The sequence below is a fragment of the Rhizobium tumorigenes genome (assembly GCF_003240565.2).
GTDB classification, from domain to species: domain Bacteria; phylum Pseudomonadota; class Alphaproteobacteria; order Rhizobiales; family Rhizobiaceae; genus Rhizobium; species Rhizobium tumorigenes.
Genome location: NZ_CP117259.1, coordinates 115,343 through 229,403, shown reverse-complemented (window position 1 = coordinate 229,403; position 114,061 = coordinate 115,343). Strand labels below are relative to the sequence as shown.

Annotated in this window: 110 protein-coding genes and 1 pseudogene (2 of these 111 cut by a window edge); 51 read left to right on the top strand and 60 right to left on the bottom strand. The window is 61.6% G+C overall.

Annotated features, from left to right (window positions below; genetic code table 11):
* The 8 genes from PR017_RS26685 to bcoG form a co-directional block, all read right to left on the bottom strand.
* Window positions 1–1,027: the 5' portion of a CocE/NonD family hydrolase gene (locus PR017_RS26685; protein WP_111221109.1), read on the bottom strand. 974 nt of this gene lie to the left of the window's left edge; the window shows 1,027 of its 2,001 coding nt (coding positions 1–1,027); it begins with the start codon at window positions 1,025–1,027; the stop codon falls past the left edge of the window.
* Window positions 1,028–1,086: 59 nt separating this feature from the next.
* A complete protein-coding gene (locus PR017_RS26680; protein WP_275113033.1) occupies window positions 1,087–1,278 on the bottom strand; it encodes a type II toxin-antitoxin system Phd/YefM family antitoxin in 192 nt (63 codons plus the stop codon).
* Between the two features lie 401 nt (window positions 1,279–1,679).
* A complete protein-coding gene (locus tag PR017_RS26675; RefSeq protein WP_111221106.1) occupies window positions 1,680–3,311 on the bottom strand; it encodes an ABC transporter ATP-binding protein in 1,632 nt (543 codons plus the stop codon).
* Window positions 3,304–4,131: an ABC transporter permease gene (locus PR017_RS26670; RefSeq protein WP_111221105.1), complete on the bottom strand. Its 828-nt coding sequence runs from the start codon at window positions 4,129–4,131 to the stop codon at window positions 3,304–3,306. The genes PR017_RS26675 and PR017_RS26670 overlap by 8 nt, the downstream gene beginning before the upstream one ends.
* Window positions 4,128–5,135, bottom strand: a complete 1,008-nt coding sequence (locus tag PR017_RS26665; protein ID WP_111221104.1) for an ABC transporter permease — start codon at window positions 5,133–5,135, stop codon at window positions 4,128–4,130. The genes PR017_RS26670 and PR017_RS26665 overlap by 4 nt, the downstream gene beginning before the upstream one ends.
* A gap of 125 nt (window positions 5,136–5,260) precedes the next feature.
* The gene (locus tag PR017_RS26660; protein ID WP_111221103.1) at window positions 5,261–6,850 is read right to left on the bottom strand and encodes an ABC transporter substrate-binding protein; all 1,590 of its coding nucleotides are present in this window, start codon (window positions 6,848–6,850) and stop codon (window positions 5,261–5,263) included.
* A 392-nt stretch (window positions 6,851–7,242) separates the two neighbouring features.
* The gene (locus PR017_RS26655; RefSeq protein ID WP_111221101.1) at window positions 7,243–8,739 is read right to left on the bottom strand and encodes a carnitine 3-dehydrogenase; all 1,497 of its coding nucleotides are present in this window, start codon (window positions 8,737–8,739) and stop codon (window positions 7,243–7,245) included.
* A gap of 45 nt (window positions 8,740–8,784) precedes the next feature.
* Window positions 8,785–9,687, bottom strand: a complete 903-nt coding sequence (gene bcoG / locus PR017_RS26650; protein WP_111221100.1) for a 3-dehydrocarnitine:acetyl-CoA trimethylamine transferase BcoG — start codon at window positions 9,685–9,687, stop codon at window positions 8,785–8,787.
* 35 nt (window positions 9,688–9,722) lie between these two features.
* Between bcoG and PR017_RS26645 the strand changes: the two genes are divergently transcribed.
* The 4 genes from PR017_RS26645 to PR017_RS26630 all read left to right on the top strand — a co-directional run bounded on the left by PR017_RS26645 (window position 9,723) and on the right by PR017_RS26630 (window position 15,324).
* Window positions 9,723–10,763: a GlxA family transcriptional regulator gene (locus PR017_RS26645; protein WP_240539032.1), complete on the top strand. Its 1,041-nt coding sequence runs from the start codon at window positions 9,723–9,725 to the stop codon at window positions 10,761–10,763.
* Between the two features lie 96 nt (window positions 10,764–10,859).
* Window positions 10,860–11,150, top strand: coding sequence for a GIY-YIG nuclease family protein (locus PR017_RS26640; protein WP_111221098.1), 291 nt, complete (start codon window positions 10,860–10,862; stop codon window positions 11,148–11,150).
* A gap of 1,213 nt (window positions 11,151–12,363) precedes the next feature.
* A complete protein-coding gene (gene htpG / locus PR017_RS26635; protein ID WP_111221096.1) occupies window positions 12,364–14,256 on the top strand; it encodes a molecular chaperone HtpG in 1,893 nt (630 codons plus the stop codon).
* A gap of 96 nt (window positions 14,257–14,352) precedes the next feature.
* Entirely contained in the window at window positions 14,353–15,324 is a 972-nt protein-coding gene (locus PR017_RS26630) for a YihY/virulence factor BrkB family protein (RefSeq protein WP_279619575.1), read from the top strand.
* A gap of 5 nt (window positions 15,325–15,329) precedes the next feature.
* On the opposite strand, the gene PR017_RS26625 is transcribed toward PR017_RS26630, so the two are convergent.
* Complete coding sequence (locus tag PR017_RS26625; RefSeq protein WP_111221094.1) at window positions 15,330–16,301, bottom strand: DMT family transporter; 972 nt, start codon at window positions 16,299–16,301, stop codon at window positions 15,330–15,332.
* 336 nt (window positions 16,302–16,637) lie between these two features.
* On the opposite strand from PR017_RS26625, the gene PR017_RS26620 reads away from it, so the two are divergent.
* The 3 genes from PR017_RS26620 to PR017_RS26610 all read left to right on the top strand — a co-directional run bounded on the left by PR017_RS26620 (window position 16,638) and on the right by PR017_RS26610 (window position 18,283).
* Window positions 16,638–17,210: a tyrosine phosphatase family protein gene (locus tag PR017_RS26620; RefSeq protein ID WP_111221093.1), complete on the top strand. Its 573-nt coding sequence runs from the start codon at window positions 16,638–16,640 to the stop codon at window positions 17,208–17,210.
* 7 nt (window positions 17,211–17,217) lie between these two features.
* Window positions 17,218–17,517: a hypothetical protein gene (locus PR017_RS26615; protein ID WP_133255610.1), complete on the top strand. Its 300-nt coding sequence runs from the start codon at window positions 17,218–17,220 to the stop codon at window positions 17,515–17,517.
* Window positions 17,518–17,581: 64 nt separating this feature from the next.
* Window positions 17,582–18,283 carry a cell wall hydrolase gene (locus tag PR017_RS26610; RefSeq protein ID WP_425070060.1) on the top strand — a complete coding sequence of 234 codons (702 nt, stop codon included), beginning with the start codon at window positions 17,582–17,584 and terminating at the stop codon, window positions 18,281–18,283.
* A gap of 36 nt (window positions 18,284–18,319) precedes the next feature.
* Here PR017_RS26610 and PR017_RS26605 read toward each other — a convergent pair whose 3' ends face one another.
* The 3 genes from PR017_RS26605 to PR017_RS26595 form a co-directional block, all read right to left on the bottom strand.
* Entirely contained in the window at window positions 18,320–18,535 is a 216-nt protein-coding gene (locus PR017_RS26605) for a hypothetical protein (protein WP_111221091.1), read from the bottom strand.
* A 93-nt stretch (window positions 18,536–18,628) separates the two neighbouring features.
* Window positions 18,629–19,360, bottom strand: coding sequence for an SDR family NAD(P)-dependent oxidoreductase (locus PR017_RS26600; protein WP_111221090.1), 732 nt, complete (start codon window positions 19,358–19,360; stop codon window positions 18,629–18,631).
* Complete coding sequence (locus tag PR017_RS26595) at window positions 19,357–19,710, bottom strand: hypothetical protein (RefSeq protein WP_162604198.1); 354 nt, start codon at window positions 19,708–19,710, stop codon at window positions 19,357–19,359. The genes PR017_RS26600 and PR017_RS26595 overlap by 4 nt, the downstream gene beginning before the upstream one ends.
* Between PR017_RS26595 and minC the strand changes: the two genes are divergently transcribed.
* From minC to PR017_RS26575, 4 genes are all read left to right on the top strand, one after another.
* A complete protein-coding gene (minC, locus tag PR017_RS26590) occupies window positions 19,646–20,368 on the top strand; it encodes a septum site-determining protein MinC (protein ID WP_111221089.1) in 723 nt (240 codons plus the stop codon). The genes PR017_RS26595 and minC overlap by 65 nt on opposite strands.
* 33 nt (window positions 20,369–20,401) lie before the next feature.
* The gene (minD, locus tag PR017_RS26585) at window positions 20,402–21,217 is read left to right on the top strand and encodes a septum site-determining protein MinD (RefSeq protein WP_111221088.1); all 816 of its coding nucleotides are present in this window, start codon (window positions 20,402–20,404) and stop codon (window positions 21,215–21,217) included.
* A complete protein-coding gene (gene minE / locus PR017_RS26580; RefSeq protein ID WP_111221087.1) occupies window positions 21,214–21,471 on the top strand; it encodes a cell division topological specificity factor MinE in 258 nt (85 codons plus the stop codon). The genes minD and minE overlap by 4 nt, the downstream gene beginning before the upstream one ends.
* Before the next feature lie 76 nt (window positions 21,472–21,547).
* Window positions 21,548–21,937, top strand: coding sequence for a RidA family protein (locus PR017_RS26575; protein ID WP_111221086.1), 390 nt, complete (start codon window positions 21,548–21,550; stop codon window positions 21,935–21,937).
* A 15-nt stretch (window positions 21,938–21,952) separates the two neighbouring features.
* On the opposite strand, the gene PR017_RS26570 is transcribed toward PR017_RS26575, so the two are convergent.
* From PR017_RS26570 to PR017_RS26545, 6 genes are all read right to left on the bottom strand, one after another.
* The gene (locus PR017_RS26570; RefSeq protein WP_111221085.1) at window positions 21,953–22,534 is read right to left on the bottom strand and encodes an NAD(P)H-dependent oxidoreductase; all 582 of its coding nucleotides are present in this window, start codon (window positions 22,532–22,534) and stop codon (window positions 21,953–21,955) included.
* A complete protein-coding gene (locus PR017_RS26565; RefSeq protein WP_111221084.1) occupies window positions 22,534–23,940 on the bottom strand; it encodes an FAD-binding oxidoreductase in 1,407 nt (468 codons plus the stop codon). The genes PR017_RS26570 and PR017_RS26565 overlap by 1 nt, the downstream gene beginning before the upstream one ends.
* 1 nt (window position 23,941) lies before the next feature.
* The gene (locus PR017_RS26560; protein ID WP_111221083.1) at window positions 23,942–25,255 is read right to left on the bottom strand and encodes a cytosine deaminase; all 1,314 of its coding nucleotides are present in this window, start codon (window positions 25,253–25,255) and stop codon (window positions 23,942–23,944) included.
* The gene (locus PR017_RS26555; RefSeq protein WP_111221082.1) at window positions 25,255–26,100 is read right to left on the bottom strand and encodes an ABC transporter permease; all 846 of its coding nucleotides are present in this window, start codon (window positions 26,098–26,100) and stop codon (window positions 25,255–25,257) included. Before PR017_RS26555 ends, PR017_RS26560 begins: the two co-directional genes overlap by 1 nt.
* Entirely contained in the window at window positions 26,100–26,924 is an 825-nt protein-coding gene (locus PR017_RS26550) for an ABC transporter ATP-binding protein (protein WP_111221081.1), read from the bottom strand. The genes PR017_RS26555 and PR017_RS26550 overlap by 1 nt, the downstream gene beginning before the upstream one ends.
* A 67-nt stretch (window positions 26,925–26,991) precedes the next feature.
* On the bottom strand, window positions 26,992–27,996 hold the full coding sequence (locus PR017_RS26545) for an ABC transporter substrate-binding protein (RefSeq protein ID WP_425070065.1): 1,005 nt from the start codon (window positions 27,994–27,996) through the stop codon (window positions 26,992–26,994).
* 198 nt (window positions 27,997–28,194) lie between these two features.
* Here PR017_RS26545 and PR017_RS26540 point away from each other — a divergent pair, with 198 nt between their 5' ends.
* Window positions 28,195–29,145 carry a LysR family transcriptional regulator gene (locus PR017_RS26540; RefSeq protein ID WP_111221079.1) on the top strand — a complete coding sequence of 317 codons (951 nt, stop codon included), beginning with the start codon at window positions 28,195–28,197 and terminating at the stop codon, window positions 29,143–29,145.
* A 3-nt stretch (window positions 29,146–29,148) separates the two neighbouring features.
* Here PR017_RS26540 and PR017_RS26535 read toward each other — a convergent pair whose 3' ends face one another.
* Window positions 29,149–29,946: a creatininase family protein gene (locus PR017_RS26535; RefSeq protein ID WP_111221078.1), complete on the bottom strand. Its 798-nt coding sequence runs from the start codon at window positions 29,944–29,946 to the stop codon at window positions 29,149–29,151.
* Window positions 29,947–30,219: 273 nt separating this feature from the next.
* On the opposite strand from PR017_RS26535, the gene PR017_RS26530 reads away from it, so the two are divergent.
* Entirely contained in the window at window positions 30,220–31,197 is a 978-nt protein-coding gene (locus tag PR017_RS26530) for a magnesium transporter CorA family protein (protein WP_240539030.1), read from the top strand.
* Between the two features lie 42 nt (window positions 31,198–31,239).
* On the opposite strand, the gene PR017_RS26525 is transcribed toward PR017_RS26530, so the two are convergent.
* Window positions 31,240–32,310 (bottom strand): LacI family DNA-binding transcriptional regulator, encoded by a 1,071-nt coding sequence (locus PR017_RS26525; RefSeq protein ID WP_111221240.1) that lies wholly within the window; start codon window positions 32,308–32,310, stop codon window positions 31,240–31,242.
* Window positions 32,311–32,530: 220 nt separating this feature from the next.
* Between PR017_RS26525 and PR017_RS26520 the strand changes: the two genes are divergently transcribed.
* The 8 genes from PR017_RS26520 (at window position 32,531) to PR017_RS26485 (ending at window position 43,072) form a co-directional block, all read left to right on the top strand.
* Complete coding sequence (locus tag PR017_RS26520; protein WP_240539029.1) at window positions 32,531–33,364, top strand: ABC transporter substrate-binding protein; 834 nt, start codon at window positions 32,531–32,533, stop codon at window positions 33,362–33,364.
* 66 nt (window positions 33,365–33,430) lie between these two features.
* Window positions 33,431–34,963, top strand: coding sequence for an amino acid ABC transporter permease/ATP-binding protein (locus tag PR017_RS26515; protein ID WP_111221077.1), 1,533 nt, complete (start codon window positions 33,431–33,433; stop codon window positions 34,961–34,963).
* Window positions 34,964–35,027: 64 nt separating this feature from the next.
* Complete coding sequence (locus PR017_RS26510) at window positions 35,028–36,149, top strand: NAD(P)/FAD-dependent oxidoreductase (RefSeq protein WP_111221238.1); 1,122 nt, start codon at window positions 35,028–35,030, stop codon at window positions 36,147–36,149.
* A 140-nt stretch (window positions 36,150–36,289) separates the two neighbouring features.
* Window positions 36,290–36,997, top strand: coding sequence for a 3-oxoacid CoA-transferase subunit A (locus PR017_RS26505; RefSeq protein WP_111221076.1), 708 nt, complete (start codon window positions 36,290–36,292; stop codon window positions 36,995–36,997).
* Window positions 36,994–37,683 carry a CoA transferase subunit B gene (locus PR017_RS26500; protein ID WP_111221075.1) on the top strand — a complete coding sequence of 230 codons (690 nt, stop codon included), beginning with the start codon at window positions 36,994–36,996 and terminating at the stop codon, window positions 37,681–37,683. The genes PR017_RS26505 and PR017_RS26500 overlap by 4 nt, the downstream gene beginning before the upstream one ends.
* An 11-nt stretch (window positions 37,684–37,694) precedes the next feature.
* On the top strand, window positions 37,695–38,900 hold the full coding sequence (gene pcaF / locus PR017_RS26495; RefSeq protein WP_111221074.1) for a 3-oxoadipyl-CoA thiolase: 1,206 nt from the start codon (window positions 37,695–37,697) through the stop codon (window positions 38,898–38,900).
* A 344-nt stretch (window positions 38,901–39,244) separates the two neighbouring features.
* A complete protein-coding gene (locus tag PR017_RS26490) occupies window positions 39,245–42,202 on the top strand; it encodes a hybrid sensor histidine kinase/response regulator (RefSeq protein WP_425070064.1) in 2,958 nt (985 codons plus the stop codon).
* Window positions 42,203–42,304: 102 nt separating this feature from the next.
* On the top strand, window positions 42,305–43,072 hold the full coding sequence (locus PR017_RS26485; protein ID WP_111221072.1) for an EAL domain-containing protein: 768 nt from the start codon (window positions 42,305–42,307) through the stop codon (window positions 43,070–43,072).
* A gap of 16 nt (window positions 43,073–43,088) precedes the next feature.
* Here the strand turns inward: PR017_RS26485 and PR017_RS26480 are convergent, their stop codons facing one another.
* The 6 genes from PR017_RS26480 to PR017_RS26455 all read right to left on the bottom strand — a co-directional run bounded on the left by PR017_RS26480 (window position 43,089) and on the right by PR017_RS26455 (window position 47,767).
* Window positions 43,089–43,694 (bottom strand): SCO family protein, encoded by a 606-nt coding sequence (locus PR017_RS26480; protein WP_111221071.1) that lies wholly within the window; start codon window positions 43,692–43,694, stop codon window positions 43,089–43,091.
* On the bottom strand, window positions 43,691–44,626 hold the full coding sequence (locus tag PR017_RS26475) for a copper uptake system-associated protein (protein WP_111221070.1): 936 nt from the start codon (window positions 44,624–44,626) through the stop codon (window positions 43,691–43,693). Before PR017_RS26475 ends, PR017_RS26480 begins: the two co-directional genes overlap by 4 nt.
* The gene (locus PR017_RS26470; RefSeq protein WP_111221237.1) at window positions 44,623–46,011 is read right to left on the bottom strand and encodes a PepSY-associated TM helix domain-containing protein; all 1,389 of its coding nucleotides are present in this window, start codon (window positions 46,009–46,011) and stop codon (window positions 44,623–44,625) included. The genes PR017_RS26475 and PR017_RS26470 overlap by 4 nt, the downstream gene beginning before the upstream one ends.
* Window positions 46,012–46,237: 226 nt before the next feature.
* Window positions 46,238–46,642, bottom strand: a complete 405-nt coding sequence (locus PR017_RS26465; RefSeq protein ID WP_111221069.1) for a hypothetical protein — start codon at window positions 46,640–46,642, stop codon at window positions 46,238–46,240.
* A 148-nt stretch (window positions 46,643–46,790) separates the two neighbouring features.
* Window positions 46,791–47,222: a hypothetical protein gene (locus PR017_RS26460; RefSeq protein ID WP_111221068.1), complete on the bottom strand. Its 432-nt coding sequence runs from the start codon at window positions 47,220–47,222 to the stop codon at window positions 46,791–46,793.
* Window positions 47,223–47,275: 53 nt separating this feature from the next.
* The gene (locus PR017_RS26455; RefSeq protein WP_111221067.1) at window positions 47,276–47,767 is read right to left on the bottom strand and encodes a hypothetical protein; all 492 of its coding nucleotides are present in this window, start codon (window positions 47,765–47,767) and stop codon (window positions 47,276–47,278) included.
* A 134-nt stretch (window positions 47,768–47,901) separates the two neighbouring features.
* Between PR017_RS26455 and PR017_RS26450 the strand changes: the two genes are divergently transcribed.
* Window positions 47,902–48,570, top strand: coding sequence for a response regulator transcription factor (locus PR017_RS26450; RefSeq protein WP_111221066.1), 669 nt, complete (start codon window positions 47,902–47,904; stop codon window positions 48,568–48,570).
* Window positions 48,567–49,934: a sensor histidine kinase gene (locus tag PR017_RS26445; RefSeq protein ID WP_111221065.1), complete on the top strand. Its 1,368-nt coding sequence runs from the start codon at window positions 48,567–48,569 to the stop codon at window positions 49,932–49,934. Before PR017_RS26450 ends, PR017_RS26445 begins: the two co-directional genes overlap by 4 nt.
* 27 nt (window positions 49,935–49,961) lie before the next feature.
* Here the strand turns inward: PR017_RS26445 and PR017_RS26440 are convergent, their stop codons facing one another.
* The 5 genes from PR017_RS26440 to folE form a co-directional block, all read right to left on the bottom strand.
* Window positions 49,962–50,600: a glutathione S-transferase family protein gene (locus tag PR017_RS26440; RefSeq protein WP_111221064.1), complete on the bottom strand. Its 639-nt coding sequence runs from the start codon at window positions 50,598–50,600 to the stop codon at window positions 49,962–49,964.
* A gap of 80 nt (window positions 50,601–50,680) precedes the next feature.
* Window positions 50,681–51,265, bottom strand: a complete 585-nt coding sequence (locus PR017_RS26435) for a response regulator (protein ID WP_111221063.1) — start codon at window positions 51,263–51,265, stop codon at window positions 50,681–50,683.
* 97 nt (window positions 51,266–51,362) lie between these two features.
* Entirely contained in the window at window positions 51,363–51,728 is a 366-nt protein-coding gene (locus PR017_RS26430) for a thiol-disulfide oxidoreductase DCC family protein (RefSeq protein ID WP_111221062.1), read from the bottom strand.
* Between the two features lie 60 nt (window positions 51,729–51,788).
* Window positions 51,789–52,496 carry an SDR family NAD(P)-dependent oxidoreductase gene (locus PR017_RS26425; protein WP_240539028.1) on the bottom strand — a complete coding sequence of 236 codons (708 nt, stop codon included), beginning with the start codon at window positions 52,494–52,496 and terminating at the stop codon, window positions 51,789–51,791.
* A 28-nt stretch (window positions 52,497–52,524) separates the two neighbouring features.
* Window positions 52,525–53,130, bottom strand: coding sequence for a GTP cyclohydrolase I FolE (folE, locus tag PR017_RS26420; RefSeq protein ID WP_111221061.1), 606 nt, complete (start codon window positions 53,128–53,130; stop codon window positions 52,525–52,527).
* 143 nt (window positions 53,131–53,273) lie between these two features.
* Between folE and PR017_RS26415 the strand changes: the two genes are divergently transcribed.
* From PR017_RS26415 to PR017_RS26390, 6 genes are all read left to right on the top strand, one after another.
* The gene (locus tag PR017_RS26415; protein WP_111221235.1) at window positions 53,274–53,909 is read left to right on the top strand and encodes a Urease operon accessory protein; all 636 of its coding nucleotides are present in this window, start codon (window positions 53,274–53,276) and stop codon (window positions 53,907–53,909) included.
* Window positions 53,910–53,977: 68 nt separating this feature from the next.
* A complete protein-coding gene (locus PR017_RS26410) occupies window positions 53,978–54,979 on the top strand; it encodes an NAD(P)/FAD-dependent oxidoreductase (RefSeq protein ID WP_111221060.1) in 1,002 nt (333 codons plus the stop codon).
* Window positions 54,976–55,416: a DUF3429 domain-containing protein gene (locus PR017_RS26405; protein WP_111221059.1), complete on the top strand. Its 441-nt coding sequence runs from the start codon at window positions 54,976–54,978 to the stop codon at window positions 55,414–55,416. The genes PR017_RS26410 and PR017_RS26405 overlap by 4 nt, the downstream gene beginning before the upstream one ends.
* 162 nt (window positions 55,417–55,578) lie before the next feature.
* On the top strand, window positions 55,579–56,145 hold the full coding sequence (locus PR017_RS26400; RefSeq protein ID WP_240539027.1) for a sigma-70 family RNA polymerase sigma factor: 567 nt from the start codon (window positions 55,579–55,581) through the stop codon (window positions 56,143–56,145).
* Window positions 56,109–56,786, top strand: coding sequence for a ChrR family anti-sigma-E factor (locus tag PR017_RS26395; RefSeq protein WP_240539026.1), 678 nt, complete (start codon window positions 56,109–56,111; stop codon window positions 56,784–56,786). Before PR017_RS26400 ends, PR017_RS26395 begins: the two co-directional genes overlap by 37 nt.
* A 235-nt stretch (window positions 56,787–57,021) precedes the next feature.
* Complete coding sequence (locus tag PR017_RS26390; RefSeq protein ID WP_425070063.1) at window positions 57,022–58,335, top strand: alpha/beta hydrolase; 1,314 nt, start codon at window positions 57,022–57,024, stop codon at window positions 58,333–58,335.
* A gap of 39 nt (window positions 58,336–58,374) precedes the next feature.
* Here PR017_RS26390 and PR017_RS26385 read toward each other — a convergent pair whose 3' ends face one another.
* The 10 genes from PR017_RS26385 to PR017_RS26340 all read right to left on the bottom strand — a co-directional run bounded on the left by PR017_RS26385 (window position 58,375) and on the right by PR017_RS26340 (window position 68,095).
* On the bottom strand, window positions 58,375–59,259 hold the full coding sequence (locus PR017_RS26385) for an XdhC family protein (RefSeq protein ID WP_275113031.1): 885 nt from the start codon (window positions 59,257–59,259) through the stop codon (window positions 58,375–58,377).
* Between the two features lie 350 nt (window positions 59,260–59,609).
* Window positions 59,610–60,866, bottom strand: a complete 1,257-nt coding sequence (locus tag PR017_RS26380) for a Zn-dependent hydrolase (protein WP_111221055.1) — start codon at window positions 60,864–60,866, stop codon at window positions 59,610–59,612.
* On the bottom strand, window positions 60,863–61,705 hold the full coding sequence (locus PR017_RS26375) for a BtpA/SgcQ family protein (RefSeq protein ID WP_111221054.1): 843 nt from the start codon (window positions 61,703–61,705) through the stop codon (window positions 60,863–60,865). Before PR017_RS26375 ends, PR017_RS26380 begins: the two co-directional genes overlap by 4 nt.
* Window positions 61,702–62,619 carry a ribokinase gene (locus PR017_RS26370; RefSeq protein ID WP_111221053.1) on the bottom strand — a complete coding sequence of 306 codons (918 nt, stop codon included), beginning with the start codon at window positions 62,617–62,619 and terminating at the stop codon, window positions 61,702–61,704. The genes PR017_RS26375 and PR017_RS26370 overlap by 4 nt, the downstream gene beginning before the upstream one ends.
* 3 nt (window positions 62,620–62,622) lie before the next feature.
* Window positions 62,623–63,393, bottom strand: coding sequence for a glutamine amidotransferase (locus tag PR017_RS26365; protein WP_111221052.1), 771 nt, complete (start codon window positions 63,391–63,393; stop codon window positions 62,623–62,625).
* A gap of 32 nt (window positions 63,394–63,425) precedes the next feature.
* Window positions 63,426–64,514: a phosphotriesterase family protein gene (locus tag PR017_RS26360; RefSeq protein ID WP_111221051.1), complete on the bottom strand. Its 1,089-nt coding sequence runs from the start codon at window positions 64,512–64,514 to the stop codon at window positions 63,426–63,428.
* Window positions 64,515–64,517: 3 nt separating this feature from the next.
* Complete coding sequence (locus PR017_RS26355) at window positions 64,518–65,456, bottom strand: ABC transporter permease (protein WP_279619577.1); 939 nt, start codon at window positions 65,454–65,456, stop codon at window positions 64,518–64,520.
* Between the two features lie 77 nt (window positions 65,457–65,533).
* Window positions 65,534–66,328 (bottom strand): ATP-binding cassette domain-containing protein, encoded by a 795-nt coding sequence (locus PR017_RS26350; RefSeq protein ID WP_111221049.1) that lies wholly within the window; start codon window positions 66,326–66,328, stop codon window positions 65,534–65,536.
* Window positions 66,329–66,415: 87 nt separating this feature from the next.
* Entirely contained in the window at window positions 66,416–67,357 is a 942-nt protein-coding gene (locus PR017_RS26345) for an ABC transporter substrate-binding protein (RefSeq protein ID WP_111221048.1), read from the bottom strand.
* Window positions 67,358–67,489: 132 nt separating this feature from the next.
* Window positions 67,490–68,095: a cupin domain-containing protein gene (locus tag PR017_RS26340; RefSeq protein ID WP_111221047.1), complete on the bottom strand. Its 606-nt coding sequence runs from the start codon at window positions 68,093–68,095 to the stop codon at window positions 67,490–67,492.
* Window positions 68,096–68,452: 357 nt separating this feature from the next.
* Between PR017_RS26340 and melA (PR017_RS26335) the strand changes: the two genes are divergently transcribed.
* From melA (PR017_RS26335) to PR017_RS26290, 10 genes and pseudogenes are all read left to right on the top strand, one after another.
* Window positions 68,453–69,919, top strand: coding sequence for an alpha-glucosidase/alpha-galactosidase (gene melA, locus PR017_RS26335; RefSeq protein WP_111221233.1), 1,467 nt, complete (start codon window positions 68,453–68,455; stop codon window positions 69,917–69,919).
* 120 nt (window positions 69,920–70,039) lie between these two features.
* Complete coding sequence (locus PR017_RS26330) at window positions 70,040–72,124, top strand: ABC transporter substrate-binding protein (RefSeq protein ID WP_111221046.1); 2,085 nt, start codon at window positions 70,040–70,042, stop codon at window positions 72,122–72,124.
* Between the two features lie 117 nt (window positions 72,125–72,241).
* A complete protein-coding gene (locus tag PR017_RS26325) occupies window positions 72,242–73,252 on the top strand; it encodes an ABC transporter permease (protein ID WP_111221045.1) in 1,011 nt (336 codons plus the stop codon).
* A complete protein-coding gene (locus tag PR017_RS26320; protein WP_240539025.1) occupies window positions 73,252–74,397 on the top strand; it encodes an ABC transporter permease in 1,146 nt (381 codons plus the stop codon). The genes PR017_RS26325 and PR017_RS26320 overlap by 1 nt, the downstream gene beginning before the upstream one ends.
* Window positions 74,398–74,410: 13 nt before the next feature.
* Window positions 74,411–76,078, top strand: coding sequence for an ABC transporter ATP-binding protein (locus PR017_RS26315; RefSeq protein WP_111221044.1), 1,668 nt, complete (start codon window positions 74,411–74,413; stop codon window positions 76,076–76,078).
* A gap of 23 nt (window positions 76,079–76,101) precedes the next feature.
* Entirely contained in the window at window positions 76,102–77,472 is a 1,371-nt protein-coding gene (gene melA / locus PR017_RS26310; protein WP_111221043.1) for an alpha-glucosidase/alpha-galactosidase, read from the top strand.
* 160 nt (window positions 77,473–77,632) lie between these two features.
* Window positions 77,633–78,036 (top strand): annotated as a pseudogene (locus PR017_RS26305) (DoxX family protein).
* 191 nt (window positions 78,037–78,227) lie between these two features.
* The gene (locus PR017_RS26300) at window positions 78,228–78,647 is read left to right on the top strand and encodes a plastocyanin/azurin family copper-binding protein (RefSeq protein ID WP_111221231.1); all 420 of its coding nucleotides are present in this window, start codon (window positions 78,228–78,230) and stop codon (window positions 78,645–78,647) included.
* Between the two features lie 134 nt (window positions 78,648–78,781).
* On the top strand, window positions 78,782–79,222 hold the full coding sequence (locus tag PR017_RS26295; protein WP_111221042.1) for a c-type cytochrome: 441 nt from the start codon (window positions 78,782–78,784) through the stop codon (window positions 79,220–79,222).
* Window positions 79,223–79,293: 71 nt separating this feature from the next.
* Complete coding sequence (locus tag PR017_RS26290; RefSeq protein WP_111221041.1) at window positions 79,294–80,208, top strand: cytochrome c; 915 nt, start codon at window positions 79,294–79,296, stop codon at window positions 80,206–80,208.
* A gap of 55 nt (window positions 80,209–80,263) precedes the next feature.
* Here PR017_RS26290 and PR017_RS26285 read toward each other — a convergent pair whose 3' ends face one another.
* On the bottom strand, window positions 80,264–81,709 hold the full coding sequence (locus PR017_RS26285; protein WP_111221040.1) for a glycosyltransferase family 39 protein: 1,446 nt from the start codon (window positions 81,707–81,709) through the stop codon (window positions 80,264–80,266).
* A gap of 366 nt (window positions 81,710–82,075) precedes the next feature.
* Between PR017_RS26285 and PR017_RS26280 the strand changes: the two genes are divergently transcribed.
* The 4 genes from PR017_RS26280 to PR017_RS26265 all read left to right on the top strand — a co-directional run bounded on the left by PR017_RS26280 (window position 82,076) and on the right by PR017_RS26265 (window position 85,821).
* Window positions 82,076–82,576, top strand: a complete 501-nt coding sequence (locus PR017_RS26280) for a cytochrome b (protein ID WP_111221039.1) — start codon at window positions 82,076–82,078, stop codon at window positions 82,574–82,576.
* A gap of 71 nt (window positions 82,577–82,647) precedes the next feature.
* Window positions 82,648–83,325, top strand: coding sequence for a response regulator (locus PR017_RS26275; protein WP_111221038.1), 678 nt, complete (start codon window positions 82,648–82,650; stop codon window positions 83,323–83,325).
* On the top strand, window positions 83,322–84,659 hold the full coding sequence (locus tag PR017_RS26270; RefSeq protein WP_111221037.1) for a sensor histidine kinase: 1,338 nt from the start codon (window positions 83,322–83,324) through the stop codon (window positions 84,657–84,659). Before PR017_RS26275 ends, PR017_RS26270 begins: the two co-directional genes overlap by 4 nt.
* A 403-nt stretch (window positions 84,660–85,062) precedes the next feature.
* Window positions 85,063–85,821, top strand: a complete 759-nt coding sequence (locus PR017_RS26265; RefSeq protein ID WP_111221036.1) for a phosphatase PAP2 family protein — start codon at window positions 85,063–85,065, stop codon at window positions 85,819–85,821.
* 26 nt (window positions 85,822–85,847) lie between these two features.
* Here PR017_RS26265 and PR017_RS26260 read toward each other — a convergent pair whose 3' ends face one another.
* On the bottom strand, window positions 85,848–86,303 hold the full coding sequence (locus PR017_RS26260) for a response regulator (protein ID WP_111221035.1): 456 nt from the start codon (window positions 86,301–86,303) through the stop codon (window positions 85,848–85,850).
* A 320-nt stretch (window positions 86,304–86,623) separates the two neighbouring features.
* Here PR017_RS26260 and PR017_RS26255 point away from each other — a divergent pair, with 320 nt between their 5' ends.
* Complete coding sequence (locus PR017_RS26255; protein WP_133255609.1) at window positions 86,624–88,624, top strand: glycosyltransferase family 39 protein; 2,001 nt, start codon at window positions 86,624–86,626, stop codon at window positions 88,622–88,624.
* Between the two features lie 178 nt (window positions 88,625–88,802).
* Entirely contained in the window at window positions 88,803–89,966 is a 1,164-nt protein-coding gene (locus tag PR017_RS26250; RefSeq protein WP_111221033.1) for a glycosyltransferase, read from the top strand.
* Window positions 89,967–90,007: 41 nt separating this feature from the next.
* Here the strand turns inward: PR017_RS26250 and PR017_RS26245 are convergent, their stop codons facing one another.
* From PR017_RS26245 to PR017_RS26200, 10 genes are all read right to left on the bottom strand, one after another.
* Window positions 90,008–91,708 carry an ABC transporter ATP-binding protein gene (locus PR017_RS26245; protein ID WP_111221032.1) on the bottom strand — a complete coding sequence of 567 codons (1,701 nt, stop codon included), beginning with the start codon at window positions 91,706–91,708 and terminating at the stop codon, window positions 90,008–90,010.
* Entirely contained in the window at window positions 91,705–92,649 is a 945-nt protein-coding gene (locus tag PR017_RS26240; protein WP_111221031.1) for an acetamidase/formamidase family protein, read from the bottom strand. Before PR017_RS26240 ends, PR017_RS26245 begins: the two co-directional genes overlap by 4 nt.
* A 62-nt stretch (window positions 92,650–92,711) precedes the next feature.
* Window positions 92,712–94,346: an ABC transporter substrate-binding protein gene (locus PR017_RS26235; RefSeq protein WP_111221030.1), complete on the bottom strand. Its 1,635-nt coding sequence runs from the start codon at window positions 94,344–94,346 to the stop codon at window positions 92,712–92,714.
* Window positions 94,347–94,375: 29 nt separating this feature from the next.
* Window positions 94,376–95,296 (bottom strand): ABC transporter permease, encoded by a 921-nt coding sequence (locus PR017_RS26230; protein WP_111221029.1) that lies wholly within the window; start codon window positions 95,294–95,296, stop codon window positions 94,376–94,378.
* On the bottom strand, window positions 95,296–96,144 hold the full coding sequence (locus tag PR017_RS26225) for an ABC transporter permease (RefSeq protein ID WP_111221028.1): 849 nt from the start codon (window positions 96,142–96,144) through the stop codon (window positions 95,296–95,298). The genes PR017_RS26230 and PR017_RS26225 overlap by 1 nt, the downstream gene beginning before the upstream one ends.
* On the bottom strand, window positions 96,144–96,725 hold the full coding sequence (locus PR017_RS26220) for an ANTAR domain-containing response regulator (protein ID WP_111221027.1): 582 nt from the start codon (window positions 96,723–96,725) through the stop codon (window positions 96,144–96,146). The genes PR017_RS26225 and PR017_RS26220 overlap by 1 nt, the downstream gene beginning before the upstream one ends.
* Window positions 96,722–97,858 (bottom strand): transporter substrate-binding protein, encoded by a 1,137-nt coding sequence (locus tag PR017_RS26215; RefSeq protein WP_111221026.1) that lies wholly within the window; start codon window positions 97,856–97,858, stop codon window positions 96,722–96,724. Before PR017_RS26215 ends, PR017_RS26220 begins: the two co-directional genes overlap by 4 nt.
* Before the next feature lie 194 nt (window positions 97,859–98,052).
* Window positions 98,053–99,075, bottom strand: a complete 1,023-nt coding sequence (locus PR017_RS26210; protein WP_111221025.1) for a zinc-binding alcohol dehydrogenase family protein — start codon at window positions 99,073–99,075, stop codon at window positions 98,053–98,055.
* Between the two features lie 132 nt (window positions 99,076–99,207).
* The gene (locus tag PR017_RS26205) at window positions 99,208–102,354 is read right to left on the bottom strand and encodes an efflux RND transporter permease subunit (protein WP_111221024.1); all 3,147 of its coding nucleotides are present in this window, start codon (window positions 102,352–102,354) and stop codon (window positions 99,208–99,210) included.
* Between the two features lie 8 nt (window positions 102,355–102,362).
* Complete coding sequence (locus PR017_RS26200) at window positions 102,363–103,568, bottom strand: efflux RND transporter periplasmic adaptor subunit (RefSeq protein ID WP_111221023.1); 1,206 nt, start codon at window positions 103,566–103,568, stop codon at window positions 102,363–102,365.
* A 205-nt stretch (window positions 103,569–103,773) separates the two neighbouring features.
* On the opposite strand from PR017_RS26200, the gene PR017_RS26195 reads away from it, so the two are divergent.
* The gene (locus PR017_RS26195; protein WP_111221022.1) at window positions 103,774–104,442 is read left to right on the top strand and encodes a TetR/AcrR family transcriptional regulator; all 669 of its coding nucleotides are present in this window, start codon (window positions 103,774–103,776) and stop codon (window positions 104,440–104,442) included.
* 14 nt (window positions 104,443–104,456) lie between these two features.
* Here PR017_RS26195 and PR017_RS26190 read toward each other — a convergent pair whose 3' ends face one another.
* The 3 genes from PR017_RS26190 to PR017_RS26180 all read right to left on the bottom strand — a co-directional run bounded on the left by PR017_RS26190 (window position 104,457) and on the right by PR017_RS26180 (window position 105,901).
* Window positions 104,457–104,702 (bottom strand): hypothetical protein, encoded by a 246-nt coding sequence (locus tag PR017_RS26190; RefSeq protein WP_111221021.1) that lies wholly within the window; start codon window positions 104,700–104,702, stop codon window positions 104,457–104,459.
* A gap of 254 nt (window positions 104,703–104,956) precedes the next feature.
* Window positions 104,957–105,415 (bottom strand): helix-turn-helix domain-containing protein, encoded by a 459-nt coding sequence (locus PR017_RS26185; protein WP_111221020.1) that lies wholly within the window; start codon window positions 105,413–105,415, stop codon window positions 104,957–104,959.
* Window positions 105,416–105,598: 183 nt separating this feature from the next.
* A complete protein-coding gene (locus PR017_RS26180) occupies window positions 105,599–105,901 on the bottom strand; it encodes a hypothetical protein (protein WP_111221019.1) in 303 nt (100 codons plus the stop codon).
* A 203-nt stretch (window positions 105,902–106,104) separates the two neighbouring features.
* On the opposite strand from PR017_RS26180, the gene PR017_RS26175 reads away from it, so the two are divergent.
* The 3 genes from PR017_RS26175 to PR017_RS26165 all read left to right on the top strand — a co-directional run bounded on the left by PR017_RS26175 (window position 106,105) and on the right by PR017_RS26165 (window position 108,929).
* Window positions 106,105–107,118: an ABC transporter substrate-binding protein gene (locus PR017_RS26175; protein ID WP_111221018.1), complete on the top strand. Its 1,014-nt coding sequence runs from the start codon at window positions 106,105–106,107 to the stop codon at window positions 107,116–107,118.
* A 96-nt stretch (window positions 107,119–107,214) separates the two neighbouring features.
* Complete coding sequence (locus PR017_RS26170; RefSeq protein ID WP_111221230.1) at window positions 107,215–108,033, top strand: ABC transporter ATP-binding protein; 819 nt, start codon at window positions 107,215–107,217, stop codon at window positions 108,031–108,033.
* 14 nt (window positions 108,034–108,047) lie between these two features.
* Complete coding sequence (locus PR017_RS26165; RefSeq protein ID WP_111221017.1) at window positions 108,048–108,929, top strand: ABC transporter permease; 882 nt, start codon at window positions 108,048–108,050, stop codon at window positions 108,927–108,929.
* A gap of 51 nt (window positions 108,930–108,980) precedes the next feature.
* Here PR017_RS26165 and PR017_RS26160 read toward each other — a convergent pair whose 3' ends face one another.
* From PR017_RS26160 to PR017_RS26145, 4 genes are all read right to left on the bottom strand, one after another.
* Window positions 108,981–110,408 (bottom strand): sensor histidine kinase, encoded by a 1,428-nt coding sequence (locus PR017_RS26160; protein WP_111221016.1) that lies wholly within the window; start codon window positions 110,406–110,408, stop codon window positions 108,981–108,983.
* Complete coding sequence (locus PR017_RS26155; protein WP_111221015.1) at window positions 110,398–111,066, bottom strand: response regulator; 669 nt, start codon at window positions 111,064–111,066, stop codon at window positions 110,398–110,400. Before PR017_RS26155 ends, PR017_RS26160 begins: the two co-directional genes overlap by 11 nt.
* 71 nt (window positions 111,067–111,137) lie before the next feature.
* A complete protein-coding gene (locus PR017_RS26150; RefSeq protein WP_111221229.1) occupies window positions 111,138–111,842 on the bottom strand; it encodes a TIGR02117 family protein in 705 nt (234 codons plus the stop codon).
* Window positions 111,843–111,985: 143 nt separating this feature from the next.
* Window positions 111,986–112,312, bottom strand: coding sequence for a hypothetical protein (locus PR017_RS26145; RefSeq protein WP_111221014.1), 327 nt, complete (start codon window positions 112,310–112,312; stop codon window positions 111,986–111,988).
* A gap of 270 nt (window positions 112,313–112,582) precedes the next feature.
* Between PR017_RS26145 and PR017_RS26140 the strand changes: the two genes are divergently transcribed.
* Together PR017_RS26140 and PR017_RS26135 are read left to right on the top strand one after the other, a co-directional pair.
* Window positions 112,583–113,941 (top strand): aspartate aminotransferase family protein, encoded by a 1,359-nt coding sequence (locus tag PR017_RS26140; protein ID WP_111221013.1) that lies wholly within the window; start codon window positions 112,583–112,585, stop codon window positions 113,939–113,941.
* 94 nt (window positions 113,942–114,035) lie between these two features.
* A protein-coding gene (locus PR017_RS26135) for a 2-hydroxyacid dehydrogenase (RefSeq protein ID WP_111221012.1) crosses the window boundary here: on the top strand, window positions 114,036–114,061 show its beginning. Its footprint extends 901 nt past the window's final position; the window shows 26 of its 927 coding nt (coding positions 1–26); the start codon lies at window positions 114,036–114,038; its stop codon lies off the right edge, out of view.

Here is a 114,061-nt window from a genome sequence, read left to right as displayed (position 1 = left end):
CATAAAAGCACTGCATCTCCGGTTGCTGCCATTCGGGCTTGGAAACCCAGAAGCCGGGATCGACATCGCGGCGGGTCGCGGGCTTCGGGGCATCAAGCGTGAAGGCACGCACCTGCGGGAGGTTTTCGATACCGTTGTCCTCGCCGCGCAGCCAGCGGTTCCACCAGGCAATCGCCTCGCCATGGAAATCGGCACGCGGTTTCGGCCAGGCGAAATGCGGATATTTGTGCACCCATGGGCCGATCAGCGCCTTGGCCTTGCCGCCCAGTCCCTCGACGGCTTTCAGCGGTGTGTTGCGGTAACCATCGGCCCACCCGGCGATTACAAGGGCCGGAACCTTGAAGGCCGAGAAATCGTCGCTGATCGATCCATGTTGCCAGAATGCGTCGCGACGCTGGTGCTGCAACCATTCCTCCATGAAGAAGGGCTCGTTTTCCAGCCGCTCCATCCACATCTCGCGCCAGCGCTCGCCGACGATCTCGGGGTCGGGTGCGCGCGACTGGTAGGCGAGCATGGTCGCCGCCCAGGAGAGCTGCGCCGAGAGATGGCAGCCGTCCTTGTAGTGAATGTCGTCATTATAGCGATCGACGGTCGAGGCGATCGAGATCACCGCCTTCAGCGCCGGCGGATTGAGGGCTGCCGCCTGCAGGCAGTTGAAGCCACCCCAGGAAATCCCCATCATGCCGACAGACCCATTCGACCAGGACTGCGCCGCGATCCATGCGATCAGCTCGCAGGCGTTGGCGAGCTCCAGCTCGGTATATTCGCCATCGATGACGCCATCGGATTCGCCCGACCCCCGGATATCGACGCGCACCCCGGCAATACCGGCGGCCGCAAACACAGGATAGGTGGATTCGTCGCGCGGGCTGGTTCCATCACGCTTGCGATACGGCAGGAACTCGAACACCGCCGGCACCGGATCCGCCTCGGCATTGTCGGGCATCCAGATACGGGCAGCGAGCCGCGTGCCATCGGCAAGCGTGATCCACTGGTTTTCGATGACGGTGAAGGGGCGGTCAGTCATGGCATTCCATTTCAAAGGCGATCTGCAAGGGTCTCAGGCATTCAACAGTCTTCTGGCTTTCATTCCTGCGGTTGGCTGTCTTCATCGGCAAGCACGTCCATACCAAACCGGACGCCGGGTAGATTTCGGTAATCATCCAGGGAAAGGATGATCGCCACTTTCTCGCCGTTGCGAGTGATGATTGTGGGCTCGCTTGCCACCGCATCCTTAACAAGCGCGGACAACTTTTTCTGCGCCTTCTCGAGCTCGATCTCACGCAGGTCTCGCCTCCTAGAGTGTTTTCCACGGTATGCGTTTGCCGACAGTTTGAGAACTCACCTCTCGTCGTCCTCGGGCCTGTCCCGAGGATCTGCCGAAGCCAGTTTCATGACCGTCCGCAGATGCTCGGGACAGGCCCGAGCATGACGAGTGGCAAATGCTTGAGGAGGGGCTGGAGAGCACGACACTCACCACCCTCATTCCTGTGCTCGTCACAGGAATCCAGCGCACCCAAGTCCTTGGGTGCAAAAGACTCCTCAACTCCCTCATACCTGTGACGAGCATAGGTATGAGGGAGAGATTGAACTAGGCCCAGGAAACTCCGGGATGTCAGGCAGAACCGCACGGACTATACCACACTTTCCCGGGCATCTTTCCAAACCCGCATCACAACTCAATTCCCGGCGCTCTCCATCTTCCGCGTCGTCAGCACCTTCTCCAGCCAGCCGATCTCCATTTCCGGCACCGATTTCAGCAACAGGTCGGTGTAGTCATCGAAGGGTGGCGATAGCACCGTCGATTTCGGGCCGAACCGCACCAGCTTGCCGCGATGCATGACGGCGACGCTGTCGGCGATGGCGCGCACGATGGCGATGTCGTGGGTGATGAAGATGTAGGAGAGCTGCTTTTCCTCCTGCAGCTTCATCAGCAGGTTGAGGATGCCTTCCGCGACCAGCGGATCCAGCGCCGAGGTCGGCTCGTCGCAAAGGATCAGCTCCGGATTGGCGGCAAGCGCACGGGCGATGGCGACGCGCTGCTTCTGGCCGCCGGAGAGTTCGGCCGGATAGCGATCGACGAAACCGGTGCCCATCTCGATCTGCTCGAGAAGCTCTTTCACCCGGGCTGTCTTTGCCGCGCCGCGCAGGCCATAATAGAAGGTCAGCGGCCGGCCGATGATATCGCGCACCGTCTGGCGCGGGTTCATCGCCGTGTCGGCCATCTGGTAGATCAGCTGGATGCGCCGAAGATCGTCGTTCGAGCGCCCGTTCAGCGCCGGCGACAGCGATTTGCCGTCGAACGAGACGCTGCCCTGCTGGGGCGGCAGCAGGCCCGTTATGACGCGCGCCAGCGTAGATTTTCCGGACCCGGATTCACCGACGATCGCCAGCGTCTGGCCCTTCGGCACATGCAGCGTGACGTCGAACAGCACCTTGAAGCCGTTCGAATAGCCGGCAGTGATGTTCTCGACCTTCAGCAGCGTGTCCGTCTGGACGGCAGCCTCGGTCCGCAGCGCCTGGCGGACGTTGACGAGCGCCTGCGTATAGGCCTCGCGCGGCGCCTCGATGATTTGCTGGGCGGTGCCGTATTCCACTGTCTTGCCGTTGCGTAACACCATGATGTCGTCTGAAATCTGGGCAACGACGGCAAGGTCATGGGTGATATAGAGGGCCGCCGTGTTGGTCGCCTCGATGGCGTGCTTGATGGCGGCGAGGACGTCGATCTGGGTCGTCACGTCGAGCGCCGTGGTCGGCTCGTCGAAGACGATCAGCTCCGGGTTGGAGCACAGCGCCATCGCGGTCATGGCGCGCTGCAATTGCCCGCCGGAGACCTGATGCGGATAGCGCTCGCCAAACGTCTCGGGGTTGGGCAGGCCGAGGACACGAAATAGATAGAGCGCGCGGGTCCGGGCCTCTTCCCTGGTCATCAGGCCGTGCTTGACGGAGGCCTCAATGACCTGTCCGCCGAGCCGGTGCGCCGGATTGAAGGCGGCCGCAGCCGATTGTGCCACGTAGCAGACGCGGGCGCCGCGCACCCGGCGGATGCCGGATTTGCCAAGCGCCAGAAGGTTCTCACCGTCGAGCAGCACTTCCCCGCCGGTGATCTCGGCGCCCCCGCGACCGTAGGCAAGTGCCGACAGGCCGATGGTCGACTTGCCCGCGCCGGATTCGCCGATGAGGCCGAGCACCTTGCCCTTGGCGAGATCGAAAGAGACATCGTCGACGATAGTCACGCGCTTCGGCGGTTCGCCGGGCGGATAGCTGGTGGCCTCGATCTTCAGGCCGCGTACCGAAAGCAGCTCAGGCATCGCCACGTCCTCCCTTGAGGCTGGACGTCCGCTTCAACAGCCAGTCGACCACCAGATTGACACAGATGGCGAGCGCCGCGATGGCCCCGCCGGGCAGGAGCGCAGCAGTGATGCCGAAAATGATGCCGTCCTTGTTGTCTTTCACCATGCCGCCCCAGTCTGCAGTCGGCGGCTGGATGCCGAGACCAAGGAAGGAGAGGGTGGAAAGAAACAGGATGGCGAAGGCAAAGCGCAGGCCGAACTCCGCCAGCAGCGGCGACAGCGTGTTTGGCAGGATTTCGCGAAAGATGATCCAGATCTTGCCTTCGCCACGCAGCTTTGCCGCCTCGACGAACTCCATGACCGCCACGTCGAGCGCCACGGCGCGACCGAGACGGTAGACGCGGGTACTGTCGAGAACAGCCATGACCAGGATCAGCACGACCAGGTTCTGCGGCAGCACCGCCAGAACCACCAGCGCGAAGATCAGCGTCGGGATCGACATCATCAGGTCGTTGAAGCGCGACAGCACGGTGTCGATCACGCCGCGCGAGACGGCCGCGGTAAACGACAGAATGATGCCGAGCGAGAACGAGATCAGCGTCGCACCGAGCGCCACGGACAGCGTCGTACGGGCGCCGAAGATCAGGCGCGAGAGAATGTCGCGGCCGAGATTGTCGAGCCCGAAGTAGAATTGCCCGTCGGCCGGCGCCCAGACCTCGCCGACGACCTCGGTCTCGCCATGCGGGGCGATCCACGGCGCGAATATGGCGCAGACCAGCGCCAGCAGGATGCCTGCCATGCCGACCCAGGCGGTGATGGGGATCTCTCTCAATCTCATCGCGGATGCCTCAGACGGGGGTTGGCGACAATGGCAAGGATGTCGGCCACCATGTTCAAGAGGATGTAGACGGCAGCAAAGATCAGGCCGCAAGCCTGGACGACGGGCATGTCGCGCACTGTCACGGCGTCCACCATGTACTGGCCCATGCCGGGATAGACGAACACCACCTCGACCACGACCACGCCGACGACGAGGTAGGCAAGGTTCAGCGCCACGACGTTGATGATCGGCGCCAGCGCATTCGGCGCCGCATGCCGGACGATGGAGCGGAAGGCGCTGAGGCCTTTCAGTTCCGCCGTCTCCATATAGGCCGACGACATCACCGAGAGGATCGCTGCCCGCGTCATCCGCATCATGTGGGCGAGCACGACGAGAACAAGCGTCGCCGTCGGCAGGGCAATTGCCTGCAGGCGGTCGTAGAGGTTCATTTCGGCATAGACGGTGGCGGGGAAGGTGGCGACGCCGAACTTGACGGCGAAGAACATGATCAGCAGGTAGCCGATGAAGAACTCCGGCAGCGAGATCGCCGCCAGCGATACGATGTTGATGATCTTGTCCGGCAGCCGGTTGCGGAAATGCACCGACAGCATGCCTAGCCCGACGGCCAGCGGCACCGAGATCAATGCCGCAAATCCGGCGAGAAACAGCGAATTTCCGAGCCTCAGGCCGATCTGCTCGCTCACCGAATTCTGGCTCGCCCAGGAGGTGCCGAAGTCGCCGACCATGGCATGGCCGAGCCATGAGAAATAGCGCGACAGGAGCGGCTGGTTGAGGCCTAGCTGATCGCGAATGTTGGCGATGGCCTGCGGCGTCGCCGACTGGCCGAGATAGGTGGAGGCAAAATCGCCGGGCAGCGCCTGCAGGCCGACGAAGATCAGCAGCGAGACGGCAAACAGCAGGACGATGCTGAGGATGAGACGCTCGAGGATCAGCGCCGCCAGTGGAAACTTCTCGCGCAGCCTGCGGCCGGGAAGACCGTCGGTGTCGATCGAATTGGACATGGGCTGACCGCCTTTTCTGAAACGGATAGGGCTTTTCTGAAACTTGAGGGGGTGGATCGGGGGCGAGACGCCCGCGATCCACACTCCAGTCTGGCGGACGGCGCATCGGCCGCCCGGTTTCAGTCTCAGGCGTCGAGCCAGACGCGGGTGGCAACATAACCGTTCGACATGTCGTTGCCGATGTCCTGGACATAGTTCATCAGCTTCTTAGAACCGGCGTTCACGAAGTCGTTGAACATCGGCAGGATGGTGCCGCCTTCGTCGCGGACCATCATGGCCATCTGGCGATAGAGGTCCTTGCGCTTGGTCTCGTCCAGTTCGGCGCGGGCTGATACCAGCAGCTTGTCGAAATCCGGGCGCTTGAAACGGGTGTCGTTCCAGTCAGCGGTGGACAGATAGGCGCCGGAATAGAACTGGTCCTGCGTCGCGCGGCTGCCCCAGTAGGAGGCGCTGAACGGCTGCTTGTTCCAGACGTTGGTCCAGTAGCCATCGGCCGGCTCGCGCTTGATCTCGAGGTTGATGCCGGCCTTCTTGGCGCTCTGCTGGAACAGCACGGAGGCATCGACGGCACCGGGGAAGGCAACTTCCGAGGTCCGCATCAGGATCGAACCGTCATGGCCGGACTTCTTGTAGTGGAACTTCGCCTTGTCCGGATCGTACTTGCGCTGCTCGATGCCATCTGGAAACAGCGCATAGGTGCTGTTGATCGGGAAGTCGTTGCCGAGCGAGCCGTAGCCGCCAAGGATGCGCTTGACCATTTCCTCGCGGTCGATGGCGTATTTCAGCGCGAGACGCAGGTCGTTGTTGTCGAACGGTGCGGTGTTGCAGTGCATGATGAAGACGTAGTGACCGCCGCCGGCCGTCGTCAGAAGCTGGACGTTCGGGACGCGTTTCAGAAGATTTACCGTCTTCGGATCGATGCGGTTGATGCAGTGGACCTGGCCGGAGGTAAGCGCGGCGACGCGGGCTGTCGCGTCGTTCATGGTGATCAGCTCGACGCTGTCGACATAACCGCGATCCGTGCGCCAGTCGTTCGGGTTCTTCTCGAAGGTCATGCGCACGCCGGCCTGGAAGTTGGCCACCTTGTAGGCGCCGGTGCCGATCGCCGCCGTCGGGTTGTCCATGCCGCCGTTCGGCTGGATGACGAGGTGGTAGTCGGTCAGGAGCGCCGGCATGTCGGCATTGCCCTGGTCGAGGGTAATGACGAGATCGCCGTTCTGGTTCTCGATCTTAGTCAGCGACTTCATCATGCCGAGAGCGCCGGACTTCGACTTTTCGTCGGAATGGCGGTGCAGGGTGGCGACCACGTCGTCGATGGTCATTTCCTTGCCATCGTGGAACTGCACGCCCTTGCGGATCTTGAATGTCCAGATCTTGGCGTCAGGCGACGATGTCCAGGATTCGGCGAGTGCCGGAAGTGGCTTGCGTGTCTGCGGATGGGTCTCCACCAGGGTGTCGCCCCAGGTCCGCACCGCAACGAACATGACCTGCGAGGTAGCCGATGCCGGATCGATGCTGTCGGTCGACGAGCCGCCCTCCAGCCCGAGCTTCAGGTGGCCGCCCTTTTTCGGCGTCTGCGCCATGGCGCTGGTGGCAAACATCGCGTCGGCGGCGGCAAGCGTGATACCGGCGGCCATGGCGCGACCCATGAATTCGCGGCGGTTCATGCCCCCCGAGGTGACACGACCGGTCAGATATTTCGTAAACTCGCTCATTCCCTGTTCCTCTTCTCTGGTTGTTATTAGACTTCGTATCCCGGCTGCCGTTTTCGGCGTTAACTTCCCGGTCCGATCCATTGCCGACGACTATACGGAGATAGCAGCCAATTCAAACCCTTGATCGATCTCCCTGATAAATTCGCCGCATCTTTTAGTGACCGGATGCGCGGCAATCCTCGACGTTTATCGGCGGATCGGCTGCCCGCCCGCCATCGGTTTCACCCTGCAGTAATGGCGGGTTCACGACCGATTGCAGCGGTTGAAAGCGACAGAAACTACCCCCGATGCGACGATGCGGACCGGCATCCCTGCCAATCCGCCCATCGATCTCCAGGCTGTCGCCGCGCGGCCCGAATCCCGGGCAAGCGGCACCGATTGCGTTCCCCATCCTACCCCTGTCGTTTCTGCCCGACATGCCGTCCCACTCCCTCCGGCGGAGGCAGCGTCGCATGGGCACCGGCGATGGCCATGATCCTGTTCAGGATAATTTCCGGCGCCGGCATCGCCTTGCCAGCCTTGGAATCCACGTGAAGCAGCATCTGCTCGGCGGTGGCGATCGCTTCGCCCGTCTCGCTGTTGTGGATCGTGTGGAAAACCTGCAGCCGCTTGTCGTCGGCAAAAAGAACCTGGCAGGTGGCATGGATCGGCTGTCCGAGTTTCGCTTCGCCGAGATGCCGGATATGGGTCTCGACGGTGTAGTAGCTGTGCCCGTCCCTGACATAGCCGAGATCGACGCCGACGAGCCGCAGCAGCGCATCCGACGTGTCGCCGAACACCTGCAGGTAGCGATGCTCGGTCATATGGCCGTTATAGTCGACCCAGGCCGGGCTGACCTTGGTCTCGACCAGTGTCAGCGGCCGCGCCGTGTCGTGCAGCGTATCGCGCCTACCGCCCTCGGCCCAGAGGCCGTCCTCGAAATCCTTCAACAGCTTGCCGGCACCCCAGCCCCTGCCGCCGTCGCCGCCCTTCAACGTCTGCAGGATGCCGACGAGGTTTTCGTCGCGGATGCGCTCGAGTTCGCGGATCGAGCGGCCGCCGGCCTGCTCGTCGGATTGCCGGCCGATCTTTTCCACCAGTGCGTCGTCGAGATCGACGACATCGGTGAGCTTGCTCCAGGGCCAGGCGAGGCACGGGCCGAACTGCGCGAGGAAATGCCGCATGCCGGCTTCGCCCCCGGCAATACGGTAGGTCTCGAACAGCCCCATCTGCGCCCAGCGCAGGCCGAAGGAATAGCGGATGACGTCGTCGAGCGTCTCGACCGTGCAGATATCGTCCCTGATCAGCCATAGCGCTTCGCGCCACAGCGCCTCCAGCAGGCGGTCGCCGACAAACGCCTCGATCTCCTTGGCGATATGGACGCCCTTCATGCCGATGGGCACCAGACGCTCTATTGCCGCCCTGATCGTTTCGGCGGAGGTCTTCTCGCCACCGACGATCTCGACCAGCGGCAGCAGGTAGACCGGGTTGTAGGGATGAGCGACGAACAGGCGTTCCGGGTGGCGCATGTCGCGCTGCAGGTCGGTCGGCAGCAGGCCCGAGGTCGAGGAGCCGATCAGCGCGTCCGGCCGGGCGGCCGCATCGATCTGGTTAAGCACGCCGCGCTTGAGGTCGAGCCGCTCCGGCACGCTCTCCTGGATCCAGTCCGCATCGGCAACCGCTTCCTCGAGGCTTGCCGTGAACGTCAGCTGACCCCGCGCCGGCAGCGGCGCCCCGGTCAGCATCGCATAGGCCCGCTCGGCATTGGCCAGCACTTCGCCGACGATCCGCTGCGCGTCCGGATGCGGATCGAACACCTTGACGTCGATGCCGGCCAAGAGAAACCGCGCGATCCACCCCCCGCCGATAACGCCACCGCCGATGCAGGCCGCTCTGTTGATTTTGGTCATAGTGGCTCCTGCCATGCTCTAACTTCCGTCGTACGACCCATATTGCTACCGCTTCGTCAGCTTCAGCTTCCGCCGCACCTCGTCCGGCCCGATAATGCGACCGCCCATGCCTTCGACGACGGTGACGGCTTTTTCGACCAGCTGGGCATTGGTGGCGAGCTTTCCCTTGCCGACATAGAGATTATCCTCCAGCCCAACGCGGACGTTGCCGCCTGCAAGGATGGCGGCTGCCGGATAGGCCATGGCGTTGCGGCCGATTGAGAACGCCGAAAATGTCCAGCTCGGCGGCACATTGTTGACCATCGCCATGAAGGTATTGAGATCGTCGGGCGCTCCCCACGGGATACCCATACAGAGCTGGATCAGCACCGGGTCCTCGATCAGGCCTTCCTCGACCAGCTGCTTGGCAAACCACAGGTGGCCGGTGTCGAAGGCCTCGATCTCCGGGCGGACGCCGAGGTCGGTCATCTTCTTCGCCATGGCACGCAGCATGCCCGGCGTGTTGGTCATTACGTAGTCGCCGAGCGAGAAATTCATCGTGCCGCAGTCGAGCGTGCAGATTTCCGGCAGGCACTCGGCGACGTGGGCAACACGGTCCGTGGCGCCGCCCATGTCGGTGCCGACAGGGTTGAGCGGCAGCGGATTTTCGACATCGCCGAAAATCATGTCGCCGCCCATGCCCGCCGTCAGGTTCAGCACGACGTCGACCTCGGAGGCGCGGATGCGGTCCGTGAGCTCCCGGTAGAGTTCGATGCGGCGGCTGCCAGCACCGGTTTCGGGGTCACGAACATGACAATGGACGATGGCAGCGCCGGCCCTTGCGGCATCGATGGCGGATTCAGCGATCTGCTTCGGGGTAACCGGCACATGGGCGGACTTCGAAGCCGTATCGCCGGCACCGGTGACGGCACAGGTGATGAACACATCGCGATTCATGGCAAGAGGCATTTGGGGGTCTCCATTGGTTGACCGGATTACGCGGTATGACGGAGAGGATTGCTTTGCATTTTCGGAAGCAGATTATACATTATCGGAAACGGACCTCGATCCCTATGCTGACCTCGTCGAACGCCCCGCTGGATATCGACCTGCTGATCCTGCCGGAGACCAACCTGATCCTTATCGCCTCGGTCATCGAGCCGCTGCGGGGCGCCAACCGCATTGCCGGCAGCGAGATCTACCGGTGGCGATTGTTCACCCCCAACGGCGCTCCGGTGCAGACGACGAGCAATATCCAGATCCCCGTAGACGCCGCCTTCCGTCCGGGCAGGGAGACAACGCCGCTGTTCGTGCTCGGTGCCTACAACTGGCAGCGCAGCGTCACGCCGGCCCTGAAGATGCAGCTGTCCCAGACCGCGCGCTATCGCACGGTCATTGCCGGCATCGAATCCGGAACATGGCTGCTGGCGGAAGCAAGCCTGCTCGACAACGTGGCGGCCACGACCCATTGGGAGGATTTCGACGATTTTGCCGCGGCCTATCCGCAGGTACGGATGGTGCGCGAGCGCTTCGTCATCGACGGCAAACGCATCACCACCGGCGGCTCGCTGCCAACGGTCGACCTGATGCTCGAAATCATCCGGCGGCGGCAGGGCTATTCGCTGGCGCTGGAAGTAACTCGGCTCTTCATCTACGAGCAGGCCGGCTCCCGCAGCACCACGCAGGTCATGCCATCGACGGCCGTGTTCGGGATGAACGATCCCCGCGTCGCTCACGCGGTGCGGCTTATGGAGGAGACCGTCGAGCAGCCCCTGTCGCTCACCCGCCTCGCCAGGCGCGCAGGGCTCAGCGCCCGCCATCTGCAAACGCTGTTCCGCGAAAGCGTCGGCGTCGCGCCCCACGTCCACTACCTCGCGCTCCGCCTCAACGCCGCCCGCCGCAAGGTGATCGAGACACCCGCCACCTTCGCTGACATCGCCGCCGCCACCGGCTTCAACTCCGCCTCCGCCTTCTCCCGCAGCTACCGCACCCAGTTCGCCGAAAGCCCCACCCAAACCCGCAACCGCATCGGCCGGAGGGTTTGAGCGGGCCATGGGAGAAGAAAGGAGAAGAATATCGGCGGGTAACCAGGCTTCAATTTTTGATTGTACCTATTGATATACTCGCGCAAAGATACGGCGATGAAAGGCTACGTCTACATACTCGCATCGAAACGCAACGGTACGCTTTACATCGGCGTGACGCGGGATATGGCCGGCCGGCTTTACGACCACCAGAATGAACTGACCCCCGGCTTCACCTCGCGACACGGTGTGAAAACGCTGGTCTGGTTCGAGGAGCACGATCTGCTGACAGCCGCGATCACCCGCGAGAAGACGATGAAAAAGTGGCCCCGACAATGGAAGCTAAACCTGATCGAGACCACCAACCCGGATTGGCAAGACATCTCCCACTATCTTCACGGCCTGTAGAACGGTGGAAACCCGGCACGACGGCGCTGGAGTCGCCCACAAGCGGTAACCCTCGCACGTGTAGGCTCGTCACAAGCATAGGTGTGTGGCGCGGATCCACTGAGCAGGCATTGAAAAATATATCCATAACTGCCAAACGCTTCAAACTCCAACCTCGCCCTGACGCCCCCGGCTCCCTCATTCCTGTGCTCGTCACAGGAATCCAGTCACGGCGCGTCTGCGCCGTGAGAGGACTCTCTGTTGGTGAGAAAAGTGTTTATCGCCCAAGGACTTGGGCGGCTGGATTCCTGTGACGGGCACAGGAATGAGGGTGTTGTGCGCATCTAAGGCGAAGTTGGGCCTTAGAAATACGTGGCAGAAATCGATCCTTCTTTCACGGAGTTGGACACCTCGATAACTCGAATTTTCAATACTTTGCTTAGCGCACGTCCCCACTTCCCTCATTCCTGTGCCTGTCACAGGAATCCAGTCACGGCGCGTCTGCGCCGTGGGAGGACTCTTTGTTGGTAAGAAAGTGCTTTTCGCCCAGGGACTTGGGCGGCTGGATTCCTGTGACGAGCACAGGAATGAGGGAAGTTGGGGTGGCTTTTTGGCATTCTTCCTGACCTCATACGTGCACCCACAGCCATGCAACCTCACTCCCCTGCTCGCAGCACCTCATGGGGATAAACCGTTGGGATTTCCGTTTGGAAACAATGCCGGCATCATAATTTCATCCCCATGCTTTCGACCCGATCTATAATCACCCCGTTCCGCCATTGGATACACCGGTCTGCGTTGCCGGCGAGGTGGGACCGGGTCTTGGAGGGGTTGCCGTCTACGCAGGCGACGTCTTCGAGGGTCCGCAGAAAGTGGATCCCTTCGGGCCCCCTGGGCTCGGCGTGCCTGTGTGGCATAACTCCGGCAGCTTTTCCCCGAAAAGGGACCTGGGTCGGAAACAGAGGATCCGGAGTTGCGGATAAAAACTGCCGAACGGGGCACATCTGGTGTCACTTAACTAAAAATCATCAGGCACTCGGTGCGCCCCGGCCATCAGAATTTTCATGACACGGACCGAACAGGCCGCGTGAACGGGATGGTGTGGATGCTGGGCTGGAGGAGGCCGGTGTACGGGGATAACTTCGCTTGCGGGTTGTCCCACCCCTTGAATTCGTCAGCCGTCTTTGCCAAGTCAAAGGCCCCAATGACATCGACAACGCCTGAAGAGATTGCCATGACGACTGCTGCCGAGACCCCCGTGGAAAATCACGCCTTCGAAGCCGATGTATCCAGGCTTCTTCACCTGATGGTTCACTCGATCTACTCGGACAAGGACGTGTTCCTGCGCGAGCTGATTTCGAACGCTGCCGACGCCTGCGAGAAGCTGCGCTACGAGGCCATAGCAGCACCCGAACTGCTGGCCGGCGACCCTGCCTCGAGGATCAGGCTGACGCTCGACGAGGAGAACCTCGGCTTCGTGCTCGAGGATAACGGCATCGGCATGAGCCGCGACGACATGATCGAGGCGCTCGGCACGATTGCCCGCTCCGGTACCCGCGCCTTCATGGAGATGGTCGAGGCGGCCAAGGGCAAGGACGGCGCCCAGTTGATCGGCCAGTTCGGCATCGGCTTTTACTCCGCCTTCATGGTGGCCGATCGCGTCGACGTCATCTCGCGGCGCGCCGGAGCGGATGAAGCCTGGATGTGGTCGTCCGACGGCAAGGGCGCCTATACGATCGCAGCCGTTCCCCTCGAAGAGGCGCCTGCGCGCGGCACCCGGATCACGCTGGCGCTGATGGAAGATGCCAAGTCCTATGCGTCGAAATGGACTGTCGAGCGCATCGTCAAGGAACAGTCCGGCCATGTGCCGGTGCCGATCGAGATCGTCGAGAAGCCAGGCGAGGAGCCGAAGCAGATCGCCGACGGCTCGGCGTTGTGGACCAAGCAGAAGAGCGACATCACCAAGGAAGAATATACCGACTTCTATCGCGGCCTCTCCGGCCAGTTCGACGAGCCGGCCGTCACCGTGCATTTCCGCGCCGAGGGTCGCCACGAATATACCGGGCTTGCCTTCGTGCCGAACTCGCCTCCCTTCGATCTCTTCGATCCCGACCGCAAGGGCCGCATCAAGCTTTACGTCAAGCGCGTCTTCATCACCGACGACGCCGACCTTTTGCCGCGCTACCTGCGCTTCGTGCGCGGCCTGATCGATACGTCGGACCTGCCGCTCAACGTGTCGCGCGAGATGATCCAGCAGAGCCCCATCCTGGCCGCTATCCGCAAGGGGCTGACCAGCCGCATCCTCACCAGCCTCGAGAAACTGGCGGAAAGCGACAACGACACCTTTATCAAGGTGTGGGAAGCCTTCGGCACCGTACTGAAGGAAGGCATCTACGAGGATTACGAGCGTCGCGCCCAGCTGATGGCGCTGGCCCGCTTCAAGAGCACGGCGTCCGGCGACGGATACCGGTCGCTTGCCGACTACGTCAAGGACATGAAGGAAGGCCAGACGGCGATCTACTATCTCGCCGGCGGCAACACGGCCCAGCTGGCGGCATCCCCGCATATCGAAGGTTTCCGCGCCCGGGGCGTCGAAGTGCTGCTGCTCACCGATCCCGTCGACAGCTTCTGGGTAACCAATGCACCCGATTTCGATGGCAAGAGCTTCAAGTCGGTGTCGCAGGGATCAGCCGATCTCGCAGACATCAAGAAAGCCGATGGCGAAGCTCAGCCGAAGGCCGAGACGACGCAGCTGGTCAGCGACTTTATCGCCTTTGCCAAGACGACGCTCGGAGATGCCCTCTCCGATGTCAGGGCCTCCGACCGGCTGACCGAAAGCGCCGTCTGCCTGGTTGCTCCGGAGCACGGTCCGGACCGGCAGCTCGAAAAGATCCTGCAGGGTGCCGGCCGCCTCGACGCCGCCGCCAAGCCGGTGCTGGAAATCAATCCGGATCATGCGCTGATTACGGCGCTTGCCGGCACTGCCGGTCAGGACGGGGCGTTCCAGACGGACGCAGTGCAGTTGCTGCTCGACCAGGCGCGTATCCTCGACGGCGACAAGCCGGAGGATCCGCGGGCATTTTCGGACCGCCTGTCGCGGGTGCTGGAGCGCGCCCTGAAGTCGTAACATCCGGGACGACTCGACGAATCCCGCAAGAGCCCTAGTTCGACGGGATAACAGGGGAGATCGACGGGCGTGGGCGAACAGGATGGGACGGCGGCTTTGACCGAGAGACCCGCGTTGGGAGAAGCTGGACGCGGGCGAGACGCAGAGACGCCGAGCCAGATCCCGATGAAGGGTCTGAAGGACGTGCTCTGGCGGGTCGTCTCGGAAGTGATGGAGGACCGGGTGACGCTGATTGCGGCGGGCGTCACCTACTATCTGCTTCTTGCGATGTTCCCGGCGCTCGGCGCGCTGGTCTCGATCTACGGTTTCGTGTCCGATCCGACGACCATCGCCACCCACATCGGTTTCCTGTCGCAAATCTTCCCGCGCGGCTCCTTCGATCTCATCCTGTCGCAGCTGACGGCCCTGACCCAACAGAAGCCGGGAACGCTAAGCATCGGCTTCGTCACCGGCCTGCTGATCGCGCTGTGGAGCGCCAACAACGGCGTCAAGGCGCTCTGCGACGCCATGAACGTCGCTTACGGCGAGGAGGAAAAGCGGGGAATCGTCGAGTTCAACCTGCTGTCGCTCGCCTTCACCTTCGGGCTGCTGATTTTTGCCGTCGTGCTGATCTTTGCCATCGGCGTTATCCCGGCGATCCTTTCGTTCATCTGGCTCGGCGAATGGACGGATCTGCTAACGAGGCTGGCGCGCTGGCCGATCATCCTTGGCCTGGTAATGTCGGGCATCATGCTGCTTTATAACTACGGCCCGAGCCGACAGCCGGCCAAGGTCGTCTGGCTCAGCTGGGGTGCTGTCTTCAGCACGCTGTTCTGGCTGCTGTCGTCCTTCTTGTTTTCCTATTATCTCGACCATTTTGCCGACTATAACGCCACCTACGGCACGCTCGGCGCGCTGATCGGCTTCATGGTGTGGATCTGGATCTCGGTCATCATCATCATCGTCGGAGCCGAGATCAATGCCGAACTGGAACACCAGACGCGTGAGGACTCGACCACGGGGCCAGCGCGCCCGATGGGAGAACGCGGCGCCTATGTCGCCGATACGCTCGGCAAAACCGCCGACTGAGGCCGTCAGCGGTTTTCGGCGCGGACTTCCTTTGCGGCCGGATCGCCGGGATCCTCGAGCGTCACCAGCGCCGCCTGGCTGTCGGCGGAGGCCACCGCCGTCGGCAGCGACGTCTTGCGCTTGCGCTCGCGCAGCAGCGTCAGCAGGCCCGAGAAGATGATCAGCACGATGCCGACAGCCATCGGCGCATCGATGTGATCCTCGAAAATCAGGTAGCCGAACAGGATCGCCCAGATCATCTGGCTATATTGCGGCGGCGCCACCAGGCTTGCCGGCGCCATCTTGGCGGCATTCATCAGCAGCACGTTGCCGGCCGCACCGAGGAGGCCGTAGCTTGCAAGAAATACCCATTGCCGCGGCGTCGGCAAGGCGAGGTCGGTAAGCATCAGCAGGCCGCTGATCACCAGCACGCCGAACAACGCGGCACCGTAAAGCGAGAGGCGCTTCTCGCTCGGGCCCATGGCCCTGAAGATGACGATCGAGATGGCCGCGGTCAGGCCGCCGGCCGCCGCGCAGAAATGGCCGACCGTCAGCTCGCGAAAGCCGGGCCGGAGCACGATGAGCACACCTACGAAGCCGATGGTGACGGCCGTCCAGCGCTGCCAGCGGACATCCTCCTTCAGGAAGATCACCGACAGGATCGTCACGAAGGACGGCAGCAGGAACAGCAGCGCAAAGGCTTCGGCCATCGGCAGCTTGGTGAAGGCAACGACCGAGCAGATGGAGCCAATGGCGCCGCAGACGAAGCGCAGCATCCAGAGCGGACGGTTCGAGGTCTTGACGATATCCGACCATGTGTCGTTGCGCGTCTTGAGGAAGGGCAGCGCGGCTATGCCGAACAGCGCGCCGATGAAGGTCACCTGATAGGATGGCAGGGCTCCGTGCAGGATCTTGATCGATGCATCGCTGAACGCGAAAACGGCATAGGCGGCGAAAGCGACGAGCACGCCGCGGAGGGGAGAATAGGGTGCCGTCATGATTCCATATCTGTGATTGACATCAGCAGGACCGGACGTGGCCGGACAACGAAAAGCAATGGCTAGCGACGAACGGCAATCAGCTCGACCGCATTTCCGGGTGATTTGCTCACAGAATCAATGCCAGATTTTGTATGTTGCGTCGCCCCCTTTTTGCCCGAGGCTTCAGATTGTCACTCAGCGCTCGCATTCCCGGGGGAGATTTGAAGGGAGCCGCAGCATTTCTTCAATTTCTGATATTTGGGGGTCGGCGACGACGCGAAAGTGTCTTAAGTTTATCGCGTTGACAGATGAAACCCGTCCGGAACGTCGCCCTCGACAGCAAAGGAACTGCGCATGAAAACCTTGAATCTACCCAAGCGGTATATCTGCGGCATCGACGAACTGGCGGCGCGCTCCGGACATGGCATCACCCATGTCCTGTCCCTGGTAGATCCGGAGCTTCCGGAAATGGAGCATTTCGAAGCCTATGGCAGCACGCGGCGCCTGGTTTTGAAGATGCACGACATCATCGAGCCAAAGCCCGGCATGATCCTGCCGGAGAAATCGCACATGAAATCCATTCTCGAGTTCGGCCATCTCGTCGAGACCGAGAGCAACTCCTTCGGCTCCCTGCTGGTCCATTGCCATATGGGCGTGTCGCGCTCGACCGCCGCGATGGTGGCGATCATGGCCCAGGCGCATCCGGAAGAGGCGGAAGATCACGTCTTCGAAACGCTCCGCCGCATCCGCCCGCAAGCCTGGCCGAACTCGCTGATGATCAGCTACGCCGACGAACAGCTCGATCGCGCGGGCAAGCTCACAGCCGCGCTGCGCCGCCACTACGCCGTGCAGCTGGCAACGACCCCCGACGTCGGCACATGGATGAAGACGCTGGGACGCCAGCGCGAAGTCGACATGGCGGAGTGACGCTTCCGTGGCCGGCGAACACCTCGATGATCGCCGGCCACGCCGCCCTGCGTCAACCGCCCGCAAGGCCAGCGCCGGTGTGACGGCGAATCACCACGACCTCGATTCTGGAAGCTGCCGGCTTCGTCGACGCCAAAAAATAGTCAGGGCCGCGTTCGCGAAAAACCCGGAGAACCAGAAGAAAAATTCAAAAAACGACGTCTCGGAAAAAATGAATTTGGAATACGTAAAGTTTTTGTTAAGACGTTGCGTCGATACAAGTATTGGCCATACCAAACAGGAGGCACCTGCCGTTGCGGACGCATAGTGATTGGATGAAATCCTTCGTGGGGATTTTTGTTGTCGGACTGACAATGGCAGGGTGCACGACCATGCCTAAGCCCGAGACGAAGCCAGTTACCCGTACCAAGACAGCCAACGGCGTCAAGGTCACCTACAATTACACCCGCGAAGACCGCGAATGCCTGAAACGGGCCATGTATGCGGAATCGCTGGCCTCCGACCCAGACGGCTATCTGGCAGTCGGCACCGTCGTTGCCAATCGCCTGACATCGCCGGCCTATCCCAAGACCATCTGCGGCGTTGTAGGCCAGGAAAAACAGTTTGCACCTGGCGTCATGAAAGTCGTCATCAAGGACCAGGCCGAGCCGACCCTCGATGCGGCAGCCGATGCCATCCTGCATGGCGAGCGGCATCCAGCCCTCGAGAGCGCGATGTTCTTCCATACGCAGGGCCTTAAATACCCTTACGGCAACATGCACTACGTCGCCGTCGCAGGCGGGAATGCATTCTACGAGAAGCGTGCCAAGGATGGCACCCTCGAGACGCCGCCGCCACTGCCGGCCTATGAAGTCGCTATGAACTACGTCGGCAACCAGCAGGCTTCCGAGCAGATCACGTCGCCGCAGTTCGATCACCTGCTGCCAGCCACAGGCCCGGTCCCGGCCTTTACCGCCGCAACAGCGTTCGCTCCGACTTCAATGAAGCCGATCGATACCGCATTCACGGTGCCGCAGAAGGTCGTCGTGCCGAGAGAACGCCCGGATTTCGCAATCTCCGGGCCGCTTAACTAAAAGCTGCAGGTCGGCGGGTTCCGACTTGCGGACCCGCTACCAGTTTCCTGGATCGGCTGTATGGTCGATCTCGGCAAATTCCTCCGCCGACTTGCGATCGAGAACGATTTCCCCGGACGCCTGCGTGCCTTCCATCACCGCGTACACAAGCGGCGCCGCCTCCTTGCTGAGTTCCTGATACATCAGCAACGCTGCTTCATCGGCACTGTCTGCTTCGATCTCGCGGATAACGGCGATCTTGAATTTCTGCATGGATTTCTCCTCTTGGCAGCTGGTACCATTCCGACCGGACGGCGCAGTTCTGTCGTCCTTGGCATGTAAGCCCGTGCAGCGAAAAGACCAGCCTCAGACGTGCTGCCCGCCACTGATGTGGATTTCAGCGCCGTTGATATAGGATGAGGCGGCGGTGCAGAGGAAGTGGATCGTCTCCGCAACTTCCATCGGCGAACCCAGCCGTCCCATCGGCACATCGCGTCTGACGATGTCGTCTGTCCCGGGCGACAGCATCGAGGTGGCGATCTCGCCGGGAGCAATGGCATTGGCGCGGATACCCATCGGGGCGAATTCATGGGCCAGTTCGCGGGTCAGGGACGCCAGACCGGCTTTCGAGGCGGCATAGGCGACGCCCGCAAACGGGTGGACGCGCGAGCCGGCGATGGAGGTGACGTTGACGATCGAACCCTTGGCCCTTTCCAGTTCGGGGCGAAGCTCGCGCGCCAGCAGGGCTATCGAGATGAGATTGACATTCATAACTTTCGTCCACGTCTGCGCATCGGTCGCGCTGACGCCGAGCCGGGTCTGATCCGGACCCTTCGGCGATATGCCGGCATTGTTGACCAGCGCATGCAGCGCGCCCTCCGGCAACCTTGCGCGCACCGTGGCGGCAAGGCGCTCGATCTGGTCGAGTTCCGACAGATCCGCCTGGATGTGGCTTTCCCGTGCAGCCGGCCATGGGCAGTCCTCTGACGACTGTCGCGACACCGTCAGGATCTGCCAGCCTTTTTCCGTGAAGAATTTGACCGTCGCGTGCCCGATGCCACGGCTTGCGCCGGTCAACAACATGATATTTCTGGTCATTTCTTTCCACCCACCGTAATTTCAGGAAGCCTTGACGCTGTCGCCACGAGCATTGGACATGGCACGACTTGCAGACGTTTGATGCGAAAAAGCAATGCATTTTGCAAGCATTGCCACGGTTCTCGACGGTTGCGCCTGACCGGCTCTCCCTGCTGCTGCCAGGGCAGTTGGAGCACACTTGCACCATTGCCGAAAATTTCGTGCTCCGACGGCCGGCACGAGGATGAAATTAACACTCTGTTAACCAAATCGCCATTAAACATCGTCAATGAATTCTTAACGCAGATGACCAAATTGCTAACAGATGCTCGCTCGATTCGCATTAAAGGCCGCTCGTTTCTTGCGGTCATGCTATCCCCTGACCTGCCGTTTGACGACTGGCTGATCAGGCTGGACGATCTGGCCGCGCGCTCTGCAGGCTTTTTTCTGGGACGTCCCGTCGTCCTCGACGTGACGGACCTGCCGATAGACCGGGCACAGCTGAAGGCTTTGATTGCTGAACTGTCCGGCCGTAATGTCAGCATCATGGGCATCGAGGGCGGACGTCCGTCGATCCTGGGGCCGGGTATGCCGCCGGCGCTGAAAGGCGGCCGTCCCGTTGCCGACTTCGAGGTTGCCTCGAAGGAGCCGGACGCCGATGCACCCGCCAAGCCGGTGGTGACCGAGCCGCGCCCGGCAACGCAATCGCTGGTCATCCGCGAGCCGGTCCGCTCCGGCCAGTCGGTGATCTTTCCGGAAGGTGACGTCACCGTCATCGGCTCGGTCGCCTCAGGCGCCGAAATCGTCGCCGGTGGATCGGTGCACATCTACGGAACACTCAGAGGCCGCGTCATGGCGGGCTCGGTCGGACACGCCTCCGCACGGATCTTTTGTCGGAAACTCGAGGCCGAACTGGTCGCGATCGACGGCGTCTACAAGATGGCGGAGGACCTCGCTCCAGAGCTTCACGGGCAAGCCGTGCAACTCTGGCTCGAGGACGACAGGATCATGGCAGAGAAACTCAATTAAGCCGGATGCCGGCAGGGACGTAAGGAGAGCGAGATGGGGAAAGTCGTCGTCGTAACATCGGGCAAGGGCGGAGTTGGCAAGACCACGTCGACTGCAGCTCTGGGGGCAGCCCTGGCACAGCGCAACGAGAAGGTCGTAGTCGTCGATTTCGACGTCGGGCTCAGAAACCTCGACCTCATCATGGGCGCCGAGCGCCGGGTGGTCTATGACCTCATCAACGTCATCCAGGGCGATGCCAAGCTGACGCAGGCGCTGATCCGCGACAAGCGGCTTGAAAACCTGTTCCTGCTGCCGGCCTCCCAGACCCGCGACAAGGACAATCTGACGGAAGAAGGCGTCGAGCGCGTCATCACCGATCTGAAGCGCCATTTCGACTGGATCATCTGCGACAGCCCGGCCGGTATCGAGCGCGGTGCTACGCTTGCCATGCGCCATGCCGACGTTGCCGTAGTCGTCACCAATCCGGAAGTCTCGTCGGTGCGCGACAGCGATCGCATCATCGGCCTGCTGGATTCAAAGACCGCCAAGGCAGAGCGCGGCGAGCGGATGGAAAAGCACCTGCTGCTGACCCGTTATGACGCCAACCGCGCCGAACGCGGTGACATGCTGAAGGTCGAGGACGTCCTGGAAATCCTTTCCATCCCGCTGCTCGGCATCATTCCGGAAAGCATGGACGTGCTGCGCGCCTCGAATGTCGGCGCGCCCGTGACCATCGCCGAAAGCCGCAGTGCCGCTGCCATGGCCTATTTCGACGCCGCCCGCCGTCTTGCCGGCGAAGCCTTGCCGATCGCAATGCCGAGCGACAAGCGCAATATTTTCGACAAGCTTTTCGGTCGGAGAGCAGCATGAACATTTTCAAGCTTTTTAACCGGCAGAGAACAGCTCCTGCCGCCCGCGAACGGCTGCAGCTGCTTCTTGCCCACGAACGGTCGTCATCCGGCTCGGACCTGATCACCCTGCTCAGGGAAGAGATCCTTGCGGTCATCTCCAAGCATGTGCAGCTCGATAACGACAAGGTGCAGGTGAAGATCGAGCGATCGGAATTCGTCTCGACGCTTGAAATCGACGTCGAATTGCCGCTCAATGCAGCGATTGCTGCGTGATGCAACAGGGGCGTGACCGGAAGCGGTCATGCCCCCCAGCCGTTGCTTTCCGCGCGTGAGATCAGACGGGATTCCGATGGCCGAAACATTCAACCCACCCTCCGTTCGCCGCCCGTTCGGCCATTACAATCACGGCCTGCTGGTGCCGCCCGGCGCCTCCCTGCTGGTGACATCAGGCCAGCTGGGCATCGCCGTCGACGATACGGTCCCCGACGGCGTCACAGCCCAGGCCGAGCTCTGCTTCCAGGCAATCGGCGCCATACTGTCCGAAGCGGGAATGGATTTTTCCGACGTCATCCGCATCTCCGGGTTTGTCACCCGCCGCGAGGACTTCGCCCCATACATGGCTGTCCGGGATCTCTACACGCTCGACCCCAAGCCGGTCTCGACGCTGATCATCGTCAGCGGCTTTACGCGACCGGAATTCCTGGTGGAAGTCGAAGTGACGGCAGCCAAGGTCATCTGACCGGCGCCGCCCTGGCTAGAAGCGCTCCATCGCCGTCTTCACCCTTGCCATGAACGCGGCCCGAGTCTGCTCCGTGCAGTTGTTCATGTCGTAATGGGCCAGAAACGTCACCGGCTTCACCGGATTGATCTGCGCGCGCAGCACCCGCGTGACGATTTTTTTTGGCGGGTTGCCGGCGACCAGCGCCCGCATCGGCGTGGCACCGTATGTCAGAACCGCCGCCAGCTTGCGAATGTGCCGAAGCCGCGACTTCACCTGCCCGTCGACGAGCTCGAAGGAAACGCCGGGGAGCCAGACGCGGTCGAAATAACCCTTCAGCATTGCCGGAAAGCCAAAGTTCCAGACCGGCGTGACGATGACCAGACCCTCTGCCTGCCGAAGACGCTCGACATAGGGCTCTACCAGTTCGGTATTCTGCGGGTAGTCGTGATAAATCAGCCGGTCCTGTCGCGAGAGCACCGGATCGAACCTCTCCGCATAGAGATCGCAGGCATCTACTGCGTGCCCGGCTGCCTCGAGGCTTTCAACTGCCTGGCGATAAAGCGCCGCCCCATAGCTCGATTCCACCGGATGCGAATGCAGAACCAGAACCCTCATTACCCCTCCATGACGCTTGCCAAACCCGGGAACAGATAATTCTTGCCGGCAGTAAAATCGAAATCCGGATTGTCCCAGGCAATCATCTTGCCGGGATTGAGCAGGCCCTTCGGGTCCGTCTCGTGCTTGAAGGCCAGCTGTATCTTGTCGGTGCGCTTCATGCCGCCTTCCTCCAGCGTGTAGCGGTGCGGATTGAAGACCGGGCAACCGTGATCCTGGTGGATCTGGATAATCTCCTCCAGCCGCGCCTCCGTCGTGTAGCGCACCAGCGGCAGGCCGGAGCACTGGACCTGGCCATCAAACCGCATGAATTCGAGATGACCGGGCACTTCGTCGCCGAAGATCGCAGTCATCTCGGCCACCTTCGCGACGTGGTCGGGGCCGGGATACTGGATCTGGAGGTAGGTGAGACCGGGATCGACCTTCAAAGCGCGCAGCGTCGTGTGGTTCCAGGCAAGCTCATAGGCGTGCGGGATGCCCTTCATGCTTTCGACCGTGTCGGAGCGAAAGATCACCTCGGCCTTCTGCGACGCTGCGAAGGCGAGGAAGGCGTCCATCGAGTGGGGTGCGATCATCAGCACCACGACGGACTGGCCCTCGCGGATGTAGGGTTTGTGGCGGGTGAAGTAGTCGTAAGGGATAGGCGCCGCGATCGGGGCGATTTCCTTGACAAGGATGCCGTTGCATTTCGCCAGCGCATCCGAAAAGCGCACCGACGCCATGAAGTCGTCGTAGCCGACCAGGACGTCGATCCAGTCGTAGGCCGGCGCCAGCGGCATTTCGATCTCGGTGATGATGCCGTTGGTGCCATAGGCATGGCTGACCTTCTGCAGGTCCCAGCCGGTGAGGTCGAGGACGCGGGGTTCGGCCTCCATCGTCACCACCCGCAGCCGCAGGATATTGCCGATATCGCGAAGACCGCCCCAGGTAATCGAGCCGACGCCGCCGGAGCCACCGGCGATGAAGCCGCCAATGGTAGCCGTCTGCTTGGTCGAGGGATGGAAGCGCAACTCCTGGCCGGAATGGGCCTTGGTCTGCTTGTCGAGATCGGCGATGACAATGCCGGGCTCGCAAATGACGCGGCCGGGATGGATTTCCTTGATCTTGTCCATGCCGGCGAGATTGAGGACGATACCGCCGGAAAGCGGCATGGCCTGTCCGTAGTTGCCGGTGCCGGCGCCGCGCGGGGTCACCGGCACGCCATGGGCGAAAGCCACTTTCAGGGTCCGGATGACCTCGGCCTCGGACTTCGGCGTCACCACCAGATCGGCGGTCACGTTGTCGAGCTGCGCCTTGAGGATCGGCGAATACCAGAAGAAGTCGCGGCTTTTCTGGCGCACCAGCGCAGGATTATCCTCGACCGCGATGCCTTCGAGTTCCTGTTTGATCAGCTGATAATCCGGCATGTCAGGCTCCAACGACGCTATCGAGTTCACGGTAATCAGGCAGGTTCCGATCGATCATCTTGCCGCGCCTGAGCACAACGCGATCGGATTGCGGCCTCGAGAGAAATTCGCTCCAGCGACGGGCACTGAAGAGGACAAGGTCGGCCGGCGCGCCGACGGCGATACGGGCCATATCCGGACGTCCGACAATGGAGGCCGCCGATGTGGTGACGACGCGGGCGGCAGTGTCCAAGGGATGGTCGAGGTGGATGATCCGCACCGCCTCGCGGAACACCTCGACGGGATCGAGATCGCCGTAGGCATAGAAGGGATCGCGTGTGTTGTCGGAAGCAACGGCAGTAGCGACGCCGGCTGCGGCTAGTTCCTTGAACAGCGTTACGCCGCGCCAGCGCGGCGTGCGGTCCGGGTAGCGGTCCTGGAGGTACATGTTGCACATTGGCAGCGAGATGATCGACAGTCGGGCCTCTGCCACCAGCCCGACCGTGCGGCGTGCGGTCTCCTCGTCCTGGCGGGCAAGCGAGCAGCAATGGCCGGCCGTCACCTTGCCGGTGAAACGGTTGCGCAGGACGGCCTCGGCAACGGCCTTCAGGGTTTCGGCGGCGGGATCGTCGGTCTCGTCGACATGCAGGTCGACATCGAGCCCGTTCTCGGCTGCGGCCCGAAACAGTGTGTCGAGTTGCCAGGTGAGATCGGCGCTCATTTGCGGGACGCCGCCGAGAAGGCCGCGCTTTTCCCGCACGACGGCAACGAGGTCGGCGAAATAGGCAGCATCGGCCATAGCATCCATCGGGAAGAGGGCGACGGCCTGGAGCGCAATCTTGTCCTTCCAAGCATCGCGAACCTCGTCGAAGACCTCGAAGGAGATCCGATGCTGGGGGCTCAGCGAATCCAGATGGGTGCGGATCAGGCTGGTTCCGTGGGCATAGGCCGAGCGCAGGGAGAACTCCATCCGCTTCCGGACATCGTCCGAGGACCAGTGGGCCTCGCGATCGGTGCGTACTGCATCGAGTGCACCGGCAAAGGTGCCGTCCGGATTGGCGTGGCGGGCGGAGATATGGCCCTTGTCGAGATGGGTGTGGATATCGGCAAAGCACGGCCAGACCATGCCGTCCTTGAGGTCGGACCACGCGAGTTCCACGGGCGCGGTGCCCGGCGGCAGGATCGCATCGATCAGGCCGTCGTGGATGACGATGTCGGCCTTCATGAGGCCATCGTCGGACGCCGCGGCAAAACCCTCGACGGCAACTGCCGGCAATGTCGCATGACTGAGCACGAAGCGTCCGGCATTGGGAGGAGACAGAAAGGATGTCGACATCAGTTTTCTCGCTTCAGGCTGCTCTCATGCCATCGGTGCAGGCTCACCCAGGAAATGAAAGAGGTAATGGCAAAGATCGCCACGCCGAGCATCGACAGCATCAGCAACGCGGCGAACAGGCGGGGGATATTCATGCGATACTGCGCCTCGAGCAGCCGGAAGGCGAGGCCCGAGCCGGCCCCGGCCGAGCCGGCGGCAAATTCGGCGACCACCGCCGCGATCAGCGCCAGCCCTCCACCGATGCGCAGGCCGGTCATGAAATAGGGCTGGGCTGCCGGAAGCTTCAGGTAGAGCAGCGTCTGCCAGCGTGAGGCGCCATAGAGTTCGTAGAGATTGATCAGATTGTGATCGACGCTTTTCAGCCCCTGCACCATGTTGGACAGGATCGGAAAGAAGGCAACGAGGAAGGCGCAGATCAACAATGCTGCCTGCGTCGAGGGCGCGTAGATCAGGATCAGCGGCGAGATCGCCACGACAGGCGTCACCTGCAGGATGACTGCGAGGGGATAGAAGGCGAGCTCGATCCAGCGCGACTGGACGAGGAAGATCGCGAAACCACCGCCGCCGATCAGCGCAAGCAGCAGCGAGATCAGCGTGATCTTCGTCGTCACCCAAAGGGCAGGCGCAAGCGTCCCCCAGTCGGAAACGAAGGCATTGGCAACAGCGACAGGACCCGGAAGGATATAGGGCGGAATGCCGGACAGCCGGACATAGGCATGCCAGATCAGCACCAGCACGGCGATGACGGCAATCGGCACCGCAATGCGCAAGGCGAGATCGCGTCGGCCGGTATTGGTGGCCTTCCGGCCTTCCGGCAACGGGTGTGTTTTGGGCTCGTCGCTCATCACGCCTCCTCTGCCGTGTTGATGGCTGCGATCAGCGACCGGGAGACGGTCTCACAGGCCCGCCGATATTCTTCCGAGGTGCGATAATGGGCATCGCGCTCGAGACTGGTGACCAGCGGGATATCGGCATGGACGCGTCCGGGCCGCGATTTCATGACGACGATGCGATTGGACAGGTAGGCGGATTCGAACACCGAATGCGTGACGAAGATCACCGTGATGCCCGTCGTCTTCCAGAGCCGCAGCACGTCGTCGTTAAGCTTCTGGCGGCTGATCTCGTCGAGTGCGGCAAAGGGCTCGTCCATCAGCAGGAGCTTCGGCTTTGTCACCAGCGCCCGGGCAATCGAAACACGCATCTTCATGCCGCCGGACAATTCGCGCGGATAGGCATCGGCGAAGTCGGCAAGGCCGACTGTCTCTAGCGCCTCCATGATCGGGCCGCGGGCCGCAGCTTTCGACACGCCGCGCAGCCGGAGCGGCAGGTAGACATTGCCGAACGCCGTCTTCCAGGGCATCAGCGTCGGCTCCTGGAAGACGAAGCCGATATCGCCCTCCGGCAGGCCACGGGCATTGATGCGTGAACTCGGCCAGTCGATGCTGCCGGTCGTGGTGCCGCCAAGGCCTGCAATGATCCGCAGCGCCGTCGACTTGCCGCAACCGGACGGGCCAAGCAGGCTGACGAACTCGCCGCTTTCCACCGTCAGCGACATATCGGACAACGCGACGGTGCCGCTCGAAAACACCTTGGACACCGACTGCATCACGACCAGCGGACGCTTGCGCGTTTCCATCGATCGGGACGCCTGGGTTTCGGCTAGGGACATGGACTGGCTCTTCCTGAAGGCAGTTGCGGTTCGCAGCCTCGCGGTCGCGAACCTCGCGGGCGGGCGTTTATTTCTTGAGCGCCATGCCGACGCCCTTGCAGACGAATTTCGTCGTGAAGGCCTTGGTGTAGTCGGTGTCGGCCTTGACGACCTTGATGCCGACCATCTCCTCGAAGAACTTCTTGTAATGGGCATCCGTCATGCAGCCGATGCCCTTGTCGAGGGCCTCGCCGGATTCAGCGATGCCGTATTCCTTCATCTTGGCGATCGAATAGGCGATCTGTCCGTCCGTCATGTCAGGATTGTCGGTCTTGATCAGGGCGTTGGCCTTGCTGTTGTCGCCGTAGAGATAGGTGTACCAGCCCTCGATCGACGCGTCGACGAAGCGCTGGACGACATCCGGCTTGCTGTCGACCATCTTCTGCGACGTGGTGATCATCGTCGAATAGGGAGAATAACCGCTGTCGGCGAGCAGGAAGACTTTCGGTGCGACGCCGGTCTGCTTCTCGATCTCGTAGGGCTCAGACGTCAGGTATCCCTGCTGGGCCGATTGCTTGTCGGCGAGGAACGGACCGGCATTGAAGGTGTATGGCTTGTACTGCTCGTCGGCAAAACCTTTGAAATTCGACTTCATCCACTCGAAATAGGTGAGGTAGCCGTCTTTGCTCATGAAAATGGTGTGCAGCTTGGCCAGATCCTCGAATTTCTCGACGCCGGCATCGGGATGGGCAAGCAGCACCTGCGGATCCTTCTGGAAGATGGCGGCGACGTCGAGGATCGGAATTCCCTGCTCAACCGCCGAAAGCTCCTGCTGCGGGCCACCCATGTAGAAATCGATCTTTCCGGCAATCAGCAACGCGCTGTTGGCAGCGTTCGGGCCGCCCTGGACGATTTTAACGTCAAGGCCGTGCTTGGCGTAGGTGCCGTCGGCGACGGCCTGGTAAAAACCGCCATGCTCGGCCTGGGCCAGCCAGTTGGTGCCGTAGGTCACCTGATCCACCGCGTAGGCGGGCGCGGTCAGTACGCCGGCGAGGCCGAAGCCAAGGGCTGCGGAAAAGGCAATGGTGTTCATGAGCTTCGACATGGCAGGCGTTCCCCATTTTTGTGGCCACCAGTCGCCTTGGAAGACGCCGGATTTTCTGCATTTGAGCGGTTGCCTTGCGCTTTGAAAAGCATCAAAATTCGTGCGCAACGATGCCTTTTTGGCATCCCAAGGCGCGCATGTAGCGAAATTGTGCGCGCTGCTTAAAATTAACGCAAAGAGGCGCCCGTGCTGCATTCCAGGAAGCTTCTCTACATGAACGAAATCGCCCGCTGCGGCTCGATCCGCAAGGCGGCGGCGCGGCTGAACGTGGCTTCGTCGGCGATCAACCGGCAGATCCTGGCGCTGGAGGAAGAAATGGGCGCGCCATTGTTCGAGCGCCTGCCGCGCGGCCTGCGCCTGACGGCCGCCGGCGAACTCTGCATCGAGCATATCCGCGAGGTCTTGAAGACCTACGAGCGGCTGGAGGGGCGTATCCGCAGCCTGAAGACGCAGCAGGCCGGCAAGATCCGGCTGGTGACGACAGTCGGTCTCGCCTCCGGGCCGCTGCCTGAAATCGTCGCGCGGTTCCAGCTCAAGCACCCGCGCGTCTACCTGCAGCTGCGCAACGATGCCGGCACGACGACGGTCAACCCGGTGCTGACCGGCGAGGTCGACATCGGTCTCGGCTTCAACATTCCGGCAACGCCGGGCATTCGGACGCTTGCAAATTTCGATATCCCGATCGGAGTCGTCTTTCCGCCCGGGCACAGGTTGCTCGCGCCCGGGCCGATCAATCTTGCCGATGTCGTGCAGGAGCGCCTGATCCTGGCACAGCCGGGAACGAGCCTGCGCGATGCCATCGACCTGATGCTGGCGCGTCTCGACGTGCATGTGGAACCGGTGCTCGAAACCAACGCGTCCGAGATGCTGAAGAAGCTGGTGAAATGCGGGGCCGGGCTGACGATGCTCAATCCGCTCGACGTCATCACCGAGTGCCGCTCCGGCGAACTGGTGTTCCGGCCCATCGCCGAGCCCCATACGCGGCATCAGCCGATGAAGCTGTTTGCCCGGGCCCGCGCGCCGCTCGACGCCACGACCAGCCTGTTCGTCGAATATCTGCTCGCCGAACTCGCCGGGCTCGTCACCGAGTTGCAGGCCAAGGGCCACATCTCCCCAGACCGCCCGGCAGCCGCCTGACGATTACTGAGAGTAGAGGTTGGAAAGCGGGTAGGCCTTGAGATCGTAGAGCATCTCGACAAAACCCTTGACCTGATGTCGGCATATTGCCGCTCCCTTCTCGGCAGTGCCGAGCGATGCGTCGCCGACGACACCGTTGGGGTTGAGATCGTGGGCGATCCAGGCCAACGAGTGCGGCGGCAGCGGCTGGATATATTGGGATTGTTCGCGCATCCATTCGGCTTTCGAGACGAAATTCTGCGCCTTCTCCATGCGCACCAGATCGGGGCGGAAATGCAGCATCAGCGATGTCTCGACTTCACCGCCGTGGATACCGTACCGGGACTCATGATCGCTGATCAGGCCTTCGGGATTGCCGAAGCGGCCCCATTGCGTCGACATGACCGCCATCTGGTAGCGGACGCGCAGTTCGCGGGCGACGATGCTCATGATGTCGACATTGCCGCCATGGGAATTGACGATCACCATCTTGCGCAGGCCGGCTTCCGCCACCTTGGCACCGATCGCCGTCCACACCGGGATCAGCAGTTCCGCACCCAGCGACAGCGTGCCGGGGCCGTAGACATGCTCGTTAGCCTTGCCGATTTCCTGCGTCGGAAGCACAAGAATATCGAGATCGTCCTGTCGCTGGGCGCGCAATTCGGCCAGCATGCCATTGGCTATCGCCACATCCGTCGCCACGGGCAGGTGCGGACCGTGCTGCTCAGTGGATGCGATCGGCAGGATGGCGATGGTGGTGTCTGGCGACAGCCCGGCAAAATCGTAGGTATTCAGCTCGTTCCAGTAAAATGGCGTCGGCATCGACCCGTCCCTCGTTGTCTGTGGGTTATGGGTTACGGAAATCGACCGGGCACGAAAAGCATCAATTTGTGGTCGTGCTGCTGCCTTTTTGAGGACGATGACATCTAGCGCCGCCGCATGCCTGCCCGCCGCTGGAAAAAGTAAAGCCCGATGCCGGGAACGAGAACTATTGTTCCGCGTAATCATGGTGATATCAGTTTGGCCTACTAAGGCTCCGCCGAAACGACTTGCCATCTTCCAAGCGAAGCCTTGTTGACCCCCGGGAGTGCAGCCTTGCTCACCATCCACCGCGACACCACCCCCTCCGTGCGTCAGGCCGACACGGGCGCTGACCTTCCCGACAGGGTCATCTGGATGGACCTCATGGATCCGACGGCGGAGGAAATTGCATTCGTCGAGGCCGGAGCGCATATCAAGGTGCCGTCGCGGGATGCCCTGAGCGAGATCGAGGCATCGAGCAGGCTCTCGAGGCAGGGCGACCACCTCTATCTCAGCACTCCGGTCATCGGCCACGCGACGCTGGACGATGCTGAACTGTCGCCGGCCGGCTTCGTCCTCGGCAAGGACATCCTCGTCACCATCCGCTATGCATCGCTGCCGACTTTCGATGCGGTCGTTGAGCGGATGAACAATGACGGCACTATAGCCAGCAGCATCGGAGTGTTTACCTCGTTGCTGGAATCCATCGTTGACCGCGGTGCCGACGTGCTCGAGCATCTCGGGGCGGCAATCGACGAAGTCTCCAGATCGATTTTCCAAGGCAAGATTTCGGGTCTCAAAGATCCCAGCAAGGCGACGGCAACACTGCACCGAACGCTGTCCAGGATCGGCGGTCTCGGCGACCGCCTGTCGAAAGCGCGCGACGTGCTTCTCGGCGTCGGGCGGATTGCGTCCTTCAGCGGCGACGTTGCCCACGAATGGCTGGCGCCGGAATTCCGCGACCGGCTCGCCGCGGTCTGCAAGGACGTCGTGTCGCTCAGCGATTACGAGACGCACCTCTCCGACAAGATCCAGTTTCTACTCGACGCCGTGCTCGGCTATATCAACATCGAGCAGAACGAAATCTTCAAGGTGCTGACCATCGCCTCTGTCGTCGGCGTGCCGCCAACCCTGCTCGCAGGTATCTGGGGCATGAATTTCAAGTCGATGCCGGAGCTTTCATGGACATGGGGCTATCCGATATCGCTGGCACTGATCGCCCTTAGCGCCATCCTGCCACTCATCTGGTTCCGCCGGAAGGGCTGGTTCTGACGCGGCCAGAGTGGCGACCTCGTTAGCCGCTCGCAGCTGACCTCAATCCGCCTTTGCCGACCCGACGGAGCCGCGTTCGATGATCGACGTCGGCAGGACGACCCGCTGCGGCGCATGCGTCTCTCCCTTCAGCCGGCGGATCAGCAACTCGGCAACCGCCTTTCCCATTTGATAGACGGGCTGATCCACCGCCGTGATCGGTGGCGTCGTGACACTGGTCCAATCGGCATCGTGGAAGGTGACCAGCGACACATCCTGCGGCACACTGAGGCCGAGATCGCGAATGGCCTTGTAGATCTCCAGGCCGATGATGCTGTCAGAGGCGATGATCGCAGTGGGACTGTCCGGTTTCGCCATGATATTCGCCACGATCGATGCCGTGCGGGCTTTCTTGGCGCCGAACATAAGATAGCGTTCCGGATCCGGGATATTGGCTTCCGCGCAGACCGCGAGCAGGCCTCCAATGCGCTCGCGCACGGTTGACGTCGGTATGTGGTTGAAATTCCACTCCGGGCCAGCCTCCGCCTCGGCCGCCGTGAAATAGGCGATCCTGCGGTGACCGGCGGCCACCAGCAGCCGCGCCACCCGGCTGGCTGCATCCCTGTCATCGACGGTCACGGTGTCGACGTTGAAATCCTGCAGGGGACGGTCGAGCAATGCCAGGGGACGGCCGGAGCGGTCGATGTCCCTGAGATGGGCAATCTCCCGGCTATCTGTTGGCGAGACGATCAGTCCATCCACCCGCTTGCCGATCAGCACTCGCACTGCGGCCTTCTCGGCCTCGATCTCCTCACCCGAATTGGCAAGGATGACGTTGAAACCGGACGCCCGTGCGACATCGCTGATGCCGCGCACCGCGAGACTGAAGAAGGGATTTTCGATATCGCCGACGACCACGCCCAGCAGGCCGGACTTTCCGGTCGTCATGCTCCGGGCCAGTTCGTTCGGCCGGTAATCGAGCGCCTTGGCCGCAGCCATGACGTCCGCATGGACCTTGTCGCTGACGACGCCATAGCCGCCGAGCACGCGGGCCGCTGTTGCCTTCGAGACGTTGGCCGCCCGGGCCACATCCGCAACCGTCACGGCGCGGGTTTTGACGGATATTTTTTTCATCCCGGCAACGACTACAAGAGATGTTGACGAACCGTCAATCCGAATATACCAATTGTCAATGAGACCGGTCTCAATGAGGTAGAAACCGGTCTCATCTGCATAAAAGTGAGTTTCCGGGTAACAAGAACCATGCAGCTGAACGTCGGCGCGAGCCTTCCGACGGTGCCAATGGCGTTCCCGTTCGGCCCCAAAAACAAGTTCAGAGGAGAACGACATGCGCATGATGGGAATAATCAGATTTGTGAAGCCGGCAGCTCTATCGGCCGCGCTGGTTTTTGCAGCGGCTTTGGCAGCCGTCGGCACGAGCCCCAGGGCTTTTGCCGCAGACGATAACAAGTATGACCTGATCGACGCCAAGCAGATCAGCGTCGGGACGATGGGCGATGCCAAGCCTTACGTCTTTACCACAGCAGACGGCCAGTTCACCGGTTTCGATATCGAGCTTTTCCTCGATGTCGCCAAACGCATGGGCTTCACCAAGGAGCAGGTTATCTTTACCGGCCAGGACTTTTCGGCGCTGATACCCTCGGTCGCCAACGGTCGCTTCGACGTGGCGGTTGCCGCCATCGGAACGACAGCCAAGCGCAAGGAAACCGTCGATTTCTCCGATGGCTATCTTGCCGGGTACCTCTCCTTGCTGACTGCAGACAAGGCGATTACCGGCGCGGAAGGCCTGAAGGGCAAGCGGCTCGGCGTAGTCCAGGGGACGCTGCAGGAAATCTATGCCACGAAGACTTTCACCAGCACAGATCTGGTGAAATTTCCCGACAACAACTCCGCGGTTTCCGCGCTGAACAACGGTACTGTCGACGCGCATTTCCTCGATTACGAAGCTGCCAAGCAGTATTCAGAGCGTTATCCAGCACTAAAGATCGCGGTCAATATCCCGTCCTTCGATGCACCTGCCGGCTTCGTCATCAAAAAGGGCAACGATGCCTTCCGTGAAGCACTGAACACCGGCCTCCACGCCGCGATGCAGGACGGCACCTGGAAGAAGCTTTACGAAAAGTGGTTCCCGGGTTCGCCGATGCCAGCCGACTATCTCCCGAAATAACGACGCCTGGCCGGCTGCCCGCAACAACCAGGCAGCCGGCACACCAGCGATAGCAAGGGGATAGGAATGGACTGGCTTGAGAATTTGCGTCGCAGCTTCCTCGACTGGAATGCGATGCTCGAGGTCCTGCCGGCGATGATCACCGTCGGCCTGAAGAATACGCTGATCCTCGCTTCCACGTCGACGGTACTGGGCGTGGTCATCGGCATGATACTGGCGGTCATGGGTATCTCGCAGTCGCGCTGGCTGCGGATCCCGGCACGGCTCTATACCGACATTTTCCGCGGCCTCCCGGCGATTGTCACGATCCTGCTGATTGGTCAGGGCTTTGCCCGCATCGGCCGCGAACTTTTCGGTCCGTCTCCTTTTCCACTCGGCATTCTTGCTCTCAGCCTGATTGCCGGCGCCTATATCGGGGAGATCTTCCGCGCCGGCATCCAGAGCGTCGAGCGCGGGCAGTTGGAAGCCTGCCGGGCACTCAGCATGAGCTACGGACAGGGCATGCGGCTCATCATCATACCGCAGGGAATACGGCGGGTGCTGCCGGCGCTGGTCAACCAGTTCATCGGCAACGTCAAGGATTCGAGCCTCGTCTACTTCCTCGGGCTGCTGGCTTCCGAGCGCGAGATCTTCCGCGTCGGCCAGGACCAGGCCGTCGTCACCGGCAACCTGTCGCCGCTGCTTCTGGCCGGCGTTTTCTATCTCGTCATCACCGTGCCGCTGACCCATGTGGTCAACGCCATCGACACCAGCCTCAGGCTCGGCAAGCACAAGGGCGGCGAGCCGACCAGCGGGCTCGCCGAAGTGAGCGAACTGGCGAGCGTGGTGGAAACGGGCTCCGGCAGTCCGATACCACCGAACGGCCCGACATTCCGGGGTGGCAGCCTCGAAGTCAGCAATCTGTCGATGGCCTACGGCAGTCTCGAGGTCCTCAAAGGCGTCGCGCTGAAGGTCAAGCCTGGCACCGTCACCTGCATCATCGGCCCGTCCGGCTCGGGCAAATCGACGTTGCTGCGGTGCCTGAACCGCCTGGTCGAGCCGAAGGGCGGCGATGTGCTTCTGGATGGCGCCAGCATCCTGACGATGAAGCCGGAGAAGCTGCGCCGTCGGGTCGGCATGGTGTTCCAGCATTTCAATCTCTTCCCCGACCACACCGCCCTCGAAAACGTCATGCTGTCGCTGACCAAGATCAAAGGCATGGGCAAGCGCGAGGCGGAGACGATTGCCGAGGCGCGGCTGGCGGATGTCGGACTTGCGGCCCGCAAGCACCACCGTCCGGGTGGCCTTTCCGGCGGCCAGCAACAGCGCGTCGCGATTGCGCGGGCGCTGGCCATGGATCCGGAAGTGATCCTGTTCGACGAGGTCACCAGCGCACTCGACCCGGAACTGGTGAAGGGCGTGCTCAACCTGATGGCCGATCTCGGCAAGCGCGGCATGACCATGGTCGTCGTCACCCACGAGATGGGTTTTGCCCGCAAGGTCGCCGACCAGGTCATCTTCATGGACGAGGGCAGGGTGATCGAGGCGGGCACGCCATCTCAGATCTTCGACACCCCGAATAGCCCTCGTCTTAGACACTTTCTCGCCGAGGTGCTTTAGCGCAAGAGCCCCGGTGCCGTTCAACCACCACACCGCCAGCATCAACTACAAAGGTTATCCCAGAATGTCAGTCTCATCCGCCAAGAAGGTCATCGTTGTCGGCGCCGGTATTTTCGGCGTGGCATCCGCCGTCAATCTCGCCCGCCTGGGCATCCAGACGACGCTCGTCAATGACGGCCCCCCTGCCAATGGCGCATCCGGACGTTCGCTGTCATGGCTCAACTCGTCCCGGAAGCGCTCCGAGGCCTATCACCGGCTGCGCATGGTTGGCATCGACCGTCACCGGACGCTTGCGGCCAAATATCCCCAGGCTTCATGGCTGCGCTTCGACGGCGGGCTGACCTGGGATGCCGACGACGCATCCAACGAAATCCGCGACGCCTTCGCGTTCGAGCGACGGATCGGCTACGATGCCATGCTGCTGTCGGCCGACGACATTGCGAATGCGACGCCCGGTGTCGATGCGCGCCCTGTTACGCCGCAGGGCGCGATCCTCAATCCCGGTGAAGGCTGGGTCGATCTGCCGAGCCTGATCGAAGTTCTGCTGGCGGAGTTCGCAGCCCTCGGCGGCACCGTCGTCACCGATGCCGGAAAGGTCACTCCGCGTAAAACCGGTGGCCGTGTCGACGGCGTCAAGACTTCGAGCGGTCGTGAATTTGATGCCGATACCGTGTTGCTCGCTACCGGACCGGCCGTCCCGCGCATGGCCGCCGAGCTTGGACAGACCATCGCCGACGGCACGCCGGTTTCGCTGCTGGTGAAGACCAAGCCTGTCGACCTGTCGCTGAAAGCAGTCCTCAACACCCCGCGTGTCGCCGTCCGCCAGACACCGACCGGTGCCCTGGTGCTGGATTCCGGCTGGTCGGAAGAGGAAGTGATCGTCAAGGCCGATGGCAGCTACGAGGTCAAGGATTCGACGGTTCAGGGCCTTCTCGACGAGGCATCCCGTGTCCTCGAGGGCAATCCGAAGCTCGAACTCGATAGCTACGGCGTCGGCCCCAAGCCTATCCCAGGCGACGGAGAGCCGGTTTTCGGAGCGTTGACGAAGGTACACGGCTGTTATGTCGCTTTCAGCCACAGCGGCGCGACGCTTGGACTGATCGCCGGCGAATTGATTGCTGACGAGATTGCCACTGGCAATCTTCATCCGTTGCTGGCCGAATTCCGTCCGGAGCGGTTCTCCTGACTATCTTCCGAATACTTTTCGTGCGTTATACGAACAAATATCGATTAACGCACTAACATCTTGCTGGCGAGCCCATGCGCCGGTATTCCAGACGACGACCGCAGATAGATTTCGGTCATACGGTCGTCGGAGGATCACGCATGGACAAAACAATCGGCAGCACCGCAGAAGCCGTCGCTGACATCGGCGATGGCGCGACGGTTATGATCGGCGGTTTCGGTGGCTCTGGCGCCCCGATCGAACTCATCCACGCCCTGATCGACAAGGGGCCGAGGAACCTCACCGTCATCAACAACAATGCCGGCAACGGTCGCATCGGCATCGCTGCGATGATCGATGCCGGCATGGTACGCAAGATGATCTGCTCTTTCCCGCGTTCATCCGACCCGCGTGCGTTTACCGACAGATATCTGGCTGGAGAGATCGAACTGGAACTGGTTCCGCAGGGAACGCTGGCTGAGCGTATCCGCGCCGGCGGCGCCGGCATTCCGGCATTCTACACGCCGACCGCCTTCGGCACAGAACTCGCAAAGGGCAAGCCTATCGCCGAATTCGAGGGCAGGTCCTATGTGCAGGAGCGCTGGCTGAAAGCCGATTTTGCCATCGTCAAGGCCCATGTCGGCGACGTCCACGGCAACCTCACCTACAACAAGGCTGGCCGCAACTTCAATCCGCTGATGTGCATGGCGGCAGCAAGCACCATCGTCCAGGTCTCGAAAATCGTCGCCGCCGGCGAGATCGATCCGGAGCAGGTCGTCACGCCCGGCATCTTCGTCAACCACATTGTCGAGGTCGCCGACCCCCGGCAGGAAGAAGACCTCATTCGAGCCGGAGTGGCCTACGCATGACCATCGATACTCGCGAAGACATCAAGCTCTCCAATGCCCAGATCGCCTGGCGCGCGGCGCAGGACATTGCCAACGACGCCTATGTCAACCTTGGCATCGGCTTTCCGGAGATGGTGGCGCGCTACCAGCCGCCCGGCCGGCAGGCTATCTTCCACACCGAGAACGGTATCCTCAATTTCGGCGAGCCGCCGGCTGCTGGCGAAGAAGACTGGGACCTGATCAACGCCGGCAAGAAGGCCGTGACCCTCAAGCCGGGGGCCGCCTTCTTCCATCACGCCGACAGCTTTGCGATGGTGCGCGGCGGACATCTGGATGTCGCCATTCTCGGCGCCTACCAGGTTGCGCAGAACGGCGACCTGGCGAACTGGCGCGTCGGCAGCAAGGGCGTGCCGGCGGTCGGCGGGGCGATGGATCTCGTGCATGGTGCCAAGCAGGTTTGCGTCATCACCGAGCATGTCACCAAGGCGGGCGAACCCAAGCTCGTTGAGAAATGCACATTCCCCCTGACGGGAGTCGGCTGCATCACGCGCGTCTATACAAGCCACGCGGTCGTCGACATCGTTGACGGCCGCTTCGTGTTGCGTGAAAAGCTTGCCGCCATGTCGCTCGAGGAGTTGCAGGCCATGACGGGCGCGACGCTTCATATCGACGGCAAGATTAGCGACCTCGTCGTCCCCGAACTCTGAGGAGAGCCCCCATGGCTGATGCATTTATCTGCGATTACATCCGGACGCCCATCGGCCGCTTCGGCGGTTCGCTGTCGTCGGTGCGCGCCGACGATCTCGGCGCCATTCCGCTAAAGGCACTGATGGAGCGCAATGCCTCGGTCGACTGGGATGCCGTCGACGATGTGATCTTCGGCTGCGCCAACCAGGCAGGTGAAGACAATCGCAACGTCGCGCGCATGTCGTCGCTGCTGGCCGGCCTGCCCCATTCGATCTCGGGCACGACCATCAACCGCCTCTGCGGCTCCGGCATGGATGCCGTCATTGCCGCTGCCCGCGCCATCAAGGCGGGCGAGGCTGAACTGGTGATTGCCGGCGGCGTCGAAAGCATGTCGCGCGCGCCCTTCGTCATGCCCAAGGCCGAAACGGCGTTTTCCCGCAGCGCTGAAATCCACGACACGACCATCGGCTGGCGCTTCGTCAACCCGCTGATGAAGAAGCAGTACGGCGTCGACAGCATGCCGGAGACCGGCGAGAACGTCGCGGAGGACTACAAGGTCAGCCGTCACGACCAGGATGCCTTTGCCGTTCGCAGCCAGGACAAGGCCGCCGCCGCCCAGGCAAGCGGCCGGCTGGCAAGGGAGATCACCGCCGTCACCATCCCGCAGCGCAAGGGTGACCCGATCGTGGTCGACAAAGACGAACATCCGCGCGCAACGACGATGGAGGTGCTGGGCAAGCTCGGCACCCCGTTCAAGAAAGACGGCGGTACCGTCACCGCCGGCAATGCATCCGGCGTCAACGATGGGGCGGCATCGCTTATCATTGCCTCGGAAGCGGCAGCCCGGAAATACGGCCTGACGCCCATTGCACGCATTCTCGGCGGCGCTGCAGCCGGCGTGCCACCACGGGTGATGGGCATCGGCCCGGTACCCGCATCGCGCAAGCTGATGGCGCGGCTCGGCATGACGCAGGACCAGTTCGACATCATCGAGCTGAACGAGGCGTTTGCAAGCCAGGGGCTCGCTGTCCTGCGCGAACTCGGCATCGCCGACGACGACGCCCGCGTGAACCGGAACGGCGGCGCAATTGCGCTCGGTCACCCGCTCGGCATGTCCGGCGCGCGCATCACCGGCACGGCAGCCCTCGAACTCAAGGAAACCGGCGGTCGCTACTCGTTGTCGACCATGTGCATCGGCGTCGGACAGGGGATCGCAATCGCCCTTGAGCGGGTCTGATCTACGCCCGGTTTGAGAGCGCAAAACGCTGCCAGAGCGGGCCGATATGACGGCCGGCGGGTCTTTTCATGCAAAGTGAATCTGCCCATCCTGACATTTGTTGACACGGAAGAAATGACCTGTCAGGAGGAGTCATGGCCCCACGTCAATCTCGTAACGTCTCGCTGACCCCCGAGCTCGAAGCTTTCATTCATGAAAGCCTGGCTACCGGTGACTATGCCAACGCCAGCGAAGTGGTTCGCGCCGCCTTGTGCAGGCTGCGCGACGGGGCGGTATTGCCGACGACTTCATCTGTGAAGGATTGGCCCAAGGGCGGCGGCGAATGCGGCGCGCTGGTCCGGAGCATGGACTGGAACAAGATCCTTCTCGGCCCCATCGACGGATGGAGCATGGAGATGCGGGCGACCGTTGCCAACATCGTCAATTCGCCTGTGGCGAAAGTCCTCATGTGGGGCCGCCACCACGTCATGCTCTATAACGACGCCTACCGGGAGATTGCCGGCGAGCGCCACCCTTCAGCCTTCGGAACACCCGTTGCCGTAGCATTTCCCGAGGTATGGGACTGGAACCGTCCCATTCTCGAAGCGGGTCTGCGCGGGGAAATCGTTACGCATCGCGATCAGCCTATCGTGTTCAACAGGCCTGACGGCCCGCAGACCATGTTTCTCGATCTTTTCTACACACCGGTGTATGACGCGGACGGACATGTCGGCGGTGTCATGTGCACCATCGTAGACAACAGCGCGCGGCTTCTGGCCGAAACGCGGCTGGCGGAGCGGGAAGCCGAACTGCGCAGCGTCACCGACGCCGTGCCCATGTTGATTTCCTACGTCGACCAAAATCATGTCTATCGATTTGCCAACGGCACCTACCGCGAGTGGTTCGGGGTCGATCCCGAGACCATGGTCGGGCGGCACGTACGCGACGTGATGGGGGAAAAGACCTATGGGGACCGCCGCCAATCGCTTGTCCGAGGCCTTGCCGGCGAGACCTTCGCCTCCGAGGCGCAACTTGCTTACAACAGCGGCGCCCTGCGGCGCATCGAGATCCGCTACGTCCCCCATTTCGGAGCGGATGGCACTGTTCTGGGTGTCCACATTCTCGGCATCGATGTCGAGGAACGCGCGCAACGTGAAGCCGATCTTGCTGTCAGCAACAAGCGCTTCCGCTACGCCATGGATGCCGTGCACGGTGTGCTTTGGACCAACAGCGCCGATGGCCGGATGGTCGGCGAGCAACATGGCTGGTCGAAGCTGACCGGACAGACTGCGGAAGAATATCAGGGCTACGGCTGGTCGAACGCCGTTCATCCCGACGACGCGGCTGCGACTGTAGAAGCTTGGAAAGAGGCGGTTGCGACCAAGGGCATGTTCATTCACGAGCACCGGGTGCGCCGCCACGATGGTTCCTGGCGTCAATTCGCCATCCGTGGCCTGCCGATCCTCGACGCGTCAGGCGAAATCGTCGAGTGGGTCGGAGTCCACACCGACATCACCCATCAGCGGGCGGCCGAAGCAGCGCTTCGCGAGCAGGCCGAGGTGCTTTCGCGACAGGTCCGCCATCGCGAGCGTGCCGAAGAGCAACTGCGACAGGTCAACGAGAATCTGGAGGCACGGGTCGTTGCCGAGATCGGAGAACGACGCGCCGCCGAGGCGAAGCTCGCCCAGGCGCAGAAGATGGAAACCGTCGGCAAGCTGACCGGCGGCGTGGCCCACGATTTCAACAACCTGCTACAGGTCGTCTCCGGTAACCTTCAGCTGCTTGCAAGGGATATCGCCGGCAACCAGAGGGCCGAGACAAGGGTGGCCAACGCCATGGCGGGTGTTTCCCGCGGCTCGAAGCTGGCAAGCCAGCTTCTGGCATTCGGACGCCGGCAGGCGCTTGAGCCGAAGGTCGTCAACATCAGCCGCTTCGTTCGCGGCATGGACGACATGCTGCGAAGGGCTATCGGCGAGGCGATCGAGGTGGAAACCGTCGTTACCGGTGGGCTCTGGAACACCTTCATCGATCCCGCGCAGGTCGAAAACGCGCTGCTCAATCTCGCCATCAACGCTCGCGATGCGATGGCCGGTCGCGGCAAGCTGACGATCGAGCTCGCCAACGCGCATCTAGACGACACCTATGCGCTGGAGCATGACGAAGTCACGCCCGGTCAGTACGTCATGCTTGCGGTTAGCGACACAGGCGCCGGCATGTCGCCAGATATCATCGACAAGGTGTTCGAGCCGTTCTTCTCCACCAAGGCGGAAGGCAAGGGTTCGGGCCTGGGCCTGTCGATGGTCTACGGCTTCGTCAAGCAGTCGGGCGGCCACGTAAAGATATACTCCGAGGTCGGCGAGGGCACGACGATCAAGCTTTACCTGCCACGCGCCATGCAGTCAGAAGACATGGAAGTCGTCGTCGACACCGGACCGATCACCGGTGGCACGGAGACGGTGCTGGTTGTCGAGGATGACGATGCCGTGCGCGACACCGTCGTCAACCTGCTCACTGACCTCGGCTATCGCGTGCTGAAAGCGATCGATGCGGCGAGCGCCCTGAGCGTGGTCGAGAGCGGCATACCGATCGATATCCTGTTCACCGACGTCGTCATGCCCGGCACCCTGAAAAGCCCGGAACTTGCCCGCAAGGCGCGGGAACGCCTGCCGGATATCGCCATCCTGTTCACGTCCGGCTATACCGAAAACTCGATCGTGCACGGCGGAAAGCTCGACGCCGGCATCGAGCTGCTTTCCAAGCCCTACACACGCGAGGCAATGGCCCGCAAGTTCCGCCATGTACTCGCCAACCGAAGCCAGCGACTGAGGCCGGCGGAAAGCAGACCCGTCTCGAACCCGTCTCTGGAAGCGCCGGCATCGAGCGCATCGATCACGACGAGACTGACGGTCCTGCTGGTGGAAGATGACAACCTCATCCGCGTCAGCACCGGCGACGCCCTGAAGAACGCCGGATGCATCGTTGTCGAGGCAGGCAGCGCCGAAGAAGCGATGGCCGCCCTGGAAACGGTCCCCTTCGACGTGCTGGTCACCGACGTCAACCTGCCAGGCGCCTCCGGAGCAGAATTGGCAAAGCGAGCGCGTTCCGTACGGCCGTCTGCAGGGATTGTCTTTGCAACGGGCGATCCTTCCAGCGTGAAGACTGAAGCCGGTGCGGTTGTTGTCGGCAAGCCCTATCATGCCGAAGAACTGATCGCGGCCGTCGAGACATCCTGGGCTGCGGTGTCTGACGGTGCCAGTGCCGAAAACGAGACCTCGCAACAGCAAGGCGACCGTTGCAGCAGCTCGACATCGACGACGAACTGATCGGGAGCCCTGCGCTGTCGCAAACCCGATCTGCCCGTCGAATTTTCAGCTACCGAACATATTGCTGGAATAGACGTTGAGAGCCGACCAAAGGAAAACTCGATGACGACACAATGCCAGGGCTGTAACGATGGCCAGAAGTTTCCCTTTGATTTCTCGATGGCATTGCAGCCGATCGTCAACGTCGCAGAGGGCACCATCTTTGCCCACGAAGCACTGGTCCGCGGCGTCAACGGCGAGGGGGCAGCGACCGTTCTTTCCTCGGTAGATGCCGAAACGCGCTATGCGTTCGACCAGCAGTGCAGGGTCAAGGCGATCGAGCTTGCAGCGAAAGTGTTTCCGCATCAGAACCGGCCGCGCCTGTCCATCAACTTCATGCCAAACGCCGTCTACGAGCCACGCGCCTGCATCCGGCTGACCCTGGCAACCGCGTTGAAAACCGGGTTCCCGGCCGACCACATCATTTTCGAGTTCACCGAAGTGGAAGAACTCGACACCAAGCACATCCTCGGCATTCTGGAGACCTACCGGGAAATCGGCTTCAAAACAGCTATCGACGACTTCGGCGCCGGTCACGCAGGCCTCGGACTGCTGGCGAAATTCCAGCCTGATATCGTCAAGCTGGACATGGAACTGGTTCGGGATATCGACAGCCGCAAATCCAAGCAGACTATCGTGCGCCATACCGTTGCGATGTTGAAAGACATGGGCATAACTCCCCTCTGCGAAGGCATTGAAACCCGCGCCGAGCAGACGGTACTGGAGGATCTGGGGATCGAACTGATGCAGGGATACCTGTTTTCGAAGCCCGTCTTCGAGGCTGTAGCGGGTGAAATTCAGGGCCTCGGCGAAAGGTCCGCTGCGACCTGAAGTCCACCTAAAGAGATCAGGCAGATCCAAACCCTTTCTTCAGGAGCACGGCCCTAATCTTCGAAATCGCGGCGTCCCGGTCCGTACCGTAGGGGATCAAGCCCTTCAGCCGTCCGTCGGCGCCAATCATCAGCAGCGTGATGGTGTGGCTCATATGGTAATCGCCATTTTCGCTCGGCACTTTCTCGGCCCGGATCATCCACCCGTCCATGACCTTGCGCATTTCCTCAGGCCTGCCGGTCACACCGACGATACGATCGCCAAATTCCGAGACATAATCGTGCATGATGGCTGGCGTGTCGCGCTCGGGATCGACGGAGAAGAAGTAGGCGGCAAGCTCCTTGCCCTCGGGACCCAGCGTCTGGAGCCAGTCGGTGACCTCGAGCAGCATCGTCGGGCATACCTCGGGACAATTGGTGTATCCGAAATAGACCAGGGCCGGACGGCCATGGAAAATGCTCTTGTCGACCGGACGACCGCGATCGTCGATCAGTGAAAACGACGCGTCGAAGGGTCCGCTGCGTGGTTCCGACGCATAAAGCCACACCAGCGAGCCGACAAGGCAGGATACGAACACGCCTATGGCCATCGATGCGCTCAGCAAAAGAGTGTGACGTCTCATTTTCCATGCCCCGCATGATCTGGATGTCCACCGGCAGCCTTGTCCAGCATGACGGTCCCGACGAAGCTCGCAAACAGCGCAACCGTCGATGGATCGAGCGAACGCTCGGCCGTCGCCAATTGGTCGGTCAGCGCCCTGGCATCCGCCGCATCGACGCCCAACGTTGCAAGCACTGCCGGATCCCTGAGACTGTCGCCGCTGCAGAGCAGCGCTTCGAACCCATGCGGACCTTTCCTCAGCAACACCCTGCCGCCACGTCCATCCTGCTGCCAGGCGGCAATTGCCCAGTCGTTCCGGACGATGATGGGGCCCGTCGTCAGCGGCTTCTCTGGCGTCTCGAACTGCTTGCGCATCGTCTGCCGGATGTCCTGCTTCGGATCCATCGACATGCCCGGCATATCCATTCCGCCCATATCCGTCTTTCCCATGTCCATGCCAGGCATGACGTGATCGTCCCCGGCCTGTTCGGCACCAGCAGCCGGGGCGCTCATGTCACCGCCTGCACTGCCGACGGCAAAGACGACCTCGACGGCGCCGGCCTTCGCGAAAGTCAGTGTCGCGGTGACGGTTTCGCCGCGCTTGAAGGGTTCACGGACGTCCATGAACATCAGGTGGTAGGCGCCCGGCTTGAACAGGATGGTCTTTCCGGCCGGGATCTCGATGCCATCGCGCAGCTCGCGCATGATCATGATCCCGTTGTCGATGCTCATCTGGTGCAGTTGGACGCTGCTGGCACGAGGCGAGGTCACCGAAACAAGGGTGTCGCTTTGCGGGCTGGTATTGGTGATGGCGAGATATCCCCCTCCGACCTTTGCGCCGGGCAGCATGGCGCGCGCCTGGGCGTTGTCGATCCTGATCGTATCGGCCGCAAAGCCATGCGTCGAAAACAGCGATGCCACGGCGAAGAGAGCGGCTGCGATTGTTCTGTTCATGAGGAAACTCCCGATTGGAAGACCCGGCTGAGGGCTGGAATGAAGCGGATGACGACCTGGTCGATGACAACCATGGCAACGATGGCAAGGCCGGTCAGGGGAAAGAGGACGCCGAAGACGATGGCGATCAGCCAGAGGCCGAGATACACGGATTTCTCCTGTGGCATCGGTGGCACGCCGAGACGCCCTGCCGGTCGCCGCTTCCACCACATGGCGACGCCGGTGACGCAGGAAAGCACGATCGCAATGCAGGTCGCCAGCATCACGAGCTGGTTGAACAATCCCCATTGCTGGCCCTGGTGGAGGTTGATGCCCCACTCGATCGCGCGGCCCAGCGCCGGGTACTGGTCGTAGGAGAGATCGACGAGCGGCTTTCCCGAATACTGGTCGATGTGGACCGTGCGTTCCTTGCCGAGATCGCCGAAATAGTGGCTTGCCGTATAGACGCCGGTGTCGGTCGAAGGAATGGCGAGATCGGCACCCCGAACCATGCCCAGCCCGTGCATGATATCCACAGCCTTGTCGAGGCCGATGGGTTTGACAGCCTGGGCTGCGGCGATGTCGGAGAGCGGAACGGGTGCGTTTTCGACGACCCATCCGGCCCGCGCAACGACATCCTGCGTCACCTTGGTCGAGACCGGAACGTTGTCCCAGAGCGCTGCCGGCGCGCCAAGGTCATGGGCGGTCAGCCAGGCGTTGACATTGGCGCCCCAGTAGCCGGACCAGGGCAGGCCGCTGAAGGCGAGGAAGAAAATGACGATGCCAGCGATGGCCCCGGTGACGGCATGAAGGTCGCGCCAGAAAACCCGCCGCGACGGGGTGCCACGGACCGTCAGGACACCGCCCGTCTGTTGTCGCGGCCACCAGAGGTAAATGCCGGTGACGAACAGGACCAGCGCGAAACCGGCGACGATCTCGATGATCCGGTTGGTCCATTCGCCGAAATATTCGAGACTGTGGATCCGCTTGACGACCCAACCGAACTCCTCCTTGGAATTGACCTTCCCCAGGACAGCACCATTGTGCGGATTGACGTAGACGATGGTAGACACGCCTTCCTTTGCCACGGTGACCTCGGCCGAGCGCGTCGCAGATGCAGCCTCCCGGTAGTTGGTCACTTTGGCGCCCGGAATACTCCCGACCGCGACATCGACGATCTGCTGCGGCGACTGGATCGGCCCCAAATCGCTAACGATATGGCGATGCGCGTAGAACGTATCGGCGATCTCGTCCTTGAAAAGGTAAAGCGATCCGGTGATCGCCAGATTGAGCATGAACGGGATGACCAGCAGGCCGGCGAAAAAATGCCAGCGCCAGATGGCCCGGTAGAGCGAAACATGGGTGGTAGACGTAGCCGACGGGTCGGCCGCTGCAAAAGCAGACATGGAATTCCCCCTGGGGGTCGCGACGACGCAGATGATCTCGTGCGGGGGAGGAATGACCGTTGAGGTCATCGCCTTGTGCAGACCCGCTGCGGCGTCCGGAACGAGCGGTCCGATACGCGACAGGCAACCTGCAAATAGCATTCTCCCGCAGCCTTGTGGGCTCTCCGCCCACGATCATACGGCCGCCGTTGACAGAACGCGTCACGGCGCAGGCCGCAACGCAGGCTCAGGCAACGATCGACAGAAGTGGTGGGGCGCGGGGTCCGCTGTTTGGAGGATAGAGCCGGCGGTGAAAGGCGACCGAGAGAGGCGCCGCCAGGCGGGCAAAGACGAAGGGGAGGTGGCCGTAGTCGAAAACGGGTGCTGCCGGCAGAAGTGCGGCCGGAGCGGTCTGGCAAAGGTAGCATCCGGGAATATGGACTTCGCCATGCGCCTTGCCGTCTGCGTCGCGATAGGTAATGCAGAAGATCGGCAGGGTGCCATCGGGCAGGCGGTACTGGGCAAGTTCTGCCGGGGTCAGTTGGTCAGGGCTTGAAATGGCCGGCTGCGCACCGAAGCCGACAAACACGACGGCCAGCACGCACAGCAGGCGCACCGTCCATTGCCTTATGTCGGAAGAAACCGTCCTCATATCGCCCACCGCATCAACCCTGACGGTCGTACGTCATTACGCTGGAGAGCTCAATGCGGCAAATTGCACAGATCGGCTCGTGGACGACAGCACCTCAGCATACCGACAGCCGCGCACATCTCTGCGCGCGGCTGCATTTACGGCTGGCTTACTGGACCGGAGGGCGGACTGGCTGGGCGGCAGGACCGTTGAGGCGATCCATCAGCTGCATCAGCGTATCCGAGCAAACCTTCATCGGTTCGTCATCGGCGCATTTCACGTCGATCCGTGTATCCCCGTGGTCGATATGGAAGTGCGCAGCCTTGGACGGTGGTGGCGGCGGGGGTGGGCGGTGGCCGCGAGGTCCCATGTCACCATCCGGTCCGCCGGGAGGAGGACCCATGCGATCCGGGCCGCCATCAGGGCCACCAGGGCCGCCGGGACCACCGCGCAGTGGCGGGGCAGGCGGCGGCGGGGGTGGCGCGCCGGGATCGACGACGGGTGCGGGGCCGCCGGGCGGAGGCGGGGCCGGTGGCTGCTGGGCGAAGGCGGTTCCTGCCAGGGCAGCGAACGCGATTGCGGACAGAACATATTTTCTCATCGTATCGACTTTCTGTGAGGTTGAGGATGGGTCAATCGGGATTGCTGGAGTGATCATGGACCCGGTCTGTGGATCAGGTCGCCGAATGGCCCGTGCGGTGGAGGACCGGGCGCGCGCAGCGCTTCGGTCTTCCCGTCCTTGTCGACCAGGAAGCTCGCATGGACGAAGCCCTGGTCGAAGCGGCCCTGGACTGTGACCGCTTCATTCTGCTTGACGAGATCGCCGCCGTCGCCGGCTGGTCCGGTCTCGACCAGGGCCTTGCCGCTGGTATCCTGCAGGATGAACTTGTTGCCGTAGACCTCCATGACGGTGCCCTTGATGGTGACCAGGCTGGAAGCCGGCATCGTCGAAATGGAAATCGGCGTCATCGGGGCCATTTCCGCCGTCGGGCGAACCATCCGCATCGCGCCGGCCCCGCCTGCAGCACCGACCGCAAGCGCAATCGCAATCGCCGGGAAGACGATCCAGTGGCGGCGGCGCTCATGCGGAGGAACGTAGGCGCCGCCCTTGCCGGGACGCTCGCTGCTGTCGTGATCAATCGTCATCTTGGTGCTCCTTTGTGAGTGACAACCGCAATCTAGGCCCTATGTGCCATCACACGGCTGAACCTCGCGGTTCAGATTCAGTTCAGGCAATTTCGCTAGGACTGGCCGATCATTTTGCAGCCGAAAGTCACTCCATGCGCGTACTGCTCGTTGAAGACGACGACGACCTCAGCGGCCGCATCGCTACGGCCCTGAGGTCGGAAAATTTCGTGGTGGATATTGCCCGCAACGGCGAGGATGCCTTGCATGCGGGCCTGACCGAAATGTTCGACGTCGCAGTCCTCGACCTCGGGCTGCCGAAGATCGACGGCGTGACCGTCCTCAAGGGATGGCGGGAGAGCGAACGCAATCTTCCCGTCCTCGTGCTTACCGCCCGTGACGGATGGCCGGACAAGGTCTCGAGCTTCAAGGCGGGGGCGGACGACTTTCTAGGCAAGCCCTTCAAGATCGAGGAACTCGTGCTCAGGCTTCGTGCCCTCGTCAGGCGTGCTACAGGTCACGCCGCGTCGCGCGTCAGCTGTGGCGGCCTCGTCTTCGATGCCCAGCTCGGCACGTTCGAACTGGATGGCCTGCCTTTGAAGCTCACTGCGCTGGAATGGCGGGTACTTTCCTGCCTGATGCTGCGCAAGGAGACCGTTGTCGACCGGCGGGAACTGAACGAACGGGTCTATGACGGGGATGCCGAAGTGGATTCGAACTCCATCGAGGTCATTGTCGGCAGGCTGCGCAAGAAGCTTGGGCCAGATCTTATCGAGACGGTGCGCGGGCGGGGCTATATGCTGACTGCCGCGGGGATGCCATGAAGCTGTTTTTTCCCGGACGACCGAAATCGATAGCCGGCAGACTGCTGATATTTTCGGGCATCTTCGTGACGCTGGCGCTTGTGGTCGCGTCTGCAATCCTGTGGCTTGCATTGAATGCTGTCATCCGCGAGCAGATCGATCAACGCCTCGACACTCAGATTGGCGCGCTCGCCTCCGCGGTGACGCACGGGCCGGACGGCCGGCTTGAGTTGTCGACCACCCTCGATGCGCCGCCATTCGATCGTCCGGGCTCCGGCTGGTACTGGCAGGTCGAGGGCACCGGCCAACGCCTTGCATCGCATTCACTGCTGGATGGCACAATCGATGCGCCGCCCCCGCGCCAGGACTTTCTCCACATGCTGACGGCCATGCCGACACCCGGGGAGGGTAGGCAGAACGGCCGCAAACTCTATCTTCGCCAGAGCTCGCGCGATGTCGACGGCGAGATGGTGCTGATCACCGTGACAGCGCCAGAGGGCGCGCTGGTTGATCCCGCCGTACGCGCGCTGTTCTGGCTTGTGCCCTGCATGCTGCTTTTAGGCGTAGTGCTGCTGGCCGGAACGCTCTGGCAGATCCGCTTTGGCCTGCGCCCTCTGAAGTCCATGGCAGCCGGCATCGACGCGATCAACCGCGGCGAGCAGTCTCGACTTGCGGACGAGGCCACCGTCGAATTGGCTCCGCTCGCCTCGAAAACCAATGCGCTGCTCCAGTCGAACGACGAAAGGCTGGCGGCCACTCGTATCCAGTTTGCAAACCTCGCGCATGGCCTCAAGACGCCGGTCGCAAGCCTTTTGCTGGCGCTCGACGGCCGCAATGATCCGGATGGGACACTGCGTGACCTCGCCCTTCGCATAGACAACCGGATCAAGCATCACCTGAGCTCCGCCCGGCGGGTGATGGCGTCATCCGGGACGGTAGCGCGGACCGAGGTTGCGAAGTCCCTTGCCGACATCCACGGCGCCATCAGCCTGATCCACGCCGAGCGCGGCATCGCATTCGAGGCCGACGTCACGGACGGGCTGGCTGTCGCCTGCGAGGAAAGCGACGTCGAGGAGATGCTCGGAAACCTGATGGACAACGCCTTCAAATGGGCATCGTCGCGCGTCGCCGCTGTTGCCGTCAGAGACGGCGCCTTCGTCCGCATCACCTTCGAGGACGACGGACCCGGCATCCCGCAGGAGCGTATAAAGGCAGTGTTGTTGCCCGGTGTCCGGGAGGACGAGCGCGTTCCGGGCGACGGCTTCGGGCTGACCATTGTAACTGAAATGGCCGGCCTCTACGGCGGATCGCTGGTGCTGGAACCGGCGTCGCCGACAGGCCTGCGGGCTGTCCTCCGCCTCCCCGCCGCCGTGTACCAGGCCTAGGGGGAGACGGAGGTATGGCACAGGTTATCAGCCGAGATTGGGCTGAGTGGCCTTGTAGCTGGGCAGGGCCTGGATTGCCGTCCACCAGTCGCTGAAGCCCGGAACGTCGAATAGAGCACTCTTGTCGGGGGTCATGGAGATGTAGAAGGCTATCGGCGCGAGGTAGAGGTCTGCGAGGCTGAGCTCGTTGCCCGCGATGAACGTGTCGCCGGCCCGGGTTGTCATGATGAATTCGAGCACTTTGCGGCCATTCGCAATTCCCTCTTTGCGGCTTTCTTCATTCTTGCCGCCAACGAAATCCGGAAACAGGTGGTAGGCCGCGACGCCACCGAGAAGCGCTCCGTAGCCGTAGGAATCGATGATGCCGACGGCCATGTCCATGCGAGCGCGATCCTTGGCGTTCGCTGGAACGAGCGACTTGCCCGGCAGGACGTCATCGAGATAACGCGTGATCGCTGCAGTCTCCAGGATCGTAATGCCGTCATGCTCGAGAACCGGAACCTTGCCGAACGGGTGGCGCTTCAGATGCTCCGGCGACTTTGGCTCTCCCTTCAGCACGTTGAGCGGGATCTGCTCGAAATCGGTGACGCCCTTTTCCGCGAGAAGCATCTTCACAGTGCGGACGTAGGTGGAGCCGTCGAAACCCCAAAGCTTGATATTGGCCATGTCTGGTCTTCCTCTTGTGATCGGCCTGCACGATGCAGGCGGAAGCGAAACTCGCTGACGGATTGTGCCCGCGATGGACTTCAGTCCATGGGACCGGGTCCGCCACGCGCCAGCATTCGCTGCAGTGTGCGGCGATGCATGTTGAGCAACCTTGCCGACTCCGACATGTTCCCGCCGGTCGCCTCGAAAATGCTGACGATGTGTTCCCAGCGCACGAGGTCCGGTGGCTTCAGCGCCGTATTCGGCTCGCTCGCCGACTTGTCGACAAAGCCCAGCACCTCGAGGATCTCATCGGCATCCGCAGGCTTGCTGAGATATTCGGTTGCCCCAAGCTTCACGGCGACCACGGCGGAATGGATATTCCCGTAGCCTGTCAAAACCAGCGTCTTGGTGTTCTTCGAGAGCGTGTTTACGGCCTCAATCACCGCAAGGCCGCTTTTTTCACCGATCCTGAGGTCGGTTATGACGATGTCGAGATGTCTTTTACCGACCAGGCCCAAGGCATGGTCCACGGTCTCGCACACTTCCACATCAAAGCCCCGGTCCGAGAATGCTTTTCCGAGCCTGTGGCCGAAAACGCTGTCGTCATCGACGATCAGGAGGGAGAGGGGCGCGGCGTCGCTATCGCCCGACACGCCTTCGAAATTTGCAGCCAGATAACTCATAGCATTCTCCCCCACGGTAATGGGCATTGGGCAGGAGATGCCTGCCGGATGATCACGTCATGCATTCAAAGGGGCCGACGGAAATCGTCGTCTGCCCTCAGGATCTCGCTGCTACCTGGCAATGGGCAAGTCGCGCAAACCGCCATTTTGCAAAGATCGGATATATCGCCCTCAAAGCCGCATTGATCGGCGGGAAACTTGCGATCTTCGCAGCGGTCCGCCACCGCGGTATGTGCCGCCAGATCAGCAGGAAGGCGTCGACGCCGACATGCATGCGGCCATTGTCATCCTTGCCATGAAGCTCCATCAAAGCATCGGCGAGCGAGACATTCTCGTTTTCCAGAGCGGTCCCGTCCTTCATGACGTCGACCCAGTCGAAAACGCCGGCGGGAGCAACCTTGCGGTAGTGGTTGATTTCCCGCGAGCACATGCCGCACGCGCCATCGTAAAAGATCTTGATCATGTCTGATATACGGCCGGTTCGGCATTCAGATCAGATGACGGCGACCTAAAGCGGCGGGCTTCACCACGGAATGGTGCTACCGTCGTAGGCAAAGAATTTGCCCGTGTCGTCTGGCTGGAGTCCGTCCACGGTTCGCAGGATCTGGTGCGCCGCGTCGTCCGGTTCAGTGCGGGGATGACCGGACGAAAAGGGATCGGACAGGGCGGTCATGACGGTGCCGGGATGGATGGTGACGACGGTTGCCAGCGGAGAGCTGCGCGCCACCTCGATGGCGGCGGTGTGAACGATCTGGTTGAGGGCAGCCTTTGCCGATCGGTAGGAAATCCACCCGCCAAGACCGTTGTCGCCGATGGAGCCCACCCTTGCCGAAAGGAACGCCATGATGACCCGCTTCCGCTTGGCCAGAAGCGGCACGAAATGCTTGAGGACGATTGCCGGACCTGCAGCATTGACGGCGAACTGCGCCATCATCGCATTTTGCGAGATATGCCTGATGGATTTTTCCGGACCCACACCGTCGATGGTCAAAGCCCCGGTCGCACACAGGATGATATCGAACGCCTGCGGTGCAAGCGCTTCGGCGGCGCGCCTGACGGAAGCCTCGTCCGTGATGTCGAAACCGTCGTTGCGCCGCGACAGCTGCACCAGCTTTTCGCAATTGCCGTCATCCGCGAGCTTTCCCGCGAGGGCACCGCCGATGCCACCGCTGGCTCCGATCACTAGGGCTCTGTAGCCGACATCGAGCGATGTCATCAACGCGTCCGACATGTACTCCTCCATCTCATCCCTCCAGCGCTTATCCTCTTGCGAGCGTGATGAAGCGCGCCTGGTCCGCCGCCGACATTTGGAACGAACCGGTGAAGCGCGTCGTCAAGGTCTTGGTACCCTGCTTTGCAACACCGCGCATGGCCATGCACATGTGTTCGGCCTCGATCATGACAGCCACGCCCTTCGGCCGCAGGCTTTCGTCCAGCGCCGTGGCGATCTGGGCCGTCATGGTTTCCTGCGTCTGCAGGCGTCGGGCATAGAGATCGACGAGACGCGCCATCTTGGAAAGGCCGAGGACGCCCTTGTCGGGCACATAGGCGATGTGCGCCACGCCATGGAAAGGGACCATGTGGTGTTCGCAGTGGGAGTGGAACGTGATGTCCTTGACGATCACCATGTCATTGTAGCCGGCCACTTCGGAGAAAGTCCGGGACAGGACGTCTTCCGGCGCCAGGTCATAGCCGGCGAACAGCTCGCGATAGGCCTTGGTGACACGCTTCGGCGTGTCCAGCAGGCCTTCGCGCGTCGGGTCTTCGCCTGCCCAGCGAATCAGGGTCCTGACGGCGGCCTCTGCCTCCTGCTGCGAGGGGCGCTCGAAGGCGGCGAGGTCGGCATTGGCGAGCATGGCATCCATTGCTACTCTCCAAATTCATAAACGACGTTGCCTACGGGAACTTGCACGCCTCAGATCAACAGACAGATTTCGAAGGGTCAAAACGCGCTTTGATCCGGTCGGGCGATGGAACCGTATTGGCTGAAAATTCGACGGATGGATTTGTGTCACGCAGGATTGCAATTGTTGGAAATGGCTCGTTCGCCGGCCCCCATGCTGGCGTGATCGACTCGTGCGACCTTGTGATACGCTTCAACGACTGCCGTTCGGTCGGCGAGGGCGGCATGCGTACGGATGTGGTGGCGGTCTGCAATACCGGGCGGCCCGCGCTGGCCATGATCCGCCGCGCCTCGTGGCGCGAGCTCCCGGCGGTAGCCTCTGCCTCCGCCATCTGGTGCGTGCGCGACCATCATAAATTCGCGGAGCTGAAACCAAAGCTGGATCCGGGACTTGAAGACTTCTGCGACGACTACACGGCAGAGTTTGCAAGGTTTGCGGTTATGACGGGAAAAAACTTCGAGGTCATACCTCGCCATCACCACGACAGGATCGACGTCGAGTTACAGCGCATCATGTCGGGCAGCTATATCGTGCCGAGTTCGGGACTGATGGCACTCGCCTATGTGATGGAAGAAGCCGCAGGCCCGGACGATACGGTCATCCTGGCTGGTTTCGACCACAGGGGATGGAAAGGACATCCTTTCGATGCGGAGCGCATCCTGATCGAACGCTTCATTGCGGAGGGCCGGATCAGGCGGCTCTTGGCAAATGATTTCCGATACGCCGAATGCGACGCCTGACAGACCGACCCCATCCCACCTGACAGAGCAACCAAGCGAGACGGCAGGTCCAGGAGACCGGAAACCATATGGCTATACGACCACGAGTTGGCATCATCGGCGCAGGAATAGCGGGACTGACGTTGGCAAAAGCCATATCAGCGACCGGATCCGTGCGTGTGTTCGAAAAGAGCCACGGCGTCGGCGGCCGGATGGCGACCAGATGGATCGATACAGTCTCCTATGACCACGGCGCGCAGTACTTCACGATCCGGAACGACCGGTTCCACGATGCCTTGGAAACGGCACGCGCCAACGGCGTGGTCGAACCCTGGAATGGCCATGTAGCGTCGCTGTCGGATGATGGCCTGCTGGAGAGACCAAAGTCGAGCACCGTCCGGTATGTCGGCACCCCCTCGATGAACGCATTGCCGAAATCGATGTCCGTCGGCCTCGACATCCAGCCCGAGAGCACGGTCGGCGCGATCACCGGCGAACCCGGCCGATGGTTCGTCAATATCCGCGATCGTACGGAAGGTCCCTTTGACTGGGTGATTGCCACCGCCCCCGCCCCGCAGTCCGCCCTCATGCTGCCGGCGAGGTTTGCTCACCATGACAAGCTCGGCCTTGTCCGGATGAACGGATGTTTCACGCTGATGGTCAATATCGATACGAAGCACAGTGCACAAATCCCGTTCGCCGCAGCCCATGTGGCCGATCCCGTCATCAACTGGATTTCGCTCAACAACAGCAAGCCGGGCAGGCCGGCATCACCCTGTCTGGTGGTCAATTCCAACGCGGTCTGGGCCGACCTCAACATGGACATGCCCCTCGAAAAGGTCAGGCAAGCGTTGATCGAGGCGGCACGTCGACATGTGCAGATGGATGCAGGAGAGGCCGATACCGCGACCGTCCATCGCTGGCGATACGCAAACGTCGAACGTCCGGCGGGCGAGCCTTACCTGCTCGACAAGGGTTCGCAGCTTGCTGCCTGCGGTGACTGGTGCATTGGGGGTAGGGTAGAGGCTGCATTTCTGAGCGCGGCCGGCCTCGGCGATGCCTTGGTCGCACTTATGGGAGACGCTAAGTGAACGGCGTTTCCAGCAAGGTATCGACAGCGCTTGCCTTTGCAGGCGCGCTGCCGTTCTGGTTCTTCGCGCTCGCCCCGGAGACCATCGCCGGATTGAACTCCGCCTCGGCCTTTGCCACCTATGGCGCCATCATCAGTTCGTTCATGGCGGGAGCCCTCTGGGGACGTGCCCAGAATGGCAAGGCGGACGTCGCCCTGCTTATCCCCAGCAACGTGCTCGCGCTCGCCTCGTTCGTGACAGCCGTCTTTTCGCTGTCGCCTGTGGCGCTGGTGACCCAGCTTGTTGTCTTTGGACTGCTGCTTTTAGCAGACTACCGCATCTATGCCGGCAACCTGGAACAGCGATGGTACTGGAAGCTGCGGGTGTGGGTAACGCTGGTCGTGTCGTTCGCCTACGCTATCATGCTGCTGCGCTACGTTCTCGGCGCCAGCTGGTAGCGTGGCCGTGGTCAGCATGGCGACGCCTATGATCCGGCTTTTGATAAATGGCGTATATCGGCTATGACAATATCGGAGCCCGCCCAATCTGTCTCGCTTCCCGTGTCGGCTGCCAGTATGGGGATGGGGCGGACGGCACCGCCGTATAGGAAGGTCCTGCCTTTGGCAGAAGCACAAGCCGCACTGGACCGCAAGCGCATCAACGAACTGATGGCGGCGGTCGCCGAGCACCGGGACGTGGATTCGTATGAGATGCTGTACAAGTATTTCGTACCGAAGGTCCGCTCCTACATGTTCAAGATCGGCGGCGATCGCATCATGGCGGAAGAAATGGCGCAGGAAGCCATGCTTTCCGTGTGGCGAAAAGCCAACCAGTTCGATCCGGAAAGAGGTGCTGCCTCGACCTGGATCTACACGATTGCCCGCAACGTACGCATCGACGCGCTACGTCGCGGGCCTCGACCGGATTTCGACCCGAACGACCCGGCCTTCGTTCCCGGCGATACCCCGGCCGCCGATGTCGCATTTGACAAGGAGCAGGATGCCGACAGGCTCAGGCTGGCAATGGCCTCTCTGAAGCCGGACGAGATCAAGGCGCTGAAGATGTCTTTCTTCGAAGACATGGCGCATCCGGCAATTGCCGCTTCGCTTGGCATCCCCATCGGGACTGTTAAATCAAGGATAAGGAATGCATGTCTGAAGCTGCGCAACATACTCAAGGACGATTGATCGTCGTGCATCATCTCGGTGACGAACTGCTGATGTCCTATGCTGCGGGAACGCTGTCGGAAGGATGGAATATCGGGGTGGCGACGCATCTGTCGTTTTGCCCCGGCTGTCGCGAGCGCCTGGCCGAGTTCGAGACAATAGGTGGCTATTTTCTCGAATGCGAGGAGGTCACGCCCGCCGAGCCGGTGGCCTGGGAAGACATGAAGAAGCGCATGGAGATTCCCGAGCAGCTGCCGGTGCCCGCGCCGAAGCGCTCGGACCCGCTGCTTCCTCAGCCGCTGCTCTCCTATGTGGACGCCGCCGGCGGGCTGAAGTGGCGCTCGCTCGGCAGCGGCGCATCGCAGATGAAGATACCGACATCCGACCCGAGCACCATTGTCAGGCTCCTGAAGATCCCGGCTGGCAAGCCCGTTCCCGAGCACGGACATCGTGGCCGCGAACTGACGCTGGTACTGGCCGGCAGCTTCGGTGATTCGGTTTCCGTCTTCAACCGAGGCGACGTGGAGCTTGCCGACGACGAACTGACGCATCAGCCGGCGGCAACGCCGGGGGAAGACTGCATCTGCCTCGCCATCACGGAAGCACCGCTGCGGTTTACAAGTCGCATCCTGCGTTTCATCCAGCCTTTCATAGGCATCTAGAGCCGGAGGAGCCGTTTGCTACGGCTTCGTCTGCCCGACGCTCCGCTTGTGGATATCCACAGAGCGGCGTGCGATCTACATGGCCGACCACTGTCATTTGGTTCCTTTTGTGGAAAAGTCTGGAACCCCGCCGGCCGGAAATGTATGAGGGGCTAAATTAGAACGGCGGGACTTGTTATTGGTGGCACGTGTGGGACAGCCAGGTCGCAAAGCAGCCCGCGCACGCGTGGCCTACGTGCGCTCTCTGGCAATCGTTGCGGCCCTGTTGCTGCTGTCCGGCTGCGGTGGGCGCCTGATCGGCGTCATGACACCGAGCGGCACAGTCGTCAGGGGCACATCGCAGGTCCGCCTGCTGGCAGCAACTACAAGAGCGCCTTCCGACGACAAGGCCATTCTGTTCAGCGGCGAGCGTGGCAGCGACCTTAAGATCGATGCGATCACGGTTTCCATTCCGCCCGAGGCCAACCGCACGGTCGGCCAGGTGCAATGGCCCGCGCGCCTGCCTGCCAATCCGCTGAAGGAGTTCTCGACCGTCAATGTCGTGCCTCTCGTCTCGAAGGCGGAAGACGAGCGCTGGTTGAAGCAGAATCTTCCGAAGAGCCGACGCGCGCTTGTCTTCGTGCACGGGTTCAATAATCGCTACGAGGATGCCGTCTACCGCTTCGCACAGATCGTTCACGATTCCGGCGCCGATGTCGTTCCTGTCGTCTTCACATGGCCATCGCGCGCCAGCATCTTCGACTACAACTACGACAAGGAAAGCACCAACTACTCGCGCGACGCTCTGGAGGATCTTCTGCGGCGGATCAGCGCCGAGCCATCGATCAGCGAAGTCACCGTGATGGCCCATTCGATGGGGACCTGGTTGGCGGTGGAAGCGCTTCGGCAGATGGCGATCCGCGACGGCAGGACGCTGCCGAAGATCAAGAACGTCATTCTTGCCTCCCCCGATCTCGACGTCGATGTTTTCAGCCGGCAGTTTCTTGCACTTGGAAAGAACCCGCCGCACTTCACGCTGTTCGTATCCCAGGACGACCGGGCGCTGAGCGTGTCCAGACGCATTTCAGGCAATGTGGATCGTCTCGGCCAGGTGGATGCCAATGCCGAGCCATACCGCACCCAGTTTGAGAAGGCCGGTATCAGCGTGATCGACCTCACCAAGCTGAAATCCGGCGATAGCCTCAACCACGGCAAATTCGCCGAGAGCGCCGATGTGGTCAAGCTGATCGGCCAGCGGCTGATATCCGGGCAGACCATCACCGATTCCGATGTCGGTCTCGGCGAAGCCGTCGGCGCCGTGGCACTCGGCGTATCCAACACAGTCGGTAATGCGGCAAGCGTCGCGGTCAGTGCGCCCATCGCCGTGTTCGATCCGCGCACGCGGCGCAACTATGGTGAGCAGGTTCAGCGCCTCGGGAGATCTGTCGACAACACGCTGGGATCCGTCGGCGATACCGCCGGCGCCGCAGGATTTCCCGATGTCACAAGTCGATCGGGCAAGCAGTGTTCTGGAAACCAGGCAGACCGCCGCCCGGGCTGCTTAAACTGAGGGTCGCTCCGTAGTCCGATATTGGAAAAAATTGCCCTGTCAGCGCGAGATCGCGTAGGCAGAAGCGACATCACCGAGTACGGAGAGCGCCAGCGTATTGGCGTCCCGGGCCTTGGCGATGACGCCGATCGGCGCCTTGATCCTGTCGATGGCAGCTTGCTCGTATCCAAGCTCTTTCAGCGCCGCCGAGCGACGCTCGTGGGTTTTGCTGCTGCCGAGGGCACCGATGTAAAACGGGTTGCCGTCCAGCGCTGCACGAAGGACCGGCAGTTCGAGATCGAGATCATGGTGCAGGAGGACAACCGCCGTATCGGGGTCGGGCAACGCTCCGTCCAGCAAATTTGCACCATCTTCCCGGCGAACGACCTCATAGCCGGTGGAGGCTGCGAGTTTGGCCGTGCGCTCCGCCTCGATGGACCTGCCGCTCAGCAACAGGCGAGGACGCGGACGATAGCCTCTCTTCAAATGCTCTCCGTCCCAGGCGTCCTTTGCCGGAAATGCTGCAACCTCGAGTGACTGCGCGCCAGCATCGTATTTCAGCCCCATCCGACGCCGTAATTTCAGGCCTTCCAGCACGGTGCGCAGACTGAGATTGTCCCTGAGCACATGGATGGCCAGCGTGATGCCGCCACCGCAAGGCAGGACGATATCGAAGAACCGCGACCCTTCCCCCAGGCGCAGGAACCGGTCACTGCCACCGGCGATGGCCTGCAGAGCCTCTGCCGCAACAGCAGCCTCCGTACATCCGCCCGAGACGTAGCCGCAATAAAGGCCGTCCCGGCGGACTGCCATTTGCGCTCCGAGCGCTCGCGCTGCACCGCCACGGATCTCGACCAGCGTGACAAGCGCCGTCTCGAAGCCTTCGTCAAAAGAGTCGGCCGCAAATTGCAGGATCTCCTGGGCGTCGTCGGTCATGAATGCCATTTGCGGCATCGATATTTCGGGTCTGGGGAGCACAAGCGACATTGATTGATCTCTGGCCTCGGACGCGAGCCCGGAATTGACGCTGTTTCTGCAGTGGTTGAAAATTAAACTACAGCTTCGACGATAGGTTCCGAACTCCTCCGGGGCAAACTCACTCTGTCATGATGCCGACCCGGCACGCCTGCGGGCATGAGACGCAAGCACTAAAGACGCCTCAGTTTTGAGGCCGCGTCAACACGCGGTGTGCAGATTGCGTGCCGGCGGAGCTGGGATCTGCGGAAATGCAGACGCAGCTCGAGTTCGGACGTATTACGCCCGACCGGAATCGCCCGTTCACGACAGACGATGGATCAAACGCGCGCTGCCATCGAATTGGCCAGCGACAGGGTTGCTTCAAACATTACGTGGGCGCCCGTCACGATGTGCTCTGGGGCAACATATTCCGCCTCGTTGTGGCTCAAGCCATCGCGGCAGGGGACGAAAATCATGGCCGATGGCGCCACGCGGGCGAGGAACAGGGCATCATGAAAGGCACCGGATACCATGCGCTTGGCTGTCAGGGACAGGCTTGTCGCTGCTGCCTCGACGGCACCGGTGACAATCGGCGAAAACGTCGCCGACGGCATGTCGAAGGTCTGCAGGATGCTGCAGCTACATCTCTCGGCAATGGCTCGACTGTCGCAAACACTGCGGACCTCGGCCTCGATGCTATCCAGCCGCTGTGGATCGGGATGGCGGATATCGACGCTGAAGGCGACCAAGTCCGGAATGGCGTTTATGGAGCCTGGATGGATGGCTATCCGACCGACGGTCAGGCGCGCATCCGCGTCGTTCTGCATTACGGTTGCCTGCAACTCGTGGAGGGCGGAGGCGGCTGCCACCATCGGATCGCGTCTGTAGGCAAGTGCCGTGGTGCCGGCGTGGCCAGCCTGTCCGGAGAACGTCACCTGCAGCCAGCGCGTGCCCTGCACACCGGTCACGACGCCAATAGGAATATTTTCCACTTCCAGAGACGGGCCCTGTTCGATATGCAATTCGAGATAGCGCGACACAGGGGTGCCGAGCGGGCGCATGGTGGCTTCCGGCAACGCCGAGAGCGTGGCGGCGAGTTCGTCGGCAAAGGAGCCACCGTCGGCGCCTGAAAGAGAGTTCCATTCGGCGGGATCAGCGGCGCCGGCGAAGGCCATCGAGCCCATCGCCCCTGGCGAAAATCGGCTGCCTTCCTCATTGGTCCAGGCGACGACTTCGACTGGAACTTCAGTCTCTACGTCGAAATCTTCCAGCGATTCCAGTACCTCGAACGCCGACAATGTGCCCAGCGCACCATCGAACCGGCCACCCGTCGGTTGGCTGTCGAGGTGACTTCCGATCAGCACCGGCGCATGCAACGCGTTGCGGCCTTCGCGCCGGATGAACAGATTGGCCATGCTGTCCTGGAAAACGCCGAAACCGCGTGCTAGCGCGAGTTCCGCCAGCAGCCGGCGAGCCTGGCGATCGCCATCGCTCAGCGCCTGGCGGTTAACACCACCGGCAGGCGTGGCTCCGATTGCGGCAAAGGCCTGCATTCGGGCCAGCAACCTTTCGCCGTTGATGGAAGCCGATGTCACGCCCTGATGCCCGCTATGAATGACTGGACGCGCGACAGTTCGACCGGGTTCCACCAGACGCCGTCATACTTCAGCGAACTTGCGACGATGACGCCGTCAACGATGCCGAGAATGTCGTTGACGTTGTCGGGCGTGACGCCGCTGCCCACCAATGTCGGCAGGCCGGCGGCCTCCTTGATCATCCTGATGTAGCCGAGGTCAGCCGCATGGCCCGTACGCTGGCCGGTGGCGATAATCGCATCTGCGTCGAAGAACACGAGATCCTTGACCTGCTCCTCGACCGGGCGGTCGGCAACGATGGCGTGGGCGCCGTGCTTGACATGGGCATCGGCAAAAATACGGATGCCGTTGGCGCGCAACTTGGCGCGGAACCGCATGGCGCGCGCGGCTTCGCCCTCGATGAAGCCTTCATTGGCGACATAGGCGTTGGCCCATTGATTGACGCGAACGAAGCCGGCACCAGAGGCACTGGCAATCGACAGCGCCGGGATCGAGGCGTTGGCCAACACGTTGATGCCGATGGGTCGGCCGAGTTCGCGGCGGATACGGTCGGAAACCACAGACATGTAGGCGGCGGTTTCGGGGCCGATATCATCCGGCTTGGCAAAGGGAATGTCGCCGTGGTTCTCGATGATCACACCGTCGCATCCGCCATGAAGATAGGCTTTTGCGTCATCGAGGCCGCGCTGGTAGATTGCTTCCACCGTCTCGCCGTCGTAGCGGGGCGATCCCGGTAGCGGCATCAGGTGGACGACGCCGATGACGGCCTTGGGCTTGCCGAACAGGGAGACCAGTACGTTGTCGGCAACCTGGCCGATGCGGTTCGTAGGGGCTGTCATGCGTTTTCCGTTTCCATTTCCATATCGATAAGGTGTGCCATCTCCTGCTGGCTGGGGCAGGACTGCATTGTACCGGTGCGGCCGACGGACAGTGCCGCAGCAGCCGTGGCAATGCGGACGGCATGACCGAGCGGGATCTTTTGCGCAAGACATCCGGCGATACAGCCGCAAAAGACATCGCCGGCACCGCTGGTATCGACGACATCGGCGCGCAGGCCTTTCACCCAGTCCGGCGCGCCTCCCGCCCTGTCGACAACAAGGCAACCGCGCGCGCCGAGCGTAATAACGACGGAGCCTGCGCCCCGGGAGATGAGATCGCGGGCAGCCTCCAGCGGATCGGCATGCCCCGAAATCCCGGCAGCCTCACCCTCGTTGACAATCACGATATCGGCCGCCGCAAGGTCTGGACTGCTGCCCGGCACGAGTGGGCTTGGATTGAACACTGTCGTTGCGCCGCTCGCCTTGGCGGCCTTCAGACAGGCGATTGTGACATCGGCACGCAGGTTTCCCTGCAACAGCACGATATCCCGATCCCCGATCGAGGCCGCGAGGCCGGTTTGAAGCAGGGGATCGAAGGCCTCAGCGCATGTGACGCCGCTGACGATGATGTTTTCACCGCTGGCATCGACCATGATCGTGGAGCGGTCGGTCGGCAGTTCCAAGGCCGGCATCAGTGCTGTGTCGAATTCCTCCGACAGCATCTCGCGGATGGTTCTGGCCGCAGCATCCGTGCCGGTGGCAGCGAGAAAGTCGACCGGAGCACCCGTCCGGGCGGCCGCGACCGCCTGGTTGGCCCCCTTGCCGCCGATGCCATCGCTATGGCCGTCGGCATTCAGCGTTTCCCCCGGCCGCGCAAAACGGCCGAGGCGGAACGTGGTGTCGATGCAGACATTGCCGACGACGTGGACACGCATGGATCAATCCTTGGTGGTTGCCCAGGCCAGCATCTGCTCGAACAGCGTCTTGTAGCCGCTCCACGCGATGAAGCTCTGCGGCAGCCAGTGGGGGCCGACATCCGATGTCCAGGCGACGGTGCGGCCCTTGCCGTAGGAGCCGGCAACCAGCAGCGGCAGCGAACCATAGTCTGTCGAAACGGTCGCCAGAACCTCGGCACCGGGCTTGACAGTGACCTCGTTGAAGCCGAGCAGGATTGGCCAATCCTTGCCGAGACCCTTGAGGATGGGGTGGTCCTCTGAACCGTTGACCGCCGGTGCAAAGCCTTCCGGTACCTCGACGCGGTCATCGACCGAGAGGCAATCGACCGGCAGCACATCCTCGATCGGCGTCTTGTGATAGCGGGCGCCGCCATTGATACCCTGGAAGCTGTAGTAGCCGCCGAACATCAGCAGGCCACCGCCGTTGCCGACGTAGTCGCGCAGCAGGCGCAGGCGGTTCGGGGTCGGCTTGGAATGGATCCATGTATCGGGATGCAGCAGCAGCGTGTTGGCGCCGATATCCGACAAAACGATAGCATCGTAGGCCGAAAGCGCCTCGATGGTCTGCGGGAAATCCCGCTGGGCCTCATGGGCCGGCATGAAGGTGACGTCGAAATCGCTGTCCTTCAGGGCGGTCAGCAACTCGTCGGCGCCGGTGTGGTAGGTGACGGTCGGGAACTGGTCGAAACCCTTGATGTGGGTGGCGGTCGACACCCAGGATTCGCCGGCGAGAAGAACCTTCTTCTTGGGCATGCTTTACTCCTTCGATAGATTGCGATTGCGGCTCAGGTGGCCGCGGAAAAAACCGATTTTGGATTGTCGACCAGCATCCGGTCGATGGAGGCCTGGTCGACGCCGTGGCGCTTCAACCGCGGCACGAAATGCTTGAGGATGAAGCCATATCCAAACCCGCCATAGCGGGTCAGCATGATCTTCAGGAACACGTCCTGCGACAGCAGAAGCCGGTCGACGAAACCCATGTCGATCAGCGACCGCAGAGCGCGGGCGTTCTCCTCGTCGGATGGCGACTGGGCGTCCTGGTCGGCGTAGTAATAGTCCATGCCGATCATGTCGTATTCCAGGAACGCGCCACGCTCGGCGAGGCTCTTCTGGTAGGGCAGGTCGCTGTGGCTGGGGTTCATATGGCAGAGCACAGTGTGCCTGAGATCGGCCCCTTCCTCCTCGACGACGTCGAGCACGCGGTGCGCCAGCCGTTCCCAGCCCGGCAGGTGGATGGTCAGCGGCAGGCCTGTCATGCGCGAGGCCCGCGCCGAGGCCCGCAGCGACTTCAGCTCCTCGGAGGTGAAGTCCTTGCTGACGCCGACCTCACCGATAATGCCGGCCATGATTTCCGGCTGCGTCTCGCCACCACCGACATCGTTGACGATGAACTCGGTCACCGCCTCGACATCCATCGCCTTCAGCCATTCCGGATGCGTATGCTGCAGATAGAAGCCGGTGCCCATGATGATCTTCATGCCGGACATGCGCGAAATACGGGCGAGCTTCGGGGGGTCGCGGCCTATGCCGATATTCGTCGCCTCGACGACGGTATGACCACCGAGCGCCTGGAACTTCTTCAGTTCCGTGAGCGCCAGGTCGCTGTCGTCGAGCGAGACGTTGTCGCGGTTCATGTACGGGTTCATCCTGAGCTCGCCGACGATCTCGATATTGACCGGCTGCTCGGCGATCAGCTTTTCGTCGGGATGGCACGGGCATTTCCAGGTGCTGGCGCCGTCGAGCAGGATGTGCTCGTGCATCAGCGTGATCCCGAGGTCGTCCACCGCGACGGGCCCGAGCACCGTCATGGCCGTGCCGGAGCGGACGCCGATTTCGGCGCGCTCGGCGGGCTTTGTATCGAACAGGTGATCCATAGCTCAGCGGCTCCTCACGGCACCCTTGAAGATGCGGAAATTCAGCCAGATGGCGATCAGGATGATGGAACCGGTCACGATCGGCGTCAGGAAGGGAGACATGTGGGCAAGGATCAGGCCATTGGCGATGACCGCAACAGTGAGGGCGCCGAGCACGGTGCCGAGGATCGTGCCGCGACCGCCGAACAGGCTGGTACCGCCGAGCACCACAGCGGCGATGACATCAAGTTCGAAGCCTTGGCCGGCGTTCGACGAGCCGGAACCCAGACGGGCAGCAAGGATGATGCCGGCAGCAGCAGCTGCCGTGCCGGAAATGACGTAGACCAGCAACGTCGTCAGGCGGGTATTGACGCCGGCGCGGCGTACCGCCTCGGCATTGGCCCCGACGCCGGTCACATAGCGACCGAACGGCGTCTGGTTGAAGACGATAAAACTGACGACGAGAATGACGAGAGCGATCAGCGCCGGCACGGGGACCCCGAGGAACCAGGCGCGGCCGAGAGCGGTAAACGGGCTTTCCGCGTCGACCGGGATCGAATAGCCGCCGGTGATCAGCAGGGCGAGCCCGCGAATGACCGAGAGGCCGGCCAACGTGACGATGAAGGACGGGATGCGCTCATAGGCGATGAAGAAGCCCTGCAGCGCACCGACGAAGCCGCCGAGGGCCAGCATCAGCAGCACCACCAGAGGCCACGGAATGCCCGCCTGTAGCGACGCTGCCGAGAGCGTCGATGTCAGCGCCAGCACAGAGCCGACGGAGAGATCGATGCCACCCGTCGTGATGACGAATGTCATGGCAGCGGCGACGATCAGCAGCGGTGCCGACTGGCGCACGACGTTGAGCAGATTGGGCGCCGTCAGGAAGGCGCCTGTTGCAACCGAGAAGACGATGCAGACGACGAGGAAGAACAGCGCGATCGAGATGATGCTGCCATTCGCCATCGCCTTGTCGCGGAGCCGCGTCTTGTGAACGCGCGGCGGTGCGGCGGCGTGCAGGGACGGTTCAGTGGTGGATACGGTCATGCCGGGATCCCCTGGTCTTTATGGCCGGCGGAGCGGGCGTTGAACTTGCGGCCGACAATCAGGTTGACGACCTCCTCGATGCTGGTGTCCTCGATCCGCCGCTCTGCAACGTTGCGGCCCTCGTACATCACCTGAATGCGGTCACAGACGAGGAACAGGTCCTGCAGCCGATGAGTGATGAGAATGACGCTGACGCCGCGTGCGCTGACCGTGCGGATCAGCTCCAGCACGGCCTCGACCTCGGCAACGGCGAGCGCTGCCGTCGGCTCGTCCATGATCAGGACCGAAGGATTGAAGGACGCCGCACGGCCGATGGCAATCGACTGACGCTGTCCGCCGGAGAGATTTTCCACCTTCAGCCGCGTATCGGCAATGACGATGCCAAGCCGCTCGAGCATGTCGCGGGCTTCATCATGCATCTTTCTGTTGTCGAGAAAGGGCACGCCGGCAATGCGGCGGCGCGGCTCGCGACCGAGGAAGATGTTGCCGGCAACGTCGACGCTGTCGCAGAGCGAGAGGTCCTGGTAGACCATCTCGACGCGTGCAGCACGGGAATCGGCCGGCGAAGCGAAGCTGACGGTCTTGCCGTCTATCTCAATGGTGCCGGCATCGGGAATAACGGCGCCCGAGAGTACCTTGCTCAGGGTCGACTTGCCCGCTCCGTTGTCGCCGACGAGACCGAGGACTTCTCCCGGCTTCAGGTTCAGCGACACATTGTCGAGGGTCTGGATCGTGTTGTAGCGCTTGGAGATACCGGTCATCCTGACACGGTAGGTATCGGCATTGGTCATATGATTTCACCTGACAGGGAGCGTTGCTCCACGGCTGTCACTTTGACCGCGGCTGTTGCCGGCCGCGGTCACACGGTTCGGGAGATCTTACTTGAACATGTCCTTGAACTTGTCGACATTGTCCTTGGTGACAATGGTGACCGGGACGTTGATGATCTTGTCGACCGATCCGCCCTTGGAGATCTTGTCGAGCGCTTCTACGGCAGCCTTGCCTTCGCCGGCTGGGTCCTGCTGGATCACGCCCGCCACCCAGCCGGCATCGATGCCTTCGATCGCCTGCTTGGTCAGGTCCCAGCCGAATACCTTGATGTCGCCGGTGCGACCCTGGCTGGTGACTGCCGACACGGCGCCGAGCAGAGCCGGTTCGCCGGTAGCGTAGAGCGTCGTCATGTCGGGGTTGGCGGTCATCAGGTTTTCTGCGGCGCTCAAGGCCACGTCCTGGACGTTCTGGCCATCGACGGTGTCGAGAAAGGTGACCTTCTCGCCGCTGTCGGTCACGGCCTTCTTAAAGCCGTCGAGGCGCTGGTTCTGGATGAACGAATTGAGAGCGCCGACGACGCCGATCTTGGCCGACCCCTTCATGTTGGCCTTGACGTAGTCCGCATAGAACTTGCCGATATCGCCGCCGGCCTTCGTATTGTCGACGCCGACGAAGGCGATGTTGTCGCCGTCGGGGATCTGCGCATCGATGGCGATGACCGGGATGCCGGCTTTCTTGGCGGCAGTGACGGCCGGCTTGACGCCGTTGACGTCGATGGCGACGAGAATGATACCGTCGACTTTCTGGGTAATGTAATTTTCGATTGCATCGTTCTGGGCGCTGGGCACGTTGTTGGCGTTGAAGATGACCAGGTCGGCACCGGCGGTCTTGGCCGCAGCCTTGGCGCCGTCATTGATCTGGTTGAAGAACAGCGCCTGCTGGTTGATGGTGACGAGCGCGAACGTCTTGGCCGAGGCTGCGGCCGAACCGACGGCCATGGTCACCGCGATGGCTGCCGTGCAGGCCATCAGATATCTGGAAAATCGCATGTAGTTCCCCTTTTCGGATAGGCCCGTGACCGGGCTCATTGGCTTCAAGCCCAATCATAATTCAAGAGACTTGAATGATTGTCAAGATACTTGAATTAGCTTTAGCCGCCGAAATGAAGAAGCTCCCGGAAGCTAGAAGGTCGCCGGTGTGTTGACCCAGAAAATACTGGCACGCTCGCTGCCGACATTGCGGTACCAGTGCGGCATTTCCGATTTGAAGACGAAACTATCGCCTTGCGTAAGCCGAAAGGTCCGTTCGCCGACCATCAACTCGATTTCCCCGGCGAGAAGATATCCGACTTCCTCGCCCGCATGCTGGATGGGACCGGCACTCTCGCCACCGGCCTCGATGTGATGGATGTTGCACTGAAGCAGGTGGCCCGCCGAATAGGGGATGACGCGCTCGAGGGAGATGCCTTCGCCACGGCGCAACGGATCGAGCGCGATCAGCGGCCTGTCGCCGGCCCGGAAGATGATACCCTCGTCGCCGTCGGCCTCCTCGAACATCCAGCCGATATTGGTGCCAAGCACCCCCACCAGCCGGTGCAGCATCGGCAACGATGGCGACGCCTTGCCGTTCTCGATCTTCGACAACAGGCTTTCCGAGCAGTCCGCAGCTGTCGACAGCGCCTTCAGCGTCATTCCCAATGTCTGCCGCGCCAGCCGCAGCCGCACGCCGAGTTGAGAAGGAGCGAAGGTCTGACTGTCGTGGGCTGCCGGTTTATCCATCTTGTTCATCTGCAGTGCCAGGCCGTTGTCGTGAAGTACCGATGAGGCAGCTTACGGGACGAGCGCGTCGTCTGTCCAGAGATTGCGTTGCGGCGAGAAAAGGCTCAATTGCCCTTCCACCGGCGGCGATCGGGCGGGTAATATGAGATCTTTTCGACAGCACAAAATTACCCTTGAAAGCATAATAGTTCTCTGGTCGCACGGTGCATAATCGGCATAATCCCGGCCAGACAAGAGTGCCGAACGATCCGCCGAGGAGAGGCGGGAGGACGCGGACCTGCAGCGATGCAAGGCCGCTGGAGACCACGGGCGAGGCTGCAGCAGATGCAGTCGCGCATCGTTCGCTTGATAGACAGGGTGAGGATCATGAGTTTCAAAATCGCTATCATCGGCGCAGGCAGTGTCGGCTTCACGAAGAAGCTTTTCACCGACATCCTTTGCATTCCTGAGTTCCACGATGTCGAATTCGCGCTGACGGACCTCAGCGAACACAATCTTGGAATGATCAAGGCGATCCTCGATCGCATCGTTGAAAGCAGCAAGCTGCCGACCCGGGTGACCGCCACGACCAATCGCCGCGAGGCGATCGAAGGTGCCCGCTACATCATCAGCTGCGTGCGCGTCGGCGGCCTCGAAGCCTATGCCGACGATATCCGCATCCCTTTGAAATACGGCATCGACCAGTGCGTTGGCGATACGATCTGCGCCGGCGGAATTCTTTACGGCCAGCGCAATATTCCTGTCATACTCGATTTCTGCAAGGATATCCGCGAGGTTGCCGAGCCCGGTGCGAAGTTCCTGAACTATGCCAACCCGATGGCGATGAACACCTGGGCGGCTATCGAATACGGCAAGGTCGACACCGTCGGCCTCTGCCACGGCGTCCAGCACGGCGCGGAACAGATCGCCGAAGTGCTTGGAGCCACGTCCAAGGACGAACTGGACTACATCTGCTCGGGCATCAATCACCAGACCTGGTTCGTCGACCTCAGGCTCAGGGGCCGCAAGATCGGCAAGGACGAATTGGTCGCCGCTTTCGAAGCGCATCCCGTCTTCTCGCAGCAGGAAAAGCTGCGTATCGACGTACTGAAGCGCTTCGGGGTCTATTCGACCGAGAGCAACGGCCATCTGTCCGAATACCTGCCGTGGTACCGCAAGCGGCCTGAAGAGATCGGCAAGTGGATCGACATGTCGGACTGGATCCACGGCGAGACCGGCGGCTACCTCAGGCACTCGACGGAGACGCGCAACTGGTTCGAAACTGAATTCGACCAGATCCTCGAATCCGCCTCCGCACCGATTGATCCGGCCCGCCGCTCCAACGAGCATGCGAGCCATATCCTCGAAGCGCTGGAGACCAACCGGGTCTATCGCGGCCACTTCAACGTCAAGAACAATGGTATCATCACCAATCTGCCGGCCGATGCGATTATCGAGTCGCCCGGCTTCGTCGATCGCTTCGGCATCAACATGGTGGCCGGCATCACGTTGCCGGAAGCTTGTGCCGCCACCTGCATCGCCTCGATCAACGTCCAGCGGATGTCTGTCCATGCTGCCGTCACCGGCGACATCGACCTTTTGAAGCTGGCCGTCCTGCACGATCCCCTCGTCGGTGCCGTCTCGACGCCGGAAGAGGTCTGGCAGATGGTCGACGAAATGGTGGTCGCCCAGGCGCGCTGGCTGCCGCAATATGCCGATGCCATCGAGCCTGCGAAGGAAAGGCTTTCGCGATCGACGGTCAAGACAGGCGACTGGAAGGGCGCGGCGACACGCAATGTCCGGTCGATCGAGGAACTGCGCGTAGAGAAAGCCAGCCTGAAACAGGCCAGCTGAGATTGCAGGGACGAACGGTGGCGGAGCGCTTGAGGAGAGGCGCCCGCTCATACCGTACGCCCTGATTTGGAGGAGCGGAGCTGTCTTTGAAGGAGGCAGTTCACGACAAGGGGAGAGACAATGAGCCATTTCCGATCCATCAGCCTGGCAGCGGGTCTGGCGCTTGCGGCGTCCGTCATCGCGATGAGTGCCCATGCAGCCGAGACGACAATTGCGCCGGTCGCGCCGACTTTTCCGGCCGAAGGCAAGATCAAGTATGTCGCGCGCGACTCCATCCTCGAATTCAAGGCGCTGCCCGAATATCACGAGCCGGACTGGGTGACGGAAAAGTTCGTCAAGACCGGCAAGCTGCCGCCCGTCAAGGACCGCCTGCCGAAGGAGCCGATGGTCTACAAGACCGGCAACATGACTGACGGAATCGGCGTCTACGGCGATACGCTGCGCCATGTCATCGGCGGCCGGCCGGAGGGCTGGAACTACGGCGCCGGACAAAGCCAGGGCTGGGGCGGCATCGATATCGGCCTGTCCGAGTGCCTGACCCGCACCGCGCCGCTGTTCCAGGTCGAAGCCAAGGATACCGAGCCGCTGCCGAACCTTGCCAAGAGCTGGGAGTGGTCGCCGGATGGCCATAAGCTCACCATGCACCTGATCGAGGGCGCCAAATGGTCCGATGGCGTCGCTTTCAACGCCGACGACGTGATGTTCTACTGGGACGACGAAGTGGTGGACCCCAACGTCTCGCCGCTGAACGGCGCCACGCCCGAGACATTCGGGGTCGGCACGACGCTCAAGAAGGTCGATGACTACACTGTCGAGTGGACGTTCAAGGAAGCATTCCCGCGGCAATATCTGTTCGCCATGGCCTACGGCACCTTCTGCCCGGGTCCGTCGCATATCCTGAAGCCGCAGCATCCGAAATACTCGAAGAACACCTACGACCAATTCAAGAATGCCTTCCCACCGGAATTCATGAACATGCCTGTGATGGGCGCCTGGGTGCCGGTCGAATACCGCCCTGACGACATCATCGTCATGCGCCGCAATCCCTATTACTGGAAGGTCGACGAGAAGGGCAACCAGCTGCCCTATCTCAACGAGGCCCACTACAAGCTCTCGACATGGGCGGATCGCGACGTGCAGGCAGTGGCCGGCTCCGGCGACATTTCCAATCTCGAGCAGCCCGAGAATTTCGTCGCCTCGCTCAAACGCGCTGCCCAACCGGATGCACCGGCGCGCCTCGCCTTCGGTCCGCGCCTGACGGGCTATAATCTCTCCATGAACTTCTCCGCCAACGGCTGGGGACAGCCGGATGCACGCGAGCAGGCCATCCGCGAACTGAACCGCAATCTCGACTTCCGCAAGGCGGTGACGATGGCGCTCGATCGCAAGGCCATCGGCGAATCCCTGGTCAAGGGTCCGTTCACGGCGATCTATCCCGGCGGGCTCTCCTCCGGCACCAGCTTCTACGACCGCCAGTCCACGATTTACTACCCTTACGATCTCGCGGCAGCCAAGGCCGAACTCGCCAAGGCCGGGCTGAAGGATACCGATGGCGACGGCATCGTCAACTTTCCGGCCGGCACTGCTGGCGGCAAGGATGTAGAGATCGTGCTGCTGGTCAACAACGACTACGGCACCGACAAGAGCCTTGCCGAGGGCGTCATCGCCCAGATGGAGAAGCTGGGGATCCGCGTTATCCTCAACTCCCAGACAGGCACCAAGCGCGACGATGCCAATTACGCCGGTCGTTTCGACTGGATGATCATGCGCAATCACACCGAACTGTCTTCGGTGGTCCAGAACACCGAGCAGTTGGCGCCCATCGGCCCGCGGACGAGCTTCCATCACCGGTCGCCGGAAAGCGGCGAACTCGACCTGATGCCCTTCGAGCAGCAGCTTGTCGATGTCGTCCGCAAGTTCATTACCACCCAGGATAACGATGAGCGCACCAGCCTGATGAAGCAATACCAGAAGATCTACACCGAAAACGTCAACACCGTCGGCCTGACCGAGTATCCGGGTGCGCTCATCATCAACAAGCGCTTCTCGAACATTCCCCAGGGAACGCCGATCTTCATGTTCAACTGGGCGGAGGACGCGATCATCCGCGAGCGCATCTTCGTGGCAGCCGACAAGCAGGGAAAATACGAGCTCTTCCCGCAACAACTGCCGGGCGCGCCGGGCGGCAAGGGGCCGATAGACTAGCCTCCCAAGGCAGTGAGATATCCGGCCGCAGAGCAAGGCGGCCGGATATCTCCCAAACATGCAGTCCGTTCCACAAACCCGAACTGTCAGACGGCAACAAGAGAAGCGAAAAATCCCATGTTGCGATTTCTAATGGTCCGCATCGCCTCGGCGATACCGATCCTGTTCATCCTCAGCCTGGTGACCTTCACCATCATCCAGGCGCCGCCGGGCGACTACGCCGACTATATCCGCTCGCAGGCGATGAACCAGGGCGGCGCCTCCTTCGCGCAGGCCGACGCCCAGGCGCAGGCCTATCGCATCGAGCACGGCCTCGATAAATCGCTGCCGGTGCAATACCTGAACTGGATCGGCGGCATCGTCACGCGCGGCGATTTCGGCTACAGCATGTATTACAACAAGCCGGTGGCCGATGTGGTCGGCGAGCGTCTCCCGAGAACGCTGATCCTGGCGCTTGTCTGCCATATCCTCGCTTCGATCCTTGGCATTTCCTTCGGCATCATTGCCGCCACCCGGCAGTATAGTTGGATCGACAGCGTGCTGTCGGCGGTCGCCTTCCTCGGCATGACGGTGCCGCGCTTCCTGATGGCGCTGATTATCGTCTATCTTCTGGTATTCCAGCTTAACGTCGCGGAAATCGGCAGTTTCTATTCGCCGCAATATGGCGGTGCACCCTGGTCCTTCGCCAAACTTGGAGACCTCATCCATCACGTCTGGCCGGTCGTCGCCATCGCCACCTTCGGCGGCCTCGCCTACAACATGCGCATCATGCGCGGTAATCTGCTGGATACGCTGAATGCCCAGTATGTCGAGACTGCACGCGCCAAGGGATTGAGCGGCGCTGCCGTCGTCATGCGCCACGCAGTGCCGAATGCACTGCATCCGCTGGTCATGTATCAGGGTGTCGTGCTGCCCTACATGCTCACCGGCGAGATCGAGACGGCGATTATCTTCGCGCTGCCCACCGTCGGCCCGGCCATTGTCGGGTCTATGGCCGTCGGCGACGTTTATGTCACGGCGACCTTCATGATGGTGCTGTCGGCCACCCTGATCGTCGGCAACATCATCGCCGACCTGCTGCTGGCCCTGCTCGATCCCCGCGTTCGCCAACAGGGAGGAGCTTTCTGATGGGTGCCTTCATCAAAACGGACTTGCCCCAACCAGTCGTCGAGCCTCAGGTCGAGAAGGTCAAGCTGAGAGGCGGCAACGAGAGTTACCCGGCCCTCGTCTGGCGCAGGCTGAAGCGCTCGTGGACGGGCATGGGCGGCTTGATCCTGGTTGCACTGCTGCTACTGATGTCGATCTTTGCCGAATTCGTGGCGCCGATGGATCCGAAGGCCACCGACAGCGGCTTCGCACCGCCGCAGATCATCAGCTTCCACGACAAGGATGGCGGCCTTGTGCTCCAGCCACGCGTCTACGCGCTAGCGGAAACCGATGCCCTCGACCCCGTCACGTTCCAGCCCGTCGTCGGTCCGGACTATAACAATCCGCGACTGATCGGCCTGTTCGTCAAGGGCGACAGCTACGACCTGTTCGGCCTGATCCCCGGCAATCGCCATCTGTTCGGCTCGACGGATGGACAGGCGGTGCATTTCCTCGGCACCGACAAGTTCGGCCGCGACGTGCTGTCACGCGCCATCTACGGATCGCGCGTGTCGCTGATGATCGCGCTGACCGTGGTGTTCATCGTCACCGTCGTCGGCACGACTGTTGGCATGGTGTCCGGCTATTTCGGCGGCACGTTCGATGCCTGGATGCAGCGCTTCGTCGACCTCGTGCTGGCCTTTCCGCAACTGCCGCTCTACCTGGCGCTGACGTCGCTGATCCCCGTCACCGCGCCGACCAATGTCTTCCTCGCCTTCGTCATCTTCGTCATGTCGGCACTCGGCTGGGCGCAGATGTCGCGCGAGGTGCGCGGCAAGACGCTGGCGCTCGCCCGCATCGACTATGTCCGGGCGGCTATGGCGGTTGGCGCCACCGACCGGCGCATCATCATGCAGCACATTTTCCCCAACGTCATGAGCCATGTCATCGTCTCCGTGACGCTCGCCATCCCGAGCGTCGTGCTGCTCGAATCCTTCCTTGGCTTCCTCGGGTTTGCCGTCAAGCCACCGCTGATCTCCTGGGGTCTGATGCTGCAGGATACCTCGACCTATTCGGTCATTGGCTCCTATCCCTGGATCCTCACCCCCGTCGCTTTCGTGCTCGTCACCGTCTTTGCGTTCAATGCGCTCGGCGACGGTCTGCGCGATGCTGTCGATCCCTACTGAAGGAAGACGCACCATGGCTCTTTCCGTCGTCGAAAATTTTGCTCCCGTGCTGCGGCTCGATCATCCGGGCCGAACGACAGCGCCGATCATCGATGCCCGCAATGTCGCGGTGAATTTCAAGGTCGAGGACGGTATCGTCGAGGCCGTGAAGGATATCTCCTTTCAACTGTACCGTGGAGAGACCATTGCGATCGTCGGCGAATCCGGGTCCGGCAAGTCCGTCACCGCGCGTACCGTCATGGGCCTGCTCACCAAGCGCGCCATCGTCGCACCGCAGTCGACCGTGGCCTATGACGGGCGCAACGTGCTGAAATTCTCCGAGCGCGAACGCCGCAAGCTGCGCGGCGACAGGATCTCGATGATCTTCCAGGAGCCGATGAGTTCACTGAACCCGATCTACACCATCGGCAGTCAGATCGTCGAAGCCATCCGCGTCCACCGCCGCGTCAGCCGGCAGGATGCCTATCAGCGGGCGCTCGAACTACTGGAAAAGGTTCAGATTCCGGACCCGAAGGCCCGGCTCAACCAGTATCCGCATCAACTCTCGGGCGGCCAGCGGCAGCGGGTGATGATCGCGATGGCGCTTGCCAACGATCCGGACGTGCTGATCGCTGACGAGCCGACGACGGCGCTCGACGTCACTGTGCAGGCGCAGATCCTCAACCTGATCCGCGACCTGCAGAAGCAGCTCGGCATGGCGGTGATCCTGATCACCCACGACCTGACAGTGGTCAAACAGTTTTCCGACTATGTCTACGTGATGCAGCTCGGCGAAATGCGCGAGCACAACACGACGGCACAACTGTTCGCCAATCCGCAGCACCCGTACACCCGCCATCTGCTCGGCTCCGAGCCGAAGGGGCACGCCAAGCCGCTGCCGGAAGGTTGCGAGCCGATCCTCGAAGCCAAGTCAGTCCGCGTCTCCTTCATGCTGAAGCACGGGACCTTCTTCAAGCCGGAGATGCGCGAGCTGGTCGCGGTCGGTGGCCTCGACCTCGAACTGCGCCGGCATGAAACGCTCGGCATCGTCGGCGAATCCGGCTCCGGCAAGACCACGTTCGGGCAAGCGCTGCTGCGGCTGATCAATGCCGACAGCGGGGAGATCTATTTCGACCGCCAGCCGATCCACGATCATTCGCGCAACGACATGCGGCCCCTGCGCTCACGCATGCAGATCGTCTTCCAGGATCCGTTCTCATCGCTCAATCCGCGCATGCCGGTCGGGCAGATCATCGAGGAGGGGCTGATCGTCAACAACATCGGCGCCAACAAGGAGGAACGGTTGGCGCGGGTGAAGGAGGCACTGGTATCGGCCGGCATGCCGTCGAACATCCTGTCGCGCTTCCCGCACGAATTTTCCGGTGGCCAGCGCCAGCGTATCGCCATCGCGCGGGCCATCGCTCTCGAGCCGGAATTCATCCTGCTCGACGAACCGACATCGGCGCTGGACCTTTCCGTCCAGGCCCAGATCATCGACCTGCTGCGCAAGCTGCAGGACGAGCGCGGCCTCAGCTATCTCTTTATTTCGCACGATCTGAAAGTCGTGCGTGCTCTTTGCCATCGCGTGATCGTCATGCAGAATGGCAATATCGTCGAGCAGGGCCCCGTCGAAGACGTCCTCTCCCACCCCAAGACCGCCTACACCGAACGGCTCGTCAAAGCCGCATTCGAGGTAGCTTGAACATTTTTTGTCCGGAGGCTTACATGGCAAACAACCCCAAAATCACTTTCATCGGCGCCGGTTCGACCGTCTTCATGAAGAATATCATCGGCGACGTGCTGCAGCGTCCAGCGCTCTCGGGCGCCAAGATCGCGCTGATGGATCTCAATCCGCAGCGTCTCGAAGAGAGCGCCATCGTTGCCCGCAAGCTGGCCTCGACCCTTGGCGCCTCGGCCACGGTCGAAACCTTTACCGATCAGCGCCGGGCGCTCGACAAGGCGGATTTCGTCGTCGTCGCCTTCCAGATCGGCGGTTATGAGCCCTGCACCGTGACCGACTTCGAGGTGCCGAAGAAATACGGCCTGCGCCAGACCATTGCCGACACGCTCGGCGTCGGCGGCATCATGCGCGGCCTGCGCACAGTACCGCATCTGTGGAAGATCTGCGAAGACATGCTGGCCGTCTGCCCGAACGCGATCCTGCTGCAGTACGTCAACCCGATGGCGATCAACACCTGGGCGATCTCCGAAAAATACCCGACAATCAGGCAGGTCGGCCTCTGCCATTCCGTGCAGGGCACGGCAATGGAACTCGCCGAGGATCTCGAGATTCCCTATGAGGAAATCCGCTATCGCTCGGCTGGCATCAACCACATGGCCTTCTTTTTGAAGTTCGAGCATCGCCAGCCGGATGGCTCTTACCGCGATCTCTATCCGGACCTGCTGCGCGGCTACCGCGAGGGCCGGGCACCGAAGCCGACATGGAACCCGCGCTGCCCGAACAAGGTGCGCTATGAGATGCTGACGCGGCTCGGATATTTCGTCACCGAGAGCTCGGAGCATTTCGCGGAGTACACACCCTACTTCATCAAGGAAGGTCGCGAGGATCTGATCGAGAAATTCGGCATTCCGCTCGATGAATATCCGAAACGCTGCGTCGAGCAGATCGCAAAGTGGCAAAGCCAGGCAGACACATACCGGAGCGCAGACAAGATCGAAGTTGCAAAGTCGAAGGAATACGCCTCGTCGATCATCAACTCGGTCTGGACCGGCGAACCCTCGGTGATCTACGGCAACGTCCGCAACAATGGCTGCATTACCTCGTTGCCCGACAACTGCGCCGCCGAGGTTCCCTGCCTCGTCGATGCATCAGGCATCCAGCCGACCTACATTGGCGCCCTGCCGCCGCAGCTCACGGCGCTGATGCGGACCAACATCAATGTCCAGGAACTCACGGTCCAGGCGCTGATGACGGAGAACCGCGAGCACATCTACCATGCCGCCATGATGGACCCTCACACAGCCGCCGAACTCGATCTCGACCAGATCTGGTCGCTGGTCGATGACCTGCTGGCAGCCCATGGCGAGTGGCTGCCAGAATGGGCCCGCACCAAAAAAGCCGCACGCGCGGCCTGATCTACCGTTCTCCTCCCCCGAAGAATGGGCGTCGCAGCTGTGCTGCGGCGCCCACTTGGTTTCACCAACGGAGTGAGCACAAACGCTCGGGGCTGCGGCGTGGCTGCCATCATGAGGCCCAAGACTTCGACCTGTCCGCCAATCTCGCGGGCATCCTGCAATCCGGCGCCTTCCCCACGACGCCATCGCGCTTATTTTCGGCTGTCGATCGCGGCTGTCTTCTGGCAGTCGGGCGAAACAAGATCGACAGGTGGCATGTCACAGACAATGCCGTCTATGTGTTCGAGACGGAGTACAAGCTGCCTGTTATCGATCCCTGGCTCGCAGCCTATTGGCCCGCATCCGCAGAACATTTCGCGCTGTTGCTGGTGATCGGGTTTGCCAGCCGGAAAGCGGCGCTGACGCTACTGGGGATGAAACGTCGTCATCGAGATCTTCGTCTATCCCGATGCTTGGCCGAACCACGGCACCTGGGCCGTCTGCTTCCTCGTCATCATCGCCGGCGGGCCCGCAAGACCATCCATCGATCGTTTCATCGCCCGTCGCATAGGCGTCACGATCTGAGGGCAAAACTATCCGCACTTGGGCGATCCGGTGGATGTTCCAACGGGGCTGGCCGCCATCGCAAGTCAAGGAAATCAGGGACTTGTTAACTAAACTTGGCCCCTGTAAGCTTCTTGTAATAAACAATCGCGATGAAGCTTGTACGGTAATTTCCGTGCAAAAAGGAGGACTTGTCGATGAATGTCTTTAAAATGACTTTTGCCACTGTTGCGGCAGTAACTCTGGTCGCCTTCGCTTCGCCCTCATGGGCCGAGACGACGATCAAGGTGGTCGAAACCGGCGAGGGCGGGGGTGCCATGGGTCTCAAGCTCGATCCGACGACAGTCAAGGCCGGGCCGGCTATACTTTCCGTCCACAACGATGCAACGACCGAAGATCACGAGATGATCGTGGTCAAGCTCAAGTCGGCCGATCAGAAGATCCCGTTGAACACCGCCAAGCACCGGGTCGACGAGAAGCAGTTGAAGAGCCTCGGCGAAGTCTCCGACCTGAAGCCAGGCGCCAACGGCGAACTCAAGGTTAATCTGAAGCCAGGCAGCTACCTTGTGTTCTGCAATATCAAGGGACACTATGAAGCCGGCATGGCTGCAACCTTGACAGTCACGCCCTGAAACCAGCCGAGGTCGCCTCCGCTCGATGGCGCGGCCTCGACCCCTCGTCGTTGACAGCCGGCAGGTTCGCGAAACGCCTGACAGTGCCTACGGCGGCCACCACCTGACATTTCCTCATGATCGGAGACAAAGCTATGCGCACCAAAATGATGATGACCACATTCGTCGTTGCAATGGGATTGACTGCCGCCTTCGCTGCTGACGAGGGAACAAAGCCTGCCCGCGAGGCCATGATGAAGAAGATCGGCGGTTCCGTCGGCATCATGGCGGCAATGGCAAAAGGCGACAAGCCTTATGATGCAACTGCAGTGAAGGCCGCTCTCATGACCATTTCCGAAACGGCCAAGGCCTTCCCGGACCAGTTCAAGCCGGATTCGGACAAGACCGACAAAGCCGCAAGCCCGAAGATCTGGGAAAACCCGGCCGACTTCAAGGCGCATGCCGACAAGCTCTCTGCCGATGCCGAGATGATCGCCATGAAACTGCCGGCAGACGCCGCGGCCCTCGGCCCGGCATTGAAGCAGCTCGGCGCGGATTGCAGCAGCTGTCATCAGGTCTACCGGCAGAAGGAGTAGCGCGCCTCCGGTTGCAGCGGCGAGTTGACCGACATCGCCAAATCCGCCGAAACTGAAATGGGAGGACGACCTTGATCCTGAATTTTCGGCGGGTCCTGGCAATCGTTGCCGGCGCCGCTCTTGCTGGCGTGGCTGGATTTTATGTCGTGACCAAGCCAAATCCGCTTCCAGATAGCCATTGGGCCAACCTCGGAACTCCGGACGTCAAGAAGGGCGAGATGGTTTTCTGGACGGGCGGCTGTTCGAGCTGCCATGCGGTCAAGGGAGCAGACGGCGATGCAAAGCTCGTCCTTTCCGGCGGCCTCGCGCTCAAGAGCCCGTTTGGCACGTTTCATGTTCCGAACATTTCCCCGGATGACACCGCAGGTCTTGGCAAGTGGACACTTGCTCAATTCGGCAACGCCATGAAACGTGGCGTTGGACCCGACGGCGAACATCTTTATCCGGCTTTCCCTTACGGCTCTTACAGCCGCATGAGCGATGCCGATGTGAACGACCTGTTCGGCTACCTGAAGACATTCCCGAAGAGCAGTAACGTCGCACCACCCCACGAGCTGCCGTTTCCCTTCAACATCCGGCTGTTGCTCGGCGGCTGGAAACTCTTGTACTTCGGTGAAAAGCCACGCGTCGTGCTGGACAATCCGAGCGACAAGGTGAAGCGCGGGCAATACATCGTCGAGGGACCCGGTCACTGCGGCGAATGCCATACCCCGCGCGATCCGCTGGGTGGCTTCAAGGCCGACAGCTGGCTTGCGGGCGCACCCAATCCTGAGGGAGAGGGCAACATTCCCGACATCACACCCGGCTCCAAGTCAATCGGATCCTGGAGCGAAGCCGATATAGCGACCTATCTGGAAACCGGTATGACACCGGATTTCGACAGCGTCGGCGGCTCCATGGTGGAGGTCCAGCAGAATCTTGCCCATCTGCCCGCCTCGGACCGCGAAGCGATCGCCGCCTATCTCAAGGCGATACCGTCGAGGTGACGCTAAATCGGCTGGGCGAGACGTCAGTCTCCCGGCCGGTTGCTTCGAAGCCCCATCATTGCGCTGCCTGGCAACCGCTGGACAGGATATTGCCAGCAGCCCCGGAGACGGAGACGACCGAATAGTCGTCGATAACCCTCGTCCCGGCGCGGCGGGCAACATGCTCGACGGGGCCGGTGGCTCGGAAGCATTTCAGATACTGCGCCAGCCGACCTTCGCCGGTGCGCACCACCAGCAAGGCAGGCTTTTCCGCAAGCGAGGCATCGGGGCTTTCGAATGTATAGCGCTGCCGATCGACGATCGATTGAACATTGTCTGCATGATGCGAATAGAAGGCGATTTCGCCTGTGAGCCCATAGTCGGTCGTGGCAATCCATGCGGCACCGGTTTGCTGCATGCGGCCTTCCAGCTCCGTCGTCAGGTCGTGCCAGCCGATGACCGTGTCGGCCGGGCTCGCAAAGGGAACGCGCTCGCCCATCTGCGTGGCGAGGTAGAGAAGGAGTAGGGACGACAGTCCTATGCCGACCGGCACAACCCAGAGCCGGAGACGCCTCAGATGGACGTTGCCTAAAGCCTCACCCGCCACCGCTGCGGCAATCGCGAGCGCCGGGTAGGCAGGAGCAGGCCAGTTCGGATGCACCCAGTCATGCAGCGAGTGAATGATCAGGTAGGCAACAAGGGGGGCGGTCAGTGCGACCAGAAAGATGAAGGGGTCCGACCTGCGATTTTGGCAATGGCGGCAAAACCGCCAGACCGCAATGCCCGCGAAGATGGCGATGACCGGGTTGATCAGGCCGAATTGGCCGCCGACGAATGTCGCAAGCGAGTTGAGCGCCGGATGATGATCGCCGAGCCGGCCGAACTGCTTTGCAAAGGACGCCCAGCCGTGATCTGCATTCCAGACCAGCACGGGCAGGAAGACCGCAAAGGCCGCCAAGCCTCCCAGCAGGACCCATGGGCTAAAGCGCCAGCGCGCGGCCCTGGGATCGAGGAAGAGCCACAGCAGGATCCCGGGACCGATGAAGAAGTTGGTATACTTGCCGACGCAGCCGGCTCCGGCAAGTATACCGACAACGATCCACCAGCGTGGATTTTCCGTGCGTCGCAGGCGCGCCAGGGCCCAGATTGTCAGGGACCAGAACATCACGGACGGCGCATCGGGGGTCGCGAAAATCGCCTCGAGCCCCACCAGGAACATTGCGTTCAGCCAGACCGCAGAACTAAAAGCCAATCGGGTGTCGTCATAGAGTTCGATGACGGTCGCATACACCGCCAGCGATGCCACGGATACCGACAACACGGGCAGGGCGCGAACGCCGAGCGAGGTGTCGCCGAAGACATGGGTGGACAGCCATATCCACCAGGCAATCATTGGCGGATGGTCGTAATAACCCGCCGAGGGAACGCTGGCCCAGAGCCAATAATAGGCCTCGTCGGAGTTGAGGTCGGTGTGCGCCATGGCAAAGAGCCGAAACGCTGCGAGCACGGCAGCCATCAGCATGACCGGCCCCCAATGACCAACGCGCAGCCCGCCCGCCTTACCGTGCACGTGGGATGACCGGGAGGATTGCGGGCGCGCGCGTTCGGACGTCAACAACTGCCGCGGCGGACTTATGCAGACACGTCTTTTTCACTAGCACGCAAGCGTTCCCTCGATAGGTCCGGTGGCAGGGTCCATACCAGACCGGATTCCGAAATGCGACGACCATTGCAGGCCAAAACTTACACCAGACTTACATCGACAGCTTCTCAACCTTCTCTTGCATCGCTACGAATTTACAATTTTTCAAATAGTGTTCAGGTCGATGTCAGCTGTTTGGTATCTTTGCTTTCACCGAGCAGACCACTCAACCTGAAAGATCCCGTCTTGGAAAATCATAGTACTAGCTCGTTTTCGCTGCCGCAGCGTGTGCTTCACTGGCTGACGGTTTTCCTGGTGTTCTTCAACCTGTTGCTTCCCGATGGAATGAGCGAGTGGAACCGCGCCATCGAAGAGACCGGTTCGGCGAGCGCAGACCAGATCGCCAGCGCCAATATCCATGCCTATGTCGGCATAGCCATATTCCTCGTCGTCATCGCACGCCTTTTCCTGCGCTTCACCAGTGGCGCCCCTGCATCGCCTTCGCAGGAACCGAAGATTTTCAGCATCGCTGCCAAGTTCGCGCATGCAACGCTTTATCTGCTCCTGCTTGCCATGCCGCTGACGGGTGGGGCGGCATACTATTTCGGCATCGACGTCGCAGGCGGTATTCATGCGGATGTGCTGAAGGTCATCCTCTGGGTGCTGATCGGCGGCCATGTGCTCGGAGCGCTGGTCCACCAGTTCTACTGGAAGACAAATGTCCTGCGCCGCATGACCGTAGGCTGACGCTGGCAACGGCCGTTGCCGCATAGAAAAGCACCCCAAGACTTAAACTTCGCCATCTGGAGAACCGTTGGATGCGACTGCTTTTGGTCGAAGACAACAGCCGCCTCGGCAAACTGACCTGCGGTGCGTTGAAGGCGGCAGGCTTTGCAGCCGATCTGTTTTCGAATGCCGAGGAGGCAGAGGCGGCGATGGCTGTCGTCGCCTACGATGTGATCGTGCTCGATCTCGGCCTGCCGGATCGCGATGGCGCGTCGCTGCTGGAGCCCGCCCGGCGGCACGCGCCATCCGCGCCGATCCTCATCCTGACGGCCCGCGACGATAGCTCGTCTGTGATAGACCTGCTCAACCGTGGCGCCGACGACTACCTCTGCAAGCCGTTCGTCATGGATGTCCTGATTGCACGCGTTCGCGCGCTGCTGCGCCGGCCGGGCACCATGCGCACCTCGGTACTGAGCGAGCGCAACGTGGAGCTCGATCCCGCGCAATATCGCGTCCGGGTCGGCGGGCATGATCTCGACATCAGCCGTCGCGAGCTTTCGGCGCTGGAACTTCTCATGCGACGGTCCTCGCGCGTGATATCGCGCGCCGATTTCGAGGAATCGATGTACGGCTTCGGTGAGGAAGTCAGCTCCAACGCGGTGGAGGTGCTCATCCACCGCCTGCGACGGAAGCTGGAAGGGGCAGGGGCGGAGATCGAGATCCACAATCTGCGCGGCCTCGGCTACATGCTGGCAGAAAAGCGGCCATGAGCTACCGAAAACTATCGCTGTTTTCGCGGCTGGTGCTCTCGATGTCGCTCGTGGCGACGCTTGCGGTCTTCGCCAGCATCGGTTTTCTCTACATCCGCTTCGCTTCGGCCAACAATCGCTTTCGCGAGGAGACGCTGCTGACCTTTGCCCGGGGAATGGCCAAGGAACTGCCATTGCAGCAGGGCGGCTTCAAGTTCGTGGTGAACCGGCTTGGCGAACTGCACGGCCAATACGCCGTGCTGGCTGCGGCGAACGAGCTGCTGAGTGCATCCGACGGTGTTTCCGGACCACTCGTGCCTGCCGACGATGTCGACCAGCGCTATTTCTCGCTGCCTGCCCATGACGGCATCCCAAGACTTTTTGGCCTGTCGATGCGCCTCGCCGACAAAGGCTTGGCTCGCTATGTCCAGGTGGCCTTTCCCAGCAGCCACCTCGTGTTCGACAGCGTCTTAGAAGAATTCGTCGGGGACATTGCCTGGATCTGGCTGCCCTTCGTCGTGGCGATCCTCGTGACCAACATCGTGGTTGCCAAACTTGCGCTCCGGCCACTCACCCGCGCGGCACGCGAGGCGGAAGGGATCAGCCCGGCCAGCATCAGCGTCCGCCTGACGGAAGGCGACATGCCGCCCGATGTGCTCGCCATCGTCAAGGCTGTGAACAACGCGCTCGGCAGGCTGCAGGGCGGCTATCTGGCCCTCGAGCGCTTCTCCGGCAACATCGCCCACGAGCTGCGCACGCCGATGACCATCATCAAGGCGCAGCTTTCGGCCTCCGACGGAGCATTTTCCCGCGATCTCGAACGGGACTTCGATGCGCTGGAGCGGATCGTCACGCAATTGGTGGACCGGGTACGGCTCGGCGGCCTTCATTTCGAAGCGGACGACTGCGTCGACCTCTGCGAGATCGTCCGTCGCGTCGGCGCCTTCCTTGCCCCGATCATCATCCAGAAGGGCAGGTCGATCGAGATCATCACGCCGGACCACCCTGTTCTCATCAGCGGCGCCAACGACTTCATCTTCCGGGCGCTGCGAAACCTGATCGAGAATGCGGTCGAACACAGTCCTGTCGCCGGCACGGTGACGATCACCGTCAGCAACGAGCGCGAAATCACAGTCACGGACGAGGGGACAGGGTTTCCGCCCATCAAACTCGATCCGCTGGCAAGAAGAACCCAGCAGTCCGTCAGCGATCGTTCCGATGGACTGGGGCTCGGGCTCTCCATCGTCGACGAAACAATGATGGCGCACGGGGGATTGCTGATCCTGTCCAACCCAACCGGCGGTGGAGCGTCCGCCCGGATGGTCTTTCCACCGCAGTCTCTTCGAGCTCTGTAAGCTGGAGCCGGCATAACCAGCCAAGCGATAGAATGGCTCTCACAGCCCGTCGCCAAACGCAGATGGATAACCCGTGCGCTCAATCTGGCTGAGCCCGACGCATGGTGCGGGGCCGGCCATAGGAGAGATGCACCCAGGACGCCGTCGTGTCTGAGCGCGTCGGGAATCATCAACCTTTCACACGGGCACGGTAAGCAGATGCCGGGGACGCCGCTGGCTTGGCACAGCGAGGCGAAGGTGCGGGGGCTGACAGCGGCGGGCAAAGGTCCAGCCAGATTTCCTCTGGCGCTTCAGGCTCCTGTCAGCGTCGCGCGATATCCAGCGGCATGGCTGCAGATGATCGTGGGCGTCGAACGCAGCAAGGCAGATGGCATAGAACACCGTAAGCGAGAAAATTGTACTGATGTCTGATTTGACGATCGTTGCCGCCCCGCAAGCCTACACGGCCAGAAGCCGCATCATATTTATGGTCACGTTCGTTCTCTGGTGGGCAATCCTCGCTCTGTTCAACGCCCTTCCTTCCATCGACATCGCCGTCGCACAACGCTTCTTCACCGGGACAAATTGCAGCATATTCGACGCCGTCGGCCGGACCTGCGGCAGTTTCGCCTATGATGCGAACCCCTTATTCACAGCGGCACGCAATGTGTTGTTCGTTCTGCCTTACATCGCAGTTGCCGTCTTGATTGCCGACCTTGTCCGCTGCAAATTCACTGCTGCTGCGGACTGGAAGAGCCCGAGGGCGACGCTCAGCCTGACCGCGCTGATGTCGCTGGCGCTCGGATGCGGACTGACCGTCAACCTTTTCCTGAAGACATTCTCAGGCCGCCCACGCCCGCGCGAGACGTCCTGGTTCGGAGGCCAGCTCGATTTTGTCCAGGCGGGTTCGTTCGCTGGAAAATGTCTCAAGAACTGCTCTTTCGTGTCGGGAGAGGCATCGTCGGCGGGATGGCTTTTCTGTCTCATCCTGCTTCTGCCAGCACGCTGGCGCCTGACGCTGGGATTGCCCATAGCATTTGTCTCCCTCGTCATCCCCGTGATGCGAGTACTCACGGGCGCGCACTATCTCTCGGATGTCATCCTTGGCTGGTTGTCATCCGTGGTCATTTTCGCGGGAGTTCTGGTGATGGCCGAGGGAATGACTAACCGTCGCTATCTCTAGGCTTGCCCGGTCAAGCCAGAAAACCTTCAATCGAAACGGCCAGCGCTCTTTTTTGAAACGCCAGTTGCGATGCGAGCTCCGTATCCTGCGATCGTCTTCAGCGACGGCCAGCAGGTTGCCAATCCCTGCGACCTGGCAAAACGGCGAATGCGGACAAGAGCATCGTCTAGATCGAAGGGCTTCGTCAGGTAGTCGATTGCACCGTTTTTCAACCCCTCGATCCTATCGGAAGCCTGGTCGTAAGCGGACAGGATAATGACCGGGATGTTGGGTGACATCTGCTGCAAGGACCGGAGCAGGCAGAGCCCGCTTCCGTCAGGCAGATGCAGGTCCAGCAGAACCAGAGCGTATGATCCTTCGTCTGCGGCGACGCGGGCTGCCGCAAGGGTCAGTACCCAGTCCACGTCCCATCCGTCCGCTACGATGTGGTCGTGCAGCGCATCGCCGATGAGGAAGTTGTCCTCGACCAAAAGAATACGCAAATCTGCTACCCCCGAAGCATTAGCGTCGGTAGATGCACGTTTATACTGACATTCACCTGAAATTGTTCTCGATCAATGCGCCCCGCCAAATACCGGTGACACTCGACTGGGGCGCGCTGTTTGCCTCCCCGGAACAGGCAGGTTCAGGCGTCTGTCAGCTTTGCGCAAGATAGTGAACGGCAACCGTCATCGGTCCGTCTTGCTGTGGTCGACTTCAAAGTGCCGCCAGCCCAACAGACTGGCCTCAGAGAAAGCCGTACTCCGAACATGACCAGTTTTGCCCGTTTCAACCTGTTGGTCCCCGGTCTGTCGTGCGCGACGTGACGACGCCTGCGATGGTGGCCGGAGGTACCGGCTCAGTTGCCAGGCAAGCGCTCGACATTTCCGTGGAGCAACGATCCGGGCTCGCAGCACGTCCTGTCCTCTGGGTGAGCTTGACGGCCTACGCTATCGACGTGCTGCTCTTCGAGATACTTTTCGGTCTCGGCATCAGCCTGCCGGTGGCATTGGCCGCGAGCTTTGCTGTGGTGTCGACCTTTTCCTACATTCTGCACTCCAGAGCGGCAGCCGGAGGAGGCGTCTGGCATCAGCTTGGCCGCTACGTGGCAATCTGCTTTCTGGGGTTCGGACTACGCGGCGGGGTATTTGCGGACGCGATGGCGTTGCTGACATGGTCGCCGTCAGCCGCAATCGTCCTCGGTGCCGGCGCTTCTGCGATTGCGTGCTATTTCGGCAATCACTTTTTCGTCTTCCGGATGACGTGGCCTTCCTCGGCGCTGGCGCGCTGGCAGTTGGCGGCAGCAGGCGTGTTGTCCTATATGCTGGCGCTGCGTCTCGCCTATATCGGCGTCGTCGATCTGCTGCCGGAAGAGGCCTATTATTGGAACTTCTCCCGGCATATCGACATCGGCTACCTGGATCACCCACCGATGTCCGCGTGGATGATCTGGCTTGGGACCGCGCTCTTCGGCGATACAGAATTCGGCGTCCGCATCGGGGCCTACCTTGCTTGGATCGTTACGTGCTTGTTCGTCTACCGCCTGACAGTCCATCTTTTCGACAAGACGACCGCGCTTGTCGGGCTTGTTCTCACCGCCGTGCTACCCGTCTTCTTTTACACCGGGTTCCTGATGACACCGGACGTGCCACTGGCTGCAGCCTGGGCAGGGGCGCTGTACTCCCTCGAACGGGCGCTGGTTTCAGACAAGCGCAATGCCTGGTGGGGCGTGGGGGTCTGTGCCGGTCTCGGCATGCTGTCGAAATACACGATTGCGCTGCTCGGCCCCGCAGCCCTGATCTTCATGCTTATCGACCCGCGAGCGCGGCGATGGCTGATGAGGCCCCAACCCTATCTTGCAGCTGCCACGGCGCTTTTCCTGTTCAGCCCCGTCATCTACTGGAATGCAACACATGGCTGGGCGTCTTTCGCCTTCCAGAGCACCCAGCGTCTCGCCGACACGCCGGCTTTTTCCTCGCCGGCGCTGGTCGCAAGCGCGGCATTGCTGCTGACGCCGCTTGGGCTCATCGTCGCAGTCGCGGCGCTGGTCTCATGTCTTCGCCGCCTCGTCACGGCGCCGAAAACCGATATGCAGGTGAGACGAAGGACGCTGTTCATGCTGATGTTCACGTTGACGCCTCTGTCGGTTTTTGCAGCGTTCAGTCTCGGGCATGAGGTGAAACTCAACTGGACGGGGCCGGTGTGGCTGGCGATCCTGCCTGCCGTCGCCGCGACCATCATCGACGCCAATTCCGGTTCTTCCAGGATTGCCGCAGCGCTGCGCCGGTGCTGGGCCCCGACACTGCTTGGAACGCTGGCCATATACGCCGTGTGTCTGCACTATCTGGTCCTCGGGCTGCCGTTCGCCAGCCATCTCGGAAATATCCGCACATTGCCAGTGGCCTGGGACGATCTCGGTCGCGAAGTCGGCCTGATTGAACGGTCGGTCGAGCAGCAGGCCGGCCAAAGCGTCCTTGTGGCGGGCATGGACAAATACTTCGTTGCCAGCGAACTCGCCTTTTACAACAGGCGCGACGGCAGAGTTGCGGGCAACTCCGTCGGCGCCGGTCCGCTCGGCAACGATAGTCTCATGTACGGATACTGGTACCGACCCGCGGAAATGCAGGGCCGCACCATCATGCTGGTCAGCCTGAAAAGGAGCGACGTCGATAAACCCGGCGCGGGACGCTACTTCGATCGCCTTACGGATATCCAGACGCATGGCGTCAGCCGGAATGACGTTACCATCGGCAAGTTCTACTACCGCATTGGATATGGCTACCGGGACTGTGCATCTCCCCAGGCACAATGCCCGCCTCAATGAGCACGCCGATCGAATTCGCATGGATCGCTTCAGTTTGTCGTCAGGGTAAGGGTGCAAGGGTGACGTGATCAGACAGTCCGCGTCGCCGACAGGGACTGAGCCTGGTGTTCGTATTCCGGCAGCCGATCCGAAGGCCTGATGCCATCGGCCGGACTAACGCTCGAAGGTCGTAAGATTGATGAATGTAAGTGTCTCTGCCGCGCGCCTTGTCGAGGACGATCTCTCGGCCATCGGCGCTCAAATCAGCCTCGATCATATCGGTCCCGAGCTTTCCATCGTCATTCCAACGCTGAATGAGCGCGAAAGCGTTGCCATTCTCGTCGACAGGCTGCGCGCGACGCTGGCCGGCATCGACTGGGAGGTGATTTTCGTCGATGACGATTCCAGTGACGACACCATCGGCCAGGTTCGCGCCCTTTCCGTCAACGACCGGCGCATTCGCGGCTTGCGCCGCGTCGGCAGGCGGGGGCTCGCCGGCGCCTGCATAGAAGGTATCCTGTCCAGCTCCGCACCCGTGGTTGCCGTCATGGATGCCGACCTCCAGCACGATGAAACCCGGCTGGCGGAAATGTTCAACGTTCTGCGCACCGGCAAAGCCGACCTCGTGGTCGCCAGCCGCTACATCCAGGCAGACGGCGCATCGGACGGGCTGTCGAGGATCCGCCATGCCGGCAGCCGGCTTGCCGTGGGAATGGCGCAGTCTCTGCTGGGAGTGCGCCTCAGCGATCCCATGAGCGGTTTTTTCATGATCCGTCGCGAATTTGTCGAGGCAGTGGCGCCGCGCCTGTCGAACCAGGGCTTCAAGATATTGCTCGACATCGTCGCGTCGTCGCCGAAACAGATGCGGATCGAGGAAGTGTCCTATGCGTTCAGCCCACGACTGCACGGTATCAGCAAACTCGATGCATCCGTGGTGTTCGAATATCTCGGGCTTCTCATCTCCAAGGCCTCTGGCGACTTCATCTCTGCCCGCTTCCTGGCCTTCTGCCTGGTCGGCTCGACGGGCCTCGTGGTCAACCTCGCGTTTCTGCGCATACTGCTCGGGACAGGGCTGGACTTTCCAACGGCACAGACCGCCGCCATGCTCATCACCATGATCGTGAACTACACCCTGAACAACGCTCTCACCTACAGGGACAGGCGCCGCCACGGGTGGCGGTTCGTGACCGGGCTCGGCATGTTTGCAGCCCTCTGCAGTTTCGGCGTCTTTGCCGGTGTCGGCGTGTCGACCGCATTCTATAATAGCGAACCACGCTGGTGGTTGGCCGGCCTCGCAGGTGCCGCCATCGGAGCTGCCTGGAACTACTTCACCAACTCAGCCATTACCTGGCGCAAGCGCTAAGCCGGGCCGGAAACCGGGCATTGGTTGGTTTTCGGATTTTCTCATGACTGCTGGACTGCCAGCCTGCGGCCACGGGCGCGGGGATCAGGTGCGGGAACGGCGGCCAGAAGGGCCTGCGTATAGGCATCCTTCGGCGTCTCGAACACTTGGCGGCGCGTGCCGCTCTCGACGATTTTACCGTGGCGCATGACCACGACATGGTGTGACATCCGCTCGATGACAGCCATGTCGTGCGAAATGAAAAGGTAGGCGAGACCCATCGTCTCCTGCAATTCGAGCAGCAGGTCGAGAACCCGCGCCCGCACGGAAACGTCGAGTGCCGCCACGCTCTCGTCGGCAACGATCAGCTTCGGTTCCAGCGCCAGGGCCCGCGCTATGCAGATGCGCTGGCGCTGGCCGCCGGAAAACTCGTGCGGGTAGCGGGTTGCGGCATCGGGCGTCAGGCCGACGCAGCGCAGCAGCTCCGCCACCCGGTCGCGACGCTCCGATTTGCTGCCGATGCCGTGGATGATCATCGGCTCGGCGACCGCGGCCCCCGCCGCCATGCGCGGATCGAGCGAGGCATAGGGGTCCTGGAAGATCATTTGTGCGGAGCGGCGAACCGGCTGCATGTCGCGCTGGCTGAGCCCCCCGATATTGCGACCGTCGATCACAACGTCGCCCTGGCAGGGAATGAGGCCGAGCACGGCTTTGCCGGTCGTCGACTTTCCCGAGCCGCTTTCGCCGACAAGGCCGAGCGTCTTGCCGGGCAGGATGTCGAAGGATACGCCATCGACCGCTGCCGCCGGCTTGGCCTGCCTGAAGAGCCAGCCGGACTGGCTGCCGTAGGTAACAGTCAGATTGCTGACGTTGAGCACCGGCGTCCGGTCGAGTGGCATCGGCGCGACCGGGCCTCTGGCGGTGACGCGCGGTGGACCGTCCGTGCCGGCATGCGTGCCAAGACGCGGCACGGCCCCCAGCAACTCCTGCGTATAGGCGTGGGTCGGTCGCTCGAAGATATCGATCGCGGTCCCCTTTTCGACCATGCGACCGTTTTGCATGATCACCACGCGATCCGCCATCTCCGCCACAACTCCCATGTCATGGGTTATGAGGATGATCGAGGTGCCGAACTCCGATTTCAGCTCTCGCATCAAACTCAGGATCTGTGCCTGGACGGTGACGTCGAGCGCCGTGGTTGGTTCGTCGGCGATCAGCACCTTGGGGCGGCAGGAGAGCGCCATGGCGATCATCACCCGCTGCCGCATCCCTCCGGAAAGCTCGTGGGGAAACTGCTTCAGCCGCCGAGCCGGATCGGTGATCTGGACGGCGTCGAGCATGCGCAGGGCGGAAGCCACAGCACTTGCCGTATCGCTATCCTGATGTTCGCGGATCGCCTCTGTCAGCTGGTCGCCGACTGAGATCACCGGGTTGAGCGAGGTCATCGGCTCCTGGAAGACCATGGCGATCTCGCCGCCGCGCACCTTGCGCATCGCCCGCTCCGGCAAGGACAGCAGGTCGCGGCCGGCGAGCATGATCTTGCCGGACGCCACCTGCAAGGATGCTTTCGGCAGCAAGCCCATGACGGCGAGCGAGGTTACCGACTTGCCGGAACCCGATTCGCCGGCAAGGCAGAGGGTCTCGCCGGTCATGAGATCGAAATCGATGTCGTCGAGCACCCGCCGACGGCCTTCCGGCGTGCGGGCATCGACACACAGGTTTCTCACCGAGAGCGCGGCGGGCGACGAGGCTGTTTCCGTCACGCGAACACGATCCTCGGGAAGTAGAACGACACCACCCAGTTCGGCATGTCGACGATCTCGCTGATCCTGAGGTCGCCGCAGACGGAGCACAGCATGTAGGCATCGACCGGGCTCATGCCGTGTTCGTCGCCGAGTAGGTCGATCATCCGCATCAGGGCTTCCCGCGCACCGGTCATCAGGTCCGGCCCGATGCCGGTCGTCACCTCATAGCCGGCGCCGTCCAGATGGCGGCTGACCGGCTCGGTTGTCGTAAAGCGCGGGCTCTTCAGGCGCGCATCCTTGACTAGCTCGATCGTCGCCTCGACATTCATCTGGCTTTCGATAGCCGTGCCACAGACCTCGCCGTCGCCCTGCGCGGCATGTGTGTCGCCGATCGAGAACAGCGCACCTTCGACTTCGATCGGCAGGTACAGCGTTACGCCGGCGCTGAGATCCCTGATATCGAGATTGCCGCCGACATTGCGTGGCGGCACGACGGAGTGCAGACCCGGGGCTGCAGGTGCGACACCGATAGTTCCGGCAAAAGGCTTCAGTGGCACCCGACCGCCGGGGCCATAAAGTGCAGGCGTCATGGCGTTCGCATCATAGGACCACATGTGCAGGGCAGGGTCGGGAAACTGGTCGGCCAGAAGTCCAAACCCTGGAATATTGGCGGTCCAGCCGAGGCCCGACGGCACGAAGCGGCGGAGCGTGACCTTCAGCGCGTCGCCTGGCATCGCACCCTCGACATAGACAGGGCCGGAGACCGGATTGATCTTGCCGAAATCGAGTTCCTTCAGCGATGCCAGGGTCGCGTCGGCGCCGAGCTGTCCGCCGGAAGAATCCATGCATTCGAAATGGATCGTTTCACCGGGTTTGGCGACGACAGCGGGTTCGAAATCCCGGTTCCAGCCGAAATTGTGCTGGGCGCGGTGAATAGTGTGGGTGCAGACGATGCACATGCTTGCCTCCGAAGATTGAGCCTCCCCGGGGCGGTGCCCAGGGAGGTATTGAACCGATCGGCTTACTTCTTGACGAAGATCGCTTCGTAATCGATGACGCGGGTCGGATCGATGTAGATCTCATCCGGTCCGCCCATCCGCTTCGACTTGGCAACGACACGGCGCTCGTTGAACACAGGAATCCACGGCGCATCTTTTTCCTGGATCTCGGTGAAGATCTTTTTCCAGGCTTCGTTGCGCTCCGCAGCCTTGGCAGGCAGCGGCAGGGCGTCGGCCGCCTGGGCACGCGGTTCGATTTCCTTGTTGCAATACCACGACCAGTTCCACCCACCGGCAACGGCACTGCCGCAGCCGAGGATCGGTCCGTAGAAGTCGGACGGATCCGGGAAGTCAGCGATCCAGCCAAGACCGCCGGACCATGCCATCGGTGCCTGGCCCTGCGTACCGCCGGCAGCGATGACGTTCGGATTGGCAAGCGCCTTGATCTCGACCTTGACGCCAACGGCCGCCAGATCCTGCTGGATCGCCTGGGCGATGCGCGGCTGCGGATCGGTGTTCGAGGTGTAGAGCTGGGTTGTGAAGCCGTCCTTCAGTCCGGCTTCGGCCAGCAGTGCCTTGGCCTTCTCCACGCTGTAGGCGTAGCCCTTGTAGTCCTTGTCATAGCCCGGCATCAGCGGCGGCAGTACCTGGTTTGCCGGCACGGCGCGACCGTTGATGATGCGGACGATCCGCTCCTTGTTGACAGCCATGTTCAGCGCCTGGCGAACCTTGACGTTGTCGAGCGGCTTCACCTGCGTGTTGAGCGTCACATAGCTCGTTTCCAGCTGCTGACGATCCACGATCATGCCTTCGAAATCCTTCGAGTTCTTCATCTCGAGGTATTTCGCCGGAGGGATGCCGTCGCCGGCAACATCGACTTCGCCCTTCTGCAGACGCAGCAGCGCCACCAGCGGCTCCTGGCCGATTTCGACCGTATAGCCATCGATATGCGGGCGGTCCTTGACGAAGTAGTCCGGGTTCTTTTCGAACACGAGGCGCTGGCCGACCGTCCATTCCTTCAGGATGAAAGCGCCGGAGCCGACCGGCTTCTTGCCGAAGTCGCCGTTTGCCGCCTCGACTGCTTCCTTCGGAACGACGGAAGAGAAGTTGAGGGCGAGCACGTTGAGGAACGTCGCGTCCGGCTGCACCAGCGTGAACTTGACGGTGTGGTCGTCGGCGACAGTGATGCCATCGAGCGTCTGTGACGTGCCGGCGGTCATCGCGTCGGAGCCGACAATCGAGTGGAAGAAGCCGGCGCCAGGGCCCTGCGTCTTCGGATTGACGGCGCGCTCGATCGAATATTTGACGTCCGCGGCCGTCACTTCGCGGCCGTTGGTGAATTTGACGCCAGCGCGCAGCTTGAAGGTATAGGTCTTGCCATCCTCGGACACCGTGTAGCTCTCGGCCAGCGAAGGCTTCAGCTCGGTCGTGCCAGGCGTATAATCGACGAGGCGCGAGAACATCGCGTTGATCATCGACCAGTTCTGCCAGTCGTAGCCGATAGCCGGATCGAGCGTGGCGATGTCGTCCTTGTAGGTGACGACGATCTTGCCGCCGTCAGCAGGCTTGTCGGCAGCCTGGACGGCGAGCGCCGGTACCAGGGAGGTGGTCGCGAGCATAGCAGCCAGAGCTGCACGTCGCAGGAAGGTTTTTGTCATGATGAACTCCTCTGTTGGTTTTTGCTTGGTTATTGCGCGCGGATACGCGGGTCGATGAAGGGAGCGACGATATCGGCGATCAAGTTGCCGATCACGATGGCGAGGGCCGAGACGAGGGTGACACCCATGATGATCGGGATGTCGACCTGCTGGATGGCCTGCCAGGCAAGTTGCCCGATACCCGGCCAGCCGTAGACGGCCTCGACGACGACGACACCGCTCATGAACTGGCCGATGTCGATGCCGATCATGGCGATAATCGGCAGGATGGCGTTAGGCAGGGCATGGCGAAAGATGATCCGCGACGACGACAGGCCCTTGGCGCGGGCGGTGCGCACATAATCCTGGTTGAGCACGTCGATCATCGCCGAGCGCACCATGCGCGCGTACCAGCCGGCACCGAGGATGCCGAGCGTGACGGCGGGTAGCACCACGTGGTTGGGCGTGCCGTAGCCGCTCATGGGGAACCAGCCGAGCGTTGCCGCAAAGACGTAGAGCAGCAGCAGCGCGACAACAAATTGCGGGGCGGACACTCCCACGAAGGACGCCATCATCACCAGCCGGTCGACAAAGCCGCCGCGGCGTACGGCGGCGATGGTCCCGAGGGTGATACCGAGGACAACTTCGACCAGGATACCCGCCGCCATGAGGATCAGCGTTGCCGGCAAGCGGGCGAGGATCAGCGGCAGCACGGATGTCTTCTGCGTATAGGATCGACCGAGATCGCCGTGCACGATGCCGCTGAGATAATGTAGGAACTGCAGCACCAATGGCTGGTCAAGCCCCAGTTCATGGCGAATGGCGGCGACGGTTGCCGGTGTAGCGCTACGGCCGGCGATCAGTACGGCAGGATCGGCCGGCAGTGCGTAGAGCAGCAGGAAGGTGATGGCGCCGACGCCGAGCAGAATAAGTGCTGCCTGAACAAGCCGGCGGAGGATGAGAAGGGCCATCAGCCGCGCCCTCTCTGGGTCGGATCGAGAATGTCGCGCAGCGCATCGCCGACGAGGTTGAACGACAATGCGGTCAGCAGGATCACGGCGCCCGGAATGAACACCAACCAGGGGGCGGATTCGAAGTAGCTCTGGCTCTCGAAGATGATATTTCCCCAGGAGGGCTGCGGCGGCTGTACGCCGATGCCGAGGAATGAAAGGGTCGCCTCGAGCAGCACCGTCGTTGCGATGCCGAGCGTTCCCCAGACGATCGCCGTCGGCATCAGATGCGGCAGGATATGCAGCAGCAGGATACGGCCGTGGCCGGCGCCCAGCGAGCGCTCCGCCATGATGAAGTCGCGCTCCACCAGTCCGCGCGTCTCGGTATAGACGATGCGCGCGACCTGCACCCAGTTGACGAGCGCGATGACCATTGCCACGATCCACAGGCTCGGGTGCAGCAGGGCCGCCAGCACGATGGCAAGCAACAGGGCCGGAAACGCCATCATCAGGTCGGTAAAGCGCATCAGCAGGTTGCCGAAGAAACCCCTGACATAGCCGGCGACGATGCCGATGAAGAGACCGATGGTGACGGCGATGCCATTGGCGACCAAGCCGATGACCAGCGAGGTCCGGGCGCCGAACAGCAGCCGTGAGAACAGGTCGCGGCCGAGCGTATCGGTACCGAGCAGATAGGGACCACCTGGCGGCAGCGGCGCACCATCCAGCGAAAGCCCGTCGAACATCTGGTCATCGGGACTGAAGGGCGCCAGCAGCGGCGCTGCGATCGCCATGACGACGACGGCAATGACGATGATCAACCCGAACAGCGCCGAGGGCTGGCGAAACATCGATTTCAGGACACGCATCAGACGGCCTCCGGCAAGGGTTCGGAGCCGCCGAGAATGAAGGCCGCCAGTTGTTCCATTGGCAATCTACGCTGCATGGCCGAGCCGCGCAGGATCGTATAGGCCTGCTCTTCCCCGACGCCCCGCGCCTCCATGATCTTTTGCACGGCGGCATGGACGAGCGGTCGCATGCGTACACGCTCCTCCAGACGATCCATTTTCGAGCGCGTCGCTATTCGCTCCTGATGGATGGAGACCGCCATGACAAGCGCCGGATAGACGGCCGAGCTTGCAACCGGCTTGGCGATGATCGCGCCGGCACCCTGTTCGAGCGCCCAGGCGATCCGGCCCGGTGCTTCCGAACCCAGCAGCGCAATCACAGGCACCGCCGGATGCGCGGGTGCCGAGGCGAGCAGCCCGTCCCAGCCCTGATCGGCATCGACGATCACGAGGTCCGGACGTTCCATGGCAGAGAGCGGCTCCCAGCGCAGCGATGTGCTGAGGCCGAGAAGTGTCAGCTGGCGGATCAAGCGCTCGGTGTTGCTGTCTTCCCTGTGCAGGATCGCAGCATGCCAGCCAGTGAAATTCGGTGTTTCCCTCATGAAACCACCCGCAACTTCGGCGCCGCAATCGTGTGGCGCGCCGTCAGATAGGGGTCGGCAGGGATGGCTGGACGTGAGGCGATGACATCGAAACCATTGCCGGCATTGATCCGTCCGAGATGAAAGGGGAGGGCCGCGTGGTTGGTCTGCCGGTCGATCGCGAGCGGACCGAACAGGCTCGGCCAGGAGGCTCCATGAAGCGCCCGTCGCACTGCCTGCGGCTCGTCGCTACCGGCTGCGACAATGGCCTCGACGCAAAGTTTGACAGCGGTATAGGCGCTGGCAAAAACGCTCGAAACGCCGCGTTGCGACCCGAAAGCCGCCGCCACGCGGCTCTTGAACTCGGCATTTTCGGGCGACACAATGCTGGCGAAATAGGAGGCGGCGCAAAGCTGCCCGACGGCCGCACCTGCGGCGATATCGGCAAGTTCACACTCCATCAGGTCGCAGCTGACGACCGGGCAGTTCTCCGGCAGGAAGGCCGGGTCGCGGTCTGCGAGCGCGCGGATGGACGCCAGAAACGCATAGCTGGAGGGGCCGATTAGATTGTTGAGGATGAAGCTTGGCCGGCGCTCGGCAATATCCGCGACGATGCGCTCGACCGCAGTCTCCTCGAGCGGCAGATAGCGCTCGCCCAATACCTCGCCGCCAGCCGTGGAAATCAGCTCGCGGGCCAGCCGGTTCATTTCCCAGCCCCATACATAGTTGGCGCCGACGAGGTAGGGGCGCTTGCCGTACCGGGGGATGAGATGCTGGAAGAGCGGCAGCAGGTGCTGGTTGGGGCAGCCGCCGATATAAATGACGTTCTCGTTGGCCTCGAAACCCTCGTAGGGGCACATGTACCAGAGCAGGCCGTCATGCTTTTCGACCAGCGGAATGATTTCCTTGCGCGCCGCCGAGGTGATCGTCCCGACGATATGGCGGCAACCTTCGTTGCGCAGCATATGGCGGGCGCCATCCAGATAGGCGGAAAGATCAGCGCGAGGATCGGCGAAGACGGGCTCTAAGCGCAGCCCGCCCGTGGCAGCAAACTCCTCGATGGCACATTCGGCACCGTCGCGCGCATCCCGACCCATCGACGCATAGGGCCCGGTCGTCGAAAAGAGGATGCCGATCTTTAGTGCGTCGATCATTGTTCAATACCCAAACGCGAAAAACCCCAAGACGCGGATCCCATCTTGGATGGGGCATCATGGGGGCGAAACTGCCCGGCGACATCGAAGTCATGTGTTAGATTTGCCTATTCGGCAGGCCTGAGTAAAATACAGGCATGCCGTCTTTGTCAAGCGTCCTGGCGCGCGTTTATAAGCAAAGATGCGCGCAATTCCTAAACGTCGCGCTCTATGATGATCTTCAGGGCATTGCGGTTGCCGTCCCAATAGGGAAGGGCCATTTCAGCCTCGTCAAACGCAATCACCTTGCTGATCAAGGCATCGGCGCCTTGGCCGATTTTTTCGAGATGGGTGGCGACGGCCAGGAAGTCCTGCATCATGGCATTGCGCGACCCCATGATGTCGAGTTCCTTGAGATTAAAGAACTGCGTCTGGTAAGTGACAGGCGCTTTGGAATAGCCGACATAGACGACACGGCCACCAAAGCAGGCGATATCGACGGCTTGCGTGAAGGTGGCGGGCAGGCCGACCGCCTCGAAGGCGACATCGACACCGTCTTCGTTCGTCCACGCCATGACGCGCGCCACAACATCCTCGCTGCCGGCATCTACCGTCTCGATGGCGCCGAACTGCATGGCGAGAGCGCGCTTCTCCGAGCTGAGGTCGACCGCGATCACCTCGGCACCACGGGCGACGGCGGCGATCAGTACGCCCATGCCGATCATGCCGCAGCCGAGCACTGCGACGCGGTCGCCACGGGCAACGCGGCCGCGCTCGACGGCGTGGAAGCCGACGGACAATGGCTCGACCAATGCCAGATGGCGGGGCGGCAGCACGTCGTTGAGGATGAGCTTTTCAGCCGGCAGGACGATTTCCTCGGCGAGGCCGCCATCCTGCTGGACGCCCAGCGTCTTGTTGTAACGGCAGGCATTCACCCGGCCTTTTCGGCAAGAGGTACACTTGCCGCAACTGGTATAGGGCATGACGATGACGCGCCGGCCCGCCGCATAGTCGGCGGAGACGCCTTTGCCTGCTTCCATGATCACACCGCCAATTTCGTGGCCCGGGATGCGCGGAAGCTGGACCAGCGGGTTCAGACCCTTGAAGGTGTTGAGATCACTACCGCAAAGACCGATATGGCGGACGCTGATGCGCACCTGGCCAGGTCCGAGAGGCGCGGCCTCGATCTCCTGAAAACGCGTTACGTTTTCCGCCTCGATACGCAGTGCCTTGATCATGATGCCTCCCTGTCCCGTCACGTCTCCCGAACGGGCATGTCCTCTGAAGCTGTCATAGCGACTTCCTCCCGGAATCGCTACAGCCCGGGAGCGGTCTTTTGACGGCTCCCGGGCTGTGCTTTCAGTCTCGTTCTAGTGGGTCGCTTCCGGCTTCACGTCCGGTGCTGCGATATCCTCTTCATTCTTCTTGCCCTTGAAGATCCGCCGCGTCGTGACGAACAGCAACGGAATGAAGAACACACCGAGGATTGTGGCTGCGATCATGCCGCCCATGACGCCGATACCGATCGAATTCTGGCTGCCGGAGCCTGCGCCGCTGGCAATGGCAAGCGGCATGACGCCCAGAATGAAGGCGAGAGACGTCATAAGGATCGGTCGTAAGCGTTGCCGCGAGGCCTCAAGCGTCCCTTCGATGAGACTCTTTCCATGCTTCTGCTGCTCCAGCGCGAACTCGACGATTAGAATGGCGTTTTTGGCGGCCAGCCCGATAGTCGTCAGCAAGCCGACCTTGAAGTAGACGTCATTCGACTGACCGAAGATGGTCGCAGCCAAAAGCGCACCGAAAATACCGACCGGAACCGACAGCATGACGGCGAGCGGGATGGACCAGCTCTCATACAAGGCTGCGAGCGCCAGGAAGACCACGAGGATAGAGATCGCGTAGAGCTTGCTTGCCTGGCTCCCTGACAACTCTTCCTGCTCCGACAATCCTGTCCATTCGAGGCGGAACCCAGGTGGCAGCTGCGACACCAGCTTGTTGACTTCGTTCATCGCATCACCGGAGCTGACCCCCGGCGCTGCAGCACCTTGGATCTCGACTGCGGAAGACCCGTTGTATCGCTCAAGACGAGGAGAACCGAAGCTCCAGCTTCCCGTGGCAAAGGCTGAGAACGGCACCATGGAGCCTTCGGAATTTCGAACATACCAGCGATCGAAATCCTCAGGCTGCATCCGGAAATCCGCATCGGCCTGGACATAGACCTGCTTGACGCGGCCCCTGTCGATGAAGTCGTTGACGTAGCTGCCGCCCCAGGCGGTAGCCAGCGTGGTGTCGATGTCGGCTAGCGAGATATCCAAAGCGCTCGCCTTTTCCTGGTCGATCTCCACCTGATACTGCGGCTGATCCTCTTGGCCGTTCGGTCGGGTACCGACCAAGAGCGGGCTTTTGGACGCCATGCCGAGCAGCTGATTGCGGGCTGCCATCAACTTCTCATGGCCTTGGCCGTTGACGTCTTGGAGGTAGAAGTCAAACCCGCTGGAAGAGCCGAAACCGGGAATAGCCGGTGGCGCCAACGCGAAAACGCTACCGTCCTTGATTTTCGAAAACGCACCCATGGCGCGGCCAGCAATTGCTTGGGCCTTGGATTGAGGCGTCGTGCGGGACGCGAAATCCTTCAGCTTGATGAAGGCGAGACCGATGTTCTGCCCTTGGCCACCGAAGCCAAAGCCGGCGACGGCAAAGACGCCGTCCACATAGTCTTTCTCAGTATTCAGATAATAATCGCGCACCTGTCCCAGCACTTCCTTGGCGCGGGCATCGGTGGCTCCCGGTGGCAAGGTGACGCTGGTGATCAGAATGCCCTGGTCTTCTTCCGGCAGGAACGAGCTCGGCAGACGCGTGAACAGAAAGCCGACACCGACGACGATGAGCACGAATACGACGAGGCCTACCCAGCTGCGTCGGATGATGCCGCCGACGCCGCGCTGATAAGCATGGCTGCCACGATCGAAATTGCGGTTGAACCAGCCAAATACGCCCTTGGTCTTCGAACCGTGTTTCGGCTTGCGCAGCAGAGTGGCACAAAGTGCCGGCGTCAGGATGAGCGCGACGATGACCGAGAGGATCATGGCCGACACGATGGTCACGGAGAACTGACGGTAGATGACGCCGACGGAGCCCGCGAAGAACGCCATCGGGATAAACACAGCCGACAGCACAGTGGCGATACCGACGAGCGCACCAGTGATTTCGCCCATTGATTTGATCGTCGCCTCGCGTGGGGAAAGGTCTTCCTCTTCCATCACGCGCTCGACGTTTTCGACCACGACGATCGCATCGTCGACGAGCAGGCCGATCGCAAGCACCATCCCGAACATGGTCAAGTTGTTGATAGAGTAGCCGAACAGCGACAGGATGCCGAAGGTACCGAGCAGTACCACCGGTACAGCAAGCGTCGGGATCAAGGTTGCCCGCAGGTTTTGAAGGAACACGAACATGACGATGAACACGAGGACGATGGCCTCGATCAGCGTCTTGACCACGTCTTCGATCGACAGCCGCACGAAAGGCGTGGTGTCATAGGGATAGACGACCTCGACATTGGCAGGCAGCGTCTGCTTCAATGCATTGATGGTCGACTCGACCGCTTCAGCCGTGCTGATGGCGTTGGCACCGGCTGCAAGCTGGATGGCAAGACCCGCAGAGGGGTGACCGTTATAGGTGCTCGAGCTTGCATAGCTTTTCGCACCGAGCTCGACCCGCGCCACATCGTTGATGCGGACGAGCGAACCGTTCGGAAGGCTTTTCAGAATGATGTTTTCGAACTGCTGCGGCGTCTGCAGGCGGCTCTTGGCCGTTACAGTTGCGTTCAGTTCCTGGCCCTTGCGCTGCGGCAACGCACCCAGTTGGCCAGCGGCGACCTGGCTGTTCTGGGCTTGGATGGCAGCTGATACGTCGCTGACCATCAGCTGGTACTTGGCCAGCTTGTCCGGGTCTACCCAGATGCGCATGGCATAGTTCGAGCCGAACAACGTCGTGTCGCCGACACCCTCGACGCGCTTGATCGTATCGTTCAGCGTGCTGTCGACGTAGTCGGCCAGATCGTTGGCGTTCAGCTTGTCGTCCATCGAGACGAAGCCGATGACCATCAGGAAGTTGGACGTCGACTTCGAGACGGTGATACCGGTGCTGGTGACCGAACTTGGCAGCTGCGATTGGACAAGCGATAGCTTGTTCTGCACCTGTACCTGAGCAGTGTCGGCATCGGCTGCGTTGGTGAACGTCAGCGAGATCGACGTCTGACCGGTGGAGGTCGACGTCGATGTCATGTAGTCAAGATTATCGATGCCGGTCATGCCCTGCTCGATGACCTTCGTCACCGAGTTTTCGACGGTCGACGCATCGGCGCCAGTGTAGTTGGCCGTGATGCGCACTGTTGTCGGTGCGATCTGCGGATATTGCGAAATCGACAGTGTCGTGATCGCAAGTGCGCCCGCGAGCATGACGACGATGGCGATGACCCACGCGAAGATGGGGCGGTCGATGAAGAAACGTGACATCGTGCAGCTTACTCCGCGATGCCGCTGGCGGCACCCTTGTCGGTATTTACGAGGCTAGCCTGATCCATCGACTTTTTCGGGTCAGCGGAAGCCTGCTTGATGTTGCCGGTCGCGTCGTCGATCGTCACCATCGAAACGTTGACGTCCTGCCCATCCTTGACGCGCTGGCCGCCTTCGATGATCACCCGATCGCCGTCCTTCAGGCCTTCGCTGACAAGCCAGCTGTTGCCATAGCTGCGCTGGACGACCAACGTCCGCGCCTGGACCTTGCCTTCAGGCGTCACGAACATTGCGGTCGGTTCACCCTTGGTATTGCGGGTCACGGCGCGCTGAGGAACGAGGAAGCTGTTCGGAGCCACACCCTCTTCGATGTTCGCCCGGACGTACATGCCGGGCAGAAGCGTGCGGTCGGGGTTGGGGAAGATGACCCGGACGCTGATGGTGCCGACGGTTTCAGCCACGGTTGCGTTCGCAAACTGGAACTTGCCCGTTTCCTTGTACGTCGAGCCATCTTCCAGAGTCAGGTGCACGGCAACATTGTCACCGCTGGTCTTCAGGCGACCTTCGTCGACGGCGCGCCGGAATTTCAGCAGGTTGGTGCTCGACTGCGTCACATCGACATTCATCGGATCGAGCTTGTTGATCGTCGTCAGCGCTGTCGTCTGGTCGGCGGTCACGAGCGCACCGACTGTGACGGTGGAAGCATCGACGCGACCGTCGATCGGAGCGCGGATCTTCGTATAGTCGAGATTGATGCGAGCTGTTTCAAGTGAGGCCTGGGCGGACGCGACATCTGCCTTCGCCTGCAAAAGTGCTGAATTGGCGTCGTCGAAATCCTGCTGGCTGACGGCATTCTGCTGGCTCAAGCCCTTGTAGCGATCAAGCTTCGCCTGGGCGCTGGGGAGTGCGCCCTGCGCCTTCTGGAGGGCCGCCACGGCACTGTCGAAAGATGCCTGATAAGGCCTGGAGTCGATCTCGTACAGGATATCGCCCTGCTTGACTTCGCTGCCTTCCTTGAAGTTTCGGCTGCGAATGATGCCACCGACCTGCGGGCGTACGTCTGCCGTCAAGTAGGCAGCAGTTCTTCCCGGCAGCTCCGCCGTAATCGCAACGGATTGCGGGTGCAGCACGATGGCAGATACCTCGGGCTTCACTGCGGGCGCGTTGTTCTGTCCGGACTTCTGCTCGTTGCAACCGGCAACCAACAGGGCCATACCAATGCCCGCCGCAGCGAGCGCAACTACCCTGCCAATCGACGCGCTCCGGCCCCGGGCCTTCGGAGCAGACGCGCGTTGTGAGACATGCGAAGATGAGGCGGAGTTTTGCACGTTGCGGTTTCCAGTCCTGTTATTTACAGTACGACACGGTATGCTAAATATATCTGCAGTCTTTAATGTCAATTGCTCCCGGAGTTTGTCAATGAAAAATCAGACTCAAGGAACGGTTGCTGCAGAAGCTGTCCGTCGCCCGCGTGGCCGTCCGCAGACTGCAAGCGACGACACACGGCGCACGATGATCATTGCCGAGGCACGCAGCACCTTCCACCAGATGGGTTACGCGGGTACGACAATGGATCTGGTCGCAATGCGCTGCAAAGTCTCCAAGCAGACACTCTACAAGCTTTTTTCCAGCAAGACAGAGCTTTTCATGGCGATGATCGACCTTCATCGCGCATCAATGGTGGCGCTCCCGCGCGACGATGCAGAAACGCTGCCACTCATGGAAACGCTTGAGCAGATCTTCATGATCGACATCGACGAGGAGGTCGACAGGGATCGCCAGGCGTTCATTCACTTTATCGTGGGAGAGGCGGAGAGGTTTCCGGAAATTGGCGGGTTGCTGCACAAGCACGGTCTGCAACAATCACGAACGCTACTTGCGGAATGGCTGCAGACACAAACCGAACGAGGCCGCATCAGCATCCGGAATACCGAAAGCGGTGCCCGTATGCTGCTCAGCATGGTGATGGGAGCGCTGGCTCCCATGCCGGGCAATATAGACCACTGGCCAAGTCGCGAGGCGAGAAACGACCATCTGCGGTGTTGTTTCGAAGTCTTCCTCAAGGGCGCGCTGCCGCGCCCTGAGTGAAGCATGCGAACACATCAGTGGAGTTGCGCCATGGAGCAGGCCTCGTCGTCCATTTCGCCTGTCAGCGGCTGCGTATTGCGAGCCGCATACATTTCCTGCAGTACCGCGCCAAGAGCGAGATCGAGGCACCAGACAGGAAACTCGGCATTCATTCCCTTGGCGCTCTCACGGGCATAGGTGATGAGCCGCGCAATCGATGCCAGTTCTTTTAGGGTGTCAGAATCGATCTCACTGTTTTCATTAGGAAGTATCGTTGTCATTGCTGCCCCACATGCGCTGCCGATTTGTTCGCATTCCGGGGCTTCTATAGCGCAGGCACTGAACGTTGGCGCGTGACAACAGCCGTGACACAGCGCTTGGGTGCGGCTCATTTTTAGTTACAACTTTAAAAAGAATTTATATGCAAGCGACTCGCCAATGTTCCCGGAAGCTCTGGCGGTGCCAGCTAAAAAAACGCACGCCCTGATTTCATAGGACGTGCGCTAGGCTATGGCAGCGGTCAAACGACCGTGCTTCAATGGTGCAGTGTAATGGGAGCTTCTGTCGTCACCGCGACTGCCGCCGGTGCCGCTTCGGACGCGTCGGCGAGTGATGTTACGAGCGTCAGGATAGACTGGCGAATGCCGGCGTCACCGATTTTCATGAAAGCCTTGTTCAACCCCAGTCCCTCTTTCGAGGTCAGGAATTCGGAAAGGTCGTCAAGGCCGTTCAGGTGCCCGATGCCATCTGTCGTGATGGACTGGGAATTGTCCTGCTGAAAGAAGAAGCTGACCTGGATCGCTAAAACGCCAGCAATCGTCTGCAGTCTGCTGGCACCGATGCGGTTGGTGCCCTTTTCGTATTTCTGGACCTGCTGGAATGTGACGCCGATCTGGTCGGCAAGCCGCTCTTGGCTCATACCCAGCATCAGCCGTCGCATACGAACTCGTGAGCCGACGTAAATGTCGATTGGGTTTGGTACTTTTGCAGTCACTGCACAGTCTCCTGGATCAAAAGGCGATGACAACCTTAACATTCAACCACTTGGAATGCTCAGGAAAACGCTGCGGTACGTTATATGCCAAATTTGTTCGAAAAACGACACGTGTCGTGCAAAAAATGCGTTCTGCATGCAACTTTCACAAACCGCATAAATTTTGATCAGCCAGCGCGACTGTTATCGGGGCTGAAGAACCGAGGACGAGCGGCAGTTTCGAACCGGGCAGCTGGGATTGTCGCTGGTCGGAACGTAGGCGCTTGCGGCATAGGATCCGAAGTCGCATTGGGCGCTGTCCGTCACATAGCGATCATAGACTTGTATGTTGCCGCGGCGCGACGAATAGCGCAGCAGGACCGCTTTTTCTCCGGCAATGATCTGCTGCACGTCGCCGCAGGTCCGGTCGGTCGAGATGTAGCGCGATATCGCCAGCGCGGGCGAGGTGAGGCAAAGCAGGGCGAGGGCTGCAAGCGCGATTTTCATGTTTGTCCTTCTCCAGGTCGTCAGCGATATAGGCGGTCTAGCGCTTTCGCACAGGCATCGCGAGTAAAGATTGCGGATGCTTCGGGTAAGTTTTCAACTGAAAGCGGAATGAAAGGTTGGAGCGCTAAGTTGCAGAAGCATCGTGGAGGAGCCCACGCCCGACAAGGGGTGAGAACGGTGCCAACAACAGGAGGAGATATCCCATGCGTTCCAACGCATTTTTTCATTGCGTCGCCCTTTCCGCCGTCATGGCCGCTGCATCGCTCGGTGCGACCACCACTGTTAAAGCTGCTGACAAGATCACCATCATGGTCGGCGGCTTCGAAAAGCAGATCTACCTGCCGGCCAAGCTGACGGAAGCGCTCGGCTACTTCAAGGACGAAGGTCTGGATGTAGAGCTGCTGAACGAAGCGGCCGGCGTCGACGCCGAGAACCAGCTGCTGGCCGGCGCCGTCCAGGGCGTGGTCGGTTTCTATGACCATTGCGTCGACCTGCAGGCGAAAGGCAAGTTCGTGGAATCCCTCGTGCAGTTCAGCCAGGCGCCCGGCGAAGTCGAACTCGTGTCGACCAAGCACCCCGAAATCAAGTCGCCTGCCGATTTCAAGGGCAAGAATCTCGGCGTCACCGGCCTCGGCTCTTCGACCAATTTCCTGACGCTGTACATGGCATCCAAGGCTGGCCTGAAGCCAGGCGACGTGGTGACCATTCCCGTCGGCGCTGGCGGCACATTCATCGCCGCGATGCAGCAGGACCAGATCCAGGCCGGCATGACCACCGAACCGACAATTTCGCGCATGCTGAAGACAGACGAGGCGAAGATCCTGGTGGACATGCGCACCGTCGAATCGACACGAGCAGCCCTTGGCGGCACCTATCCTGCGGCTTCCTTCTACATGGAAAATGCCTGGATCGACAGCCACAAGGAAGAGGCCCAGAAGCTGGCCAACGCCTTCGTCAAGACATTGCGCTTCATCAACACGCATTCTGCAGCCGAGATCGCCGACAAGATGCCGAAGGATTTCTACGTCGGCGACAAGGACGGTTACATCAAGGCGCTCGAAGCCGGCAAGGGTATGTTCACGCCGGATGGCGTGATGCCGGAAGATGGCCCGAAGACAGTCCTGACCGTGCTCTCGGAGTTCTCGAAGAACGTCAAGGGCAAGCAGATCGACCTGTCGAAGACGTACACGACGGAATACGTCAAGAACGTCAAGTAACGCTTTTGCCCGCTTCCGGCAGACGTCGGAAGCGGGCCATCGATCGTCCGGGGCAAGGCGTGCACGCCCCTAGACAGGCACGCATCAGGTATGAAAATGCAACAGGATAACGCCCAGGGACCGGCGATCGAGCTGATCAATGTCAGCCGCCGCTTCGTCTCGCCGACCGGCAAGTCGCTGACGGCACTTCGCGACTTCAACATGACCGTGGAGCGCGGCGAATTCGTCGCCGTCGTTGGCCCCACAGGCTGCGGCAAGTCAACGACCCTCAATCTCGTAACCGGCCTCAACAAGCCGAGCGCCGGCGAAGTTCGCCTGATGGGCGGTCCGGTCGACGGCATCGATCCGCGCGTCGGCTTCGTCTTCCAGACGGATGCGCTGTTTCCGTGGAAGAACGTCATCGACAACGTCATGGCCGGACCGCTGTTTCGCGGCAAGTCGAAGGCAGAAGCCGAGCGCCTCGCCAAGGACTGGCTGGCACGCGTCGGTCTCACGCGCTTCCTCCACCATTATCCCCACCAGCTTTCGGGCGGCATGCGCAAGCGCGTCTCGCTGGCCCAGACCTTCATCAACGAGCCGGAAATCCTGTTGATGGACGAGCCCTTCTCGGCGCTCGACGTGCAGACGCGCACTGTCATGCATGAGGAGCTGCTGAAGCTTTGGGCCGAGCGCAAGGCGTCCGTCGTCTTCGTCACCCACGATCTCGAGGAAGCCGTGGCGCTGGCCGACAAGGTCTATGTGCTGACGGCAGGACCGGCGACGGTCAAGTCGGTCTACAAGATCGATCTCCCGCGTCCGCGCGTCGTCTCGGAGATCCGCTACGAGCAGACCTTCATCGATTACTGCAAGACCATCTGGGAGGATCTCCGCCAGGAGGTCGAAACCAGCTATCGCCGCGCCAGCGAAGCAGCCTGAGGGAGGATCGGATCATGTCAATCACCACACTCGAAACCGGCATCGCGCCGATTTTCCGCGCCGGCACCTCGGATGCCGAGATCGAAGCAGCAGCGCTGAAGCTGATCGCCCGGCGCAAGCAGCTTGTCCTGTTCTGGCAGATCGCCATTCTCGTCATAACGATCGCGCTCTGGGAACTGACGTCGCGCTTCAACATAATCGACCCGTTCTTCTATTCCAGCCCGAGCTCCATTGCCTCACGCCTCTACGAATGGGCGACCGAGGGCACGACCGAAGGTTCGCTCTGGTACAATCTCTGGGTCACCATGGAGGAAGCCCTGATCGGCTTCTTCGCAGGTTCGATCACCGGGGTCCTCGTCGGCGTCGGCCTTGGCCGCAACCGGTTCCTGGCCGACATCTTCTCGGTCTACATCAAGGCGATCAACTCCATCCCGCGCGTCGTGCTGGCGCCGATCTTCATCATGATCATGGGCCTCGGCCTTGCGTCGAAGGTAGCACTCGCCTTCATCATGGTGTTCTTCGTAGTTTTCGCCAACGCCTTCCAGGGCGTGCGTGAAGCCGACCGCAACATGATTGCCAATGCCCGCATCCTCGGCGCCTCCGACTGGCAGGTGACACGGGAAGTGATCGTACCGTCGGCGATGAGCTGGATTTTCGCCAGCCTGCATGTGTCCTTCGGCTTTGCGATCATCGGCGCCATCGTCGGCGAGTTCGTCGGCGCCCGCTACGGCATCGGCCAGCTGATCTCGATTGCGAAGGGTACCTTCGACGCTGCCGGCATGTTCGCCGCCATTATCCTGGTGATGATTGTTACGCTGATTGCAGAGTTCATCATGACGATGGTGGAAAACCGCCTCGCCAAGTGGCGGCCGCAGCAGCATATGGATGCCCAATAGGCATCCGATCACACGACGACAGTCAAAGGCCGGGGCACCTCCCGGCCTTTTCTATGGCAGCACGACGGCCAGCGGCAGGCGGATGGTGACAAGCAGGCCACCCGCCGAAGCCTCGCTGAGTTCGACCGTGCCGCCAGCGCCGTCGACGACCTCGCGCACGATGGCCAGACCGAGACCGCTTCCTTCGGATTCCGTGCCCATCACCCTGTAGAACCTCTCAAACACCGGCCCGCGCTCCACCTCCGCGATGCCTGGACCGTCGTCCTCGACCGTCAGGATCGCCGTCGCACCATCGCGGTGGACGCAAACGGTGACGACGCCGCCCTTGCGACAGCCGTAACGCAACGCATTATCGACGAGGTTGACCAGCATCTCGCGCAGCATCGTGCCGTCGCCCTCGACATGCACGGGCCCTTCGGCCTCCAGTCCCAGATCGATATTGCGGCGCAGCGCCTCCTCCGCCTGGCTTTCCAGCACCTGCCGTGCGGTGGCGGCGAGATCGATGACATCGCTGCGTGGCCGCCGGCTGCCGGGCTCGGCGCGCGACAGCGTCAACAGCTGGCTGGCAAGGCGCGTTACCTGTCGGGTGCTCAAGCGCAACGCCTGCAGCGCCTCGTCGCGCTTTGTCTGATCGCCCTCGCGCGCGGCGACGCTTGCCTGCGTCGAGATCAGCGCCAACGGCGTGCGCAGCTGGTGGGCGGCATTGGAGACAAATCGGCGCTGGGCCGCCATCTGGTTCTGTACCCGCTCCATATGGTCGTTGAGCGCATGGACAAGCGGCTGCAGCTCGCTCTGCACCATATCCGGCGACAGCGGATCGAGCCGGTTGCGGCCGCGTTCCCTGACTGCATCACGCAGCCTGAGCACCGGCGCCAGCCCCCGCTGCAGGCCGATGATCGTCACAAGGCTGGCGATAACCACCAGAGCCAGCTGCTTGGTGAAATCCGAGAGCCAAAGGCGGCGGCGCATGGCGTATTGGCTGTTATGGGTGACGGCCACCGTCACCGAAATGGTCCCGTCTTCGCCGAGACCTACGATCGGGTGGATCAGCGTCATCGCCCGCACCGGATCGCCGCGGAAGACGCCGTCCTCGGCCTGCTGCGGCGCCTTCGGCTGCGGCAGGTCCGGCAGGCCGGCCACAAGTCCACCCCATGCGGTGATGACCTGGTAGAACACCCGGTCGCCGAAACCGGTGTCGAACATCTCGAGTGCCGCCGGCGGAATGTTGGCCTCCACCGTGCCTGAAGCATCGACCCGCATCGCCTCGGCGATCACCCGTGTGGCGGCAAGCAGCGTGTGATCGGTGACGAGATCGGCCGTGGCCTCCGCCGACTTGTAGCTCAGATACAGATTGACGCAGATGACGCCGGCGAGCGTCAGCAGTACCCAGGTCAGCAGCTGGACACGCAGGCTGTCGCGCAATCTTGCGAAGAGTCGGGATGGCCTTGCAAGGAAGCCGATGTCGCCCTCACTCCGCATGGCGCAACATGTAGCCGAGGCCGCGCAGGGTGGCGATCTGGACGCTGCTGCCCTCCAGCTTCTTGCGGACGCGATGCACATATATCTCGATGGCGCTCGGATCGGCCGCGTCGTCGAACCCGAAGACGCTTTCCGACAATCGGTCCTTGCTGACTGTCACGCCGACCCGCATTACCAGATGCTCCAGAACGGAGTGTTCGCGCGGCGTCAGGGCAAGGAGATCGCCCGCCAGCTTGAACTGCCGCGTCCCGCCGTCGAAGAACAGATCTCCGACGACGATCTCGGGTGCTGCCCGGTCGTGGCCGCGGCGAACCAGCGCGCGGATGCGGGCCTCGAGCTCGGGCATCTCGAAGGGTTTGGCGAGGTAGTCGTCGGCGCCGCTATCGAGCCCGGCGACGCGACCGTCGAGGCTGGCATTCGCCGTCAGGATAATGACGGGCACCTTGTTTCCGCCCTGCCGCAGGCGCTTGAGCAGCGTCAACCCATCGAGCTTCGGCAACGAAAGATCGAGAACGACGGCAGCATAGAAGGCAACTTTCAGCGAATGCTCGGCATCCTCGCCATCATGGACGATGTCGACGGCATAATGCGCCTGCCTCAGCGCCTTGCCGAGCCAGGATGCGAGTTCGCGATTGTCTTCGACCAGGAGAATCCTCATCCGGCGACTATAAGACCAAGCCCGCCATATGACGAGAGCCGGTACCGGTTGGCGTCTTTGCCGTCCCCGTTCTAGGACGACACGGCGGGAAGGCTCTCGGCACCGTTGTGGAGCCGGAGCGCCAGTCGCAGCATGAAGGGCAGGGGCGTCCACCATCCCGTGGTGACACCCGCGCGCCGCAGCATGGCTGCAGTCCAGGTATTGCAGCCCGCGATCACGTTGAAATACCCGTTGGCCTCGTAAAACGCGTCGTAGGGACCGTAGGCGAAGCCATCGAGGCGCGAAGGGGCGCCGGCGCTTTCGGCAAAGGTTTGGCGCACTGCGTTTCGCAACTCTGCCATACCGCCGTCATCGAGATTGACCGTCATGGCATAGGCGCTGCCGACCGGAATTTCTCCGGCGAGTTCCACATGCATGACGGAGCGATCGAGGGTCAGGCTTTTAAGGACCGGGACGGTCTTAAGCTGCGACCATGTCGGCGTCTCCGTGTAGAACGCCCGCCCGCCCCATCCGAAGATGACATAGCGGACACCATCGAGATTGAAATCGAGACCCGCGGATGGCAGGAAATCGAACTCCCTGCGAAGTTCGTCATCGACCGGGATGGCGATATCCGTGTGGATCGGGTTGCTGAGGATGAGGATGCGATGGTTTTTGGATGTGCCGGCGAAATCTTGGGCAGGCGAGTGGGGTACGAGAACGCCCGCTATCCCGCAGGCAACGACCAGACCGGCCATGATTGCGACGATCCGCAGAAATTTCAAAAGCAAGCGCATGATCCAGCCCACTCGTCCTGTTAGCGAAACGCTTGTTGCACAGGCGCTTCAGAACCTCCAGCACCCTTGGGAGGAGCGCCGTCACCGCAACGAAAAGCCCCGCTCGTGAAAGCGGGGCTGAGGCGGTTGCGTATAATTTTCGATCAGGTTTCGGGGCAACCGGGGCGGTTGGCGAAGGTGATACGGTCGAGACCCTCTTCCGTCATGCCTTCGACCACTACGCGGCGATCGGTGACGCGAACGATGCGCGGATGACGGTATCCTTCGTCGCGCGCTGCGGCCATGGCATCCCGGGGGCTGCATTCGCCGCGTGGGCCGCGGTCCCGGTCTTGGTCACGGATGACCGGACGTATGCCGTTCGGGCCAACCTGGATGTCGAGGTTCTGGGCGCTTGCAATAGTCGTTGAGCCGACGAGAATGCTGCCGGCGAGGGCCAGGCTAAGGCCGGCGATAGAAAGCATCTTGGACATGTTTGAACTCCCTATTCATATATCGAGCCGATTTCGGCTGAGTATCACAGGGTCTGTAACCCTCTGCCGAGACAAAGGTTCCGGTGCCAGGTCACACTTGTTCACCAATTTGTGATCGCAAGGGAGACTTATTAAATATCGGAAATGGTTTGCGGTCGGGTGGCGGGTTGGCGTTGCCAGATGAGTGCTATTGCTTGGACAGGCGACGCTGTCGTTGACAACAAGGCGCGCTGCTGCACTGTAGACAGAGGATGATTCAAGGAGACGCTCGTGACCTATAAAGCCAATTCCGTCGAGGCGCGCGATGCCGCCTACCACATGCATTCCTATACGAACGCGCGGAAGAACGAGGCGGAAGGGCCACTGGTCATCGAGCGCGGCGAAGGCATCTATGTCTACGACAACGAGGGCAAGAAATACATCGAAGGCATGTCGGGCCTCTGGTGCGTAGGCGTCGGATTCGGCGAAAAACGACTTGTCGAGGCTGCGGCCCGGCAGATGGAGAAGCTGCCTTATTATCACACTTTCACGCAGAAGAGCCACGCACCTTCTGTCGACCTTGCAGAGAAGCTGATCGGCATGGCGCCTGTGCCGATGTCGAAGGCGTACTTCACAAATTCCGGCTCTGAGGCCAACGATACCGTCGTCAAGATGATCCGCTATCGCGCCAATGCGCTGGGCCTTCCCGCCAAGAAGAAGATCATCTCCCGCGTCAAAGGCTATCACGGGGTAACGCTTGCGAGCGCCAGCCTGACGGGACTGCCGAACAACCATCGCTCGTTCGACCTGCCGATGCCGGGTATCCTGCACACGGGGTGCCCGCACTACCGCGTCTTTGCCAAGCCCGGCGAAAGCGAGCTGGCCTTCTCGGCGCGGCTGGCCGCAGAGCTCGAAGAGATCATCATGGCCGAAGGGCCGGAAACGATTGCAGCGTTCATCGGCGAACCGCTGATGGGCGCCGGCGGCGTCATCGTGCCGCCGGAGGGCTACTGGAGCGCCATTCAGGCAGTGCTTGCCAAGCACGATATCCTGCTGATCGCCGACGAGGTGATTTGCGGTTTCGGCCGTACCGGCAACATGTTCGGATCGATCACCTACGATATGCGTCCCGACATCATGACCCTCTCGAAGCAGCTTTCCTCCTCCTACCTGCCGATCTCGGCATTGCTGATCAACGACCGGGTCTACCAGCCGATTGCTGACGAATCCAAAGTCATCGGCACCTTCGGGCATGGCGTGACGGCCGCCGGCCATCCCGTCGCTGCGGCGGTGGCACTGGAGAACCTGGCGATCATCGAGGAGCGCGATCTGGTCGGCAACGTCCGCGATCTCAGCGGCAACTTCCTGTCACGCCTCAAGGGCCTGGCCGAACACCCACTGGCAATCGAAGCCCGTGGCGCCGGCCTGATCGGTGCGCTGGAACTTGCGCCCCGAGAGGGCTTTGCGCCCGGCATGCTGGGGCCGAAGCTGTTTGCCATCCTGCAAAACAACGGACTGATAGCCCGGGCCATCGGCGATTCGCTGGCACTGTGCCCGCCGATGATCACCACACAGAGCCAGATCAACGATATCTTCGACATCTTCGAGCGCTCGATCGAAGAGTTCCAGACGGAACTGTCGACCCACTGATTTAGCCTCCGAATTCTCTCCTTCTGTCGACGATCACCCTGACGGTCGACGCAAGGAAAGCGCGTGCGCGCATAGCAGCCAAGACCAGGATAAAATGATGAAACGCCTACTGATTGCCGA

What these genes read in the sequence shown, in the direction of transcription:
- PR017_RS26675 (WP_111221106.1), bottom strand. Translation starts at nt 3,311, where the DNA reads ATGCCTGAGCTGCTTTCGGTACGCGGCCTGAAGATCGAGGCCACCAGC.
- PR017_RS26670 (WP_111221105.1), bottom strand. Translation starts at nt 4,131, where the DNA reads ATGAGATTGAGAGAGATCCCCATCACCGCCTGGGTCGGCATGGCAGGC.
- PR017_RS26665 (WP_111221104.1), bottom strand. Translation starts at nt 5,135, where the DNA reads ATGTCCAATTCGATCGACACCGACGGTCTTCCCGGCCGCAGGCTGCGC.
- PR017_RS26660 (WP_111221103.1), bottom strand. Translation starts at nt 6,850, where the DNA reads ATGAGCGAGTTTACGAAATATCTGACCGGTCGTGTCACCTCGGGGGGC.
- PR017_RS26655 (WP_111221101.1), bottom strand. Translation starts at nt 8,739, where the DNA reads ATGACCAAAATCAACAGAGCGGCCTGCATCGGCGGTGGCGTTATCGGC.
- bcoG (WP_111221100.1), bottom strand. Translation starts at nt 9,687, where the DNA reads ATGCCTCTTGCCATGAATCGCGATGTGTTCATCACCTGTGCCGTCACC.
- PR017_RS26645 (WP_240539032.1), top strand. Translation starts at nt 9,723, where the DNA reads ATGACGGAGAGGATTGCTTTGCATTTTCGGAAGCAGATTATACATTAT.
- PR017_RS26640 (WP_111221098.1), top strand. Translation starts at nt 10,860, where the DNA reads ATGAAAGGCTACGTCTACATACTCGCATCGAAACGCAACGGTACGCTT.
- htpG (WP_111221096.1), top strand. Translation starts at nt 12,364, where the DNA reads ATGACGACTGCTGCCGAGACCCCCGTGGAAAATCACGCCTTCGAAGCC.
- PR017_RS26625 (WP_111221094.1), bottom strand. Translation starts at nt 16,301, where the DNA reads ATGACGGCACCCTATTCTCCCCTCCGCGGCGTGCTCGTCGCTTTCGCC.
- PR017_RS26620 (WP_111221093.1), top strand. Translation starts at nt 16,638, where the DNA reads ATGAAAACCTTGAATCTACCCAAGCGGTATATCTGCGGCATCGACGAA.
- PR017_RS26610 (WP_425070060.1), top strand. Translation starts at nt 17,582, where the DNA reads ATGCCTAAGCCCGAGACGAAGCCAGTTACCCGTACCAAGACAGCCAAC.
- PR017_RS26605 (WP_111221091.1), bottom strand. Translation starts at nt 18,535, where the DNA reads ATGCAGAAATTCAAGATCGCCGTTATCCGCGAGATCGAAGCAGACAGT.
- PR017_RS26600 (WP_111221090.1), bottom strand. Translation starts at nt 19,360, where the DNA reads ATGACCAGAAATATCATGTTGTTGACCGGCGCAAGCCGTGGCATCGGG.
- minC (WP_111221089.1), top strand. Translation starts at nt 19,646, where the DNA reads ATGACCAAATTGCTAACAGATGCTCGCTCGATTCGCATTAAAGGCCGC.
- PR017_RS26595 (WP_162604198.1), bottom strand. Translation starts at nt 19,710, where the DNA reads ATGACCGCAAGAAACGAGCGGCCTTTAATGCGAATCGAGCGAGCATCT.
- minD (WP_111221088.1), top strand. Translation starts at nt 20,402, where the DNA reads ATGGGGAAAGTCGTCGTCGTAACATCGGGCAAGGGCGGAGTTGGCAAG.
- minE (WP_111221087.1), top strand. Translation starts at nt 21,214, where the DNA reads ATGAACATTTTCAAGCTTTTTAACCGGCAGAGAACAGCTCCTGCCGCC.
- PR017_RS26575 (WP_111221086.1), top strand. Translation starts at nt 21,548, where the DNA reads ATGGCCGAAACATTCAACCCACCCTCCGTTCGCCGCCCGTTCGGCCAT.
- PR017_RS26570 (WP_111221085.1), bottom strand. Translation starts at nt 22,534, where the DNA reads ATGAGGGTTCTGGTTCTGCATTCGCATCCGGTGGAATCGAGCTATGGG.
- PR017_RS26565 (WP_111221084.1), bottom strand. Translation starts at nt 23,940, where the DNA reads ATGCCGGATTATCAGCTGATCAAACAGGAACTCGAAGGCATCGCGGTC.
- PR017_RS26560 (WP_111221083.1), bottom strand. Translation starts at nt 25,255, where the DNA reads ATGTCGACATCCTTTCTGTCTCCTCCCAATGCCGGACGCTTCGTGCTC.
- PR017_RS26555 (WP_111221082.1), bottom strand. Translation starts at nt 26,100, where the DNA reads ATGAGCGACGAGCCCAAAACACACCCGTTGCCGGAAGGCCGGAAGGCC.
- PR017_RS26550 (WP_111221081.1), bottom strand. Translation starts at nt 26,924, where the DNA reads ATGTCCCTAGCCGAAACCCAGGCGTCCCGATCGATGGAAACGCGCAAG.
- PR017_RS26545 (WP_425070065.1), bottom strand. Translation starts at nt 27,996, where the DNA reads ATGAACACCATTGCCTTTTCCGCAGCCCTTGGCTTCGGCCTCGCCGGC.
- PR017_RS26535 (WP_111221078.1), bottom strand. Translation starts at nt 29,946, where the DNA reads ATGCCGACGCCATTTTACTGGAACGAGCTGAATACCTACGATTTTGCC.
- PR017_RS26525 (WP_111221240.1), bottom strand. Translation starts at nt 32,310, where the DNA reads ATGAAAAAAATATCCGTCAAAACCCGCGCCGTGACGGTTGCGGATGTG.
- PR017_RS26520 (WP_240539029.1), top strand. Translation starts at nt 32,531, where the DNA reads ATGATGGGAATAATCAGATTTGTGAAGCCGGCAGCTCTATCGGCCGCG.
- PR017_RS26515 (WP_111221077.1), top strand. Translation starts at nt 33,431, where the DNA reads ATGGACTGGCTTGAGAATTTGCGTCGCAGCTTCCTCGACTGGAATGCG.
- PR017_RS26510 (WP_111221238.1), top strand. Translation starts at nt 35,028, where the DNA reads ATGTCAGTCTCATCCGCCAAGAAGGTCATCGTTGTCGGCGCCGGTATT.
- PR017_RS26505 (WP_111221076.1), top strand. Translation starts at nt 36,290, where the DNA reads ATGGACAAAACAATCGGCAGCACCGCAGAAGCCGTCGCTGACATCGGC.
- PR017_RS26500 (WP_111221075.1), top strand. Translation starts at nt 36,994, where the DNA reads ATGACCATCGATACTCGCGAAGACATCAAGCTCTCCAATGCCCAGATC.
- pcaF (WP_111221074.1), top strand. Translation starts at nt 37,695, where the DNA reads ATGGCTGATGCATTTATCTGCGATTACATCCGGACGCCCATCGGCCGC.
- PR017_RS26490 (WP_425070064.1), top strand. Translation starts at nt 39,245, where the DNA reads ATGGACTGGAACAAGATCCTTCTCGGCCCCATCGACGGATGGAGCATG.
- PR017_RS26485 (WP_111221072.1), top strand. Translation starts at nt 42,305, where the DNA reads ATGACGACACAATGCCAGGGCTGTAACGATGGCCAGAAGTTTCCCTTT.
- PR017_RS26480 (WP_111221071.1), bottom strand. Translation starts at nt 43,694, where the DNA reads ATGAGACGTCACACTCTTTTGCTGAGCGCATCGATGGCCATAGGCGTG.
- PR017_RS26475 (WP_111221070.1), bottom strand. Translation starts at nt 44,626, where the DNA reads ATGAACAGAACAATCGCAGCCGCTCTCTTCGCCGTGGCATCGCTGTTT.
- PR017_RS26470 (WP_111221237.1), bottom strand. Translation starts at nt 46,011, where the DNA reads ATGTCTGCTTTTGCAGCGGCCGACCCGTCGGCTACGTCTACCACCCAT.
- PR017_RS26465 (WP_111221069.1), bottom strand. Translation starts at nt 46,642, where the DNA reads ATGAGGACGGTTTCTTCCGACATAAGGCAATGGACGGTGCGCCTGCTG.
- PR017_RS26460 (WP_111221068.1), bottom strand. Translation starts at nt 47,222, where the DNA reads ATGAGAAAATATGTTCTGTCCGCAATCGCGTTCGCTGCCCTGGCAGGA.
- PR017_RS26455 (WP_111221067.1), bottom strand. Translation starts at nt 47,767, where the DNA reads ATGACGATTGATCACGACAGCAGCGAGCGTCCCGGCAAGGGCGGCGCC.
- PR017_RS26450 (WP_111221066.1), top strand. Translation starts at nt 47,902, where the DNA reads ATGCGCGTACTGCTCGTTGAAGACGACGACGACCTCAGCGGCCGCATC.
- PR017_RS26445 (WP_111221065.1), top strand. Translation starts at nt 48,567, where the DNA reads ATGAAGCTGTTTTTTCCCGGACGACCGAAATCGATAGCCGGCAGACTG.
- PR017_RS26440 (WP_111221064.1), bottom strand. Translation starts at nt 50,600, where the DNA reads ATGGCCAATATCAAGCTTTGGGGTTTCGACGGCTCCACCTACGTCCGC.
- PR017_RS26435 (WP_111221063.1), bottom strand. Translation starts at nt 51,265, where the DNA reads ATGAGTTATCTGGCTGCAAATTTCGAAGGCGTGTCGGGCGATAGCGAC.
- PR017_RS26430 (WP_111221062.1), bottom strand. Translation starts at nt 51,728, where the DNA reads ATGATCAAGATCTTTTACGATGGCGCGTGCGGCATGTGCTCGCGGGAA.
- PR017_RS26425 (WP_240539028.1), bottom strand. Translation starts at nt 52,496, where the DNA reads ATGTCGGACGCGTTGATGACATCGCTCGATGTCGGCTACAGAGCCCTA.
- folE (WP_111221061.1), bottom strand. Translation starts at nt 53,130, where the DNA reads ATGGATGCCATGCTCGCCAATGCCGACCTCGCCGCCTTCGAGCGCCCC.
- PR017_RS26410 (WP_111221060.1), top strand. Translation starts at nt 53,978, where the DNA reads ATGGCTATACGACCACGAGTTGGCATCATCGGCGCAGGAATAGCGGGA.
- PR017_RS26395 (WP_240539026.1), top strand. Translation starts at nt 56,109, where the DNA reads ATGTCTGAAGCTGCGCAACATACTCAAGGACGATTGATCGTCGTGCAT.
- PR017_RS26385 (WP_275113031.1), bottom strand. Translation starts at nt 59,259, where the DNA reads ATGGCATTCATGACCGACGACGCCCAGGAGATCCTGCAATTTGCGGCC.
- PR017_RS26375 (WP_111221054.1), bottom strand. Translation starts at nt 61,705, where the DNA reads ATGACAGCCCCTACGAACCGCATCGGCCAGGTTGCCGACAACGTACTG.
- PR017_RS26370 (WP_111221053.1), bottom strand. Translation starts at nt 62,619, where the DNA reads ATGCGTGTCCACGTCGTCGGCAATGTCTGCATCGACACCACGTTCCGC.
- PR017_RS26365 (WP_111221052.1), bottom strand. Translation starts at nt 63,393, where the DNA reads ATGCCCAAGAAGAAGGTTCTTCTCGCCGGCGAATCCTGGGTGTCGACC.
- PR017_RS26360 (WP_111221051.1), bottom strand. Translation starts at nt 64,514, where the DNA reads ATGGATCACCTGTTCGATACAAAGCCCGCCGAGCGCGCCGAAATCGGC.
- PR017_RS26355 (WP_279619577.1), bottom strand. Translation starts at nt 65,456, where the DNA reads ATGGCGAATGGCAGCATCATCTCGATCGCGCTGTTCTTCCTCGTCGTC.
- PR017_RS26350 (WP_111221049.1), bottom strand. Translation starts at nt 66,328, where the DNA reads ATGACCAATGCCGATACCTACCGTGTCAGGATGACCGGTATCTCCAAG.
- PR017_RS26345 (WP_111221048.1), bottom strand. Translation starts at nt 67,357, where the DNA reads ATGCGATTTTCCAGATATCTGATGGCCTGCACGGCAGCCATCGCGGTG.
- PR017_RS26340 (WP_111221047.1), bottom strand. Translation starts at nt 68,095, where the DNA reads ATGAACAAGATGGATAAACCGGCAGCCCACGACAGTCAGACCTTCGCT.
- melA (WP_111221233.1), top strand. Translation starts at nt 68,453, where the DNA reads ATGAGTTTCAAAATCGCTATCATCGGCGCAGGCAGTGTCGGCTTCACG.
- PR017_RS26330 (WP_111221046.1), top strand. Translation starts at nt 70,040, where the DNA reads ATGAGCCATTTCCGATCCATCAGCCTGGCAGCGGGTCTGGCGCTTGCG.
- PR017_RS26325 (WP_111221045.1), top strand. Translation starts at nt 72,242, where the DNA reads ATGTTGCGATTTCTAATGGTCCGCATCGCCTCGGCGATACCGATCCTG.
- PR017_RS26320 (WP_240539025.1), top strand. Translation starts at nt 73,252, where the DNA reads ATGGGTGCCTTCATCAAAACGGACTTGCCCCAACCAGTCGTCGAGCCT.
- PR017_RS26315 (WP_111221044.1), top strand. Translation starts at nt 74,411, where the DNA reads ATGGCTCTTTCCGTCGTCGAAAATTTTGCTCCCGTGCTGCGGCTCGAT.
- melA (WP_111221043.1), top strand. Translation starts at nt 76,102, where the DNA reads ATGGCAAACAACCCCAAAATCACTTTCATCGGCGCCGGTTCGACCGTC.
- PR017_RS26300 (WP_111221231.1), top strand. Translation starts at nt 78,228, where the DNA reads ATGACTTTTGCCACTGTTGCGGCAGTAACTCTGGTCGCCTTCGCTTCG.
- PR017_RS26295 (WP_111221042.1), top strand. Translation starts at nt 78,782, where the DNA reads ATGCGCACCAAAATGATGATGACCACATTCGTCGTTGCAATGGGATTG.
- PR017_RS26285 (WP_111221040.1), bottom strand. Translation starts at nt 81,709, where the DNA reads ATGCTGATGGCTGCCGTGCTCGCAGCGTTTCGGCTCTTTGCCATGGCG.
- PR017_RS26275 (WP_111221038.1), top strand. Translation starts at nt 82,648, where the DNA reads ATGCGACTGCTTTTGGTCGAAGACAACAGCCGCCTCGGCAAACTGACC.
- PR017_RS26270 (WP_111221037.1), top strand. Translation starts at nt 83,322, where the DNA reads ATGAGCTACCGAAAACTATCGCTGTTTTCGCGGCTGGTGCTCTCGATG.
- PR017_RS26265 (WP_111221036.1), top strand. Translation starts at nt 85,063, where the DNA reads ATGTCTGATTTGACGATCGTTGCCGCCCCGCAAGCCTACACGGCCAGA.
- PR017_RS26250 (WP_111221033.1), top strand. Translation starts at nt 88,803, where the DNA reads ATGAATGTAAGTGTCTCTGCCGCGCGCCTTGTCGAGGACGATCTCTCG.
- PR017_RS26240 (WP_111221031.1), bottom strand. Translation starts at nt 92,649, where the DNA reads ATGTGCATCGTCTGCACCCACACTATTCACCGCGCCCAGCACAATTTC.
- PR017_RS26235 (WP_111221030.1), bottom strand. Translation starts at nt 94,346, where the DNA reads ATGACAAAAACCTTCCTGCGACGTGCAGCTCTGGCTGCTATGCTCGCG.
- PR017_RS26230 (WP_111221029.1), bottom strand. Translation starts at nt 95,296, where the DNA reads ATGGCCCTTCTCATCCTCCGCCGGCTTGTTCAGGCAGCACTTATTCTG.
- PR017_RS26225 (WP_111221028.1), bottom strand. Translation starts at nt 96,144, where the DNA reads ATGCGTGTCCTGAAATCGATGTTTCGCCAGCCCTCGGCGCTGTTCGGG.
- PR017_RS26220 (WP_111221027.1), bottom strand. Translation starts at nt 96,725, where the DNA reads ATGAGGGAAACACCGAATTTCACTGGCTGGCATGCTGCGATCCTGCAC.
- PR017_RS26215 (WP_111221026.1), bottom strand. Translation starts at nt 97,858, where the DNA reads ATGATCGACGCACTAAAGATCGGCATCCTCTTTTCGACGACCGGGCCC.
- PR017_RS26210 (WP_111221025.1), bottom strand. Translation starts at nt 99,075, where the DNA reads ATGATCAAGGCACTGCGTATCGAGGCGGAAAACGTAACGCGTTTTCAG.
- PR017_RS26205 (WP_111221024.1), bottom strand. Translation starts at nt 102,354, where the DNA reads ATGTCACGTTTCTTCATCGACCGCCCCATCTTCGCGTGGGTCATCGCC.
- PR017_RS26200 (WP_111221023.1), bottom strand. Translation starts at nt 103,568, where the DNA reads ATGGCCCTGTTGGTTGCCGGTTGCAACGAGCAGAAGTCCGGACAGAAC.
- PR017_RS26195 (WP_111221022.1), top strand. Translation starts at nt 103,774, where the DNA reads ATGAAAAATCAGACTCAAGGAACGGTTGCTGCAGAAGCTGTCCGTCGC.
- PR017_RS26190 (WP_111221021.1), bottom strand. Translation starts at nt 104,702, where the DNA reads ATGACAACGATACTTCCTAATGAAAACAGTGAGATCGATTCTGACACC.
- PR017_RS26180 (WP_111221019.1), bottom strand. Translation starts at nt 105,901, where the DNA reads ATGAAAATCGCGCTTGCAGCCCTCGCCCTGCTTTGCCTCACCTCGCCC.
- PR017_RS26175 (WP_111221018.1), top strand. Translation starts at nt 106,105, where the DNA reads ATGCGTTCCAACGCATTTTTTCATTGCGTCGCCCTTTCCGCCGTCATG.
- PR017_RS26170 (WP_111221230.1), top strand. Translation starts at nt 107,215, where the DNA reads ATGCAACAGGATAACGCCCAGGGACCGGCGATCGAGCTGATCAATGTC.
- PR017_RS26165 (WP_111221017.1), top strand. Translation starts at nt 108,048, where the DNA reads ATGTCAATCACCACACTCGAAACCGGCATCGCGCCGATTTTCCGCGCC.
- PR017_RS26160 (WP_111221016.1), bottom strand. Translation starts at nt 110,408, where the DNA reads ATGCGGAGTGAGGGCGACATCGGCTTCCTTGCAAGGCCATCCCGACTC.
- PR017_RS26155 (WP_111221015.1), bottom strand. Translation starts at nt 111,066, where the DNA reads ATGAGGATTCTCCTGGTCGAAGACAATCGCGAACTCGCATCCTGGCTC.
- PR017_RS26150 (WP_111221229.1), bottom strand. Translation starts at nt 111,842, where the DNA reads ATGCGCTTGCTTTTGAAATTTCTGCGGATCGTCGCAATCATGGCCGGT.
- PR017_RS26145 (WP_111221014.1), bottom strand. Translation starts at nt 112,312, where the DNA reads ATGTCCAAGATGCTTTCTATCGCCGGCCTTAGCCTGGCCCTCGCCGGC.